This is a genomic window from Aquaspirillum serpens DSM 68, assembly GCF_000420525.1.
Classification (GTDB): Bacteria; Pseudomonadota; Gammaproteobacteria; order Burkholderiales; family Aquaspirillaceae; genus Aquaspirillum; species Aquaspirillum serpens.
Map to the genome: position 1 here is coordinate 1 of NZ_ATVC01000002.1, position 93,055 is coordinate 93,055.

The window sequence follows — 93,055 nt, forward strand, 5'->3', positions numbered from 1 at the left end:
TAGTACCGAGCGGAGGTAGTGATACTTTTTTTGACTCGTTTGCCATTGCCACCAAAGCACAGCGCAAAGGCAGAGCAGCAAGAAAGTGATCAACCATGGAAACAAAGGTGAAGCCATGATGACAGACTCTGAATAAGGTCGAATACTTGCCACCGCACTAGTACTTGCGACAGCACCCGTTAACAACAGACAAATCTGTCTCCAGACACGAGACACGAGACACGAGACACGAGACACGAGACACGAGACACGAGACACGAGACACGAGACACGAGACACGAGACACGAGACACGAGACACGAGATCATGATGTTTATCCCTGTCTAAAGGTTGACAAGAACAATTATATCACGAGCGAATATTTTTTGTTTAAATTTTACAAAAAAATCATTTATATCAATTAATACAAATTCTCGACCACTAATAACCATGGACGACCGCCCGCTTCGAGCTGAATCTTGCCATTTTCATCTAATTGCACACGAATCTTTGTCACCGAATTGCGCACATTGCCACCAATCGCATAGAGATAGGGGGCATCAACTTTCACCACCACATCACAATGCATCGGTGCCCGCGACAGTTGCTCAACCTGTTGCCATTCCACCTCGGTTCGCACAGCACAAATCAAATCACCAACCTGTGGTGCATAGGCTGTTCGTTCATGCACGCGGAAATAAGGAGAAGGGTGATCCAGCAGATGTCGCAGGTATTGCCAATGGGCAGCGCGAGATGGCAACACCGTTTCTGGCACCCCAGCTTGCCGCATCGCCCATGAAATAAAAACGGCTGACCACGGCTGAGTGCAAACATTAGACTGGGTAAAACCGGTTCGACCCACCGCACACCAATACTGCTGAATTCGTTCTACATACTGCGGCGCATCATCTTCCCACGCGCCAAGACGGGGAATGCTGGCAATCCCTTGGTCAATTTGTAAGGTTTGCTCACCAAAAAAACGCCATTCCTCGTTTACCACTTGCACCAAACGCTGTTTGATTTCTGCCGTGGCTACTTCTGCTGTTGCGACAGACTCACAACTGCGGCTGGGTAGCAGCGCCGCAAATCCAAGCGGGGGACACAATAAAGAGGGGGTCAATGGTGGACAAGTCGAGGGAGAAGACGCTGATGGCGCAGTGGCGGGGGAATGTGCACAACCACCCAACCAAAAAAGCAGCGGCAATAATAAAAACAAACAGCCCTGTGCAAAACAGGGCTGTTGTTGTGCTGACGCAGTAAATAACGCCATACCCTAATTACAGGGTCAAACCGCCGGTCACTTCAATTGCTGCACCGTTGATGTAGCTAGCATCATCAGAGGCCAAGAAAGCATACACGCTGGCGATTTCTTTTGGATCGGCCATACGTTTCATTGGCACTTTTTCTTCCATTGCCTGAATCACTTTTTCTGGCATGGATTTCAGAATTGGGGTAGCAACAAAGCCAGGGCACACGGCGTTAGCGCGGATGCCTTTTTTACCCAATTCTTTTGCCCAAGTTTTGACGAAACCGATCACGCCAAATTTGGTAGCAGCATAGTTGGTTTGACCGAAGTTACCGTACACACCAACCACGGAGGAAGCGTTCAGAATCACGCCAGAACCTTGTGCAACCATGGTGTCAACCACTGCACGAGCGCAGTTGTAAACACCGCGCAAGTTGATGTCGATCACTTTGTCGAATTGGTCGTCAGTCATTTTGAGCAACTGAGCATCTTGCACGATGCCCGCATTGTTCACTAATACATCGATACGGCCAAAGCGAGTTTTCAGGTCGCCAACCATGTCTGCGATCTGCGCTTTGTTGGTGACATTCACCACATAGCCAACAGCTTCACCGCCAGCAGCTTTGATTTCGTTGACGACAGCGTCAGCGTCAATCGCTTCTTGATTCAAATCGCAAACGGCAACAATTGCGCCTTCTTGGGCGAATTTCAGGGCTGTTGCATGGCCGATGCCGCTGGCACCGCCGGTGATGATCGAGACTTTACCTTGCAAACGCATGATCTGTTCCTTTGTACACTCGAGAATCGTAAGGCTACTCGAACTCGGGCCAATCAAACCCGAGCCGAGCGCATTATCTCCACCATCCGCCTTCTTGTTTTTATCCGGTTGCTTATTCATAAAATGGGGATAAGCAACTCAGGGAAGCGGTCTCACGACACGGCCAACAAAACGCGGCTGTGTAAACGTGATGATTTCTGCACTGCAAAATTTATCGTGCAGTGCAGAATGCCGAGAGTATAACCACAGGCTTTCACTCGGTAAAGTTATTGCAGAAAAATTTCACAAAACGATCATATTTGATTCGTTACCCAACGCGCGAGAAGCCTCGGGGTTCAACCCGAGGCCAAGAGCGCGGACGCTGAAAACAGACGGCAGGTAAGCGAAACGCTTAGCTTAAACCACGCGAGGCCAAGTAATCCTCATAATTGCCCATGTAATGCTCATAGCCCCCTTTGCCGTCAAGCTCGAGGATTTGCGTGGCCAACGAGCTCACAAATTGGCGGTCATGCGACACAAAAATCAACGTGCCTTTGTACTTTTCCAACGCCATGTTGAGCGATTCAATCGACTCCATATCCATGTGGTTGGTCGGTTCATCCATAATCAGCACATTTGGCTTGGTCAAAATCAGCTTGCCGTACAACATCCGACCTTTTTCACCGCCGGATAACACGCGCACGGGCTTGCTCACATCATCGCCACCAAACAACAAGCGGCCTAACGTGCCACGCACCACTTGCTCGTCATCCCCTTCTTGGGTCCATTGTCGCATCCACTCCGTCAGATTCATGTCAGTGTCAAAATCAGACTCGTGATCTTGGGCGTAATAACCGACTTGCGCCTTATCCGCCCATTTAATGGTGCCGGCGTCTGCAGTGACACCAGCGGCATTTGCTGCCTCGTATGCCCCCGCCAACAGTTTCACCAATGTCGATTTACCGGCACCGTTCGGGCCAATAATCGCCAAGCGTTGGCCTGCTTCAAGGATAAAGTCCATCTTTTGGAACAAGGGTTGATCAAACGATTTTGACAGTCCGGCAATTTCCACCGCTTGACGGTGCAGCTTTTGTTTATCGTCTAACTCAAAGCGGATAAATGGGTTTTGGCGGCTCGATGGTTTGACATCCACCATTTCTGATTTGAGCTTATCAACTTGTTTCAGCCGGCTGGTGGCTTGGCGAGCTTTTGATTTATTGGCTGAGAAACGCGCCACGAATTCTTGCAATTCTTGGATACGTTCTTTTGCCTTCGCATTCGACGACAGTTGGCGTTCACGCGCTTGAGCCGAAGCAATCATGTAGTCGTCGTAATTGCCGGGGTAAATCCGGATGGTGTTGTAATCCAAGTCTGCCATGTGGGTACAGACTTCATTTAAGAAGTGACGATCGTGCGAGATGATAATCATGGTGCAATTACGATCGTTCAACACATGCTCTAACCAACGAATCGTATTGATGTCCAAGTTGTTGGTCGGTTCATCTAACAACAAAACATCAGGATTGGAGAACAGCGCTTGCGCCAACAACACCCGCAGTTTGAAACCCGGCGCCACTTCGCGCATGGGGCCGTTGTGTAATTCGGTCGGAATGCCGACACCTAACAACAATTCGCCTGCTCGTGCTTCGGCGGTGTAGCCATCGTATTCCGCAAATTTGGCTTCCAACTCAGCGGCACGCATGTAGTCGTCTTCGGTTGCTTCGAGGTTGGCATAAATCGCATCGCGTTCGCTCATTGCCGCCCACATTTCAGTGTGTCCCATCAACACAACGTCGAGCACCCGCTGGTCTTCATAGGCAAACTGATCTTGGCGCAACTTACCCAAACGCATACCGGGTTCTAAGGAAACATTACCCGACGTTGGCTCTAAATCGCCGCCGAGTATCTTCATGAAAGTCGATTTACCGGAACCATTGGCACCGATGAGACCATAACGATTGCCCTCGCCGAACTTTACAGAAACATTTTCGAACAAGGGTTTGGCACCGAACTGCATGGTGATATTGGCTGTGGTAATCACGAAGTGGCCTTTGCTAACTGACTGTATCAAAGAAAGAAAGTGGGCGATTGTAGCACAGCACGCGCCAACATTCTGTGTAGGGCGCAAGAGGGATTCACGCCGTTGGGCTGAATTGGGCTACAATCGCCGCTTGTTATCTTAATTCCCGTGACAGGCCTAAAGATATGCTTACAGGTAGCTTGGTCGCTATTGTGACCCCTATGTTGGAAGACGGCAGTGTTGATTATGCGGCACTCGATCGTCTGGTAGATTTTCATATTGATAATGGTACGAGCGGCATTGTCGCTGTGGGTACCACAGGTGAATCAGCCACTTTGGCGGTTGAAGAGCATTTGAGCGTGGTTGAAGCCGTCATCAAACGCAGCGCAGGCCGCGTGCCGGTGATTGCTGGAACGGGTGCCAACTCCACTGCGGAAGCCATTGAATTATCACGTGCAGCAGAAAAAATTGGTGCTAACTACACCTTATCTGTCGTGCCCTACTACAACAAACCAACCCAAGAAGGGTTGTATCAACATTTCCGCGCTATCGCAGAAGCCACTGCTGTCCCGATGATTTTGTATAACGTGCCAGGGCGCACAGTGGCAGACATGAGCAATGACACCGCACTGCGTTTAGCCGAAATCCCCAATATTGTTGGGATTAAAGATGCCACCGGCGATTTAGGTCGTGGGTGTGATTTGTTCTTGCGTGCACCAGAAGACTTTGCCATTTACACGGGTGATGATGCAAGCTCCTTGGCCTTCCTGTTGTCGGGTGGGGATGGGGTGATTTCGGTTACTGCCAACGTCGCACCACGCCAAATGGCTGATTTGTGCCAAGCATGTGCCGAGGGTGATGTTCACCGCGCCCGTGCTATCAACGATCCCTTACAAGGTCTGCACAAACATCTCTTCTGCGAAGCCAACCCCATTCCAGTGAAATGGGCTTTGGAACGTATGGGTTTAATTGGCCCCACATTGCGTTTACCTCTGACCCGTCTTTCCGAAGGCGCACAAGCCCAAGTTGAAGCAGCCTTGACCCAAGCAGGTTTGCTCTAAGCTCTTTATACGCAAGAAGGAAAACCATGAAGGCTCGTTTTGTCACTCTATTGCTGTTAGCAGCAGGTGGTTTAGCTGCTTGCAGCAGCAATACCGAACCCCTTGCCGGCAAAAAGCTAGACTACCAATCAGCGGACCCTAACCGCAAAGGCGCACTGGAAGTCCCTCCCGACCTCACCACGCCCGAGCTGAAAAATACCTATGCCCTACCCAAAGGCACAGTCAGCGCCAATGCCGCACAACAAGCAGCATTAAACCAACAACAAACCGAGGCCAAAGGCAAACAAGGGGTGTTGGTCAGTGTGCCTAATGTGAAGTTAGAGCGTGATGGTTCTCAACGTTGGCTGCGGGTTAGCCAAACCCCCGAGGCGCTGTGGCCAATTTTGGAAGAGTTTTGGCAAGACAACGGTTTTGTGATTAAAACCAACGAGCCTAAATTGGGTTTGATGGAAACCGACTGGGCGGAAAACCGCGCCAAACTGCCACAAGATGGTGTGCGTTTCTTACTGTCTAAAGTCGGTTTGGACGGTCTGTATTCGACTCCCGAACGCGATAAATTCCGTGTCCGAATCGAGCGCGGCGCACAAGGTACCGAGGTTTACTTCACTCATCGCGGTTTAGTCGAGGTCTACTCGGATGAAAGCAAGGGCCAAACCATGTGGCAAGCCCGTGCTGCCGATCCAGAGCTAGAAGCGGAATTACTTGGTCGCTTTATGTTGCGCTTGGGGCTGAATGAAGAAAAAGCCCGTGAAGAAATCAAAAACAGCCAAACTGCCCCCGCAACCACTCGTGCCCGTGTTGAAGGCAACAGTATTGTCGTAAACGATGCGTTTGATCGTGCATGGCGCCGCAGTGGTTTGGCTTTAGATCGCGCCGGTTTGGTAGTGGTTGACCGCAATCGTCAGGCCGGTGTGTACTATGTCCGGCCAGCACAAACTGAGTTGGATAAGAAAGACGACGGTGGATTCTGGTCTAGCCTCGCCTTCTGGCGTAGTAAGGGCAGTGATACCGCGACTAAGCAGCCGGCCTTACAAGTGAAATTAAGCGGTACCGCAGAAAATCAAACCCGCATTCAATTGTTAGACCCACAAGGCAACCCCTTGACCGAGCAACAAAGCAGTTCTATTTTGCGCGCGCTGCAACAACAGTTGAACTAACAATCTCTGTTACCCAACAACAACCAAAGGGCGGTTCGTATGAATCGCCTTTTTTCTTATTTGTCGTCCTTAAGCCTAGAGACAATTCCATGTACTGTCCTACACTGTTTCGCGAACAACGTCTGGAAAAATTACACGAAATTATCAAAAAATATCCGTTAGCGATGTTAATCACTTCAGGGGAAAATGGGCTGACTGCCAATTTAATCCCCTTTACCCTCGATCCTATTGGCGAATATGGCACGCTGCATGCCCACCTCGCACGAGGGAATCGCCAACTCAAAGACTTACAGCAAGACACTGAAGTGTTAGTTGTCTTTCAAGGGCCTGCGGCTTATTTGTCGCCGTCTTGGTATCCATCAAAAGCGGACGAAGGCAAAGTCGTTCCCACTTGGAATTTTGTCATGGTGCAAGCGAGGGGGAAAGCACGACTGATTGAAAATGCGGACTGGCTGCAGGCACAAATTGGGCAACTGACTGACCAACAAGAACAAACACGACCACACCCATGGCGGGTCAACAATGCGCCCGAGGCCTTTGTCGAACAACAGTTAAAAGGGATTGTTGGTGTTGAAATCCCAATCAGTCAGCTTGAAGGCAAATGGAAAATCAGCCAGAACCGCACAGTAGCCGATCAAGAAGGTGTGATAGCAGGGCTGAGTAGCGAAGGCATTTCGCCCGAGATGGTTGAGTGGATGCAAAGGGAAAATTGAAATTTTTTCTCGATTGCCACAAACAATTAAACATAATGTATATTAGTATTTTGTTTAATTTTGGGGCAGATGATGAAGATGCGACAAGTAGTATATGGGGTGGCTCTTGCCATGCTTAGCAGCACCAGTTTTGCTATAGAAATTGCAATCAGTGCAACCGAAGCCTATGACAAAGCAAAAAATCATCAGGCCTTATTGATTGATGTACGTGATCCAGTCGAGATTATGTTCACTGGCTTTACTGATAGCGTCCACATCAACATCCCTTATCTGCTAGTTGATCGCACTCGCTGGGATGAAAAACGCAATGTCTTTCGGCTATATCAAAACCCCAGCTTTGTGAGAGAAATCGAACAAGCATTACAAAAGCACGGTTGGGATAAAAACACAGAAATCATTACGCTGTGTCGTTCTGGAAGCGAGCGAGGAGAGCCCAGCGCGGCATTCTTAAGACAACAGGGGTTTCAAAATGCTCGTTATGTAGTTCACGGTTTTCAGGGTGATGCCTTGAAAGAAGGCGAGAAAAAAGGTTTTCGGATTCAAAACGGCTGGCAAAATAGTGGCCTGCCATGGAGCCCGAAGATGAATGCAGAAAAAATTTATCGCAACAATGAACCTGCGCCTAAACCATAGACAACTGAGCACGAAAAAGCCGACTGATTTCAGTCGGCTTTTTTTACGTCAGAGAAACAGCAATCAGATTACTGTTTTTTCTCTTCGGTTGCAGCTGGAGCAGCAGCGGCGTCAGCTGGAGCAGCGGCAGGCGCAGCAGCATCGGCTGGAGCAGCAGCAGGTGCAGCGGCGTCAGCTGGAGCAGCGGCAGGCGCAGCAGCGTCGGCTGGAGCAGCAGCAGGTGCAGCGGCGTCAGCTGGAGCAGCAGCAGGCGCTTCAGCAGCAGGTGCTGGAGCAGCTTCAGCAGCAGGTGCTGGTTCTTCTTTTTTACCGCAAGCAGTCAAAGCCAAAGCCAACAGAGCAGCAACGAGGAGAGATTGTTGTTTCATTATGGTTACCTTTTCACGAGAAATGGACACGTTTATACAAACACATAACTTCGTCAGATATTGCTCGTATCCCTTGCTTTACCTGACAACAGCGATTTCTTAAAGTGGTGCGGATTCTACCATAGAAACCTGATTTTCCAACGCATCTGTCACAGCAAAAATGTAACGATATGTTTGAAGAATGAAAGCGTTTGTACAACGCTTGGTTGAAAAACCGCCCACTTTTAAATTCATCGCCATCATAGCAAAGTCAATACAATAAGTTGACCTCATAGCCAAAAAATAGTGCAGTGCAACAATTTTCGTTGTAGGAATACAACATACTTAGTTAGTTTTGAAATTGCCAATAACCGCAAAGATAAGCGTCATATAACAAATTCACAGTTTCTATGGACAAATCGGCATAGTTTGCGCGTCTTTTTGCAGCAAAATCGGTCCACCAAACAATATCTTTATTAGGAACTTCTAATTTTTCGCCATTTACGTAAAAACTGTTCTGATAGCTTAACAACTGTGTTTTAAGGTCTAGCACCAAAGCATTTCCTGTCTGCCAACAGGCAAGAAAGGCATCCTCATCTAATGGGTCTTCTGGTGGGTCGTAAAAGACATGCGCCTTAGGCTCAGTCAGATAACGTCCGAGAAAATCACCAATTGTATGGTGATCCCACTCGATTTTAGCCAGCATCTGAGCAATCTGTCCCACCATCGCTGGGCTGATCTCGGCCGGATTGGCCTGCCAACTCAAGTCAGGATCGGCATAATGGCCTTCTAGGCAAAGATGATCTTGTAGATGCACTAAAAATTGATTGGCTAATTCTTGTGCGCTCGGGGCTCTAAAACCAATCGAATAAGTCATCCCTGGTTCTAATGCCACCCCATAATGGGCATATTTTGGCGGTAAATACAGCATATCGCCTTCTTCTAATTCCCATGTCTGATCGGCCACAAAAGATTTCAGGATTTTTAATGGTGCATCATCCACCAAACCTAATTCTGCCTCCGATTGGGCAGAAATTTGCCAACGCTTTTTACCACCGACCTGTAATAAAAACACATCATAAGAATCAAAATGCGGGCCAACAGTGCCGCCTGGTGGCGCATAAGAAATCATCAAATCATCTAATCGGGCATAAGGGATGAAATCAAAACGCCACAATAAATCGGCAATATGCGGCAGATGATGATTGACACTTTGCACCAGTAAAGTCCAATCGGTTTCGGGCAAGCGTTGAAAGCGGCTTGGGCGGAAAGGCCCTTTTTCCAAATGCCAACGATCAGCGCGATATTCCACCAAACGGGACTCAACATCGTCGCGCACGGCCAGTTGTTTTAAAACGGAAAAATCGATGATGGGGTCGAGATGTTGTACGGCTTGACGAATCAACAGCGGTTTTTTCTGCCAATATTCGGCTAAGAAAGCCTCTGCAGTCAGACCTCCTAATAGCGGAATGGCTTGATCTTTCATTTTTTTGAATCCTAGATGCGACAAATCGCAAACATACCATGAGCAGCAGGCCGCTCGGGCGAATTTGTGCGATAATTAGACCGATGTTTGAGTGGGATGGATGCTATTTTGTAATGCACCATGCCCACCCAATCATCCGCCTTTTTCGCTTTTTACGCAGATGGACACTCCTTATGCAAATCATCAAAAATACCGTCGTTTCTCTGCATTACAAAATGTTTGATGCAGATAACCAACTGATCGACCAGACTCAGCCTGAAGAACCTATGACCTACCTGCATGGCGGTTATGACGGTATTTTCCCGCTGGTTGAAGAACAGCTGCAGGGTAAGCAAGTTGGCGATCAGATTGATGTCACCATGCAAGCCGAAGATGCCTTTGGCGACCACGAACCTGAATTGGTGCGCCAAGAGCCTATCGACGTTTTCCCAGAAGACATCGAACTGGAAGTTGGCATGATGTTTGAAGCCGATGATCCCGAAACGGGAGATGTGATTGTGTTCCGAATCACCGACATCACCGATGGTCAAGTCACTGTTGATGGCAACCATCCTTTAGCAGGCCAAACCCTGCGTTTTGAAGCCACTGTTGCCAGCGTGCGCGAAGCAACTGCGGAAGAAATCGACCACGGCCATGTGCACGACGGCCACCATCACCATTAATCAGTGCGTGATATTGTTGTAATGACAGAAAAAATGCCGCATCTCGCGGCATTTTTTTGTGCTCTCAAACATAACGCCCGACAGTGATTCGCTCTACCCCAGCTAAATCACGCTCGGTCTCCACCTCACAAAAACCACGCTGTTGGAGTGCTTTTCGCACTGCCTCGCCTTGGTCAAAACCGTGCTCCAACCCCAGCCATCCCCCCGAGACCAAATACAGTGGTGCCGTTTCAATAATCGTTGTTAATGCCGACAATCCATCTTGACCATCGGTTAAAGCTTGCTGTGGTTCAAAACGTAAATCGCCCTGCTGTAAGTGTTGATCTTGTGCTGCGATGTAGGGTGGATTTGAAACGATCACATCCCACAGTGGTGCAGGACACGCAGCAAGCGCTTGCCACCATGAGCCCTGATAAAACGTTACCTGAGCACCTAATCTATTGGCATTTTCTTCGGCCACAGCTAACGCAGCAGCAGAAACATCAGTAGCCGTAACATGCGAAGCCGGTTGTTCTAATGCCAACGTCACTGAAATAACACCGCTGCCGGTTCCTAAATCGAGATAACGAATTGGACGATGGGCAATTGGACGGGTTAACGCCCACTCAACCAGTAGTTCGGTTTCTGGTCGTGGAATTAAGGTAGCAGGAGAAACGGCAAATTCACGGCCATAAAACTCGCGCCAGCCAAGTAAATAAGCAATTGGCTCGCCCTGTTGCCGCCGCTGGCATAGCGTCAAGAAGCTTTCTGCTTGCGGCGTTGGGATAACACGCTCTGGATAGGTAGTTTGTTGGACGCGCGAATAGCCAGTAACCTGCTCTAACAACAACCGCGCTTCTAAGCGCGGCAGTTGACTGACGTGTAATAACTCAGCAATGGTAGATGACATCCCTATCCTCACAGTAAGAACAGCGTGGCAAGGCCCAAGAAAATAAAGAAACCACCGGAATCGGTACACGCGGTAATCATCACCGAAGACCCCATTGCCGGATCACGCCCAAAACGCACCATCAGTAGTGGCACTACCACACCCATGGTCGCGGCCAACATTAAATTTAAGGTCATCGCAGCGGTCATCACCACACCAAGCGAAGGGCTGCCATACAAAATAAAGGCAATCAGACCAATCAAACCGCCCCACACCACCCCATTCACCATGGCAACGCCAATTTCTTTACGCCACAACCGCGAAATATTATTCGGCTGTAACTGGCCCAAAGCTAAGGCACGCACAATCATGGTGATGGTTTGATTACCAGAATTACCGCCAATGCCCGCCACAATCGGCATCAAGGCCGCCAGTGCCACTAATTTTTCAATGGCATCTTCAAACACGCCAATCACGCGACTAGCAACAAAGGCCGTAATCAGATTAATCGCCAACCATGCCCAACGGTTTTGCACCGAGCGAATCACCGGCGCAAAAAGATCTTCCTCTTCTTTCAAACCGGCCATGTTTAACACTTCGGTTTCCGATTCTTCGCGGATGTAATCCACCATCGCTTCAATCGTGACCCGTGCAATCAGTTTCCCTTCGTGGGTTACCACCGGTGCGGATACGAGGTCATAACGCTCAAACGCTTGTGCGGCCTCGCCCAAATCTTCATCAGGACGAAAGGTCACCACATCACGCGCCATTACGTCTTCGACTAGTTCATCTGGGTCGTTGACCAACAACACATTGATCGGTAACACCCCTTGCAGGATTTCGTCTTCATCGACCACAAAAATTTTGTCAGCGTGGGTCGGTAATTCTTCAAAGCGGCGTAAATAGCGCAATACCACTTCTAGTTTCACATCAGCGCGGATTTTGACCACATCAAAATCCATCACACTACCGACTTGCTCTTCGGAATGCGACAGCGCCGATTGCAACTGCTCGCGCTCTTTGCTGTCTAAACTTCCGATCACTTCATGAACAACATGTTGTGGTAAATCGGGCGCAAGATCGGCTAATTCGTCAGCATCCAAGCTTTCTGCAGCCGCCACCAATTCTTCGCGATCCATCGACTGAATCAACGATTCGCGGACAGCATCGGATACTTCCAGCAAAATCTCGCCATCACGCTCCGATTTCACCAAATCCCACACCAATAAGCGTTCTTCTAATGGCAAGGCTTCGAGGATATAGGCGACGTCAGCCGGATGAAGTTGATCAAGACGTTTTTGTAATTCAGCGATATTTTGTCGATGCACCAAATCTTCGACTAAGTCGTGTTTGGGCATATCTTGGCGATGAATCAGTTCTTCGACAATTTTATGGCGGTGCAGCAACGCCATGACCTGTTGCAGGCTGGCGTGCAGACCTTCTGGGTTGTGACGGTTATCGGACATAGGTGCATCCTCATTGCCTGCTGCGGTGCAGGCAATAAGCAATGCACCGCAGCATCAGGCGGGTAATAGAATCAAATAAGTATCAAGTTGAGATCGACTGGGGAGGTCCATTGTCGTGGTCGGGTATTGCCCGAGCATTGAGAACAGGTTGCAGATTTTAGCGAGGTATGGCGAGAAAAGCATCAAGGAATGTCCGCATAAGTCATGCGCCGCACAATAATGGCGCTTTTCCTTAATAAACGGCGATCATTGCGATGGCTGTCGTAATAGCGCGGATTGGGCAACATTGCCGCCAATTTGGCCGCCTGTGGCTTAGCCAATTTGGCTGCCGATGTTCGATAATAATGGCGTGCCGCCGCCTCGGCCCCAAACACACCGTCCCCCCATTCAACGACATTGAGATAAATCTCAAAAATCCGTTGCTTGTCTAACACCGCCTCAAGCATCACCGTAATCACCGCCTCTTGCGCTTTCCGCCACGGTGTACGTTGAGAAGAGAGAAACAGATTTTTTGCTAATTGTTGACTGATGGTTGAACCACCGGCCACGATACGGCCTTTTTGCAGATTTTTTTCCCACGCATCTTGAATACCTTCCCAATCAAAACCGTCGTGATTGAGAAATTTGGCATCTTCACTCGCCACAATCGCACGTTTCAGATGTGAGGAAATCTGGGGATAATCCACCCACTGATAGCGAAGCTCGGCCTCTGGGTTGTCTTGCTGCAAGCGAGCTTGTTGTTCAGACATAAACGAGGTCATCGCCGGCGGATACCAGCGCCAATACACAATATGACCAAAAATCCACAGCTGATATAAAAAACAAATGGCCAGCAAAATGCCGACCACTTGTGCAATGCGCTTACGCAAGCTCAAGAAAGCACCTCACGCAACAACCCCATCACGGTACGGGTTTCTGGCATCACGCCACGCCAAATCAAAAAGGCTTCAGCAGCTTGTTCCACCAACATCCCCAAACCATCAGCCAACATCGCCGCATTTTCTTGCTGACCACGACGCAAGAAAGGCGTTAAACCTGACGAGTACATCATATCGTAGGCCAAGCTGCCCTCGGCAAAGATGCCATTCGGTATGGGAGGAAGCTCATCATTCAAGCTAGAAGAGGTGCCGTTGATAATGATGTCAAACTGCTGACCATTGAGAGCCTCATAACCGCAGGCTTCAATCTTGCCTTGGGCAGCAAACGCTGTTGCTAGGTCTTGTGCCTTGCTGACTGTACGGTTGACCACGGTCAGACTAGCAGGATTTTGTTCTAACAAAGGCAACAACACGCCACGTACCGCGCCACCAGCCCCCAACACCAACACCCGCTTACCGGCAATGGCAAAATCTAGGTTTTGCACAATATCACGCACCAACCCGATACCATCGGTGTTGTCGCCAAAAATTTCACCATCTTTGAACGTTAAAGTATTCACCGCATCTGCCAAGCGCGCACGTTCGGTCAATTGCGTCGCCATCTGCCGTGCTTCAAGCTTAAACGGAATCGTAATATTGACCCCTTTACCGCCTTCGCTGACAAATTGCTGTACGGTGGTTGCAAAGCCGTCTAGAGGCGCAAGTAAACGCTCGTAAGTCAGTTTTTGACTGGTTTGACGGGCAAACTCAGCATGAATCAGGGGCGATTGACTGTGGGAAATCGGATTACCCACAACAGCATAACGATCGGTCATAGGAGAGGTTTTCCTAAAAAAGCGATGAGAAAATAATTAGCCCTGCTGCCACGGCAGACCGCGAACTTTCCAGCCATTCACCGTTCCGCGATGCGCTTGTGCATCACAATCGCCTTCAAAGCCTTCTAGGATATTAAACGCGGTGTAACCCTCTGCCGCAGCAAGACAAGCGGTGTCGTGCGAACGTGCACCAGAACGGCACAAAAATAACACTTTTTTCTGTGGTGGTACCTGCGCTTTTAAGCTGCTGATGAAATTCGGATTGAGCACCATGCCCGGAAACGACTTGTATTCAATATGAACAGCATGTGGGACTTGGCCGACAAATTGCCATTCCGCTGCCGAGCGCACATCCACTAACACCGCCTGTGCGTCAGGTTCAGCTAATAAAGCCGCTGCCTCGGTCGGTAATAATAAGCCAGCGTAAGGTAAGCCCTGTTGTTGGGCACGTTGGGCGGCAGTTTGCAACAGCGTATCAAGCTCTGTCATGTCATTCCTCTTTCAATAGTCTTATTGTCGCAAGCGTAGCAAGCGAGGCAACATCGCTTTGCAACACAGCAGGCTTACAATTTTGGCTGCGGCAGATTATGGCAAAGAAGCGAAATCACCGCCAATGCTTTCACTGCCCGCCCCATTTTGTGACCTAAAATCGGCAAAAGCACACTATTGGTGCAATTTATTTTGCATTGCACCAAAAATAAGCAAAAACAGCCACCCCAGAAACAGTAACGGCATGGCACAATAGCGTTTCGCGGGCAAAATAGGCTTTTGCTAAGCGATTTTAAGCGGTTTGTTTAGATGGCACGCTTCCTGCTTTAAGAAAACGCGCTAGTGGCAGTAACAAGACCCACCCACAGAAATAAACCGAATCTGCATCTGAATTTTCAGGAGAACACCATGGCGGTTGCTGATGTTTTGAAGATGATCGAAGAAAACGACGTGAAATTCGTTGACCTGCGTTTTACTGATACGCGTGGCAAAGAACAGCACGTTACCATCCCTGCTCACGTCCTCACTGAAGACGCTGAAGAATGGTTCGAACACGGTCACGCGTTTGACGGTTCTTCGATTGCAGGCTGGAAAGGGATCCAAGCTTCCGACATGCTGCTGATGGCCGACCCAGCAACGGCCAATATCGACCCGTTCTTTGACGAACCCACATTGATCATGACATGTGATGTGGTCGATCCTGCTGATGGCAAAGGCTACGACCGTTGCCCACGTTCGATTGCCAAACGCGCTGAAGCCTATCTGAAAGCCTCTGGCTTGGGCGATACCGCTTTCTTTGGCCCAGAACCTGAATTCTTTATTTTCGACAGCGTGACATGGGGCGTGGATATGTCCGGCTGTCACCTCAAGATCGAAGCACAAGAAGCCGCATGGTCTTCTAGCGAGAAATACGAAGGCGGCAACACCGGCCACCGTCCTCGCGTGAAAGGCGGCTACTTCCCAGTGCCTCCAGTCGATTCTTCGCAAGACTTGCGTTCTGCGATGGTGTTGACTTTGGAAGAAATGGGCGTGCCAGTTGAAGTGCACCATCACGAAGTGGCCACCGCAGGTCAGAACGAAATTGGTACCAAATTCAGCACCTTAACTCAACGTGCTGACTGGACCCAAATTCTGAAATATGTGGTGCACAACGTAGCACACAGCTATGGCAAAACAGCAACCTTTATGCCTAAGCCTATCGTTGGCGACAACGGCTCGGGTATGCACGTTCACCAATCGATTTGGAAAGACGGCAAAAACCTGTTTGCTGGCGACCAATACGCAGGCCTGTCTGAAACTGCGCTGTACTACATCGGCGGTATCATCAAGCACGCTAAAGCATTGAACGCCATCACCAACCCAGGCACCAACTCCTACAAGCGTTTAGTGCCACACTACGAAGCACCGGTGAAACTGGCCTACTCGGCGAAAAACCGTTCGGCTTCCATCCGTATCCCTCACGTGGCCAGCGAAAAAGCCCGCCGTATCGAGGCACGTTTCCCTGATCCACTGGCCAACCCATACATGTGCTTCGCTGCGCTGTTGATGGCTGGTTTGGATGGTATCCAGAACAAGATTCACCCAGGCGATCCAGCAGACAAAAACCTGTACGATCTGCCACCAGAAGAAGACAAACTGATCCCAACCGTATGTGCTTCGTTGGAAGAAGCACTGGATGCGTTGGACAAAGACCGCGAGTTCTTGACTCGTGGTGGTGTGTTCTCGAACGAATTCATTGACGCTTACATCGAATTGAAGATGCAAGAAGTCAACCTGAACCGTATGACTACCACACCTGTTGAATTTGATCTGTACTACTCGCTGTAATCCTTAGTTCGATCAAATTAAGCTAAAAAAGGCGGTGGCAACACCGCCTTTTTGCATGGGTTTGCATAAAAAACCGTTATGATAGTGGCTAAATCCATTGATTTGAGGGGATATCTGTGTTGCGTCTTTTGTTACTGGGCGGCAGCAGCATGAGGCTAGGTACGCCAGCATGGTTACACAACGTTTATCAGCCCACCCACACCACAATATCTCACCCCTACGCTTTCGATTATCGCGTTCCCTCCGCTTTCGATTATCGCGTTCCCTCCGCTTCACCCCGTATCAACACGGCTCATCCCCCACCCTCCCAGATCAGCGCCTTCAATCACGCTTGTCTGCCTGTTCAAACAGCATGACACCATCAACAACAGGCCCAACAATACGCGCCGATTGTCCTTAAAGAACAGCCATGCCAAGCAAGCATTGCGCCGGTAAACCACGATTCGCGGCCATCCACCGCATCAACAGGCGATTGCACGCGACATGACTGGATTTACTTGAATTTAACGCACCAAAACAGTGCAAAAGCTTGCTTCTTTTTTGGACGATACGCGCCGTATCGGGACATCCTCTGGTAAAAAAATGGCCTGCTTATTGCTTTATCGTGTTCGATAAAGGAGCGCACTGCGATGAACGCCCGTCAAGACAACCCGCTAAACCGTCAATTTTGTGGTTTTGAACTGCTCGATACTGCCCTGATTGCTGTCGATCAGGCCGGAGCCCTACGTTATGTCAACCCTGCTGCAGAAAACCTGCTTGCGCTTGGCTGTCGTGAATTACTACGACACCAACTCCACACCCTCTTTGTCGATAGCCGGCGTCTGTTGAATGGCTTAAAAACGGCCATCGGTAACAACGTCAGTTTTACCGAACACGACCTCGAGCTCGACACCTGCCAACAACAACATCTTCATGTGTTGTGCACCATTACCCCTATTGAACATCCGCAGTGTGCTGCGCTGATTGAGCTGCGGCCCGTGGAACAACATTTACGAATTGCCAACGAGGAACGCCTGTTAATCCAACAACAAGCCAACCGTGAGCTAATCCGTAATTTGGCACATGAAATTAAAAACCCTTTGGGTGGGATACGCGGTGCAGCACAATTATTGGCCTTGGAATTGGCAGAACGACCCGAACTGCGTGAATACCTTGATGTGATTACCCAAGAGGCGTTGCGGCTACAGTCGCTCGTTGATCGTTTACTCACCCCTAGCCGCAAACATCAACAAGTCGAGGTCAATATTCATGAAGTGTTAGAACGGGTGCGTAGTGTGGTCTTGGCAGAATATCCGCATGGACTGAGTTTAGAGCGCGACTACGATACCAGTTTGCCACCCCTGCTTGCAGATAAGGAACAATTGATCCAAGTGGTATTAAACATTGTCCGCAATGGCGTACAAGCGATGCACGGGGTGGGTGATATTGTGTTGCGTACCCGTGTCGTACGACAAGTCACCCTTGCCCGCAAACGTTATCAATTGGCGTTGCAATTACAGATTATCGATAACGGCCCCGGCATTCCCGCCGAGCTAAAAGACCATATTTTTTATCCGTTGGTCACTGGCCGAGCCGAGGGCACAGGCCTTGGCCTGACATTGGCACAAACCTATGTCCACCAACATCAAGGGGCCATCGACTTTGAGTCACGCCCCGGTTACACCTGTTTTACTGTGTTACTACCTTTTGCCAGCAAACCGAATAACGGGGGAGAAAAAACACCATGACCCATCCTGTTTGGATTATTGATGATGATAAGTCTATACGCTGGGTGCTCGAAAAAGCACTCAGTCGGGCAGGGATTCAATTTGAAAGTTTCAGCAGTGCTGATGACGCCCTCAATGCCATGTACGACCGTGTGCCACGGGTGATCGTCAGCGACATCCGCATGCCCGGCACCGATGGCTTAAAGTTTCTTGCCAAAGTGAAAGGTGAGTATCCAGAGTTGCCGGTGATTGTGATGACCGCTCATTCGGATCTGGACTCAGCCGTCGCCGCCTTTCAGGGCGGGGCTTTTGAGTATTTACCCAAACCCTTTGACATTGATCATGCAGTGCAACTGGTCGAACGCGCTTTAACCGAAGCTAACCGCGCCGGACAAGAGCAAGATGATAGCAGTCCCGCTCAAGTGATTCTGGGTCAGGCACCGGCGATGCAAGATGTGTTCCGCGCCATTGGCCGTTTAGCGCAATCGTCAGTCACGGTGTTGATTACTGGCGAGTCGGGCTCGGGCAAAGAATTGGTTGCACATGCTTTGCATCAACATTCCACCCGCGCTAACCGACCTTTTATCGCCATCAACACCGCCGCCATTCCTCGCGATTTATTAGAAAGCGAGTTGTTCGGCCATGAACGTGGTTCCTTCACCGGCGCCAGCACCCAACGCCGTGGCCGTTTTGAAGAAGCTGAAGGAGGCACACTGTTTTTAGATGAAATCGGTGATATGCCGACCGAGCTACAAACTCGCCTGTTACGGGTGTTGTCTGATGGCCAGTTTTATCGTGTTGGGGGTCATACTCCGATTAAGGCCAATGTACGGGTCATTGCTGCTACCCATCAAAATCTTGAAGAACGGGTCAAAGCAGGTTTATTTCGGGAAGATTTATTTCACCGATTGAATGTGATCCGCCTACGCCTGCCGCCGCTGCGAGAGCGTACGGAAGATATTCCCCTGCTGGCACGCCACTTTTTACAAAAGAGCGCGCAGAGTTTGGGTGTGGAAGCGAAACGCTTATCCGATGCCGCATTAGAAGTGATGAAAAGCGCACCGTTCCACGGCAATGTGCGCCAGCTAGAAAATCTGTGTCATTGGTTAACGGTGATGGCACCCGGGCAAACCGTAGAAGTCGGCGACTTACCACCCGAGTTTCGCGATGAACCGCCCTCTGGCGTGGTTCAACATCATGGAGATTGGCTCAGTGCCTTGGCCGCTTTAGCAGAAGCCCGTCTCAAACGCGGTGAGGCCAATATTATTGATGACCTCAGCCGCAGTTTTGAAGCAGCGTTGATCCGTGTGGCCTTGCAACACACCGGCGGCCGACGTGTTGAAGCCGCCCATTTACTTGGCTTTGGTCGCAACACATTAACGCGAAAAATCCACGAATTACACCTCGACGACGGCCACGACGACTAGGGCACAGCGCAGGCCCCCCTGCGCTGTCTGCCTGTTCTTTGTTATGCTGGAGGTTTGTTTGCTCTGGTGGAATTCTCTCCATGCCAATGTGTTCAGGGGCCAGTCTGCTACTGGCAGATCGTGCACTTGTCCTTACTTTTCCAATTCTTGAAGGCTCACAGCTGATTCATTTGTCACGTCAGCGTGATATCCAAGCGCAAGATTGGTATTCCACTGATCATCTTGCCCATCATATTTCCGCTTTACTCGACCAAGCCTATCAAGTGGGCGCTCAACCACCGTCTTTAGTCTATCCCTTGCTGCCTGCCGATTGGGTGGCCAGTCATACCAATCAAAGCCGTATCCAACTCAACCACCCGACAGCCCTCGATGGGGAAACATTCAAACAGGCTTATGATGGTGCCGCGCCTCATCCTTTGACACCCCATAGCTTAATGTTGCTTGAGCTGCCGGCGGATTACGAAGTGGATGGGCAATGGCAAACGCAACTCCACGCCTTACACAGCGGCCAAACCCTCACCGTCACACGCCATGCCATTTTTGCCCCGCGACAACGACTACAAACCCTGTCTAAAGCGGTTCATTTACTGGGTCTATTAGTTGCCGTACCGCAAGTCGCCACCGTCACTACCGCGCACACCCTCGCACAAACTAAACAACAAGCCGTTGGTTTATTAGACCTCACCCCCGAACATGCAGTGTTAGCATTGATTCACCATGAGACCTTACGACGCTTTCATGTGCTACAGGCGCCCACCGGCCTGCCTCCGCTGCGTTTGGTCAAGGAAGTGGCACAGCTATTAGATAACCTCCCACTGCCATTGCGCCAAGACACACAATTTTACGTCCTCGACCGCCACCGCCGTATCCCCCCCATCCTCAGCAGCCTTGCCAGTCAAGCCGGCTTAACTTTATTAGCAGGTAGCGATGCGGCTTTGGCCGAACAATTGGCACAACAGGCAGTGTATTCACTCCACCAACGGCAGTAAGGCAATACCAGCCAATGCGCTGGCACAGACCTCGCGCATGGTATGTAAAAAATCGGCCATATACGGTAAATGGGCATCTTCTTGCCGCACCACCGCATACAACTCACCAAATAACCCTCCCTCGCCAATCGGCCGTGCCGAAATATAGTGGCGATCCACATACGATTTCACCGCCCAAAACGGCAATGCCGCCACCCCTCGGCGACTGGCCACCAACTGTAAGATAGCGACAGTAAGCTCTGAGGTACGCCGTGCAGGATTGATACCGGCTGGCAATAACACCTGCCGCACTAGATCAAGCATGTCATCCGGCACTGGATAGGTAATTAAGGTTTGATCACGGAAATCCTCCGCCGACAGCCGTGGTTTTTCTGCCAATGGATGATCATTTGCCAGCAAAGCCATAATTTCATAACGAAATAATGGGGTATAAAACACCGCTGGATCGGGTTCGTATTCTGATACCACCGCCAAATCAGCACGATGAGTCAACAGCAAACTGGTTGGGTCGGCATGAAAGCCCGACACAATATCCAGCTCAACCTCTCGCCAATGGGCCCGAAAATCGTCCATCGTTGGCATCAACCAGTCGAAACAGGTGTGGCATTCCACCGCAATCCGCAAACAACCTGCCTCACCATCCACCATGCGGCTTAACTCACGCTCGGCTTCTTCGACGGCAGGTAAGACCAGTTGTGCCAAGGTCAACAACCGTTGGCCGGTTTGTGTAGCGCACAGTGGTTGTCGTCGTCGATCAAATAGCTGGGTGTTGTAATGCGTTTCTAAGGCTTTGAGCTGATGCGACAACGCCGATTGCGTCAGATGCAGCCGTTGGGCCGCAGCAGAAACGCTGCCAGTGTCTTGTAAAGTCAACATCGTGCGTAGATGACGCAGTTCCAAAACAGAGCGCGACATAAATTTTTTTCATCCTTACAATAAAAAACATGATTTTGCCTCATGTTGTAACTGAGTGCATCATGGCAGGGTGATTTTCTATGGAGCACTCGCTATGACCACCTTACACACCCTTGGTTTTCCCCGCATTGGCGCCCAACGTGAATTAAAACAAGCTCAAGAAGCGTTTTGGCGTGGAGAAAGCAATGTTGAGGCACTGCACACCACCGCACGCCAATTGCGCCAGCGGCATTGGTTATTACAAAAAGGGGCTGGCATCGAACGCATTGCCGTCGGTGATTTCACCTTGTACGACCATGTTCTCGACCATCAAGTATTATTTGGTGCACTGCCGGCGCGTTTTGGCTTGGATGTTGCCAACTTGAGCACGGAAGATTATTTCGCCTTAGCGCGGGGCAATGCCCAACAACCTGCCTTGGAAATGACAAAGTGGTTTGACACCAACTATCACTATTTGGTGCCAGAGTTCGACCGCCACACCACATTTCAATTACAACCAGCCACCTTGTTTAACCAACTGAGCGAGGCACAAGCATTAGGGATTCCAGCGAAACCGGTGTTATTGGGGCCGGTGAGTTTTCTTTATCTCGGCAAAGAAAAAGAAGCCAATTTTGATCGACTCAGTCTATTAACAGACCTCTTGCCGTTGTATATCGATTTACTGACCCAACTAGCGGCACGCGGCATCGATTGGGTGCAAATAGATGAACCGATCTTAGGCCTAGAATTAGATGCAGCATGGCAACAAGCCTTTTTCACTGCCTATCAAGCCCTCGCCGCACAGCCGTGCAAACTGTTACTGACCACTTATTTTGCCTCGGTAGCAGAACAGCTGCCTTTGCTAAAAGATTTACCGATTGCAGGTTTACATATCGATGTGGTGCGAGCACCCGCGCAATTAGCTGTTTTTACACAACAATGGCCGGCGGAGCGGGTGTTATCGGTAGGGATCATTGATGGACGCAATGTATGGCGGGCAGATTTATCGCAAAAACTCGCCCAACTCAAACCCGCCGCCGGCAAATTTGGTCAGCAGTTATGGCTATCCAGCAGTTGTTCTCTGTTGCATACCCCGGTTGATTTAGCCTTTGAAACAGAATTAGACAGCGAGTTGAAAATCTGGCTCGCATTTGCAACACAAAAACTCAATGAGATTAAAGTGTTAGGTCGTGGTCTCGATCACGGTGAAGCCAGCATTGCCAATGAATTGGCCGCCAGCGACCATGCACGGGACAGTCGTGCCAAGAGCCCACGTGTGGTGAATGCGGCGGTGCGGGCCGCCCGTCAGGCACTCACTACCGCCGATGGTCAACGCCATAGCGCGTATCCGCAGCGCGCCGCCGCACAGAAAGCCGCACTGAAGCTACCGTTATTGCCCACCACCACCATTGGTTCTTTCCCACAAACCCCCGACATCCGCCGTGCCCGCGCCGCTTTCAAACGTGGCGAACTTGATCAGCACAGCTATCAACAAGCGATGGAGCAGGAAATTCGCTTTGCGGTCGAAAAACAGTTGGCACTTGGTTTGGATGTATTGGTTCATGGTGAAGCCGAACGCAACGACATGGTGGAATACTTCGGCGAACAGTTAGAAGGGTTTGCCTTCACCCGCAATGGCTGGGTGCAAAGTTATGGTAGCCGTTGTGTGAAACCACCGATTTTGTTTGGTGATGTTAGCCGCCCAACGGCGATGACGGTAGCGTGGAGCCAATTTGCCCAAAGCCTGACCGATAAGCCGATGAAAGGGATGTTGACTGGGCCAGTCACCATTTTGCAATGGTCGTTTGTCCGCGATGATCAGCCACGGCGTGATACCTGCTTGGATATTGCCTTAGCTATCCGTGCCGAAGTGAAAGACCTCGAACAAGCGGGTATTACTGTCATTCAAATCGATGAACCGGCTTTCCGCGAAGGTTTACCGTTACAACGCAGCCAATGGCAGGATTATTTAGATTGGGCAGGGTTCGCTTTCCGTGTTTCGGCTTCGGCTGTCAACGACAGCACACAGATTCACACCCACATGTGCTATTCCGAATTTAACGACATTCTGCCCGCTATTGCTGCTTTAGATGCCGATGTGATTACCATTGAAACCAGCCGGTCTGATATGGAGTTGTTGGATGCGTTTGGTGAATTTGCCTATCCAAATGAAATTGGCCCTGGGGTGTATGACATTCATAGTCCACGCGTTCCGACTGAGGCGGATATTGTGCGGCTGTTGGAAAAAGCTTTGGCCGTCATCCCAGCATCGCGGCTGTGGGTGAATCCCGATTGCGGCCTTAAAACCCGTGGTTGGCCAGAAACTGAAGCCGCTTTAGCTGCCATGCTGCGCGCCACACAACAACTGCGCCAGCGATTAGCAAACGCCTAAATCGGTAATGAAAGATTATTTATCATAGAAATAAAAAAGCCCGTAATCGGGCTTTTTTTATTGTGCAAATTTTTATTTCGGTGGAGTGGGTACGGGGTTTGTGCCCACTAAATTCGTAGCTATTAAGCGGTGGGCAAAAAAACATGCCCACACTACCGAACTCGTTTGAGTACCAGAGTTACGCACAATCAAGTGAAGATCGGCGCAATTTTGGCGAGTACCTCGTCAAGCACGGACTGTGGCACGCTTTCAAGTTTGCGGCCGTGGCGTGAATCAATATCGAGTGCGCGGGGCTGATCACAGCGCACGATACCCGTCGTTTGTGTACCTGATCCCATAAGAGAAACAGCAAAGCCCGCTGTGCGAGCAAAATTACCGCCACTGGTAATCGGCAGTACGATGGGCGTTCGTGTCAGCCGGTTAAACGCTGTCGGTGATACCACCAGCACGGGGCGAGTACCCTGTTGCTCGTGACCTGATGTCGGGTCAAGTGAAACGAGATAAATATCACCTCGCTCCATCACAACAGCTCGCCACCAACCGCAGGTGCCTCCAGCCATTCACGATCTTCCGCCGAGATCTCAGCATTGGGATCGCACTGAGCAAGCAACTCTTCGAGCGTGTAACGTGGCCGTAGATTCGGATTAACCACCAGACAGCCATGGTCGATCGCAAGCCCTACCGTCACACCTGCGTGTAGATGCAGTTGGTCAAGAAAAGCAGGGGGCACGGCCAACATGACCGAACCGCCAACCTTGCGCAAACTTGTTGTGTACATGAGCATCTCCCATTTATCAGGTTATACTTTAGTATAACTAAATCTTACCTTTGTATCCAACCACCGGCTGTTTCGCTTAGGGGGAGGGGAAAAAAACCGCCCGACCCAATTCAGGGCGAGGCGGTTCGGTGTTACATGCGGCGGTGTTTTGCCGTTTTGCCGATGTGGTGGGCACGGGGTTTGTGTCCACTAAATTCGGGCCATTATGTGGTGGGCAAAAAAACATACCTACCGACTTGCCTCCAACTGGGTGCGCCCTACCGGTCGCACAAAAAAATGCCACCCCTCGCAGGGTGGCACAAGTCTCGTGAAGGGTTGCCAGTGTTTATTCGCCCAAATAGGCTTTTTTCACTGCATCACTGTGTAACAATTCTTGCGCAGGGCCGGACATCGTAATTTTACCGGACTCCATCACATAACCTCGGTCGGAGACTTCTAACGCCAACTTCGCGTTTTGCTCAACCAATAAAATGGTTACGCCCTGCTGAGAAATCATTTTCACAATTTCAAAGATTTTTTGCACGATAATCGGTGCTAAACCCATCGAAGGTTCGTCTAATAACAACAGTTTAGGCTTTGCCAAAATCGCACGGCCCATTGCCAACATCTGTTGTTCACCGCCCGACAACGTCCCAGCCAACTGTTTATAGCGTTCTTTCAAACGAGGAAAGAGCTCGTAAACATGTTCGATTTCTGCATTGATGGCGTTTGGATCGTTGCGATAAAACGCCCCCATCCGCAGGTTTTCTTCGACGGTTAGGCGTGAGAACACCCCACGACCCTCGGGCACCAAAGACAGGCCTTTCGAGACAAAATGATGCACCGGAATTTTCGTGCAGTCGTTGCCATCGTAGCTAATCGAACCTGACTTTGGTTTGACCAAACCCACCAAGGTTTTCAACGTGGTGGTTTTGCCGGCACCGTTGGCACCAATCAGCGTCACCAATTCGCCTTGCTCGATATGCAAGTCGATCCCTTTTACCGCTTGAATGCCGCCGTAGGCAACTTCAAGCTTTTTCACTTCAAGCAGGCTCATGCGTGGGCAGCTCCCAAATAGGCCTCGATCACGCGAGGGTTGTTTTTCACCTCGGCAGGCAGACCTTCGGCAATTTTCTTACCGTAGTCCAACACCGCAATCCGGTCACACAAAGTCATCATTAACTTCACATCATGTTCAATCAACAACAACGTGACGCCGGTGGCGCGGATTTTTTCCATCAACACCTGCAAGTCTTCTGTCTCGCGAGGGTTCATACCGGCAGCAGGTTCATCCAAGGCCAATAAAGTCGGCTCGGTGGCCAGCGCACGGGCAATTTCTAAACGCCGTTGGTGACCATAGCTGAGGTTTTTTGCCCGTTCATTGGCGACTTCTGAAATGCCGACATAAGCCAACAACTCACGCGCCCGTTGCCGAATGGCTTTTTCTTCATTGCGAGTTTTTTTGTCTCGCAACATCGCACCCAACGCGCCAGCAAACGTGCGGACATGACGACCCACCATCACGTTTTCCAACGCCGTCATTTCACCAAACAGACGAATGTTTTGGAATGTGCGCGCAATCCCTGCGTCAACAATCACATGCGGTTTTTTGCAGAATAGGTCTTTACCGTTAAAGGTAAACACCCCTTCATCAGGCTGATACAGACCGGTTAGCACGTTAAACAAAGTGGTTTTACCCGCCCCATTCGGGCCAATCAAACCGTAAATCTCACCTTTGTTGATCGTCAGCCCAACATCGTTGAGCGCATGCAGACCACCGAAGCGTTTGTGAATACCTTCAATTTTAAGTAGTGCTTCTGCCATGATTTACCCCTTGATTCCTTCTTGACGTGCCTGAGAATCAACAGCAGGCAAATCTTCGTCGAGGGCATCGTGGAACTCAGCTGCCCGACGCTTATTCGGCCACAGGCCTTCTGGACGCAACAACATCACCAAAATCAGCGCTAAACCGAACAACAACATCCGTGCATTTTCTGGATCGATCAACATTTTGCCAAAAACAGCCATTTGCACTGGGCCAATCACATCACGCAGCAATTCTGGTGTGATGGTCAGCAAGATCGCACCCAGAATCACCCCTGGGATATGCCCCATGCCGCCCAACACCACCATCGCCAACACCATGATCGACTCTAACAAACCGAACGATTCTGGCGATACAAAGCCTTGGAAGCTGGCAAACAAACCACCGGCAATCCCACCAAACACCGCGCCGAGGGCAAAAGCCAACAGTTTGATGTTGCGGATGTTAATCCCCATCGCCGAGGCGGCAATGTCATCTTCACGCAACGCCACCCACGCCCGACCAATACGGGAATGTTGCAAGCGCGAACACACAATCACGGTTAAGACACAGAGAATCAGGAACAGGTAGTAATACAGGTACACCGAGTTAATTTTGGTGCCAAACAATTCAATCGATTTACCTAAACTAACACCGGCAATTTCGACTGGGGCAATCATATTCACCCCTTGTGGCCCGTTGGTGATGTTGATTGGCGCATTGAGGTTATTCATAAAAATCCGAATAATTTCCCCAAAACCCAAGGTCACAATCGCCAGATAGTCACCGCGTAGTTTTAAGACCGGCGTCCCCAACATAATGCCAGCACACGCGGCAAGGAAAGCCCCCACCGGCAAAATCGTCCACCACGGTAAGAAGATGCCGAAGTGTGGCGAGTTAAGCAGGGCGTAGGTATAGGCCCCCACAGCATAGAAAGCAATAAAGCCCAAATCGAGTAGGCCAGCAAAACCGACCACGATATTCAGACCCAATGCCAGCATGATATACAGCAGGGCAAAATCGAGGGTACGCACCCAAGAATTACCCAGCGTACCGCCGACAATAAAAGGTAGGCAGGCTAAACCAATCGCCGCCAAGCCGAAAACGGCCAGTTGTTTTACCTTGTTGACTTGTGTCATCTGTCTGTCTCCCAGTCAATCAAGCACGTTCGGCCACGCGTTCGCCCAACAAACCAGACGGACGGAACACCAACACTAAAATCAATACCATAAAGGCAAAGATGTCTTGATAGTGGCTGCCAAGGAAACCACCGGTTAAATCACCGATATAACCTGCGCCCAACGACTCGATCACCCCCAACAGAATGCCACCGACCACCGCACCACCGAGGTTACCAATCCCACCCAATACCGCAGCAGTAAAGGCTTTCAGACCAATCAAGAACCCCATGTGCGAGTGTGCTTGGTCATAGTTTGCCGCCACCATCACGCCAGCAATCGCGCCTAAGCCGGCACCAATCACAAACGTCATCGAAATCACGGTGTTGACATTCACCCCCATCAAACCTGCAACAGCAGGGTTTTGGCTGGTAGCACGCATGGCACGGCCAAGCTTGGTTTTTTCGACCATCAGCAACAGGCCCACCATGATGGCAATCGCCAAGAAGATAATGACCACTTGCAACACGGTAATCGAGGCGCCAAAGATATTGACACTATCGTGTGGCAATAAAGGCGGGAAGGGGATGTAGTTACGGCCCCAGATTAAGATGGCTAGGTTTTGTAACACAATCGACAGACCAATCGCTGTAATCAGCGGAGCCAGTCGCGGTGCATTACGCAATGGCCGATAGGCCACCCGTTCGATGGTAAAGCCCAGCAACATACACACCGGAATCGCCACCATCAGAGCCAATAACACCATCACGGCCCCCGGCAAATCGACACCAGCATTGGCTAATACACCCAACACGGTAATCGTTACCATCGCACCGATCATTGTCACTTCACCATGGGCAAAGTTGATCAAACCCATAATGCCGTACACCATGGTGTACCCAAGCGCAATCAGCGCATAAATACTGCCGAGCACCAGCCCATTCAGTATCTGTTGTAGAAAATCCACAGCAGGAACTCTCCTTTGCCTTTGCATGGGGTTAAACTTCGCCAAGAAACGAAGTCAAGCAAGGACAGGTCAGAAATTACACCTCGTGATCCCGTCTTTTTTATTTGAAAAACCGCTTGAGCGGTATGGGGCGGATTATGGTTTTGACTGCCCACCCTGTCAACGCAATAAAAAAATTATTTACTGCAGTAAAGGCTACCGAGTGGGTTTTTACACTACCTTAGCGCAGTTTTCTGGAAAATTCCCCTATGTTTTCACTATTTTGTAATGTCGCAACGCACAATAATCTGGCATAAAACATGCCCCAAAACAGGGAAACCCAGCACTGTTTTGCAACTTAAGCTGCGAAATGTGAATATTTTTTTAAACGCAGAGAAAAGCCACATCACCTTCTTGTTTTACTCGAAAAGGCCAACAATAGCTGTAGAGAAAATGGCATTTTTTCTGTCATAGCAGGAAAAATATCCCATAAATTGCATAAAAATGGCAGAGCATGGCCGAGAAATCAGAAAATTATTTCGTCATGCCAAATTTGAGAAAGGTCAGCGTAGAGTCTGCAAAATCATCGTTGAGAATCTTAAACAGTTTGGGTGGGAGGTTGCCGTGGGACGATAGTAGGATGCACTGCACCGAAATAGCGCAGTGCTGTTTATCTCTCAACCTCACCGCGCAGGCAACGGACATACCCGCACGATATCGCCCTCTTGTCGCAATAACGCTGCAGCCACACTAGGCATCAATTCAATTTCTTCACGCTCGTGATGACAGACAGCAGAAGCAAGCACCGCCCGAAACTGTTGATCAACCGTATTGCTCAAGAGATAGGGGGTAGCGGTTGCAGGAAGTGATTCAACCACCCGCAGTCGATAACAGCGGCTGGCAGCAACAGTACGAATCTGCTCCGTCTCCGCCACCAGCGTTGGCCCGCCATCAAAAATATCGACATAGCCTTGTTGCACAAAGCCCTCGTGACGCAACAAGGCTTCTGCCAATACCGTATCGGGATGGGTTTGTGCCAGCACCGCTTGGGCCTCAGCCGGCAGAAAATCGAGATACACCGGATATTTCGGCATCATTTCCGCCACAAAGGCTTTGTGCCCCAGTCCAGTTAAACGATCGGCTTCGGCAAAATCAATTTGGAAAAAATGACGGCCCAAGCCTTCCCAAAAGGGAGAGCGCCCCTGACCATCACACACCCCACGCAATTCTGAGATCACGCGAGCCGGAAAACGGCTGATAAATTGTGCAATGAACAAAAAGCGTGCCCGCGATAATAACGCGCCCCAGCCTTGCCCACGCACGCTAGGGTCGAGATAAAGTGAGCACAACTCAGCACAACCGGTGTAATCATTCGACAAAAATAGGCTTTGATGTTGACTCCAAATCCCTAGCGCAGGAGAGGCATGCACCATAGTGCCAATCCGATAGTGATAACACGGCGCATCCAAGCCCACCGCGCCACGAATGGCGCTGATGCCGACCACCTGTTGTCGGGTTTGGTCTTCCAATACAAACAAATAATCCGCCTCGGCCAACGGGCTCAGCCCCGCAAATGCCTGCTGTGAGGCGGTAATCCGCTGGGCTAGACGGGCTTCATCCACTGGCAACGAAGTGACCCCGACCCCAGCTGCCGCCGCAAAACGCAGCAGCACCGCAAGATCGGTTTCAGCGATGGGGCGCAGCACTAACATAAGGATTCATCCACAGGCAAGGCAGTCACCGTTTCGCCCTCACGCAGCCCAAGTGCGGCGCAGGTTTCCAGCGGTAGATACAATTTATTCACATCCACCGTACCGGTGGTGAGGGTGGCACGAAACTCGGCCGTCGCGGTATTGGCTAATAAATAGGGCTGGGTGTGCGATGCGGCAGGCGCAGCATGTCGCACAAAATAGGATTTTGCTGCAGCGATTGAACGGACATGATCGGTACGAGCGACTAAAGTCGGCGCACCGTCAAAAATCGCTAAATAATCTTCGTCTTCAAATCCCTCGGCCATCAAAATCGACCACGGCAATTCAGCATCGGGATGAATTTGTCCAATCACATGCTGGGCGGCATCGGGCAATAAGCTGACGTAGATGGGATAGCTGGGCATTAACTCGGCGACAAACGTTTTACTGCGAGTGGCAACTAAATGTTGTGCTTGGGCGTAATCGATGTGGAAAAACTTGCGCCCAATCGCTTCCCAAAATGGCGATATTCCATTTTCATCAGTCCACCCCACCATTTCGGCAATCAAACGCCGCGCAAAACGCTCGCGGTGTTGAGCAATAAACAATAACCGCGCCCGCGATAACAGCTGTGCCGCATAAGGATGGCGATGATAAGCCGGCTCTAAAAAGAAGGCACATAGCTGGCTTTCACCAGATAAATCATGACATAAAGTTAAAGCATGAATTTTATTGTGGACATTCAAGCTAGCGGAGGCGTGGATAAGAGTTTCATTACGATAACTGTAAAATGGTTCAGAAAACCCTGCCGCCGCCGCAATCGCCGCCGTCCCACACAACCGGCCTTCATCCTCCCTCCAACACAAATTGATAAAACTCGGTGCCATAGGTTGCCACATCGGTTTCAAACGAACGCACCGATAAACAAATGCGTTCGAATAAGGTATCTCTTTGATCGGGAAGATTGGTGACGCCCACCCCACTATCGTGAGCCATGCGTTCGATAGCAGGCAGGTCGGACACCCGTACCGGGCGAATGATCATCGCATTACCCTTGTTGAGCCACAAAACGAGCCAATGCACGATCCAAGCGTGCTAAGCCTTCATCAATGTCGGCATCGTCAATCACCAGCGAAGGGGCAAAACGCAACACATTCATCCCCGCCACCAACACAATCAACAATTCTTCTTCTGCTGCTTGCATCAGGGCTTTGGCTTGATTTTGATAACGCTCATTCATCACCGCACCCAACAACAGCCCCAAACCGCGCACTTCGGCAAAGACTTGATAACGGGCATTTAACGCTTCCAGCCCCGCTACTAAACGCTGATGTTTGGCTTTCACACCGGCGAGAGTGGACGGTGTATTGATGACATCCAACACCCGTTCTGCCACAGCACACGCCAAGGGATTGCCGCCATAGGTAGTACCGTGCGAGCCCACGCCAAAACTGGCCGCCACTTTGGCGGTACTTAAAATGGCCCCAATCGGGAAACCACCGCCCAACGACTTAGCCGAGGACAAAATATCGGGAGTCACGCCATATTCCATATAGGCGAACAACGAGCCTGAACGCCCCATCCCTGTTTGCACTTCATCAAAAATCAGCAAAGCCTGATGACGGTCGGCAATTTCACGGGCAGCCGCTAAAAATTCACGCTGGGCTGGCAAAACACCGCCTTCACCCTGCACCGGCTCCACAATAATGGCACAGGTATTGTCGTTGACGGCGGCTTCGAGCGCAGCAATGTCGTTATAGGGAATGTGCTCAATACCAGATGGGGCAGGGGCGAACCCTTCAACATACTTTGGCTGTCCACCGGTCGAGACCGTGAATAAGGTTCGGCCATGAAATGAATTGAGGGTAGAGACAATATGGTGCTTATGTGGCCCAAAATGGTCGTGGGCATATTTACGCGCCAATTTCAAAGCAGCTTCGTTTGCCTCGGCACCGGAATTGCAGAAAAACACTTTTTCAGCAAAGGTCGCCGCCACCAATTTGCTGGCTAAACGCAGTGCAGGTTCGTTAGTCATCACATTCGAGACATGCCATAACTGTTGTGCTTGTTCGGTTAAGGCCTCGACTAAGGCGGGGTGGCAATGGCCAAGAGAGTTCACTGCAATGCCGCCGGCAAAATCCACAAATTCACGCCCTGCTTGATCCCACAGACGCGCGCCACGCCCGCGCACCGGGACGCGCGCCACGCCCGCGCACCGGAATAAAGGCGGCAGGGGCATAGTTGGGAAACATCACTTCATCAAAGGTGGCGCGGGTGATCGCAGCAGACATCACAGTTCCTTTTCAATATTCAGTCGAAAAACACAGGCTAACAAAAACAGATTGCAATTGTTGATTTTGCAACAGAACTGCCAGCTTAGGCGACAACTTTCACCGGCAAGTTTCATTGCCGCACGCAAACCGCGTGAGATTGGCAGGACAAATTATTTTTTTAGCATGACCCAACCCCCAACAAAAAAAGCTATTGGGATTTTTTGCAAAGCAGCAAATCCCTGTCTTTACAAATATTTATCGCCCAACGCTTGACGCAAAACAAAATAAAACATACGTTTGAACCCCTCAATTCACCGTCGAGTGAAATAACGCATTAGGCAACACCCCATACTAATAACGAGAGGAAAACATCGTATGCAGCAACGCCCATCGCCGACAGAATGGTTTATCCCAGAACACATACGGCAACAACCCGAACAAATGATCCGCGCCCGCACCACTGTGGGCGTGGCACTTTTAGCTGGCACGATTGCCCCTCTCTTTGCCTTGTCCTATTTCAAACTGCAGCATCCAGCGATGGGGTGGGGGATTGTATTAGGCGGGGCGTTGATGTTTGTAATGGCGTTTTTCTTACGCCTCAGTGGTGCGGTAACCGTTGTGGGCTATGCCGTCAGTGCCGTGATGTTTGGCATGGTGACATGGATGGTGTATGTCAACGGTGGCATTTTATCGACCAGCATCGTGTGGTATGCCTGTGTACCGGTCGCGGCCACCTTTGTGTCAGGACGGCGAGCCGGCATGATTTGGGCGCTGTTGAGCTTTCTTTGCATTGGTTTGTTTTTATTTTTATACGGCCAAGCCGATGCCTTGCCCCATAGCCCGATTGCGGTGGAGCGGATTCCAGAGCTGCAAGCAAAGTCACTGATTGGGCTGATTTTGGTGGTGTTGGCGCTGAGTTTGGCATTCGATAGTGCAAAAACCCGTGGTTTTGCCAAGTTGGAAATTGCCCGCGAACAAGCAGAAACCGCCAGACAACAGGTCAGCGAGATGCTGACACAATTAACCCGTTCGGTGCGCTCGGCCAGCCGCGAAAGCAAAGAAATCGCCGATTCCACGCATTTCATGGTGCAAACCATGGAGGCGCAAAGTGCGCGTACGCAAGGCATGGTGGTCACCGTACAACAAATGTCCACCCTTGCCGGCCAAACCGCTGGTCAATCTGAAGAAGCAGCACAAACCGCCCGTTCAGCCGGAGAAGAAGCCACGGACGGCGGCAATATTATGAATCAAGCGGTATATCGACTTGATGAAGCACAACAGGCAATTTTATTGTCTTCGCAAGCAATTGAAGAATTAGGGCGGCGTTCGAGCGAGATTCGCGGCATTATCGAAATGATTAACGAGATTGCCGAACAAACGAATTTGCTGGCCTTAAATGCAGCGATTGAGGCGGCCCGCGCCGGTGAAGCTGGGCGCGGTTTTGCAGTGGTATCCGATGAAGTCCGCAAATTGGCCGAGCGTACCCAAGGTGCAACGCAAGACATTACTCAGCGCATTAACCTCATCACCAGCGGCACAGAATCGGCCCTCAACGCCATCCGACAGGGCTCTAGCCGGATGGCTGATGGCACCGAACATACGCGACAGGCACAACAACGCTTGGAACAAATTATTCGTGGTGCGCAACAGATTGCCCGTATGTTAGGCCGTGCAGCGGAAGCCAATAAAACACAATCGGCAGGTTTCGATACCTTTAGCCATGACATCACTGATTTTGGTCAGGCCACGCTCGCCTTATCATCCGAAACCGCCTCGATTGCACGTTCTATCGCTCGTTTAGACAAACTGATGACCGAGTTGGGCGAATTTGTACGGCGTTTGGATGCAGAACGTGAGGACGAAGTTATTCCCACGTCACGGTACTGACAAACAAATAGCCAGCGCCATAGACGGTTTTAATTAAGCGCGGATTGTGGGTGTCATCGCCTAATTTACGGCGCAAACGCGAAATCCGCACATCAATACTGCGGTCAAACGGGGACATATCGTTTTGACCGAGTAATTGTTCACGCGGCAACACACGGTTTGGACGCTCGAGAAAACGCTGTAGCATTTGCCCTTCGCTGGCACTGATGGATTTTTTACTGCCATCCGGCGCAAACAAGGTATAGCTCTCGGGGTCGTAGCGCCAGCCAGAAAAACACGCAATTCGCGTATTGTCTGGCCCTAATTCTGCCGCTTGTTCACAACGCCGCAGAATACTGCGCAAACGCGCCACCAATTCGCGGGGTTCAAACGGTTTCATTACATAGTCATCAGCACCGATTTCTAAGCCCATGACGCGATCTCCGACATGACCTCGTCCGGTCAAAATCATCACGCCACAGCGGGTTTTCGCCCGTAGCTGACGCACGATTTCCATGCCGTCCATATCTGGCAAACCGAGGTCGATAATGCACAAATCGGGGGTCGCCGTCCGTAAGCGGCGGAACAGTTCGCTGCCGGTGCGGAAACACTCGCACTTGAATTGATAGTCGCGCAAGATGGTGGCGATTAAACGCGCCACCGACATATCGTCTTCTACCAGAAAAATCAATTTTTCCTGTCGAGTGGTGGTTTCCATAGCAGTTAAAGGGGTCGTTGACACATTATTACCTCATCCAGGACCTGTGATAACTGTTCCTGGGTAAACGGTTTTTCAAGAATAGGGACAGCCTGCAAGCTGGGATGCGAGACACTCGAACCCGCCGCATGACCACTCATCAACACCACCCGCAAATGCGGACGATGACGACGCGCAAAATCTGCCAAGGTGCGGCCATTCAGTTGGCCGGGCATCACCACATCTGACAGCAGCAGACCAATTTCAGCGATATTTTCCACCATTGCGGCGGCTTCATCACCATTTTCTGCTTCAAGGACAGGATAGCCCAAGCCAGTCAGTTGCAAACGCACAATCCGCCGCACTTCAGGATCATCCTCGGTTAACAGCACCAAGGGTTTGTCACGGCCACCCGCCCGACCGCTGAAATTCAAGCGTCCAGTCGGCACCGACTCCTCATCAGCGCAAGGCAAGAACAGCGATACCACCGTGCCTTTGCCCAATTGGCTATCGAGGCGAATACCGCCGCCAGATTGCTGCACAAAACCATACACCATCGCCAGCCCCAAGCCACTGCCCGAGCCAAAACGCTTGGTCGTAAAAAAGGGCTCGAACACGCGCATTTGGATGGTGGGGTCTATCCCAGTGCCGTTATCACGCACCGAAATGCGGATATATTCCCCTACCTGCATCTGGCAATCTTGCGCTTCTTCTTCGGTCAGTGGATGGCGAGTGGCTTCAATTAACAATTCGCCACCTTCAGGCATCGCATCACGGGCATTGAGCACCAAATTAAGGATGGCGCTTTCCAGTTGATGCGGGTCAACCGTGGCATATAGCGGTGTCTCACCCAGTGCTGTGTTCATGGTGATATTTTCCGGCAACGAATTTTCCGGCAACGAACGCCGCAATAATTTCATCATGCCAAGAATCAAACCGCCGATTTGTACAGTTTTGGGTTCGAGTGGCTGTTGTCGCGAGAAAGACAATAAACGCTTAATCAGCTCGACGCCGCGCTCGGCAGCATGGAGCGCAGGCTCTAAAAATTCGGTCACTTGTGGGTCTTGCCCACAACGATTTTGTAACTCGGCCAAGTTACCAATCACCACCGTCAACATATTGTTAAAGTCGTGCGCCAGCCCACCGGCCAGTTGACCCACGGCTTCCATTTTCTGCGCTTGAACCAAGGCAGCTTGTGTATGTTTTTGCTCAGTAATGTCAAATGACAGCACAAAACACCCTAACACCTTCCCCTCTGGCGAGACCTCGGGCACCAAGGTGCTGCGGGCAAAAATGGTGCTGCCGTCCTCTTTTTCCATCGAATATTCATACGTGACGCGCGCCCCAGTCAGCGCCTGTTCAACATAACTTTTGACGGCGGCATAGAACTTAATCCCGAGCGCCGCTTCGATATGGTGGCCTACGATGTGCTCATTACGGCGACCAAACCAATCAGCGTAGCCGCGATTGGCATAGCGATAGACTTGTTCATGGTCAAAATAGGCAATCAGAGCCGGAATGGTATCGGTCATCAGCCGCAATCGTTCCTCACTGCGCTGCAATGCAGCAGTCATTTGACTGTTGATTTCACTGGCTTCGCGCAAGCGCGCATTGGCCGCTTCAAGCTCAGCCGTTCGCCGCCGCACACTGTCTTCGAGTTGAGCATGATGTTGTTGTACCACCTGCTCTAAAGCGCGCTGTTCTGTGATGTCGGTATATAACGTGATGTAACCAAGTTCGGGCAAAAACTCGCCATGTAGCTTCAAAATGCGCCCATTTGGCCGCACCCATTCGGTTTGATCGGTTAATACCGCCCGTGCTTGCTCCACAATCAGCCGCACCCGTTGTTCAGCATCGCCTTCGCCATATTCTCCATGCAGTGCGTTATGACGAATAAACGCTTCAAACGGTGTTCCCAATTTTGGCAGCGACTCGGGGAAGTCTAAAAGCTGTAAAAAGCGACGATTCCACGCCATTAAGCGTAGATCTGTATCGAACAGCGTCAGACCCTGATCTAGCCAATCTAAGCCCACCAGTAAATGCTCATGGAGATGAGTTTGGGGTTCGTTAGCCGAAGAGGCTGGACGGACGCTTTCAGTCATAGAAAACCTCATACAATAAAGACCGCGCTGCGCAAAAAGCAGGCGCATAGTGAACTAAAAACACCACAAAATGGTGCACTGCAAACATTCGTTACGATTGGTACAAAGTTTTGCAAATTGTTCCATGAATTATGAACGGATAAAAACCAAATGAAGGAGAACTCATGCAAGCGGCTAACCCCTATCAAATCGGTTTGGACAAAACCCCTGCTAATCACGTTTCTTTGTCGCCTCTGACGTTTTTAGAGCGCGCAGCAACAGTTTATCCAAATACCATTTCCGTCATTCACGGCGATCAGCGTTTTACTTGGCAAGAAACTTATGCCCGCTGCCGTCGTCTGGCTTCTGCTTTACAACAACGCGGCATCGGTAAAGGGGATACCGTTGCGGTGATGTTACCTAACATCCCAGCCATGGTTGAATGTCATTTTGGCATCCCTATGACCGGTGCGGTGCTCAACACCCTCAACACCCGCTTAGATGCCGAGGCGATTGCCTTTATGCTCAAGCATGGTGAAGCCAAGGTATTGATTACCGACCGCGAATTCTCTGACACCATCGCCGGTGCATTGAAATTGTTGGAACAGCCTCCGCTGGTGATTGATGTCGATGATGTCGTTTACACCGGCAGCGGTAAATGCTTAGGTGAAATCGAATACGAAGCCTTCATTGCTACAGGCGATGCTAATTTTGCTTGGGGTATGCCAGCCGACGAGTGGGAAGCGATTGCCCTGAACTACACCTCGGGCACCACCGGCAACCCGAAAGGTGTGGTTTACCACCATCGCGGCGCGTATTTGAACGCGGTTTGTAACATCTTGGAATGGGGTATGCCACGCCATGCGGTGTATCTGTGGACGCTGCCGATGTTCCATTGCAATGGCTGGTGCTTCCCGTGGACGATGGCAGCCAATGTTGGCACCAATGTTTGCTTACGCCGTATTGATGCCCGCGCCATCTTTGATCTGATCAAAGAACACAAAGTGACGCACTACTGTGCCGCCCCGATTGTTCACAATTTGCTGATCAATGCCCCTGCTGATTGCAAAGAAGGCATTGAACACGGTGTGAATTGCTTGGTTGCCGGCGCTGCACCACCCTCGTCGGTGATTGAAGGCATGGAAAAACTGGGTTTCAACATCACCCACGTTTACGGCCTGACTGAAACCTATGGCCCTGCTTCGGTGTGCGCTAAACATCCAGAGTGGGACAACCTCACCTTGGCTGATCGCACCGAGAAAAATGGTCGTCAAGGCGTGCGCTATTCGATGCAAGATGGCATGACCGTCATGGATCCTAACACCATGACCGAAGTGCCACATGATGGCGAAACCATGGGCGAAATTATGTTCCGTGGTAATTTGGTGATGAAGGGTTATCTGAAAAACCCCGATGCCACCAATGAATCTTTAGCCGGCGGCTGGTTCCATACCGGTGACTTGGCGGTGATTCAACCTGATGGCTACATCAAAATTAAAGACCGTTCCAAAGACGTGATTATCTCGGGTGGTGAGAACATTTCTTCGATTGAAGTGGAAGATGTGTTGTGCCGCTATCCCGGCGTGATTACAGCGGCGGTGGTTGCCTTGCCAGATCCAAAATGGGGTGAAGTCCCTTGCGCCTTCGTTGAATTAGCCGAAGGCTTAGAGGGCAATGAACAAGCGGTGATCGAGTATTGCCGTGAACACCTCGCTCGCTTCAAAGTGCCAAAACAAATTCACTTTGGCCCAATTCCCAAAACCTCGACCGGTAAGATTCAGAAGTTCCTGCTGCGCCAACAGGTGAAGTCGGCCTCTGCCATCGAGTAATCGTATTACCCCCTGTTTCACCTACCCCATCAACCTGCACAACGGGTTGATTGGGGTAGTTTCACCCAGAAAAACCTAAAAACGTATCGAGAAGGATGAAATATGAGCAAAGACCTATATCAACGCATGCGCGACAACCCGCGCTTTAATGAGTTGGTCACTAAACGTTCACGCCTCGCTTGGGGTCTCGCTATTCTGACCTTGGTGATTTACTACACCTATATGATGCTGGTCGCATTTAACCCTAAAGTGTTACACGCCACATTATCCGAGGGCGGCATGTTGACAGTCGGTGTGCCAGTTGGTGCTTTTATTATCTTTATCACTTGGGCCATGACCGGTTATTACGTCTGGCGCGCTAACACCGAGTTTGACTCCCTGAACGAGGAAATCGTGAAGGAGGCCAAAAAATGAAAAAATTTGTTTCCGGTTTAACAGGCGTTGCCCTGAGCTTGGCAACCACTTTAGCCATCGCTGGCCCTGCAGCGAGTGGCGTAGTAGAAAAACAGCCATTGAACATTCACGCCATCGTGATGTTCTTTATTTTCGTGCTCGGCACCTTAGCCATCACTTGGTGGGCGGCGAGTAAGACACAATCGACCTCCGATTTCTACACCGCAGGCGGTGGTATCACTGGCTTCCAAAACGGTTTAGCGATTGCGGGTGACTACATGTCCGCAGCCACCTTGTTAGGTTTGTCCAGCTTGGTGTTCTCTAAAGGCTATGACGGCTTTATCTACACCGTTGGCTTCTTCGTCGGTTGGCCAATTATCACCTTCCTGATGGCGGAACGTCTGCGTAACTTGGGTCGTTTCACTTTTGCTGATATTGCTTCCTATCGCCTCGACCAGACCAAAATTCGGACTTTTGCTGCATTTGGTTCGTTGACGGTGGTGTGTTTCTATCTGATCGTACAGATGGTGGGTGCGGGTCAGCTGATTCAGTTGCTGTTCGGTCTGGATTACCCTATCGCTGTGGTGGTAGTGGGTGTCTTGATGCTGGTGTATGTGATTTTCGGCGGCATGATTGCAACCACTTGGGTGCAAATCATTAAAGCGGTGTTGTTGTTGGTGGGTGGTACCACACTGGCAGCGTTGGCGATGAGCGAGTTTGGTTTCAGCTACGAAACGCTGGCACAACAAGCTGTTGAAACACATAAAGATGGCTTCAAAATGATGGGCCCAGGCCCAATGTTGGCCGACCCAATCAATGCCGCCTCGATGTCCTTGGGCTTGGTGTTTGGTATTGCTGGTTTGCCACACATCATGATGCGTTTCTTCACCGTGCCAAACGCTAAAGAAGCGCGTAAATCGGTGTTCTACGCAACAGGTTTCATCGGTTTCTTCTTCTTGGTGGTATGTACCATTGGTTTTGCTGCCATCGTGATGATCGGTAAAGATCCACAATACTTCGTGGGCGGTGAGCTGGGCGGCAAGTTGATCGGTGGTGGCAACATGGTTGCAATGCACATGGCGAAAGCGGTGGGCGGCAACTTGTTCTTAGGCTTCTTGTCTGCAGTGGCGTTTGCAACGATTTTGGCTGTGGTGGCAGGTTTGGCCTTGGCTGGTGCATCGGCGGTGTCGCATGACTTGTATGCAACTGTGATCAAGAAAGGCAAAGCCAACGAGAAAGACGAACTGAAAGTATCGCGTATCGCGACTATCGTGTTGGGTCTGATTGCGGTGGTGTTGGGTATTCTGTTCGAGAAAATGAACGTTGCGTTCTTGGTTGGTCTGACCTTCGGTGTGGCCGCTTCGACTAACTTCCCAATCTTGTTGTTGTCGATGTACTGGAAACCATTGACCACTCGCGGCGCTCTGGCCGGTGGTTTTGTGGGTCTGATCTCTGCCGTGTCCTTCGTAGTGTTGTCGAAGTCGGTGTGGGTAACAGTATTGGGCAATGAAGCAGAAATCTTCCCATACGAACATCCAGCTTTGTTCTCGATGCCGCTGGCCTTCTTGGTCACCATGGTGGTGTCGCTGTTGGATAACTCGCATCAAGCAACCGAAGAACGTGCTCGTTTCGACGATCAATTCGTTCGTGCACAAACTGGTGTAGGTGCTGCAGCTGCATCGAATCACTAATCGTTAGTGTCGTAGTCTCAAAAAAGACCAACAGTTCGCTGTTGGTCTTTTTTTGGCTTGTGGTTTGGATAGGTCAGCGGGGTGGTTGCATAGCCGAAAAAAAGCGGACTGGCACTGATGTACCAAGTCCGCCCAGGGGGATCGAAGCGAGGGAGTTGGAGCAGGATTACGCTGTGGTTGCCTCTTGTAGCCCTAATTTCTCTTTCATCTGATCGCGCATAACAAATTTCTGAATCTTGCCAGTAATCGTCATCGGGAAGGCCTGCACAAACTCGATATAGCGCGGGATTTTGTAGTGGGCGATTTGACCACGACAAAACTCACGGATGTCTTCTTCGGTAGCGGTTTGCCCCTCTTTTAACTTAATCCAAGCGCACAACTCCTCGCCATATTTCTGATCCGGCACACCAATCACTTGCACATCTTGGATTTTGGGATGGCGATATAAAAATTCTTCAATCTCGCGTGGATAAAGATTTTCTCCACCACGAATCACCATATCTTTCACCCGACCAACAATATTGCAGTATCCCTCATCGTCTAATACCGCTAAATCCCCAGTGTGCATCCAACCAGCGGCATCAATCGCTTCCGCTGTTTTGGTTTCATCACCCCAATAACCCAACATCACCGAATACCCTCGGGTGAGCAATTCGCCGGTGCTACCGCGAGGCACAATCCGTCCAGCGTTATCGACAATTTTCACCTCAACATGCGGATGCACCTGCCCGACAGTGGTAACCCGTTTTTCTAGGCTGGTGTCGGTTAGGCTTTGGAAGCTGACGGGGCTGGTTTCGGTCATACCATAGGCAATGGTCACTTCTGCCATATTCATTTCCGCCACCACCCGTTTCATCACTTCAATCGGGCATGGGCTACCGGCCATAATCCCCGTGCGAAGGGTAGAAAGTTGGTATTCCTCAAATTCAGGATGGTCGAGCACCGCAATAAACATGGTCGGCACACCGTGCAAGGCGGTGCATTGCTCTGCTTCAACCGTTTCTAAAACCGCTTGGGCATCAAAGGCTTCAGATGGGAATACCATCGCTGCACCGTGGGTAATACACGCTAAATTGCCCAATACCATCCCAAAGCAGTGATACAACGGCACAGGAATACATAAGCGATCTTGTTCGGTTAAACGCATCGCCTCACCGACAAAAAAGCCGTTATTTAAAATATTGTGGTGCGATAACGTGGCGCCTTTAGGCTGGCCAGTGGTGCCGGACGTAAACTGGATATTGATTGGGTCATCAAATTGCAGCAGTGCTGCTTGTTCGCGCAGTGCCGCCCGTTCTTCGGCAGTGGGCTCAGCCAAGAGGCTGGCAAAATTCAATAAACCACGGCTTTGGCCTTCGCCGAGGCGAATCACGATTTCCAAATTGGGCAGACGCTGTGCTTTGAGCTGACCCGGGATAGCGTTTTTCCATTCCGGTGCTAAGTCGTACAACATCTCTAAATAATCGCTGCTCTTAAACTGTGGCGACACAATCAAAGCCCGACAACCCACCTTATTCAGCGCGTATTCCACTTCGGAACGGCGATACGCTGGGTTGATATTCACCATCACCAGCCCCGCATAGGCGGTGGCAAACTGTGTTAACACCCACTCAACATTGTTTTGTGACCAAATCCCTATCCGATCACCGGCTTGCAAGCCCAATCGTCGTAAACCACATGCCATACGTTCAACTTGCTCGAATAAATCGGCATACGTCCAACGAATGTTCTGATGCCGCACAATCAAGGCCGGACGATCAGCAAATTGTTGGCAGATTTTTGGGAAATAGGTTGCTAACGATTCACCAATTAAAGATTGATCGCTTGCACCGTGGACATAGCTAGGTAAAGGCATGGTGTCTCCTGTATTGTGATGCCTCAGCAAAAAAAGCCATTGAATGCTAGCGCATTTCGCTTACCATTACGTTAACGTAAACTTGCCCCATTAAACAAGAGCCCGCCCACCGATCATGGAAAAAACCTACACCATCACCGAACTGGCCGATGAATTCGGCATTACCCTGCGTACCCTCCGTTTTTACGAGGAGCAAGGCCTTATCACCCCGATTCGTGAGGGCCGCCAACGTATTTTTTCGCGGCGTGATCGGGTGCGCCTAAAGCTGATTTTACGCGGTAAGCGACTTGGCTTATCCATCAACGAAATTCGTGAAATTATTGATTTATATGGATCAAAACCGGATGAAGCCAGTCAATCGCTGAAATTATTGGCCTCATTATCTATCCGCCGCCGCCAGCTCGAACAGCAAAAGCATGATATTGAAATCATCCTCGATGAAATCGAAAAACTCGAAGCCCATTGCCGCCAAGTATTGACCACCGCCACCACGCCAAACGAGGGGCAAAGCGACACAGCGTAAAGGTGATGGATGTCATTTTGTTGAAGCCTGCATATTGACGCTTACGTCAACGTAACTTAAAGTCTCGCTTACACAACCATTCTTCGCTTACACAACCATTCTTACATCGGATTCTCGGAGGAGACCCATCATGATTAGCCTGCCATTTGATTTGGGTGAAGACTTAGATATGTTGCGCGACAGTGTGCGCCAGTTTGCACAAAACGAAGTGGCACCCCGTGCCGCTGCCATCGATCACGACAATGTGTTCCCAGAAGATTTGTGGAAAAAATTTGGTGATATGGGATTGTTGGGGATTACCGTCGATGAAGAATACGGCGGTGCCAACATGGGGTATCTGGCGCACATGATTGCGATGGAAGAACTGTCCCGTGCTTCGGCCTCTGTCGCATTGTCGTACGGCGCGCACTCGAATTTGTGTGTCAACCAAATCAAACGTAACGGCAATGCCGCACAAAAAGCCAAATATCTGCCCAAACTGATTTCAGGTGAACATATCGGTGCTTTAGCGATGTCCGAACCTAATGCAGGCTCAGATGTGGTGTCGATGAAATTGCGTGCGGATAAAAAAGGCGATCGCTATGTGCTCAACGGCGCCAAGATGTGGATTACCAACGGTGGCGATGCCGATACCTTAGTGGTCTACGCCAAAACGGATGTTAATGCTGGTCCACGCGGTATCACCGCTTTCATCATCGAAAAAGGCATGAAAGGCTTTAGCGCCGGCAGCAAGCTCGACAAATTAGGGATGCGCGGTTCGAATACCTATCCGCTGTTCTTTGATGATGTGGAAGTACCAGAAGAAAACGTATTGGGCGAAGTCGGCAAGGGTGTCAATGTATTGATGTCTGGTCTTGACTTTGAACGTGCCGTCTTGGCGGCTGGCCCATTGGGCATTATGCAATCGTGCATGGACATTGTGTTGCCTTACCTCAATGAGCGTACCCAGTTTGGTCAATCCATCGGTGATTTCCAACTGATGCAAGGCAAATTAGCCGATATGTACGTCACCCTTTCCGCCAGCCGTGCTTATGTCTATGCCGTTGGTCAAGCATTGGATGCCGGCCATCAAGGTCGTCAAGTACGTAAAGACGCTGCCGGTGCCATCTTGTATGCCGCAGAAAAAGCCACGCAAATGGCGTTGGATGCCATCCAATGTCTGGGGGGCAATGGCTACATCAATGAATACGCCACTGGCCGCCTGTTGCGCGATGCCAAATTGTATGAAATCGGGGCAGGAACTTCAGAAATCCGCCGCTGGTTGATTGGCCGCGAATTGATGGCCGAATTGCGTTGATTGTTTGAAGGACACTCCCCCATGCCTATCCTCGAATCAAAACTCAATCCACGCTCGGCTGACTTTCAGCTCAATGCGGAAAAAATGCGCAGCATCGTGGCCGATTTGCGTGAAAAAGTCGCAAAAAATGCTCTCGGCGGCGGTGAAGGCCCACGCGCCAAACACCTTGCACGCGGCAAATTATTGCCACGGGAACGGATCGATCTGTTGTTAGATGCTGGTGCGCCCTTTTTAGAACTGTCGCAACTGGCTGCCTTCGGGATGTATGACGACCAAGCGCCCGGCGCAGGGGTCATCACCGGCATAGGGCGAGTGTCTGGCGTCGATTGCATGATCGTCGCCAACGACCCTACCGTCAAAGGGGGAACTTACTACCCGATGACGGTGAAAAAACACTTGCGAGCACAAGACATTGCTCGTGAAAACCGGCTTCCATGCGTTTACTTGGTCGATTCTGGCGGCGCCTTCCTCCCGCTGCAAGATGAGGTCTTTCCAGACCGCGACCATTTCGGACGCATTTTTTATAACCAAGCCAATATGAGTGCGATGGGCATTCCACAAATTGCGGTGGTGATGGGGTCGTGTACGGCCGGTGGGGCGTATGTCCCAGCGATGAGTGACGAAACCATTATCGTCCGTAATCAAGGCACCATTTTCTTGGGTGGCCCACCGCTGGTACGCGCTGCCACGGGTGAAGTGGTCACTGCAGAAGAATTGGGTGGTGCCGATGTCCATACCCGTATTTCGGGCGTAGCCGATCATCTGGCAGAAAATGACGCCCATGCTTTGGCGATTGCACGACAAGTGGTGGCCAATCTTAACCACCGCCGCGCCGACGACCTCACCCGCAGCGCCAGCTTGCCCCCACGCTACGCCAGCGAAGAAATTTACGGCGTGATTCCAGCCGATGCCAAAAAACCGTTTGATGTGCGTGAAATTATTGCCCGCCTTGTCGATGATTCGGCCTTTGATGAATTCAAACAAAACTACGGCACCACTTTAGTCACCGGTTTTGCACGAATTGATGGCTGGCCAGTCGGCATTATCGCCAACAACGGCATTTTGTTCTCCGAATCAGCGTTAAAAGGCGCCCACTTTGTCGAACTGTGCTGCCAACGCGGTATTCCCTTAGTGTTTTTACAAAATATCACCGGCTTTATGGTCGGGAAAAAATACGAAAACGGCGGCATTGCCAAAGATGGCGCGAAACTGGTTACAGCAGTGGCCTGTGCCAAAGTCCCCAAATTCACCGTGTTGATTGGCGGTTCGTTTGGCGCAGGCAACTACGGTATGTGTGGCCGTGCTTACAGCCCACGCTTCTTGTGGATGTGGCCAAATTCGCGCATCTCGGTGATGGGCGGTGAACAAGCCGCTGGGGTGTTAGCACAGGTCAAGCGTGAGCAATTGGGCGATGCGTTTACAGCAGAAGATGAAGAAAAACTCAAAGCCCCAGTGCGCGAACAATATGAACGGCAAGGCCATCCTTACTATGCCAGTGCGCGTTTGTGGGATGACGGCGTGATCGACCCAGCACAAACACGAGAAGTGTTAGCGTTGGCACTACAAGCGGCGTTAAACGCACCGGTTGAACCGACACCCTTCGGTGTCTTCCGTATGTAAGCGAGGGCGATCATGTCATTTGAAACACTCGAAATCACCCAAGACGATGCCATCGCGACGGTTTGGATGAACCGGCCAGCCTTTCACAATGCTTTTAACGAAACGCTGATTAGCGAACTGACACAAGCGTTTAGCCAACTGGGACAGGATGACAGTGTACGTGTCATCGTGTTGGCAGGCCGTGGCAAAAGTTTTTCTGCTGGGGCGGATTTGGACTGGATGAAACGCGCCGCTGGCTACACCATCGAGCAAAATCGAGCCGATGCCGACAAATTAGCCGCCATGTTGAAAACCATCTACCGTTGTCCAAAACCGACTGTAGCGCGGGTGCATGGCGCAGCCTTTGGTGGCGGCACAGGTTTAACTGCCGTGTGCGATATCGCGATTGCCTCTGATGCAGCGGTTTTTTCCCTGTCTGAAGTTCGTCTTGGTTTGATTCCCGCCACGATTGGCCCGTATGTCGCAGATGCGATTGGCTGGCGACAAGCCAGACGCTATTTCTTGTCTGCCGAAAGAATGGATGCTGCCACTGCCATGCGTATTGGTTTAGTCCATGAAACCGTGGTGGCCGAGGCACTCGACAGCCGTTTACAAACCGTGTGTGCAGAACTGCTCAAAGGCGGCCCAGCGGCACAACATGCGGCCAAAGATTTGTTAGAAGGTTTGCGCCAAGGCCATCCCTTCGATGACAACTTGTTAGAAGATACCGCGCAACGTATTGCGGCGATTCGCGCCACCGCAGAAGCCCGTGAAGGCTTAAGCGCATTTTTTGAAAAGCGCCCTGCCGCTTGGTTAGCGTAAGGAACTGTCAGTTATGTTCACAAAAATTTTAATTGCGAACCGTGGTGAGATTGCTTGCCGTGTCATTAAAACAGCACGCCGCATGGGGATCCGCACCGTTGCCGTGTATTCTGATGCCGACCGCGATGCGCTTTTCGTGCGGCTTGCGGATGAAGCCGTGCATATTGGCGGTGCGCCAGCGGCTGAAAGCTATTTACAAGCCGAGCGTATTGTCGAAGTCGCCAAACGCACCGGCGCACAAGCCGTCCATCCCGGTTATGGTTTCCTCTCGGAAAATGAAGGTTTTGCCGAAGCATGTGCCCGTGAAGGCATTGTCTTTATTGGCCCACCCGTGTCAGCAATTGCGGCAATGGGTTCAAAATCAGAAGCCAAAAAACTGATGGAAGCCGCCGGTGTGCCACTGGTCCCCGGTTATCACGGCGATGAACAAGCCCCCGATTTTCTGCGGCAACAAGCCGACCAAATGGGCTATCCGGTGCTGATTAAGGCCAGTGCCGGCGGTGGTGGTAAGGGAATGCGGATTGTTGAAAAGTCAGAAGACTTTATCGCCGCCCTCGAATCGTGCCAACGTGAGGCACGTGCCAGCTTTGGTAGTGACCATGTGTTGGTGGAAAAATACCTACAAAAACCGCGCCACATCGAAATTCAAGTGTTTGCCGACACTCACGGCAACACCGTTTATCTGTTTGAACGCGATTGCTCGGTGCAACGTCGTCATCAAAAAGTATTAGAAGAAGCCCCTGCCCCGAATATGGGCGAGACACGCCGCCGCGATATGGGTGAAGCCGCCTGTGCGGCCGCACGCGCCGTGAACTATGTCGGTGCCGGCACGGTGGAATTTATTGTCGATACCACCGATGACCGTTTCTATTTCATGGAAATGAATACTCGGCTGCAAGTCGAACATCCGGTGACAGAAATGATCACTGGGCTCGATTTAGTGGAATGGCAATTGCGGGTCGCAGCAGGGGAAACCTTACCAAAACAGCAAGCAGAGCTGGTGATTCACGGCCATGCTATCGAAGCGCGGGTCTATGCTGAAGACCCTTATAAAGGCTTTTTACCTGCCACCGGTACCTTACACACCCTGCGCCCACCGGCAGAATCGGCGTATGTACGGGTCGATACCGGCGTGGTCGAAGGCGACACCATCACCCCGTTTTACGATCCGATGATTGCCAAGTTGATTGTATGGGATGAAAACCGCGAGACCGCTTTGGCGCGGATGGAACGGGCGCTGAGTGAATACCAAGTGGTGGGTTTAACCACTAACTTGCCGTTCTTACATCGTTTGGTAACCCACCATGCGTTTGCTACTGCCGATTTAGACACCGGCCTGATTGCACGTTATCAAGATACCTTACTGACCCCACCACCAGCGATCAGTGCCGAAGAATTGGCCTTGTTAGCTGTCGCAGAAGTGTTAGCTGACAACCCCGACAGCCGCCGTGCCAGCTGGCGCCTCAATAGCGTGGCACAACGCAGCCTGCGTTTTGATGATCTTGAAGATGCTGATCGCCATTGGACAGTACAAATCAGCCAACAAAACGGGCAATTTTGTGTCATTGTTGACCAACAGCGTTTTGAATTAAGCGCCGAACGTCAAGGGGCGCGCCTGATTGCCACGTTGAACGGTCATCGCCGCCAAGTCGATGTATTTGCACAGGGGGCACAGCGGGTTTTGTTCAGCGCCACCCGTCGCGTCGCGGTCAATCGCCACAATCCCTTTGCAGTCAATGCCGCAGGGGTTCATGGTGATACCCACTTAAAAGCGCCAATGCCCGGGCGCGTGGTGGCCTTGCTAGCCGAAGTAGGTAGCCGCGTTGAAAAAGGCAGCCCGTTGATGATTTTGGAAGCCATGAAGATGGAACACACGATTTCTGCGCCAGCAGATGGTGTGGTACAAGAGTTCTATTTTGCCGCCGGCGATCAAGTCGGTGATGGCGACGACCTCGTCGATTTTATGGCGGATTAACCCTCCCTTCAGGAGCCACTCACTATGCGAGTCAGAATTGTCGAAGTCGGGCCACGCGATGGCTTACAAAATGAAAAACAGCGCATCAGTACCGAGGTCAAAATCGAGCTGATTCGCCGCCTCGCCGCCGCCGGTGTCGATACCATCGAAGCAGGCAGTTTTGTCTCGCCCAAGTGGGTACCGCAAATGGCTGATACCAACGAGGTGTTAGCCGCACTCGATTTACATGGCAATATCAACTACCCAGTCTTAACCCCCAATCAATATGGCTTTGAACAAGCACTTGCTGCCGAGGTGAAGGAAGTCGCGGTATTTGCCGCTGCCAGCGAATCGTTCAGCCAAAAAAATATCAACTGCTCAATCAGTGAGAGCCTTGATCGCTTCTCACCCATCATGCACAGCGCCCAACAAGCCGGCATTCGGGTACGCGGCTATGTTTCTTGTGTGGTCGGCTGTCCGTATGAAGGAGAGATTGCCCCCAGCCAAGTGGCACAAGTGGCCCAGCGGCTATTGGACATGGGCTGTTATGAAATTTCGCTCGGCGACACAATCGGCAGCGGCAATCCAGCTAATGTGGCGCGGATGTTAGATGCGGTGTTAGATCATGTCCCTGCGGATAAACTGGCGGGGCATTTCCACGACACCTACGGCATGGCGATTGCCAATATTTACACCGCCTATCAAATGGGTGTACGCGTGTTTGACAGTTCGATTGCGGGTTTGGGCGGCTGTCCCTATGCCAAGGGCGCCTCGGGCAATGTCGCAACCGAAGATGTGGTGTGGTTGTTCCAAGGGCTCGGTGTTGAAACAGGGATTGATTTGACACGCTTATTAGATGCCACCGCCTTTATCAGCCAAGCCCTCGAACGCGCCCCAGCCAGCAAAGTTAGCCAAGCGCTATTAGCAAAACGCAATACACAATAAAAGAGACGAATCCCGATTGCAGGATTCATTGGAGGAGAAACCTACTATGTCCGCCCCGTTATGGCAGCCAAGCGCAGAACATATTCAATCCACTCGTTTGTCAGCATTTATCCGCCACACTCGGCGTGAGTTTGCTGACTACCAAGCCCTACACCGCTGGAGTGTCGAAGACAGCGAAGCCTTTTGGCAAGAGGTCTGGCAATTCACTGGCGTAATAGGGGACATGGGCAGCGAGCGCTTACGGCAACCCACGGCCATGCCCGGCGCGGAATGGTTTCCCCAAGCCAAATTGAATTTTGCCGAGAACCTCTTGCGGCGGCGTGATGAACGGCAGGCCTTGGTTTTCTGGGGTGAAGATCAGTGCAAAACCCAGCTGAGTTATGCCGAACTGTATGCAGCCGTTTCGCGATTGGCCCAAGCCTTACGGGCGCAAGGGGTGGGTGTCGGCGACCGCGTTGCGGGGATGATGCCGAACATGCCAGCCACCTTGGTTGCCATGTTGGCCAGCAGTGCTATCGGAGCGATTTGGTCGTCTTGTTCGCCTGATTTTGGGGTGGATGGTGCCCTTGATCGTTTTGGTCAGGTCGAGCCCAAAGTGTGGTTTGTGCCAGATGGATATTGGTATAACGGCAAGAAAATTGATATTGCCAGCAAAGTCAGTGCGATTGCCGCCGGTTTACCAACCGTCAGCCGCATTATCACCGTGCCATATATCCATGACGGCACGCTGGCAGGTTTCAGCGATGAACGGGCGCAAAATTGGGATGACTTCCTTGCCCCGTATCCGGCAGGTGAGATTGAGTTTGTCCGCTTGCCGTTTAATCACCCCCTCTACATTCTGTTTTCTAGCGGCACCACCGGCAAGCCAAAATGTATTGTCCACGGTGCCGGCGGCACGCTATTACAGCATGTCAAAGAACATCAACTCCATGCCGATGTGCGGGAAGGCGACCGCCTGTTTTACTTCACAACCTGCGGTTGGATGATGTGGAACTGGTTGGTGTCGGGTTTGGCTTCGGATGCCACGCTGTTGTTATACGATGGTTCGCCGTTTGCCGCCGGTGGTAATGTGCTGTGGGATTACGCACAAGCCGAACATTGCACCCACTTCGGCACCTCGGCGAAATACCTTGATGCGGCGGCCAAAATGGGCTTAAAACCCGCACAAACCCACGATTTAAGTGCATTACGCGCCATTTTCTCCACCGGTTCGCCACTGGTGGCTGAAGGTTTTGATTATGTCTATCGCGACATTAAAGCCGATCTCAATTTGGCCTCTATCTCTGGTGGCACCGATATTGTGTCGTGCTTTGCCCTCGGTTGTGCCAATTTGCCGGTTTATCGCGGCGAATTGCAATGCCGTGGTTTGGGGATGGCGGTCGATATTTTTAATGAACAAGGACAACCGATTCGGCAAGAAAAAGGCGAGTTGGTGTGCACCAAGCCGTTCCCATCTATGCCCGTGGCGTTTTGGAATGACCCCACCGGCGAAAAATATCGCAGTGCCTATTTTGGCCGTTTCGCCAATATCTGGTGTCATGGCGACTTTGCTGAATTAACCGAACACGATGGCATGATTATTTATGGCCGTTCGGATGCGGTGCTCAATCCAGGTGGGGTGCGTATCGGAACGGCGGAGATTTATCGCCAAGTCGAACAAGTGCACGAGGTGTTAGAGTCTTTGGCCTGCGGCCAACGCTGGGAGGGTGATGAACGGGTGGTGTTGTTTGTTAAATTGCGAGAGGGCATTGCACTGGACGACAGCATCAGCCAACGGATTAAACAGCAAATTCGTGAGGGTGCCAGCCCACGCCATGTGCCAGCCAAGATTCTGCAGGTGGTTGATATTCCAAAAACCATCAGCGGCAAAATCGTTGAATTGGCAGTAAAAAATGTCATTCACAACGAACCGGTACACAACTTGGGGGCACTGGCCAATCCTGAGGCACTGGCACATTTCCGCGACAGAGCAGAATTACAAAATTAACAAAATCTCGGCTTTTCGCCGGTGAACTCAACAGCAATGAAAATGAGCCGAGGGGATCCACACATTCCCCTCGGTTTTTCTGCTTTTTGACAAAACAGTGCGGCAATACGCTGTGCTACACTGCGGCCCATGTTTGCTTCTTCTCGTCGCGCTTGGCGCATTCGTCCTCTATTTCTTCTGTTGTTGGTATGTGGCTTAGCGCCGTTGTTGTGGCGACAAGAAACCCAGACCAACCAGTTGGCCTTACCTGCTCACTTTCCGTTTAGCCCAGAGCAGCGCATGGCAACCTATCGCGAAACCAGTTTGCCCACCGTCAGCGGTTCACCTTCGGTTCACGCCGCCAGTGCAGTAGCGCTAGAAGGAGGCCAGCTATTGGCTGTTTGGTTTGCTGGCAGCCGCGAAGGCGCCGCCGACGTTGCGATTTGGTCAAGCCGCTTTGATGGTGTCAGTTGGTCAACCCCACAAAAGTTAGCAGACCGTCATAGCACAATGCAGCAAACACAACGCTATGTGCGTAAAGTCGGCAACCCAGTGTTATACAGCAGCTCGGATGGGGCTTTGCATCTGGTCTATGTCTCGGTCAGTGTAGGCGGTTGGGCCGGCAGTGCGCTCAACCACCGCATTTCCTACGATCAGGGCAAAACTTGGCAACCGGCACAGCGCCTGATCAGCAGTCCCTTTTTCAATATCAGCACCCTCGCCCGCGCTCAACCACTGGCTTTGAATGATGGTCGGGTGTTGCTGCCGGCGTATCACGAGTTTGTGAACAAATATCCGCAATTTTTATTGTTGGACAAAGGGACAGTGCAAGGTTCGAGTGCGGTTTTGCGAGCAGTCGATACCCTGCAACCGGCTCCGCTTGCGCTCAACGGACAGCAAGCGATGGCATGGCTACGCAGTAGCGGTGAAACCCGTAAAGTGCAATTTGTCAGCAGCAGCGATGGTGGCAAAAAATGGACCGCGCCGCAGGCAACCAATGTAGAAAACCCCAATGCAGCCGTGGCCAGTGTGCGGTTGGATGATGGCAAAATTTTATTGCTGGCGAATCCCTCCACCGGTGGCCGCTATCATCTCGCGGCCTTTCTGTCGGATAACGGCGAACAGTTTGAATTTGTCCGCAGTCTAGCCGGTAGCAGCACCCCGAGTGGGGACGAGTTTTCCTACCCCTATTTATTGCAACATAACGGGGTGATTGATTTGCTCTACACATGGCAACGCAAAGAAATTCGCCATGTGCGCTTTAACCGCGCTTGGTTACAAGCAGGCAAGGAGACTCTGCCTTGAATCCGCTTTCTTTAACTGATGCCGTCGGGCTGGCTGGGCAAGCATGGTTATTGGCCGCTTTAAGCAGTTATGGCCTGCGGCAACATAGCCCAGTGGTCGTGCGCTTTGGCATTGGCCTTGTGGTGTTTCTCTTGGCACTATCGCTACCGATTGCGGGTTTGTCTATCGCTGCTTGGTTGCGTGGTCTGTGGGGCGATCTGAGTATCAGCAGCATGTTGGTATTACTATTCCTACAGCGTCAGCCACCCCGCGATCACTATCAAGGTGAAATTGCTGGCCTAACACGCCCAGAATGGTTAATTGGTTTGTTATTGCCAGCGCTGGTGTTGTATAGCAGTGCGTTGGGGTTTGTGCCGTGGGATGGTTATAGCCTCGGTTATCAAACCCCATTTGCCATTGCAGTGGCAGTGGTGGCGTTATTGTGGCACAGCTTGGGCTATCGCCTCGGTTGGTATTTGGTGTGTGGCTTAATCGCGTGGCAATTAGGGTTATTAGAATCCCAAAACTTGTGGGATTACTTATTTGATGCGGGACTGATCTTAGTTGGGGCAGGACATAGTTTGTACCGCTGGTGGCGGCCACTGTCACAGCGGCACGCCTATGGTCGCGGTTGGCTTTAGTAATCGACCCCCAAATAGAGATAACCAGTGGCATCGCCGCCCTTGGCATGTCCAACACCCAAGAACAACGGCCCAAGCAAGGTATCGGTTACCACAAAGGCCGATGCCGCTGGCACCCACTCATCACGAACTTGAATCAGCCCTTGGCCTTCCCACACACGTCCTGCTTCGAGCGAAAAGCCAGCATATAAACCGGTGCCAAAAGGTTGTGACATGGCGGCAATTTGGCGGTAACTCATTAGACGAGCAAACGCCAACCGTGAGCCAAGCAGTTGTTTGGGCTTCAAGCCGGACAAGCTCAAGAACCCACCTAGAGCAAAAGCATTCACCTCGGCAGCGCGGCCAAATTGTTGCGCATAACGGCCACTCACGCGCCACGTCTGTTTGCCCCAAGTGTGCGCCCAATCGCCGCGTGCCCGTAATACGGTGCTGTCTTCGCCAAGTAAATGCGCCAACTCAGCACTGACAAAATAGCCTTGACGCGGTAAGCGCGGGTTATCAAATTGGTCGATCAACAAGCGGCTAGAGAATTGGGTCAACCAACCGCGTTCATTGGCAAATAAACTCGGGTCGCCCACTTTGCGCTCGGCACTGATGCGGTTGCGCTCAATCCCCGTCCGCCATTCACCATAATTGCCTAAATTGACCCCGACTTCGGCACGCAGATAGTTGCGATATAAGTTATAGCGCGAGTATTCATTGCCATCGATGTCATAGACACTAAACGGCTCGGCATTCCGCCCTGCACCCAAAGCAAAGAAATAGGGGCTGGTATAGCTGAAAGGCTGGAACCATTCGGTCGAAAAACCTCCGCCGCGCCCCAGTTCTAATTCGTTGCGCCATTCACCACCGGCATCATTCAGCCAAATACGGCGATGGCTAAATAACAAATTAAAGTCGCTGCTGTCGTCGGTGTCGGCGCGCAGCGATAAGCCAAAGCGCAGGTAATTGGGGGCTTGCGCTCGTTCGAGGGCTTCGATAGTGAGAATGTTGTGCTGTTCACGTTGATCGAGGCGATAGTTCAAGCGATCAAAATCACCACCGGCAAATAAATGTTCAATTTGCTGGTGCAACTGCGGTTGGTCTAACGGTTGTCCGGTGGTAACCGGTAACGCCTGTTTAATCCATTCCCGATTGGCAATTTCTAATGGTTTGACTTCCACTTGATCGACACGCGGCGCGTGAGGTTGCCATTGTTCGCGGCGTTGTTTCCACGCTTGATACGCTTCTGGCGACACCGCAAAGCGTTGCAAGGCCGCCGCCAGTGGTTGAATTGCTTGTTCGCCTTTTACTGCAAATTCGGCGCTTTTGCGGAAGTCGGCTGCACTCAACGCCCCCAATTCTGGACGCAACACCATATCCGCCGGTGTCAACAAGGCCAGTTGCTGCCGCACGTTTTGCATAATGCCGACATTGGTGGTTTGCGCCAGCACATCAAATACCGTTTTAATTTGCTGTGGGGCGAGATTGTCCGAGCCAACATCCACCACTAACAGCACATCGGCACAGCGTTTTTGCTTCAGATTCTCAATTGGCAGTTGACGAGCCAACCCACCATCCACCAACAAGGTTTCACCCTGCGCCACCGGATCAAATAAGCCCGGCACCGCCATGCTGGCGCGCAACGCCGTTGCCAGCTTGCCTTGACGAAACACCACTGCCTCGCCGGTGGTTAAATCGGTCGCCACCGCTTCGAAGGGGATCGGCAGCCGGTCAAATGCCGCTACTTCAGCATCACGGGTTAACTCACGGATAAATAAATCAATTTTTTGTGAATTGATGGCACCGCGTGGAAATTGAAATTGCCAATTGCGTACCCCAAGCACCACATCAAAATAATTTTTGTAGTCATCGCGTTTGCGTTGATACGGCACTTGTTCACGCGGCACCCGCCCCGACAAAATACCGTCCCAATCCGCCGTGGCAAAAGCGCGTTCCATCGCCGGCAATGGCATTCCGCTGGCGTAAAAACCACCAATCAGCGAACCAGCACTGGTGCCGGCAATACACGCCACCGGCACCCGCCACGCTTCTAGCTGTTTTAATACGCCCAAGTGGGCAAAACCACGCGCCCCGCCGCCGCCCAGCACAAGCCCCAAACGCGGCGGTGTCGTTTGTGCTATCGCCACGCTAGAAAATAAGGCCAACACCACCGCCGTTTTCAGCCAACGCATCACAACTCCCCAGCTTGTGCAGCAGCAAAGACTGCTAAAAACGGCTCGGTTAAGGCGGCAGGATGGGCGCTAATGCGCAATAGATGGGCGCTGGCAGGGTGAGGGGGGCGATGAATAGCGATACCGTCTTGCCATAAACGGTGCTGAATCGCCTGTGCTTGTTCGACCTGTGGCAACACCACACAGACAAAATTAGTGGCGGAAGGCAACACATGATAATCGAGTTGGGCCAGTGCCTGCGCCAGCCGATCGCGCAGGGCGATGCTATGTGCCACTAAGCCACGCGACCACGCCGGATCAGCCAACGCAGCCAAGGCTGCTAACTGTGCCGGATGGGACACAGCAAATTGGATGCGAATTTGATCCGCTTTTGCAATCACCTCCGGTTCTGCCAACACATACGCCACCCGCATTCCTGCCAACGCATAGGCTTTGGAAAAAGTACGAACACGAGCCGTATTCGGCAAGATCGTGCCTTGTTCGCTGTCTTGATAAAAATCGATATACGCTTCATCAAGCAGCAAGAAGGTATCGGACGGTAAACGGGCGCGGAAGGCGGCAATCTCGGCAAAGGAATACACCGAGCCGGTGGGGTTGTCTGGATTGGCTAAATAGACCAGTTTGGCCTGATGTTGTTCGGCAGCGGCAGCCAAAGCGGTCAGGTCGTGCTGCAGGGTATCGGTGTAGGGGCATTCAAATAAGTTCACACCACAGCCACGCGCAAAATAAGGGAAAGTGGGATAGCTACCTGCGGTTAACACCACCGCATCACCTACTTGGCAAAACAGCCGCAAAAACAGCAATAACAGCGCATCTGCACCGGCATCCACCGCAATGCACTCGGCGGTCGTGCCCCAGCGTTCGGCCAGTTGTTGACGTAAATCGCGAGCATAGGGATCGGGGTAGTAGGGCGCGCAGTCGGCTAGATTCAGCTGTGCCACCGGATGGGCTGGATAAGGTGGGCTTTCATTTGAACCAATACGAGTTGGAACAGCATGCCCCAATTGTTGTTCTAATGTTCGAATCCCGGGGAAGGGATTGATAATAGGCTGTTGTAGATGTGGGACAAAATTTGCCATGTTGGTTTTCCTATGTTGAACGGCGGCAAAGAGACGACAGACAAGCGCAAAAGTATGAGGGGCTTGAGTTGGCCTTGCGTTGTGCTAGATTGCCCATCATCTTGCCTCTATCACTTTGCGCGCGGTGCCCGATGCTAAAACCTCTCCGAATTGCCTCATACAATATCCACAAAGGCATGTCGCCGCTCAATCGCCGCCTTCAATTGCCGAATATGGCCGAGAGTTTGCAACAACTCAACGCAGATGTGTTGTTTTTACAAGAAGTGCAAGGCCGTCATGGTCAACGGGCCTTGCGCTTTGCCGATTGGCCACACGAGCCACAGCATCACTACCTCGCCCGCCGTTTACAACACCGCGTTGCCTATGGTTTAAACGCTCACTATGCCCACGGTCATCATGGCAACGCGATTTTGTCGCGCTTCCCGATTCAGCAATGGTGCGGTGCAACCTTGATATTTCTGTCAACCGTTTTGAAAGCCGTGGCTTATTACATTGTGAGTTACAGCTACCACGCTGGCCGGTAACAGTTTCGGCGCTGTGTGTTCACCTCAATTTATTGGCACGCGACCGCCGCAAGCAATTTTCTGCATTAAAAGACTATATTCAACGCGCTGTGCCGGCTGATCATGCTTTGATTTTGGCAGGGGATTTTAATGATTGGCGCGGCGAGGCTTGCGACCATTTGAGTGAAGATCTTGGATTACAAGAAATTTTTCACCATCTCCACGGTCACTATGCCCGTAGCTTTCCGGCACGTTTCCCCTTGTTGTCATTAGATCGCATTTATGTGCGTGGTCTGGTACCACACCATGCCGAAGTGCTGCGCGGCGCACCGTGGGGCGCGCTCTCCGATCACCTGCCGCTTGCGGCAGAGTTGCTACCTAGCATTTATTTACACTGACTTTGTGATGGTTCATTCTTGGTATTCTGGCAATCAGGTTGATTTACTCGAAACTGGCAGCGAGTTTTTTCCTGCTTTATTACACGCTATTGAGCACGCCACACAGGAAATTCATCTCGAAACCTATATTTTTCGGGTTGACAGTGCCAGCCAGCCGATCGCGATGGCCTTAGCAGCAGCGGCACAGCGTGGTGTACGTTGTTATGTGTTGGTGGATGGATTTGGTTCGCGTGATTTTCCTGAGCTGTGGCAACAACGCTTTCACGCTGCCGGTGTCGAATTTTTATTTTTCCGCCCCGAACGACTACGCTGGTTGCCACGGCGTAACCGCCTGCGCCGCCTGCATCGTAAATTGGCGATGATTGATGGCACGATTGCCTTTGTCGGCGGCATCAATTTACATCACGACTTAGACGATGCCGAACCTCATTTTTTGCCGCGTTATGACTACGCAGTGCGGCTACGCGGGCCGATTGTGTTGCCGATTTATCAAACCATCAAAAAAATGTGGCGGCGTGAAAGGTGGTTGCGCGGTTCAATTGCCCCCGTTCCAAGATTGATCCCCAACCAACAGCCAGCGGGCGAATTAAATGTCCGGTTTCTAACCCGTGATAACGTCCGCCATCGGCAAAGCATCGAAATTGAATACCTCAAAGAAATTCACAGTGCGCGCCGTGAAATTATCATCGCCAATGCTTATTTTTTACCAGGGTTCCGCTTTCGCCACGCCATCAAACATGCGGCACAGCGTGGAGTGAAGGTGAAAATTTTGCTGCAAGGTCGAGTTGACCATACGATTTTTTACTATGCCACCCGCGTGTTATTTCGTGATTTTCTGCGCGAAGGGGTCGAGATTTACGAATATCGCGCAGGGTTTTTACATGCCAAAGTCGCGATTGTTGATGGATTATGGGCGACAGTCGGTTCATCCAATATCGACCCCTTTAGCTTGATGTTGGCGCAAGAGGCCAATGTAGTGGTAAAAAACCACCTGTTTGCCGACCATCTCCGTCATCGGGTGCTAACACGAATTGAACAATATAGCCGCCCTGTGCACCTACTACGGTTGCGCCACGCCCATTGGTTAGAGCGTAGTTTGATGTGGTGTTGTTATGCGTTTGTACGGGCGGCGGTAGGGATTGCCGGATTGGGACAGCGTTATTTTCGCGGTTAATGGCTTGTCATGTCGGTGCCATCGCGTTTATTGTATCAATCACGACAACGGCAAAAAGGGAATTATCGCTATGTGGCATCGAGTCCTTTGCATCAGTGGCTTGGCGATGATGTTATCAATCCCCACCACCTTCGCCAGCTCCACGCCCCCCACCCCTCATATCGTCGCCATGCCACAGCAAAAATCATTGCGCTTACCCAATGTGGGGAAAAGCAATCAGCTAAGCGGCAGCGTGAGTCAGGGACGGGTGCAGGATTACACGTTTCAAGGCAATGAAGGGCAAGCATTACGCATTTCACTACAAGGCTCAGATAGCCGTGTGTATTTTCTGTTGTGGCAGATTGAGAAAAGCGCATTGGTAGTGCCCGATACCCGCGATTGGTGGGGCACACTGCCAGAAGAGGGAAAATATCTGTTGCGAGTCTATACCTTTGAAGATGAACTCAACCCCCTCCCTCATCAGGGCAGCTATCCATTTCGCCTGCGCATTCAACAGGTGAAACCTAAGGTCAATCGTTAAAGAGATATTTTATTATCTCAAAACAGGGCTTATACTGCCTTTATGAGATCATAAAGTATTTCAATGCAACTTCTTTTAGAAAAATTTGTTGCTGGCACTTGGCAAGCGGCTGCAAATCTCACCATCGAAACACCACAACACGGTATTTCATCTGCTTGTATTGTGGAGTATCTACCAGAATACGCTCTCGCTTATCTGGATGCGAAAGGTGAGCCTGCGTTATCTGCCAACCTACCAGTTTCATTTCACCATCAACGCCTTCCCCACTGGCCACCATTTTTACTCGATATCTTACCGAGTGGTTTTGGTCGCGAGCTACTGGTTGTGCAGCAAAAACTACCTCAACCAGATGGTCCACATAACGACTCCACTCTTTTAGCACTTGGTGCCAGCAATCCTGTCGGCAATCTACGAGTTGCACAAGCGCATAATTGGCTGCTCATGCAACTACCAGAAACCAATCAGGGATGGCAGTTAGAAGACATGTCACGCCATGATGCTGATTTTATTGAGTATGCACAAACACATGGCACACTTGTGGCGGGAACAAGCACACAAGGACAAGCCGCCAAGCTGTGGATCACTCAAAAAGGTGATGCGCTATATTATGCAGATATTCTTGTGCCAGACGATGAAGCAATAGCACACTATCTCATTAAAATACCGCGCAATGAACGTGATGCCAATTTACTGAAACATGAACTTTACTGGCTGCAATTGGCTAAAAAAGCAGGCCTCAATGTTCATGGCGAGCCCTTTATGGCTGGGGGGTTACTATTTATTCCACGTTTCGACCGCGTCTTAAAAAATCATGGTGTGCATCGTCGTGCGGTTGAAAGTGTTTTTAGTTTATTGGGTATTGCTGCTCATGCGCAGTCACTGAGATACGAAGATATTATTGAGACATGGATAAAACATGCAGACATCTCATGGCTTGGGATAGATCTGCTCGAATATCTACAAAGAGATATTTTAGGCTATTGCCTACGTGTAGAAGACAACCATGGCCGTAACACCGCATTTTTTCTTGGTCAGCAGGGTATTCAGCTCACACCCTTATTTGATTTTTCTCCGATGTTCCTTGCCGATGATCCTCCAGCACGCGCTACATTATGGCGACAATTTCCTCTAGGAAATCACATCCAGTGGCCATGCTTATTTCATCGCTGGTTACCGGATATTATTGGTATAGAAAACACAGAGGCATTACGTAGCCAGTTGGGACAATGGCAGCCCCGATTAGCAGAAACCTATGCCGAATTTATGCAATTAGATTTAGATCCACGCACATCTATTTGCCATCAACGTTTCCAAACTGTTTTAAAGGTCTTTGATGCGTTACGCTAAAAAATCGCCAGAAGCACTACAGATACTTCGACAAACGTTAGTGGCTCGTCTTGCACAATCACAACCGACGGTTGCTGAAGCAGCACGCTGGATTAGAGAATCGTTAGGTCTCAATCAGCGCGAGTTTGCTAAGTTAGTCGGGTTGAGCACCCCGCAAATTGCCCGACTTGAACGAGGAGAAGCGAATCCGACACTGGAAACCCTGATGGCGATCGGGAAACCTTATGGGCTGTATGTCGGTTTTATCCATCCAACGATGTGTGTCCAATCTACTGACCACACAGCATCACCGATACAAGCGACTCCCCAGCGTCGAATCCTGCCCCGACTTAATTTCAATAAAACAACTCATGATTAAGTCCACCCATACCGCCGCCGCCACAGTCCTTCGGCGCTAGACACCAGCAACGCAGCCCAAATCAAAACAAAGCCAGTTAGCCGACCTGCATCAAGCACTTCACCAAACACCAAGACACCGAGGGTGAATTGAATACTTGGCGAAAGGTATTGCAACAAGCCCAATGTGGCTAAATCGAGCTGTCGGGCGGCGGCGGCAAACAGCAATAACGGCACCGCCGTTACCACACCCGCCCCCACCAACAAGCTATTGACCTGCCACGACACCGCCGCACCGAACATCGCCGTGCCTTGCCATTCTTGCCACAATAAATAGCCCAAGGCCGGCAACACAATCAGCCATGTTTCTAATGCCAATCCTTCTAACGAGCCAAGTCGAGCGACTTTGCGCAACAAACCATACGCGCCAAAACTAGCAGCAATCGCCAATGCAATCCACGGCGGCACCCCCGCTTGCCAGCCCATCCACGCCACACCAATCATCGCCAATAACACCGCCATCTGTTGCGGGCGGCGCAGGCGTTCTTTCAACACCACCGCGCCCAATGCCACATTAAGCAACGGTGTAATGAAATAGCCCAGACTGGCCTCCACGACATGGCCGGCGTTCACCGCCCAAATATAAATCAGCCAATTGGTCGCTAATAAAACAGAGGAAAAAGTAAAGGCACGCAGGGTTTTACGGTCGAGCTGGGTCAACCACGCCCATTGCTTACGCCAACCTAAAATAAGGAATAGGAATAAAGCCGACCAAATAATGCGGTGAGCAAGGATTTCCAGTGCAGGCACCGAGGCAAGCGGTTTCCAATAGAGTGGAAACAATCCCCAAATAACGTAGGCCAACAATGCCAACGTCACTCCATTTTCTTTCACGTTTTGCGTCAGATTAGGCATAACGTTCTACTGGTTAAACAAAGAAAGCCATCTTACGCCTAAACTGTGGTTTAGGATATGCAGCACAACAAAAAAAGACAAATGACTAAAAAATGCAAAAATATTTAACAAAATCAAAAACATAAATATAAGAAAATTTCTAACATCTATCAAAATTCAATAAAAAGAATGTTCATGGTATGATTTTGTTTATGTCATATCAGATAATCGCTTTGAAAAGTTAAGACGGAAAAATGAAAAGATACATTCCCCTCAACGCCAGCGAAAGTGCTGTGTTGCCTGATGCAGATACCCTGTTGCCACGCGATGAAGTGTACGAGCCGCTAGCGCGGATGATCGAAGAAGCTGTAAAAAAGGCAGAGGCTGCCAAAGGCCAATCGCTGAACCAGCTACGTGAGCACAATGCCATCTCGATTGATGGCGCACGAGGGACGGGCAAAACCGCCGTATTGGTCAATCTGAAAAGTTATCTGAAAGAGCGAGATGTACTAAAAGATGTGCATTTGTTCGATCCTATCGACCCCACCTTGTTGGAAGAGGGTGAATCATTGTTTTTGCACATCATCGTCGCCGCTGTGCTGCACGACAAAGATGTTAAAGAAGCGCAAAGAAAAGAGCCGAACAAGGCCCGCAACTTGAATCAGACGCTGGAGAAACTCGCCCAGTCGTTGGAATCGATAGAGACACAAAAAAACTATCATGGCATGGATAAAATACGAGCCATGTATAGCAACAAGCATCTGGCGGATTGCGTACAGGATTTTTTTCGCGAAGTGCTGAGTCTGCTAGGTAAAAAGCTGTTGATTTTACCGATTGATGATGTCGATACCTCGCTGAACCGTGCCTTTGAAAATTTGGAAATCGTGCGCCGTTATTTGGCCACACCTTATGTTCTTCCCATCGTCAGTGGCGACCGTGAACTGTATAACGAAGTCACTTGGCGCGACTTTCATGGCCGCCTGACCAAAGACTCCAAGCATCTTTCTGAAGCCGCTTATGAAACAGCCGTAGAGTTGGCCGCAGAGTATCAGCGCAAAATCCTGCCATTCCCGCGACGTTTGACCATGCCGGAAGTCAGTCAGTATTGGCAGGAAAAAGATATTTATCTGGGTGATGGAGAGAAAAAAGAAGTCATGCCACTGCGTAACTTTATCGCTTGGCTAGAGATTTTTTTGAGTGGGCCGGTCAATGGACTTGAAGATAGTCAGTTACCGTTGCCGATTCCTTCAGTGCGAGCACTAACCCAGCTCTTAAATCGGTGTCAAGATTTAATCCCTGCGCTGCCAAAACGGGTTAAAGAGGCAAGTTCGGCTTTACAGGTAAAACGGGCATGGCAAATGCCCGATGTACCAGAAGAAGTAATGGAAGCATTTGAAAAAGCATATCAAGAGCAACACAAGGAAGTAAAACGTGATTACAACCCCGCCTATGCCACGTTTGCGACTGAATTGGCTAAACAGCCAATGGATGTACCAAATGATTGGATTCAGCTTGACCGCCAACAGTGGACTGCCAGTCTAAAAAATCACTTTCAGTTTGAGACAGAAGCAGGGCCAGTCTTTCTGGTTTTACAAGCACAGGAATATTGGCAGCAATGGCGTAATACACCTGCCGGAGAACATAGAGGCAGCATATTTGATACTGCCCTATTCCAGCCCCTCTGGCATAGTTCCCCAAACTATCAGCGTTTTGAAAAAAGGCATGACTTATCAAGTTGGAAAGATCCGCTAACAACGCTTCCAGAATTATTATTTCCCGATCTTTCAAGCTCAAAAACCATTCTGCCATACCCTGTATTAGAGGTTGGTTGTAGCACCAATCAAGATTTGCAAACAAAACTTACTGCGACCCATGAAGATTTCGATGAAAACTTCGCACCTAATGCTGCGCTATTGTTGAATTTGCTACCAGAGTATTACATCTATCAGCTCCCACAGTGTAGTGTTGTTCTGAACATCGGTCGTATCTTCGAGCTGATTATTGGGAGTTTGGTTGGTGAAGTAGAATTAAGCGACTTACAAAGAATTCTCAACTCAGCACCATTTTTCTCTGCAAAATCTCAAGCTCAGGAGATCACAATCTCAAAACAAGATTATATTAGGGATTTAGTGGATTATAAAGAATATAAAAAAGAAAAAGACATACTAAAATCACTAAACGATCTACAATTAAATATTAAAAACTGGAGAGAAAGTTATTGTATTGATAAGCTAGACATCTCACCTTGGTTAATTTACAAAGTATTCAAGAAGGTTTATTTAATGGTTTCTGACAACGGAAACTACTCAGATAGATTAGGTTCGTATGGATTAAACTTAGAGGCAGCTTTTAATAAGATAGGGTTGGTTTTTTATGCAACTTGGTCTGCATTTGGTAGCTTCGAGAAAGGCCGTTTGTTTGGTTTACCTGAATTAATTACAGATGTTGATTTACGTAAAGCTAAAGATTTTGAATCCAATATTCACTTCAACATGAACATTGGACACCTTGCTCCACATAGAAAGCATATCGAACTGTTAGAAAGTGCAGATGAACTGGTGGGAAATAAAGATGAATTAAAGATAGCCAAAGCACGTCATAAATTTGGTATCAAAACCAGAACCATCACTGACGCATTAGCATATCATCCCTTGAAAGATCTCATTGATAAAATAACAGCCGAATTATAAACAATGATTTTTTGTTAAAAATCCGGAATAAAGACAGATCAACTCAACAGACATACATTCGTGCAAAAAGCTTGCAATCTTAAGAAACCAGAAAACATAAAATAATGAAAAAAACACGATGTATATTTCCAGATACTGAATGGACTACATGGTTTAAACAAACTTGTGCAGAGTTTGATCAACAGCAACCGCCAGATCAGAGTCCAGAATAATGCTCCAACGTACTTTAACCGAGCACGCCGCTGAGTGTTTTTTTAGCGATGACAAATTAGCCACGTGGCTGTGGGATAGGCTGCAACTAACGAATGACCTCGAAAGTGATCGTTGGCATCGGCTACAAGCAGAGTTCTATCATTTACTGGTTGAAGGTGTCGAAGCCCGATATCCGCGTGAACATCGCCTAACCGATGTGCGCCAGCTGATGGGCCGCATGCTCGATGGTGATTTACTGCTGACACCCACCCTGCCGTGGCTAGATGAGTTGCAACAACGGCTAATGCAACGCAATGGCGACTTGCTGTGCTACCGCGAAGGCGAGGTACAAGCCTATGTACGCTTAGCAGCAGGCCTAGACCCAACCTTGCTCGCGGGCTGGCATTTGGCGCGGTGGCTGGATGATATGCCTCAGCCACAGGCACACGACATTCGCCGCGTGGTGTCCGCCCAAACCGCCTTTTTTGCCCCACAAGGTAACCCTTCATTGCCATTTGCCGAAGGGCATGTACATTTCTGGGGCGTTACTGCAGATAGCGCGATTCTCGATGACTACCTGCTGGCGGGTGGTGAGCTAAAACCCGACAAAAAGCCGAACCTGTGGCAGCGCGAACAACACGACAGACTGCAACCCTTGTTGCAACGTGCTCGGCAATTACTGGTGTTGTTGCTAGAACCGACAACACAGGCGGCACAGGACGAAACAGCAATAAACCAACAAGTTTGGTTACAAATCTCAGAACATCTAACGGATTTAATGCAACATAACTTATGCATGCCAGATTGGGGATTATTGGCAGATAGCTTGTGTGCAACCGACATATGTAGTGCCAACTGGCTACTGGGTGAATTTGCACAGGCGATGGAGCGTGGCGAGGCCAATCGCTGGCTGTGGTTATACCTCTACCTTTGCCGGCGCTATAACGAGCAAAGTACACATCCGTTGCAGCGCATCGCCATCTTGTGTTTCTGGCAAACGGTCAACCAGCTGCGCCGCAGCCTAATCATGGATGGGCAAGGCCTGACGCGCTTTGCCGAGCGGTACTTCAGCTCGACGATGCAGCGTAAGCCCAAAAATCATGACAATTTTCGCCGGCTGTGGCCTGCCGCTGCTGATGTCGCAGAAATCAAATCTGGGCCGGATGCCTTCTCTGGCGCATTCACGCGCCAGTTTTCTAAGCCAATGACAAAGAATGCGGGGCTCAAACAACCCAAACCGCCATACATCTTTGGCGAACATGAAATCAGTCCGGATGGTAAAGCGCAGTGCTATTTGCAGAACCTAGAGCGTTGGCAATTCTGTGCCCACTTTTCACGCTCGCAAGCTCACAAGCAAAACCAGCGCCCCAAGCCGGATGGCAAGAAGCAATGGGAAGCAGCTGAGAAGCTGATGCGTAACCTGCAAGCAACATCCGGCTGGAATGCACCTGAGTTTTTGGGCGGCAAGCTGAACCCGAATTTCCACTTTCAGCCAACCAGATGGTTTCGTGGGCTGGATGTGGCGGGGGATGAAAACGCGCTGAAAATCGAATGGTTTGCGCCCGTACTGCGCTGGCTGCGCAACGGTTTCAAACCACGGCCGGATGGCGAGCGCGCCAGCATTGGGTTTCATCTCAGCATCCATGCCGGCGAGGACTACGCCCACCCAGCGTCGGGCATGCGCCACATCGACGAGACAGTACGCTTTTGCGAGATGCGCGAGGGCGACCGGTTGGGACATGCACTGGCACTGGGTATTCCACCGCAACAATGGGCGGCACGGCAGGGTGAAATGATACTGCCGCTGGACGAACATCTGGATAATCTGGTGTGGCTGTGGCATCACGCCAGCATGCTCAGCGGGGTACTGCCACTGGCACAGCAAGTATTGCCCTTATTCGAACGGCGCATTGCCCGCTTCTGGCGCTTATCACAATGGTGGCAAGTACCAAACCTCATGACAAATTCGCCCACAGGTGAAACACCATCGGCTGACGCTTTTAATATCTCGCCCTTACACCACGCGACACCAAATGACCTATATCAGGCATGGTGGCTGCGACGCAATTGTGTCTATCAGCTGAGCAAAGTTGGTGATAGCTGGCAAGTTACTTCGCAAGAGCTGTGCGCCTTACCCGATCATCAAGAATTGAGCGAGCACCACACCCTAGCAAGCCAGCTTTATCTAGCACGGCATGAATGGTTGAGTACCCTGCAAGAAGCGCCACTGGTGATTGTACGGATGGGTAACGAAGCAGCAGCACATGGCCGGTTTCATCACAAGGTTGACCGCAAACGCGATGAAAACATTTTGGAAGATGTGGATACCCCAGCCGAACTGGATTTCATACACGCACTACAAGATTGGTTGTTAACCGAGTACGACAAACTCGGGCTTATTATCGAAGCAAACCCAACATCTAATGTCTATATCGCACGGCTAAAGTCACATGCCGAGCACCCAATTTTTCGCTGGCACCCGCCAGACGAATCCGTCCTAGAGGAAGGCGCAGCAGCCAACCTCTATGGCCTACGGCGTGGCCCCGTCCGCGTGCTGGTGAATACCGACGATCCCGGCATCATGCCAACCACACTGCGCACAGAGTTTTTGCTACTGCGTGAAGCGGCATTAGAGCAACACGTTGGCCGGACGGTGGCCGAGCGTTGGCTAGAAACACTGCGCCAGTATGGTATTGAGCAATTTCACCGAAATCATTTGCCAGTATTCGAGCCAGTTTGAGGAGCATTGCATGGCAGGAAAAGATTTCCCAAAACAAATTACCAACTTTGATGAGTTAGTTAAGGCATATGAGCATTGTTGCAATCATCTCAAGAGTAAAGATGCTGAAAGCTATTGGTTACGCTATTTATTTCGTCGTATCCCAATTTTTGCCAGTACGGGCCTGATTTTTTTTGGTATCTGTTTTGCCATTACCCTGACAGAAAACTTTGGCACCAAGAAAATTGATGAGTTTTTACTTAGCTTAAGGCTGTTTGATGTTGGCTATCGGGATCATATTCTGATTGGCAGCTTTTTCTTGTTGCTGTTACGCAGTCTTTTACCTTGGAAGTGGTTTGCTAATAAAGAAACCACACAGGCTACAGGAGAGAAAAAAACTAAAAACTGGAGAAAAATCTGGTCTGAAAACTTAGAAAAGCCAATTGCCCTACTGCTTATTTCAAGCATTTTACTATCTGGTTTTTCTTGGATTATTGCTCAAAACCATATTTTGTTACTAGGTTTAACTATTTTCAGCGTTGTAACATTGGGTGCTTTGTTAGTTGATCGTACACTGGGATTTACCCGACGTAACGAACGCTATAGGCTATTTTCAAGCCGTGCAGAAGGTTTGAGGCTCGAGAGCAATTCGAGGAAACAGATAAAGGACAAATCGGGTAAACCTATTGAATTTAATGAAGAACATCTTCTCGAGTGTTCAGCATTTTTTGAAGAATTACGACTAGACAAGCATAACGCAACGATGACTGACTCATTCTATTTATTACGACTAAAACAAAGACTTCTTCGATATATGCCCTAGCATTCATAAAAACTAAGCAGGATTACCGATACAGCAAATTGTCTAAAAAAACGGCGGATTGGTATTACAAGCCACATCCGCCTTTTTATCGCGTGTTACTGTTTTCCCTTTATTTCAGGTTTTTGCCACCAAGTATGAATCATCCATTCTTGAGCCTGATAATACAAAGGCAGTTGCTGCGGATAAGCAAATTTATCCCACCACGCCACCCGATGCGTTGCTAAGTGCCAATTTGGTACTAACAAATACTCGGCTCGTAACACCCGATCTAACGCCCGTGCTGCTGTCACCAACTCATTGCGGTCACGGAATGACACAAAATGATCTAACAAATGCTCTAAAGCCGGATGTTTCACCCCTGCCAAATTCAACGAACCGAGCTGATCGGCGCTGGCGGTGGAAAAATAATCGCGCAACTCATTCCCTGGCGACAACGACATCCCATACACCGCCACCGTCATATCAAAATCAAACTGATTGAGCTTTTGTTGATAAATACTCGAATCCACCGTGCGGATAGCCAGCTCAATCCCCAAACGGGCAAGGTTGCGTTGATATGGCGCGACAATCCGCTCATAGGTTTTAGAAAAGGTTAAAAACTCAAAACGGAATGGCCGTCCTTGTGCATCAACCAATTTGCCTTCAGGGGACAACAACCAGCCGGCCTCAAACAATAACTGCCGCGCCTGCAGCAGATTATTTCGCAAGGCAAACGCATCTGGTGAAGCCGGTAAGGTGACGGCAGGGCCAAACACTGCAGCAGACAGATGTTCACGCAAGGGATTGAGCAAAGCCAATTCAGCCGCCGAGGGTGTGCCCTGTGCCGCTAATTCGCTATTGGAAAAATAACTTTGGCTGCGGCGATATTGGCCATAAAACAGCTGTCGATTGGCCCAATCGAAATCAAACGCCAAAGCCAAAGCCTGCCGCACGCGCCGATCGGCAAATACCGCACGGCGTTGGTTCATCACAAACCCCTGCATCCCCGTCGGGTTTTGGTTGGGGAAGGTGTGTTTCAAAATCCGCTTTTCATCAAAAGCCGCGCCACGATACGAACGCGCCCATGTTTTAGCGATATTTTCTGCGACCACATCAAACTCACCTGCCTTAAATGCCTCCAGACGCACAGTGTCATCTAATAGATAGCGAAAGCGGATGCGGTCAAAGTTAAACATGCCGCGCCGCACTGGGTGATTTTTCGCCCAATAGTGGGGATTCTTTTTAAATTCGCTGTTTTTCCCAAGTTGATATTTCGTCAACAGATAGGGCCCTGAAGCCAAAGGCGGGGTTAGAGGCTGTTTACCGAGTTGCCCTTGCCCCCCCCAACGCCGAGAAAACACCGGCAATTCGGCAATAATCATGTGCAATTCGGCATTGCGACGTTTGAAATCGAAACGGATGTGGCGTTTATCTAACACCACCGCTTGTTTGATATCGCTCCAATAGGCGCGAAAGCGCGGATGGGCGGCAGGGTCTTGGGTTAGGGTGTCGAAACTGTGTTTGACATCCGCCGCTTCAACTGCCGAACCATCGCTAAACCGTGCAGCGGCATTCAAGCGAAACGTGACCGACAAGCCATCTTCTGCCAAAGCAATGTCTTCCGCCAACAAACCATAAACAGTAAAAGGCTCATCCCATGATTTTTCTGCCAGCGAATCAAATAACAGCATGGCAATACCGGCTTCTTTGTCGCCTTTCAAGGTAAAAGGATTGAGGGTGTCAAAACCGCCAAGGGCAGGTAAAGTCAGCGTGCCACCTTGTGGTGCCGTGGGATTCACATAGTCAAAATGGGAAAAATGCGGTGGATATTTCGGTGTGTAGCCCAAAGCAACCGCTGGCGCACTCCATGCCGCAGGGCTCACTATCAGGCCAATCACCAGCATCCACCACGCTATGACGTGGCCGATTGGCTGCTTCAGCCACAGCTTTACAGATAGCGACATAAATAAATCCGTTGAAAATCGGTGGTCGGATTATAAGACCGGCCATCGGGGTGCGCTATAATCAGAAAATTTACCACCTCAAAAGGTACAAACATGGGTTTCCTCGCAGGCAAGAAGATTCTAATTACTGGTCTTTTATCCAATCGCTCAATTGCTTATGGCATCGCCGCTGCCTGTCGGCGTGAAGGGGCGGAATTGGCATTCACCTATGTCAACGACAAACTGAAAGAGCGAGTCGAAAAGATGGCGCGCGAAGATTTCGGCAGCGATATTTTGCTGAAATGTGATGTGCAAAACGACGCTGAAATTGAACAAGTGTTTACCGATTTGGCCACCCATTGGGATGGTTTAGATGGGTTGGTGCACGCTATCGCCTTTGCGCCAAGCGAATCGCTGAAAGGTGATTTCCTCGATAGTCTGTCGCGTGAAGCCTTCCAAGTGGCCCATGAAGTTTCCTCGTATAGCTTCCCCGCCCTTGCCAAAGCCGCACGTCCGATGATGCAAGGCCGCCAAGCGTCGTTATTGACCCTGAGCTATCTCGGTGCAGTACGGGCAATTCCACACTACAACGTGATGGGTTTGGCAAAAGCCAGTTTAGAAGCCAGCGTACGCTTTACCGCCGCCTCTTTAGGCCGTGATGGTATTCGCGTTAATGGCATTTCCGCCGGCCCCATCAAAACATTGGCCGCCGCCGGTATCTCGGGCTTTGGTAAATTGCTGAAAATGGCAGCGGATAATTCCCCGCTGCATCGCAATGTGACCATTGAAGAAGTCGGCAATGCTGCGGCTTTCTTGCTGTCTGACTTGTCGTCTGGCATCACCGGCGAAATCACCTATGTCGATGGTGGTTACAGCATCAATGCCTTAAATGTGCCAGAAGAAGCCTAACCCACGCTGCGGCTAGGGCCAATAATTGGCTTGGCCGTAGATGGTTTTTAGGTGATCGACAAAACGCCGCACCCGTTCCGGTAAAAACTTACGCTGTGGCAACACAGCATAAATCGGATATTCGGGTGAGGCGTAAGCATCCAACACGGTCACCAACCGTCCTTCGGCCAAATCTGCCCGCACCTCCCACAACGACCGCCACGCCAAACCAAACCCTGCCACCGCCCAATCGTGTAACACCGCACCATCATTACATTCCAATAGGCCAGAAATTTTGAGTGTTTCTAAACGGCCATCAATACGAAAAATCCACCCTCGGCTTTGACTGCCGCCGCCTAAAGATAAACAACGGTGATGGGCCAAATCTGCAGGCGTTTTGGGAATACCATGCTGGGCCAAATAAGCAGGGCTAGCCACCACCACCCGCCGATTGTCAGCCAAGCGCACCGCAACTTGGGTTGAATCGGCCAATTCACTGATGCGAATCGCACAATCAATCCCCTCGGCCACTAAATCCACAATTCGATCCGTTAGGCTCAACGTCACTTTGACATCTGGGTGTTGCTGTTGAAAGCTGGCGATATGGGGCGCGACATGGCGGCGGCCAAAACCGGCAGGGGCAGAAATACGCAAGTGGCCACGCATTCGACTATGCCCCGACGCCAACGCTGCTTCAGCCTCGTTGAGCTCGTTCAAAATACGCTGGCACTCTTCAAAAAAAGCACTGCCTTCTTGCGTCAAGGTGACACGGCGCGTGGTACGCACCAAGAGCTTGACCCCTAAACGCTCTTCTAGGGCATCAAGGCGGCGGCCAATCATCGCCGCCACTACCCCTTCATGTCGCGCTGCAGCAGAGAGACTGCCCTGATTCACCACATTGACAAAGCTAGTTAACTGCTTGAGCTGGTCCATTACCACACAAAAAGTAAAATATAAAATGCCATTTTAGTGCTTTCTTTCCAAGAGTCCAGTCACTACAATGCTGCAACACAATATAAATTTCCCATTCAGGGAATCTCACTGGCGCAAACAATGCGGCTCTTTGGCTGCTGTGTTGCAGAATCTAAAAAGGAAAAATAGATGGCTGTTACTCTTCCCGAAGGCGTAGAAATCCTCGCCGCTGTTCCTGCTGCTTATGAAGAGATTTTGACCACCGATGCACTGGCATTTGTGGCGAAATTACACCGCAAGTTTGAAGCCCGCCGCCGCGAATTGCTGGCCGCCCGCGTTACTCGCCAAGCTGCCTTAGACGCTGGCAAATTGCCCGACTTTTTGCCAGAAACTGCCGAAATCCGCGCCGGTGATTGGAAAATTGCGCCGTTGCCAGCCGATTTGCTCGACCGCCGCGTAGAAATCACCGGCCCCGTCGAACGCAAAATGATGATTAACGCGCTCAACTCTGGCGCGAAAAGCTTCATGGCCGACTTTGAAGATTCCAACTGCCCAAGCTGGGAAAACCAAATCAACGGTCAGCTCAATGTGCGTGATGCTTATCGCAAAACCATCAGTTTTGTCAGCCCAGAAGGCAAACAATACAAACTGAATGACAGCATCGCCACCCTGATTCTGCGTCCACGCGGTTGGCACTTGATGGAAAAACACATCACTGTCGATGGCGAAATCGTGTCTGGTTCGCTGGTTGACTTTGGTTTGTCGTTCTTCCACAACATCCATTATCTGGTGGACAACGGCCGCGCAACCTATTACTACCTGCCGAAGATGGAAAGCCATCTCGAAGCCCGTCTGTGGAACGATGTGTTCGTGTTCGCGCAAAACGAACTGAACATCCCACAAGGCACTATCAAAGCCACCGTGTTGATTGAAACCATCTTGGCCGCCTTCGAGATGGACGAAATTCTGTATGAATTGCGTGAACACAGCTCTGGTTTGAATGCAGGTCGTTGGGACTACATCTTTAGCTGCATCAAGAAATTCAAGTCGAACAAAGACTTCTGCTTGGCCAACCGTGGTGCGATCACCATGACAGTGCCGTTTATGCGTGCTTATGCCCTGTTGTTGCTGAAAACTTGCCACAAGCGCAATGCCCCAGCTATCGGCGGTATGGCAGCGTTGATCCCGATTAAAAACGATCCCGTGGCCAACGAAAAAGCCTTGGGTGGGGTGAAAGCGGACAAAGACCGCGATGCAGGTGATGGTTATGACGGTGGTTGGGTGGCGCACCCAGGCTTAGTGCCGGTGGCAATGGAAGCCTTCACCGCTGTGTTGGGTGATCGTCCGAACCAAATCGACAAACAACGCGATGATGTCGCTGTGACAGCCGCTGATTTGCTCAACTTCCAACCTGAAACCCCCATTACCGAAGCCGGTATGAAACTGAATATCGACGTGGGTATTCAATACCTCGGCTCTTGGATTTCTGGTAATGGTTGTGTGCCAATTCATAACTTGATGGAAGATGCGGCAACGGCGGAAATTTCCCGCGCACAAATTTGGCAATGGATCCGCAGCCCGAAAGGGGTGTTGGAAGATGGCCGTAAAGTGACACAAGAATTGTTCTTACAATTCCACGCTGAAGTAGTTGCTGATCTGAAAGCGAAACTCGGCGCGGCTTGGACTAAGCAATATGAAGACGCCGCTGCGATGTTTGCGCAGTTGACCACCAGCGATGATTTTGTCGAATTCTTGACCTTGCCAGGTTACGACTACCTCGACTAATTGGTATTGCATCAGAATTGACCCTGTTTTGGCCCACCTCGCGTGGGCCGTTTTTTTGCGCGCTTTTCGGTTAGAATCGCAAGCATGTCAGATTCCTGCTTCCACTGCGGCTTGCCTGTTCCGGCAGAAGCCGAATATCCGGTTCGCTACCGCGAGCATACCCACCGAGCCTGCTGTGCAGGTTGTCAAGCGGTGGCCAACTCTATTATTGAAAGCGGTTTAGGCGATTATTATCAACACCGACAGCAACAGGCGGGTAAGGTACAAGCCTTGCCAGAAGAATGGCTGGAACGGCTTAAGCTGTACGACCAAAACGAAGTGCAGGCCAGTTTTGTCCGCCAAGAAAACAGCGAAGATGGTAACGCGGATATTCGCGAAGCGGCGCTGATTTTAGAAGGCATCACCTGTGCCGCCTGTATCTGGCTGAATGAACAACATCTCAAACGGCTGGATGGGGTGTTATCGGTTGAAATTAACTACAGCAGCCATCGTGCCCGCGTCCGTTGGGACAATCGGCGGTTGGTGTTGTCGGATATTTTACAAGCCATCAGCGCCATCGGTTACCGTGCTCATCCCTACGACAGCGAACGTCAAGAACAGCTGGCACAAAAAAATCGTAAAAGTGCCATCAATCGGCTGTGGGTTGCTGGACTGTCAATGATGCAAGTGATGATGTATGCCGTGCCGGTGTATATCGCACAAGATGGTGAAATCGCCTTTGAATACCTGTGGTTATTGCATTGGGCCAGTTTTGCTTTAACCCTGCCGGTGGTGGTCTATTCAGCGTGGCCGTTTTATCAAGGCACATGGCGCGATTTAAAGGCTAAACGGGTTGGGATGGATACCCCAGTCAGCATTGCGGTCTTAGTGACGTTTATTGCCTCAAGCTACGCCCTCTTTAGCCGTACCGAACACGGTATTTATTTCGACTCGGTGTCGATGTTTATCTTTTTATTATTGGGTGGTCGCTATTTAGAAGGCATGGCACGCCGCCGCGCTGGTGCGGCAACCGAAAGTCTGGTCAAACTCGTCCCCGCTTTTGCCCATCGCCTACCCGAGTGGCCACAACCGCACAGCCAAGAAACCACAGTCGCCAGCCTGCGCATTGATGATGTGGTGTTGGTGAAAGCCGGTGAGACCGTTCCTGTCGATGGCATTATTGTGCAAGGCCACAGCCGCTTAAACGAGGCCTTATTAACGGGTGAGAGCCAAGCGATTGCCCGTCAGGAAGGTGAAGCGGTGATTGCTGGTACCTTAAACCTAGACAGCCCGTTATGTATTCGCACCACACACACCGGCCAAAACACCCGCCTTGCCGCCATTGTCCGCTTGCTCGATCATGCCCTAGCTGAAAAACCGCGCCTTGCCGTCTTAGCCGACCGTTTTGCCGCATGGTTTATCAGTATTTTGTTGGTGGTGGCGGTGTTGACCTTTGCTTGGTGGTGGCAGCGTGATGCTGAACAGGCGTTATGGATCACTGTGGCGGTGTTGGTGGTGTCTTGTCCCTGTGCGCTGTCGCTTGCAACACCGGCGGCGCTTGCTGCGGCCACTGGCACCTTAGCACAACGAGGGATTTTGATTGCCCGAGGCCATACGCTAGAAACCCTGCCGCAGATCACCGATGTGGTGTTTGATAAAACCGGTACCCTCACCTATGGCACGCCGCAGGTGCTCAGCCAATATCTATTCGCCCCAACTGACGAGCGCATCCATCGCCTTGTGGCAGGCCTCGAAGCACAATCAGAACATCCACTGGCAAAAGCGTTATTACAGCATGTTGGCACAGTGGAAGCGGCAACCTTGTTAGAAGTCAATAATCAAATCGGCAGTGGTTTGGAAGGATATAGCCCAGATGGTGATTGCCTGCGGTTGGGCACACTGTCTTATATCAGTGAATTGTGTGGCCCGATGCCCAACACCACATGGGATGCGCCGGCTCACGCCACAGTCGTTGCTTTGGGCAGCCAATTACAAGGATGGTTGGCGGTCTATGCCCTCGGTGATGAGGTGCGCCATGATGCTGCCCCGATGTTGCAACAGTTACAACAGCAAGGTTTACAGTTGCATCTGTTGTCAGGTGATCGCCACAGTGCGGTGGCGACCTTAGCCCAACAGCTCGGCATCACCACATGGCAAGCCGAGGCCACGCCAGAACGCAAACTCGATTATGTCGCCCAATTACAACAACAGCAGAAACGGGTGTTAATGGTCGGTGATGGGGTGAACGATGCGCCGGTATTAGCTAAGGCCGATGTGTCATTGGCGATGGGCAATGGCACCGATGTCGCCCGCGCCAGCGCCGATATGATTTTGCCGGGAGAACAACTGGCCGCCTTACCGACTGCCTTGCACTTAGCGCGACAAACCCGACAGATTGTGCGACAAAACCTGTGGTGGGCAGTGGGCTATAACCTGTTGGCGTTGCCGCTAGCGGTATCGGGTTATTTAACCCCGTGGCTCGCCAGTTTGGGCATGGCCTGTAGTTCGTTATTGGTGGTGGGCAATGCCCTGCGGCTGTTACAGCGAAAAAACCGCTAAACAAGAAAGAGGAATCATGGAAAGCCTGTATCTGTTAATCCCACTGAGTATTGTCTTGGTGTTTGTGATTGGCGTGATTTTTTGGTGGGCGACACGGTCGGGCCAATTTGATGATTTGGAAGGCCCCGGCCATCGCATTTTGCTGGATGATGACGATCAACCCTCAACGCGAAAATAGGCGAAAACCATGCACCACACCTCTTTTGCGTTTTTTGCCTCACGTCGTTTTTTGCCGTTGTTTTTAACGCAATTTCTTGGCGCATTAAACGACAACTTAATGAAAACCGCGTTGTTGGTGATGGTCAGTTACGCCGGCCTGCACTTTGCTGGTTTGCCGCCGGAACAAATTGTCAACCTTGCTTCAGCGGCCTTTATCCTGCCATTTTTCTTGTTTTCTGCTACCGCCGGCCGCTTGGCAGAAAAATACGATAAAGCCTACGTTGCCAAACTGACCAAAGTGGCAGAATTGGTGATTATGGCGCTGGCGGCATGGGGGTTTTTACAGCAGCATGTTGGCTTGTTGCTGTTCACTTTGTTTTTGATGGGTGCGCAATCCACGTTTTTTGGCCCCGTCAAGTATGCCGTGTTGCCGCAATACCTCAAAGGCAACGAGCTATTAGGCGGCAATGGTTTAATTGAGATGGGGACATTTATTGCCATCTTGATTGGGCAAATGGGCGGCGCACTGTTGATGCAATATGGCGATAGCAGCAGCGTTTTAGCCTTATTGGCGGTGGCATTGTTGGGTTGGATTGCCAGCTTATTTCTCCCCCCTGCGCCAGCCGCCGCACCACATCTCACCGTGTCTTACAACATCATCGGTGATACCCGACAATTATTGCGGGCAACAAAACAATACCGCGAGGTGTCCGCCTCGATTATGGGTATTTCGTGGTTTTGGCTGCTTGGTGCCACCTACACCACACAAATGCCAACCTTTACCCGTTTGCATTTACACGGTGATGCCTCGGTCTATACCTTAATCCTCACCCTATTTTCACTGGGTATCGCCATCGGTTCGATTTTGTGCGCCAAGCTATCGCGGGGGCGTTTGGAGTTGGGCTTGGTGCTGATGGGTGGGGCCGGCATGACAGTGTTCGGGGTAGATTTGTATTTTTCCGTGCAATCGCTTACCCCGACCGGTCATTTACTCACCCTAAGCGATTTTCTTGCTCAAGCGTCGCATTGGCGCAGTTTGGTCGATTTTATCGGGATTGGCATTGCCGGCGGCTTTTTCACTGTTCCGCTTTACACTTGGCTGCAAACCGCCAGCCCAGAAGATTTCCGCGCCCAAGCCATCGCCGCCAACAACATTATCAATGGGCTGTATATGGTGGTGTCGGCAGCGCTCAGTATGGCGTTGTTGGCGCTGACCAATAGTATTGCCCTGCTATTGCTGTTTATTTCTCTTGCCAATCTTTTCGCCATGTGGCGTTTGTGCTACCTCGCTCCCGAGGTGTGGCATAACCGTGGCACATGGCTGCAACGAGGTGCCTCTTGAATACCACCGCATCCTGTGATTTAGCCTTAGGCAGTTGGCCCACACCAGCAGCACTGACCACCTATTTGCACCACCATATTCCACTGACCGCTGCCATGCAGCTTAGCGTACAACAGGCCTCGGAACAGGGGCTCACCCTACAGCTACCTCTCGCGCCAAACCATAATCACCAAGGCACTGCTTTTGGTGGCAGTTTATCGACAGCGGCGACAGTAGCAGCATGGAGTTATCTCAGTGGTCGTTTAGCTGCTAACAGGGTGCGCGCTGTTGTCGTAGTGGCACGAGCGGAACAGCGGTTTTTGGCACCGGTGGCAGAGGATTTTGTGGTGCATGCCATCGCGCCAACTGAAAGCGATTGGGCCGAATTTTGGCAACGCTTGCAGCACAAAGGCCGCGCCAGCTTAACCCTCACAGCCGAAATCAAACCTAACGGGGAACTTGCCTTGGTATTTGAAGGTCGTTTTCACGTTTCTGTCATCGAGTAAGTTATGCAAAATCGTCTTCCGTGGTGGTTATGGCTGGTACTACTGGTGATCGTATTAGCTGCCGGATTAGGCTGGCGAGTATGGCAAGGGCCCAAAGTGGCGGTCAGTCAGGTGGTAGCACAAGACATCACGCAAACCCTGTTGGCCAGTGGTCGGGTTACAGCACAAATTGAATCCACCCTCGGCAGCACCCTCACCGCCCGCGTGGCAGCGACACCGATTGCCGAGGGCAGTGAAGTCAGTGCCGGCACCGCGTTATTGCAATTAGACGACAGCGAAGCTCAAGCCGAAGTGGCGCGCAATCAAGCCAATCTCGCCGAAGCCGCCGCCACCCTTGCCGAAGCAAACAGTCAACACCACCGCCAGCAACAATTGGCGCGTGCTGGCTTTATCAGCGCGGCCGCCCTCGATCAGTCACAGAAAAGCTTACAACTGGCACAAACCCGCCTTGCGGCAGCTGAAGCGCAAGTGGCACTGGCTGAACGTAAATTAGCGCAATATGTGATTCGAGCGCCCCAAGCTGGGCGCGTGGTAAAGCGACTGGTGGAACAAGGCGACTTATTGACCGCTGGCAAAGCGGCGTTGACCTTTGCTGCCGCTGGGCCATTGGAGTTGCGGGTGGATGCCGATGAGCGTTACCTAGCACGGCTGCGAGTTGGACAAGCGGCGCGGGTAGTGGCGGATGCCTTCCCCGATCAACCTTTTGATGCCACAGTGCGCGAACTTGCGACGCAAGTTGACCGTGAACGCGGCATTTTAGAAGTGAAACTGGCCTTGCCACAGCCGCCGGTTTTCTTAAAGCACGACATGACGGTTTCAACCGAGATTATTCTTGGTCAACGACAACAGGCATTGTTATTACCGCAGGAAACCATCCGCGACAGTGCAACAGCACCGTGGGTATGGAGGGTTGAGCAAAACCAGCTACAAAAAACCTCAGTCAAAATTGGCCTGAGCAGCCGTGGTTGGGTGGAGATTATTTCCGGTTTGAAAGCCGGCGATTGGGTCGTCAATAGCCCATTGATTTTTGAAGCAGGACAACGTATCCGTGCCGAACCCCTCTCCGCAACAAAGGCAAACTGATGCAATTTATCTGGACGGTGGCATGGCGTTTGTTGCGAGAAGGCCGCTTTCAAAGTGTGCTGATTCTCAGTGGCGTAACGTTAGGCGTGGCGGTGGTGGTGTATATCACCGCGATTGTGAACGGTTTACAAGCCAACCTCATTAACAAAACCCTCTCGACACAAGCCCATATTGTGTTGCGGCCCGCAGATGAAGATAACCGTGCGGTGGTCAATCAGGCATGGGTGTTAAGCGATGTGCAAAAACGCACCCAACGCGAACGCACATTGCGCGATTGGACTGCCAGTCGTGATCTGGCCCTTGCCACCCCCGAGGTCAAACACAGCGCCGCCTTAGCCAGTGGCCCAGCGTTTGCAGTCAAAGGCGGGGTGCGTAAATCGGTCTCGTTGATGGGGGTGGAGCTCGACGATTATCAGCGCATTGTGCCGTTACAGGAAAAACTGCGGGCAGGGCGATTAGCATTGCCGAATGGCTCGGTGATGATTGGGGTCGAACTGGCAGAGGATTTGGGGTTGAAAGTCGGTGATCGGCTGCGTTTTGATGCCGGTGGAGATCGCGAGGAAAGTTTCACCATCAGTGGCATTTTGGACTTCGGTTTGAAAGACCTCAACCGGCGTTGGGTATTGTTACCCTTGCGCGCCGCGCAGTCGTTATTAGGTCATCCGCTGGAAATTACCGAGCTGTATTTAACCGTCGATGACCTATTTCATGCTGACCAAACCGCCTTGCGTGTCGCCGCCCGCACCGGTTTGAAAGCCGAAAGTTGGATTGAAAGCAATGCCCAACTGATGACAGCACTACGCAGCCAACGCGCCTCTAGCACCATGATTCGGGTATTTGTGATGATCGCTGTGGCATTCGGCATCGCCAGTGTGCTGGTGGTGTCGGTGGTGCAACGACAACGCGAGATTGGCATTTTACGGGCAATGGGCACCCCCTCTTCGCGCATTATGTGGATTTTCTTGTTGCAAGGCGGGATGGTCGGTTTAGTCGGTTCTGCCGCTGGTTCTCTACTTGGTGCGGCGATTGCCAGTGGTTTTTCTCGCTTAGCAGCCCAACCAGATGGCACACCCTTATTCCCAGTTGATTTATCACCAGAGCTGTTTATCAGTACCGCGTTGACCGCCACCTTGGTCGGGGTGTTGTCAGCCTTGGCGCCAGCCAGACGAGCAGCGCGTTTAGATCCTGTTGAGGCGATTCGCTATGGCTAACGTGCTAGAACTACAGGCGATTCGTAAACAATACGGCGGAGGCAATGCCCCCATTGTTGAGGTATTACACGGCATTGATTTCAGCCTGCAAGAGGGTGAATTTGTTGCTTTAACAGGGCCGTCAGGGTCGGGTAAATCGACTTTGCTCAATTTAATGGGCCTATTAGAACGGCCCAGCCAAGGCGAATTGCTGATTGCCGAACAAGCCACTTCGCCACTTGACGATAACCAACGCACCGCATTACGCAATCGCTATCTTGGTTTTGTGTTTCAGTTTCATCATCTGCTGCCGGCGTTTAGCGCGATGGAAAATGTGCTGATGCCAATGTTTGCTGGACAGGGAAAACGCACTCGGGCGATGGAAGAACGGGCCCTGTTTTTGCTTGAGCGTGTGGGTCTTGCTGCCCACGCCCATAAAAAACCGGTTCAGCTCTCGGGTGGTCAACAACAACGAGTGGCGATTGTGCGAGCCCTTGCCAATCAACCGCGTCTGGTGTTGGCCGATGAGCCAACCGGCAATTTAGACAGTCAAACAGCCGATGAAGTATTCCAACTGATGCGCAGCATCAATCAACAAGATGGGGTGACATTTTTGATTGTGACACATGATCCCCGTTTGGCTGCGCGGACAGATCGTGAAATCAATCTGGTCGATGGCCAAATTGCACGGGATATCCACCAGCCGATTTGACATGATTTCTTCATCATTGCGTGGGTGCAGACATGCTATGTTTGCTGAGCATTGCCCGTTTTTCTGCATAAAGGACGCATGATGGAACAGGTTTTACGTTATCACAGCCAAGATGGTGTTGTGACGCTCACCCTGACTCGGCCCGATCTTCACAATCCTTTCGGTGCGGCATTGATGCAAGCATTGAATACGGCTTTAGATCGGATTGAGCAAGAAACCGCGCTGCGGGTCGTGGTGTTGGCGGCACAGGGAATGAGCTTTTCCACTGGGTTTGAAAATGAGTGGCTGTTACACCTGTCACAACATGCCAATGCCGACATTTTTAGCACCGAAGCCGCCACCCTATCACACTTACTGGCACGACTTGACCAACTTCCAGTACCGGTGATTGCTCGCGTGCAAGGGTCGGCTTTTGGGGTGGGATTGGCGTTAATTGCCTGCGCAGATGTGGCGATTGCGGTGCCGGAGGCTTTATTTGGTTTCTCGGATGTCAAACTCGGCTGGGCACCGGCGGTGATTGCACCGTATGTGCAACGCGCCATCGGCACCCGCGCCACCCGCCGCTATTTCGTCACCGCCGAACGCTTTAATGCCCGCAAAGCCAAACGACTGGAGTTGATTCATCAGATTGTCGCCGCCAATGAACTCGATCACACGGTTAACATGCTGATTCAACATATCAAACACAACAGTCCACAGGCGATTGCAGCAGCCAAGCGGCTGTTACATGAATTAGAAACCCCGCGTTTAGATGAAGCGGTACAACAACGGCTGATTGCGCTAACTGCCGAAAATAGCCAACAGGCCCAAGCACAAGAAGGGTTACAGGCGTTTGTCGAACGCCGCAAACCGAGTTGGTCAATCTAAGTCCCCCCTTGCCTGTTGGTGAATTTCGCGCCATGCTGTAAGCGTTGGCGATGGCCATCAACAGGCAAAGGACAATCCAAATGATTACCATAGAACATACTCCATACGGCCTTGACGTCAGCTTATTTAGCGAATTTACGCTGCATGATTTCAAGGAAATGGAACAAGCAGTGTTGGAATGCGTGCAAAAAGGCGAAAAGCCCAGCGTGCTGGTCGATTTGACCCAAGTGATGGATTTCACTATTGATATGGCGCTGGAAGAATTGAAATTTATGCGCGCCCATGAACATGACTTCCACCGCATCGCCGTCGCGGTCAGCGACACATGGATGAAGCTTGCCGCCCATCTCGCAGGCCTATTCACCCATACTGAAGTGCAATACTTTGACGACAGCGCCAGTGCGCGCAGTTGGCTAGAAACCGCAGACTAAATCAACCCAAGCGAGGTGTGACACTCGCCACACCTCGGTTAGCTCACAAACAACGCCTCTACCCGATTTCGCCCATTGGCTTTGGCTTGATATAGGGCGTCATCTGCCCGTAATAGCGCCTGATCGGCACTGACATCACAAGGATGAATCAGGGTAATGCCGATACTTGAAGAATACGCAATTGGTGGTTGTGACGGGGTGGGGGTGGAGGCAATGGTATTGCGCAACCGCTCGGCGTAGGCCTTTGCCCCATCAGGGGTAATACCGGTTAACAACACCGCAAATTCTTCTCCGCCTAACCGCCCAGCCATATCACTCAAACGCAACTCGTGGCGCAGCAAAGAGGCAAAGTGCTTTAACACCTCATCACCACCGGCATGACCATAGGTATCGTTAATCCGCTTAAAACGATCGAGGTCTAACATCAACACTGCCACAGAGTTATCAGGAAAACAGCGACAACGCTGCCATTCTATTTCTAGCCGCGACATAAAGGCCCGCCGGTTGGGTAGGCCAGTCAGGGTGTCGGTGCTTGCCAAGGTACGCAGTTCATTTTCTAAAGCTTTGCGTTGTGTAATGTCTTGTTTGATACCGATGAAATGGGTAATTTTGCCGTGATTGTCTGACACTGGCGTAATGGTCATTTCTTCGTGGTAGAGATCACCACTCTTGCGCCGGTTGAGCAGTTCACCGCGCCATGATTGGCCGTTGAGAATTGCGTCCCACATGGCACGATAAAAACCCTCGTCTTGATGGCCCGACTTCACCAATTCTTTTGGCTTACGCCCCATCGCCTCGCCAACCGAATAACCGGTGAGCTTTTCAAAAGCAGGGTTGACCCACTCAATCACCGCGTCGGTATCAGTAATCACAATCGCATTGTCAGCGGCTTCTAATGCGGTATGCAGCAGATGCAAACGCATTTCTGCCAATTTACGTTGTGTGATATCGAGGTGAATACCGGCAGCACGCAGCGGCTGACCATGTTTATCGCGCTGCAAAATACGACCACTGCTGAATATCCACACCCAATGTCCAGCGACATGACACATGCGGTATTCTTGTTCATAGATCGGGCTACGCCCCTCGAGATGATCCATCAGTGCCGCTTCGACTCGAGGACGGTCTTCGGGATGAATCAGCGCCCGCCAAGCCGCAGTGGTTTCAATATTGGCAATCGTTGAGTCATCTTGATACCCCAACATGGTGCGCCAGCGTGAATTGATTAACAGCTGATCGGAGGCAATGGTCCAATCCCATGTTCCCAAGCCAGCACCATCCAACGCCAGTTGCATCCGTTCTCGCGAGACAGCTAAGGCTTGTTCTAATTCGTGGCGGCTAAGGGCATAGCGAATCGCCCGTTCTAGTTGATCGGCAGCAATATTTTCTTTTAAGAGATAATCTTGCACCCCAGCTTCGAGGGTTTGTAAGGCAAATTCCGTGTCGTGATGGCCGGTTAAGACCACCACCGGCACGGCCTCTAGCACCGTTTGTACCGTCTGGATGGTCTGTAAACCAAATGAATCGGGCAAGTTCAAATCCAACAACACAATGTCGAACATCTCTTCGCCATGGCTGGTGTTCTGTTCCCATTCATGTAGTTCACGCAAACAGCTCATCCATGTCACTTGAAATGACACATGTTGTGCCTGACGCAACGCAAAGCGAATTAAACCGGCATCACCGGCTTCGTCTTCAATCAATAACACATGGATACTTTTTTGCTGTTGCCCGCCCATTTCTTCCCTTACGTATCTTGCCGTATTGCACAGCAAAGCGGCGCAGTTTAGTTCACTTTTGGCAATTTCACCAAGGTAAACCAATAGTTTTCTATTTGCTTCACTGCTTGGATAAATTGTTCCATATCAACGGGCTTAGTGATGTAGCCGCTGGCACCCAATTGGTAAGAGGCGGTGATATCTCGTTCGACATCAGAAGTCGTTAACACCACCACTGGAATGGTATTTAAGGAGGGATCGGCCTTGAGATGACGAAGAAATTCTTTACCGTCCATGCGTGGCATATTCAAATCTAACAGAATCAGATCGGGCGTTGGGGTTCCCTGATACTTACCTTCGCGGCGTAAAAAAGCCAACCCCTCCACCCCATCTAACACATGATGCAAATTTGATAAAACATGCCCTTCACGCAAAGCAATCTTGACTAAATGGGCATCGGCTAATTCATCTTCGATCAATAAAATTTCAACCGGTGGTGGGCTCATTAACATCATTTATCCTAAAGTATTCTTCAATTCAACAATCACCACCGTGCCATGTGGCATGTTTTCTTCAATCCACACGCGACCGCCGGCACTTTCGACAATGCGCTGCACAATCGCCAGCCCCACGCCGGTGTGTGAGTTGTCATCCTGCACCGTAACTCTTTCAAAAGCTCGAAACACCCGTAGGCGATATTCTGGCTCAATCCCAATCCCATTATCCGCAATGCGATATTGGCTACGATTCGCGGTCATTTTGCCAGAGAGCGTAATGCAGGGTTGACGTGAGGGTTCGGTGTATTTCAGTGCATTTTCAATCAAAATACTCAGCACATCACGCAAACGTGGTCGATCTAATACGCAGTTTGGCAAAACATCTATTTCGATTTTCGCATTTTTTTGCAAAATTTGGTTGCCTAATCGTTGCACCACTTCATGAGCGACTTCGGTAACATCCTGCTGTCGCATCTCGCCACGCGGCTCACTAGCAGCTAAATAGAGCTGAATATCTCGCACTAAATGGCGTAAACGATGGGCCCCTTCTCGAATAAAACGCAATGCCAACAGACTGTCTTCGTCTTTCAGTTCTTTACTGAGCGCGTTATTCAAAAACTGGGCATAGCTATCTAAACGGCGAATCGGCTCCATCAAATGATGAGCCGACACTTCTGCAAAACGGCGCAGAGTTTGATTGGCGTGATCTAAGGCCTCGGCATGTTGCTTGAGCGTTACATTCAACAGGCGGCGGCGATAGATGTTATACAACAAAGAAATAATTAAGCCTGCTTGTAACAATAAAAAGAAATATAACAGATTATAAAACTGTTGTTCTTGCTCGCGAATTTCTTTCACTTTTTCATTCACCATCTGTTCAAGACGGTTTTGATAATTCCACAGAGCCGGTTCGCTTTGACGACGCGTTGAGACATCGTGTACCACCGATAGCAATAAATCTTCGCCATCAAAAGTATAAGGACGAGAGAACACTTCAACCGTTCGAAAATCGCCATTTTGTAGACGATGACGAAAGATAAAATGATTTCGCCCTTCTTTCAGGGCTAACAGACGTTCTTCGGCAATTTGCTGTGGGCTTAAGGTGTTGATTTCATCAATCTTCATCTTCAGCATTTGCTCACGGTTATAGCCATAAAAGGCTAAAGCACTGCTGTTGACGTTGCGAATTTCCCCCGACTTCGGCTCAATCAACAACATCACCAATGGATGTTTATCGAAAAAATCACTAAACGCGGGTTGTGCGTAAACCGGCAGGGTAAATACAGCCATGAGGCCTAACATCAAACACCACACACAGCGCAACAGCTGCCTAGGCAACAGGATTAGCACACATCCTCGGCTTTCTCTGCTTCAGTCTGCAGCAAGGGGAGAGAGAACCAAAACGTGGAGCCAAGACCTTCGCCTTCAGAATGCACCCCGATTTCACCGTCATGATGTTGCACAATCCGCCGACACAACGCCAACCCGACGCCACATCCTTCAAAACGTGAACGGGCTTGCAGACGCGAGAACACCTTAAATAAGCGTTCAATATGGGCAGGATTGATACCAATACCCTGATCACGTATCTTCACTTGCCATTGATTTTTTTGCTGTCGGCTCTCGACTGCAATTTGCGGCACGTCTGTCACCTCGTGATATTTCAGGGCATTCCCAATCAAATTCTGAAATAACCGCACCATTTCATCACGACTGACATAAGCCGAGGGCCATTCACCACTGATGCGAATCACCGCACCAGACTGGGTAATATCGGGCTGTAAAAAAGCCAGCGCCTCATCCAGTGTTTCACGGGTGGACAACAACCGTTTAGGCGAGGTTTTACGGCCAACCCGCGAATACTCCAGCAATGAAACAATCATGCTGTCCATCCGCCGCGCACCGTCGAGAGCAAAGGAGAGAAACTCTTGCTCATCTTCTTGTAAACGGTCACTGAGACTGCGTTCTAACAACTGAAGATAGCTACTTACCATCCGCAAGGGTTGTCGCATATCGTGCGACACCGCGTAGGCAAACTGTTCTAAATCAGCATTTGAGGCTTGGAATTGGCGAGCTTGTTCGGCCAGCACCGCTTCGTGATGTTTGCGGCGGCTGATGTCGGCGATAAAACCATGCCACAACACTGCACCATCCTCTAGGCGGCGTGGCGTGGCCCGACCTTCTAACCAAATCCAGCCTTTGGTTGGATGGTGGGCGTGATATTCAAGATGCCAAATTGATAAATTTTTGGCTGAATCGTAAATTGATTGGCGAATTCGCTCTAAATCATCAGGATCTAATACGGCAAAAACTGGGGTGGCGTCATCTACCACTTGTCGTGGAGTCACCCCATAGACATCAAAAATCCCTTCGCTGGCATACGGAAAACAAGAGCTGCCATCAGGGCGCAATAAATACAGATAAATCACACCGGGGACATGGTGTGCCAGTTCACGCAATGAGGCTTCTGCTTGCCAGTTGGCGTGGGGTTTGACGAGGTGACAAACCGCATGGTGTGCCAGCGCTAGCGATGCCAGAAAACGATAGCGATAGGTAGTGGGCATAAAACATTCCCAGAAAATTAGCCAATTTCCGCATCCTTGTCGGGAAACAAGGATAGTTTTTGCGATTTTAAGCTATTTTTAACTTTATAGGCGGGAGCAACGGCAGCAATTCACTTAAAATTGCCTAATATCAAATTGGCAATTTTTCTGGCAAATCGATAGAGCACCCACTACCAACTTAGCTTAATCGTTTGGCTTGGTTAATGCGTCTAACAATTGCTGGTGAATGCCGTTGAAACTGCCATTACTCATCACCAAAATATGATCGCCGGCTTGGGCACAACGCACCACATCAGCCACTAAGTCAGAACATGAATCAAAACAGCGCACTTTCTCTCCCAAAGGTGCCAATGCCGCTGCCGCATCCCAACCCAATTGATATTGATAACACCACACTTGATCGGCTTCATGCAAACTCGCGGCCAACGCATCTTTTAGCGTACCCAATTTCATGGTGTTAGAACGAGGTTCGAGTAGGGCTAAAATTCGCCCTTGTTTACCGACTTTCGCCCGTAAACCGGCAACGGTTGTCGCAATGGCGGTCGGGTGATGGGCAAAATCGTCATAGACTGTGATCCCAGCGGCTACGCCACGCACTTCCATGCGGCGTTTCACATTGCGGAAAGATGCCAAAGCCGCAATCGCTTGCGCCGGTGGTACACCAACATGACGTGCGGCAGCAATCGCGGCGAGCGCGTTGTGGCGATTATGTTCACCAAACAAGTCCCATTCCACACGGCCTTGTTTGATGCCGGCATACCACACATTAAAATGTCCCTGAGCATCAGCCTCGCCCGCCATCCAACCGCCTTGCTCAGCAAAATACTCCACCGGCGACCACAACCCACGCCCTAACACTCGATCTAGACTCGGTGCCTGACCGTTAACAATCAATTTCCCTTGTCCGGGGACGGTACGCACTAAATGATGAAATTGTGTTTCAATTGCTGCTAAATCGGCGAAGATGTCTGCATGATCGAACTCAAGATTGTTCAAAATCGCAGTACGCGGATGATAATGGACAAACTTTGAGCGTTTATCAAAAAACGCGGTGTCGTATTCGTCGGCTTCAATCACAAAAAACGGACTGCGGCTGTTGAGGTCTTGCCGTGGGGTTTGTGGCAACCGCGCCGACACGCCAAAGTTTTCTGGAACGCCACCCACTAAAAAACCAGGGGCTAAACCGGCTTCTTCTAAAATCCACGTCAGCATCGCGGTGGTGGTGGTTTTGCCATGTGTCCCTGCCACAGCCAACACCCACAAGCCCTGTAACACATGTTCGGCCAACCACTGTGGCCCCGAGGTATAGGGTAAACCCCGATTGAGAATTTCCTCAATCACTGGCATACCTCGCTTGGCGACGTTACCTATCACATAACAATCGGCATCGAGGCCATCTAGCTGTTCGGCGGCAAAGCCTTGGGTAATGTCAATCTCCAGTGCGGCCAGTTGGGTGGACATTGGGGGATAGACCTGAGCATCACAGCCGGTAACAGTATGACCGGCGGCGCGTGCCAATGCAGCAATGCCGCCCATGAATGTGCCGCAGATGCCAATGATATGAATATGCATAATTAACGTGTCTTAAGCAGAATTAAAGTCAGTAAGGTTAAAACAAAAATAGCCTTTCTGCGATGTTTGCTCTTAAGCAGCTGCCATCGCTTTGTCACTGCCATGCCTTATGCTGGATAGCAACTTAGCAGTGGCGGCGGTTATACTTCGCCCCTTGTTGTGCAGTGCTCTTGCACTGCGTGGTTATTGTTTACACGCCAGGACAGTCTAATCATGAGTCTTGCCCTGATTGTCATGCTGCCCTTTATAGGTGCTTTGTTTCCTGCTTTGTTACTACGAGCAGGGCGAAATGCCTGCGCCACAGCGACTTTCACTTTTAGCCTAGCGGCTTTTATTTTACTGATCTTTCAAGCACCCGCCGTGTTACAAGGTGAAACCTTGCACGCCAGTTGGCAATGGTTGCCTAAACTGGGGCTTGCGGTTTCTTTTATGCTTGATGGATTAGGTCTGTTATTTGCAGGATTGATCCTTGGTATTGGCTTATTGGTGATTTTTTACGCCCGTTTCTACCTGTCAAAACAGGATAATATGGGCAGTTTCTACACCTATTTGCTGTTATTCCAAGGGGCGATGCTGGGCATTGTGCTGTCGGATAATATCCTGTTAATTCTGGTGTTTTGGGAATTAACCAGCCTGTCTTCTTTCTTGCTGATCGGCTATTGGAAACATCTCCCCGCCGGGCGGCAAGGGGCACGCATGGCGCTGACCGTTACCGGTGCCGGTGGGTTAAGTTTGATTGCTGGGTTGATGTTACTCGGCCATATTGTCGGTTCTTACGACCTCAGCGTGATGTTGCAACACCGTGAGTTAATTCAATCTTCCCCACTCTATCTGCCAGCACTGTTACTGATTTTGGGTGGCTGTTTTACCAAGTCGGCGCAGTTCCCTTTCCATTTTTGGTTACCGCATGCGATGGCCGCCCCAACACCGGTCTCGGCCTATTTGCACTCAGCGACGATGGTGAAAGCGGGGATTTTCTTGTTAGCGCGCTTATGGCCGGTACTATCGGGAACGCCAGAGTGGTTTTATCTTGTCGCGACCACCGGTCTGATCACCATGTTGGTTGCGGCGTGGATTGCGCTGTTCAAAGATGACCTAAAAGGCTTATTGGCTTTCTCTACCGTCAGCCATCTCGGGTTGATTACCCTGTTGTTGGGCTTAGGTAGCCCGATGGCGGCTGTTGCTGCGGTGTTCCATATCATCAACCATGCCACCTTTAAAGCTGCTTTGTTTATGAATGCTGGCATTGTCGATCATGAAACCGGCACCCGCGACATTAAACAGCTCGGTGGGTTGTGGCATCTCATGCCCATCACGGCAACATTAGCCATGGTTGCCGCTGCATCGATGGCGGGGGTACCGCTACTCAATGGCTTCTTGTCAAAAGAGATGATGTTAGAGCAAGTCGCGCATACCGCGTGGCTCGATCAACCGTGGCTGATGGCGATAATTGCCACCCTCGCCGCGTTGTGCTCGGTGGCCTATTCGTTCCGCTATATCGTGCATGTGTTCTTCGGCCCACAACGCCATGACTATCCCGATCATCCGCATGACCCACCGCTCGGCATGTGGTTGCCACCGGCTATTTTGGTGTGCTTGGTGATTTTGATTGGTCTGTTTCCACAAACCTTCGCCGGTGCGCTGGTAGCCAGCAGTGCCAAGGCGGTGATTGGCGGAGCCTTACCAGAGTATCACTTAGCAATTTGGCATGGCGTCACCCCTGCGTTATGGATGAGTGTGATCGCCCTGATCGGTGGTTTGAGTCTGTTAGCCGGCTATCGCAAAGTCCGCTCGGCATGGGAGGCAGGGCCACATCCTGATGCAAAAGCGATGTTCCAAGTCTGGATCAAGGGTTTGGTGCAGCTTGCACAGGTGGCAAGTCACGGTTTACACAATGGTTCATTGCAACGCTATTTGGCGTGGATGGTGGGTGCAGCCGTGGTTGTCGGCTATGGCGCATTTATGAATAGCAGTTTAAGCGCCGGTAGCCGCGAGTTACTGCCTGCCCATCCCACCGCCATCGCCGCTTGGCTGTTATTGATCCTCGGTTGTCTGTTAACCGTGTGGTTACATCATCAACGACTGTTGGCCCTGATTATGGTCGGGGTGATTGGCATGGTGGTGTGTGTCGGCTTTGTCTATCTCTCAGCGCCCGATCTGGCCTTGACCCAAATCTCGGTTGAGGTCGTGACTGTGATTCTGATGTTATTAGCATTAAATGTCTTGCCCAAAACCACACCTAAAGAAAGTGGCTTTGGCCGCAAAGGGCGCGATATTTTGTTAGCCACGTCCGCAGGGGTTGGTATTGCCACATTGGTATGGGCATTCCTGACCCGTGATTTCACCACCCTATCTGACTACTACCTTGCTGAATCGTTGCCGGGTGGGGGGGGGACCAATGTGGTCAACGTCATCTTGGTTGATTTCCGTGGTTTTGATACCTATGGCGAAATTACTGTGTTGGGCATTGCTGCCCTGCTGATTTTTGCCCTGTTAGATGGCGCCTTACATGGCGGCAGTGCAGCCAAACGATTGGCACAATGGCTACCCGATCAAGCCCGTGCGGCGGATCGGCACCCACTAATGCTTGTCGTCGCGGCGCGCGTGATGTTGCCTTTGGCGTTGTTAGTTGGCGTGTTTATCTTCTTGCGCGGTCACAATGTCCCCGGGGGCGGCTTTATCGCTGGCTTAGTGGTATCCGTCGCGTTAATCATGCAATACATGGCCAGTGGCTTTGGTTGGGCGGCACAGAAAATCCGCCTTGATTACCATGCGATGATTGGCTCGGGCGTGTTATTAGCCGGCTTAACCGGTATTGGCTCGTGGTTATTTGGTTATCCGTTCTTAACCAGCAGTGTGCTGCATCTTGATCTACCGGCATTGGGCGAGATTCATATTGCGTCTGCGATGTTCTTCGATGCAGGCGTGTTCTCGGTAGTGGTGGGTGCCACCATGTTAGCGTTGTCTCAACTGTCACAAATTGGACGTCGCGCCGAAGCCCTCCCCGTCAATCAAGCGGCGATGGATTGTGATCCATCCCACCCCTTGCAGAAGGACCCCTCATGGAAGCCTTAGTTGCCTCAGCTGTCGGCGTCTTAACCGCCGCAGGGATTTACCTCTTATTGCGTGGCCGCACCTTTCCGGTGGTATTAGGGCTGGCCTTGTTGTCGTATGCCACCAATATCTTTTTGTTTGCTATCGGTCGGTTGAAAATCAATCAAGCCCCGATCTTAAGTGACACCGCCCTAGGCTATACCGACCCGTTACCACAAGCGTTGGTGTTGACTGCGATTGTGATTTCTTTTGCGATGACCGCAGTGATTGTGGTGATGTCATTACGCAGCTATTTGGAAAGCGGCTCTGACCACGTGGATGGCGCACAACAAAACAAGGAGGAGGCGTAAATAACCCTCGACTGAAGTCGAAGGCTTTATTGTGAAGCGCAGACATGGTTACCCCTATCGACACTCCCAACATCAGGCGTATTTACAGCCGCCATTGGCGAGACGGCAGTCTCGCCAATGCGGGCAAGGTTCCGACTTGCATTCAAGTCGCTGTGCGCCCGCAGACCACAGTGAGGGCACTCGAAACGATGTTTCGAGCGCTTCCCCAATCCTCCACAACACGAGCAGGTCTGGCTGGTGTAGGCCGGGTTGACGTATTCGACCGCGATGCCTGCTGCCTTGGCCTTGTATTC

The 93,055-nt window shown here is 50.7% G+C and carries 79 protein-coding genes and 1 pseudogene; 46 read left to right on the forward strand and 34 right to left on the reverse strand.

Going from position 1 to position 93,055, the window contains the following annotated elements; genetic code table 11:
• Positions 1-400: 400 nt before the first annotated feature.
• The 3 genes from G465_RS12915 to G465_RS0100505 all read right to left on the reverse strand — a co-directional run bounded on the left by G465_RS12915 (position 401) and on the right by G465_RS0100505 (position 4,023).
• Positions 401-1,249, reverse strand: coding sequence for a DUF2272 domain-containing protein (locus tag G465_RS12915; RefSeq protein WP_022652516.1), 849 nt, complete (start codon positions 1,247-1,249; stop codon positions 401-403).
• A gap of 7 nt (positions 1,250-1,256) precedes the next feature.
• A complete protein-coding gene (fabG, locus tag G465_RS0100500) occupies positions 1,257-2,003 on the reverse strand; it encodes a 3-oxoacyl-ACP reductase FabG (protein ID WP_022652517.1) in 747 nt (248 codons plus the stop codon).
• A gap of 391 nt (positions 2,004-2,394) precedes the next feature.
• On the reverse strand, positions 2,395-4,023 hold the full coding sequence (locus tag G465_RS0100505) for an ABC-F family ATPase (RefSeq protein WP_022652518.1): 1,629 nt from the start codon (positions 4,021-4,023) through the stop codon (positions 2,395-2,397).
• Positions 4,024-4,187: 164 nt separating this feature from the next.
• Between G465_RS0100505 and dapA the strand changes: the two genes are divergently transcribed.
• The 5 genes from dapA to G465_RS16010 all read left to right on the forward strand — a co-directional run bounded on the left by dapA (position 4,188) and on the right by G465_RS16010 (position 8,020).
• Positions 4,188-5,063 carry a 4-hydroxy-tetrahydrodipicolinate synthase gene (gene dapA / locus G465_RS0100510; protein WP_022652519.1) on the forward strand — a complete coding sequence of 292 codons (876 nt, stop codon included), beginning with the start codon at positions 4,188-4,190 and terminating at the stop codon, positions 5,061-5,063.
• 26 nt (positions 5,064-5,089) lie between these two features.
• Positions 5,090-6,220 carry an NlpB/DapX family lipoprotein gene (bamC, locus tag G465_RS0100515; RefSeq protein ID WP_022652520.1) on the forward strand — a complete coding sequence of 377 codons (1,131 nt, stop codon included), beginning with the start codon at positions 5,090-5,092 and terminating at the stop codon, positions 6,218-6,220.
• A gap of 89 nt (positions 6,221-6,309) precedes the next feature.
• Entirely contained in the window at positions 6,310-6,933 is a 624-nt protein-coding gene (locus G465_RS0100520) for an FMN-binding negative transcriptional regulator (protein WP_022652521.1), read from the forward strand.
• A gap of 78 nt (positions 6,934-7,011) precedes the next feature.
• On the forward strand, positions 7,012-7,566 hold the full coding sequence (locus G465_RS0100525) for a rhodanese-like domain-containing protein (protein ID WP_022652522.1): 555 nt from the start codon (positions 7,012-7,014) through the stop codon (positions 7,564-7,566).
• Positions 7,520-8,020, forward strand: a complete 501-nt coding sequence (locus G465_RS16010; RefSeq protein WP_211213648.1) for a hypothetical protein — start codon at positions 7,520-7,522, stop codon at positions 8,018-8,020. The genes G465_RS0100525 and G465_RS16010 overlap by 47 nt, the downstream gene beginning before the upstream one ends.
• A 242-nt stretch (positions 8,021-8,262) precedes the next feature.
• On the opposite strand, the gene G465_RS0100535 is transcribed toward G465_RS16010, so the two are convergent.
• Entirely contained in the window at positions 8,263-9,399 is a 1,137-nt protein-coding gene (locus tag G465_RS0100535) for a cupin domain-containing protein (protein WP_027405045.1), read from the reverse strand.
• 173 nt (positions 9,400-9,572) lie between these two features.
• Between G465_RS0100535 and G465_RS0100540 the strand changes: the two genes are divergently transcribed.
• A complete protein-coding gene (locus G465_RS0100540) occupies positions 9,573-10,061 on the forward strand; it encodes an FKBP-type peptidyl-prolyl cis-trans isomerase (RefSeq protein WP_022652524.1) in 489 nt (162 codons plus the stop codon).
• Between the two features lie 64 nt (positions 10,062-10,125).
• Here the strand turns inward: G465_RS0100540 and prmC are convergent, their stop codons facing one another.
• From prmC to G465_RS0100565, 5 genes are all read right to left on the reverse strand, one after another.
• The gene (gene prmC / locus G465_RS0100545; RefSeq protein ID WP_022652525.1) at positions 10,126-10,950 is read right to left on the reverse strand and encodes a peptide chain release factor N(5)-glutamine methyltransferase; all 825 of its coding nucleotides are present in this window, start codon (positions 10,948-10,950) and stop codon (positions 10,126-10,128) included.
• Between the two features lie 8 nt (positions 10,951-10,958).
• The gene (gene mgtE, locus G465_RS0100550) at positions 10,959-12,395 is read right to left on the reverse strand and encodes a magnesium transporter (protein ID WP_022652526.1); all 1,437 of its coding nucleotides are present in this window, start codon (positions 12,393-12,395) and stop codon (positions 10,959-10,961) included.
• A gap of 182 nt (positions 12,396-12,577) precedes the next feature.
• Complete coding sequence (gene mtgA / locus G465_RS0100555) at positions 12,578-13,270, reverse strand: monofunctional biosynthetic peptidoglycan transglycosylase (RefSeq protein ID WP_022652527.1); 693 nt, start codon at positions 13,268-13,270, stop codon at positions 12,578-12,580.
• Positions 13,267-14,088, reverse strand: a complete 822-nt coding sequence (gene aroE, locus G465_RS0100560) for a shikimate dehydrogenase (protein ID WP_022652528.1) — start codon at positions 14,086-14,088, stop codon at positions 13,267-13,269. The genes mtgA and aroE overlap by 4 nt, the downstream gene beginning before the upstream one ends.
• A 36-nt stretch (positions 14,089-14,124) precedes the next feature.
• On the reverse strand, positions 14,125-14,577 hold the full coding sequence (locus tag G465_RS0100565) for a rhodanese-like domain-containing protein (protein ID WP_022652529.1): 453 nt from the start codon (positions 14,575-14,577) through the stop codon (positions 14,125-14,127).
• A 408-nt stretch (positions 14,578-14,985) separates the two neighbouring features.
• Between G465_RS0100565 and glnA the strand changes: the two genes are divergently transcribed.
• The 4 genes from glnA to G465_RS0100590 all read left to right on the forward strand — a co-directional run bounded on the left by glnA (position 14,986) and on the right by G465_RS0100590 (position 20,526).
• Positions 14,986-16,404, forward strand: a complete 1,419-nt coding sequence (gene glnA / locus G465_RS0100575) for a glutamate--ammonia ligase (RefSeq protein WP_022652531.1) — start codon at positions 14,986-14,988, stop codon at positions 16,402-16,404.
• Between the two features lie 629 nt (positions 16,405-17,033).
• Positions 17,034-18,131: a nitrogen regulation protein NR(II) gene (gene glnL, locus G465_RS12920; protein ID WP_022652532.1), complete on the forward strand. Its 1,098-nt coding sequence runs from the start codon at positions 17,034-17,036 to the stop codon at positions 18,129-18,131.
• Positions 18,128-19,537 carry a nitrogen regulation protein NR(I) gene (gene ntrC / locus G465_RS0100585; protein ID WP_022652533.1) on the forward strand — a complete coding sequence of 470 codons (1,410 nt, stop codon included), beginning with the start codon at positions 18,128-18,130 and terminating at the stop codon, positions 19,535-19,537. Before glnL ends, ntrC begins: the two co-directional genes overlap by 4 nt.
• An 80-nt stretch (positions 19,538-19,617) precedes the next feature.
• Entirely contained in the window at positions 19,618-20,526 is a 909-nt protein-coding gene (locus G465_RS0100590; RefSeq protein WP_022652534.1) for a hypothetical protein, read from the forward strand.
• Here G465_RS0100590 and G465_RS0100595 read toward each other — a convergent pair.
• Positions 20,506-21,441 (reverse strand): LysR family transcriptional regulator, encoded by a 936-nt coding sequence (locus G465_RS0100595; RefSeq protein WP_022652535.1) that lies wholly within the window; start codon positions 21,439-21,441, stop codon positions 20,506-20,508. The genes G465_RS0100590 and G465_RS0100595 overlap by 21 nt on opposite strands.
• A 94-nt stretch (positions 21,442-21,535) precedes the next feature.
• On the opposite strand from G465_RS0100595, the gene metE reads away from it, so the two are divergent.
• Complete coding sequence (metE, locus tag G465_RS0100600) at positions 21,536-23,812, forward strand: 5-methyltetrahydropteroyltriglutamate--homocysteine S-methyltransferase (RefSeq protein WP_022652536.1); 2,277 nt, start codon at positions 21,536-21,538, stop codon at positions 23,810-23,812.
• Between the two features lie 188 nt (positions 23,813-24,000).
• Here the strand turns inward: metE and G465_RS0100605 are convergent, their stop codons facing one another.
• The 10 genes and pseudogenes from G465_RS0100605 to G465_RS12930 form a co-directional block, all read right to left on the reverse strand.
• Positions 24,001-24,333, reverse strand: a complete 333-nt coding sequence (locus G465_RS0100605) for a type II toxin-antitoxin system PemK/MazF family toxin (protein WP_022652537.1) — start codon at positions 24,331-24,333, stop codon at positions 24,001-24,003.
• Positions 24,333-24,590 carry an AbrB/MazE/SpoVT family DNA-binding domain-containing protein gene (locus G465_RS0100610; protein ID WP_022652538.1) on the reverse strand — a complete coding sequence of 86 codons (258 nt, stop codon included), beginning with the start codon at positions 24,588-24,590 and terminating at the stop codon, positions 24,333-24,335. Before G465_RS0100610 ends, G465_RS0100605 begins: the two co-directional genes overlap by 1 nt.
• Before the next feature lie 325 nt (positions 24,591-24,915).
• Entirely contained in the window at positions 24,916-25,626 is a 711-nt protein-coding gene (locus tag G465_RS0100620; RefSeq protein ID WP_022652540.1) for an ABC transporter ATP-binding protein, read from the reverse strand.
• Positions 25,623-26,393 (reverse strand): ABC transporter ATP-binding protein, encoded by a 771-nt coding sequence (locus G465_RS0100625; protein WP_022652541.1) that lies wholly within the window; start codon positions 26,391-26,393, stop codon positions 25,623-25,625. The genes G465_RS0100620 and G465_RS0100625 overlap by 4 nt, the downstream gene beginning before the upstream one ends.
• A gap of 3 nt (positions 26,394-26,396) precedes the next feature.
• Complete coding sequence (locus G465_RS0100630; RefSeq protein ID WP_022652542.1) at positions 26,397-27,512, reverse strand: ABC transporter permease subunit; 1,116 nt, start codon at positions 27,510-27,512, stop codon at positions 26,397-26,399.
• 19 nt (positions 27,513-27,531) lie between these two features.
• Entirely contained in the window at positions 27,532-28,458 is a 927-nt protein-coding gene (locus G465_RS0100635) for a branched-chain amino acid ABC transporter permease (protein WP_022652543.1), read from the reverse strand.
• Positions 28,459-29,120: 662 nt separating this feature from the next.
• Positions 29,121-30,149 (reverse strand): arginine N-succinyltransferase, encoded by a 1,029-nt coding sequence (gene astA, locus G465_RS0100645; protein WP_022652545.1) that lies wholly within the window; start codon positions 30,147-30,149, stop codon positions 29,121-29,123.
• A complete protein-coding gene (astA, locus tag G465_RS12925) occupies positions 30,143-31,015 on the reverse strand; it encodes an arginine N-succinyltransferase (protein ID WP_211213649.1) in 873 nt (290 codons plus the stop codon). The genes astA (G465_RS0100645) and astA (G465_RS12925) overlap by 7 nt, the downstream gene beginning before the upstream one ends.
• Positions 30,975-31,172, reverse strand: coding sequence for an arginine N-succinyltransferase (locus tag G465_RS16300; protein ID WP_052165350.1), 198 nt, complete (start codon positions 31,170-31,172; stop codon positions 30,975-30,977). The genes astA (G465_RS12925) and G465_RS16300 overlap by 41 nt, the downstream gene beginning before the upstream one ends.
• Positions 31,173-31,176: 4 nt before the next feature.
• Positions 31,177-32,419: pseudogene (locus tag G465_RS12930) on the reverse strand (aspartate aminotransferase family protein).
• A gap of 357 nt (positions 32,420-32,776) precedes the next feature.
• Between G465_RS12930 and G465_RS12935 the strand changes: the two are divergent.
• On the forward strand, positions 32,777-34,288 hold the full coding sequence (locus G465_RS12935; RefSeq protein ID WP_022652546.1) for a methyl-accepting chemotaxis protein: 1,512 nt from the start codon (positions 32,777-32,779) through the stop codon (positions 34,286-34,288).
• On the opposite strand, the gene G465_RS0100665 is transcribed toward G465_RS12935, so the two are convergent.
• Entirely contained in the window at positions 34,266-35,009 is a 744-nt protein-coding gene (locus tag G465_RS0100665; RefSeq protein ID WP_245556733.1) for a response regulator transcription factor, read from the reverse strand. The genes G465_RS12935 and G465_RS0100665 overlap by 23 nt on opposite strands.
• Positions 34,991-37,066 carry a PAS-domain containing protein gene (locus G465_RS12940; RefSeq protein WP_022652548.1) on the reverse strand — a complete coding sequence of 692 codons (2,076 nt, stop codon included), beginning with the start codon at positions 37,064-37,066 and terminating at the stop codon, positions 34,991-34,993. The genes G465_RS0100665 and G465_RS12940 overlap by 19 nt, the downstream gene beginning before the upstream one ends.
• A gap of 164 nt (positions 37,067-37,230) precedes the next feature.
• Here G465_RS12940 and G465_RS0100680 point away from each other — a divergent pair, with 164 nt between their 5' ends.
• From G465_RS0100680 to G465_RS0100690, 3 genes are all read left to right on the forward strand, one after another.
• Complete coding sequence (locus G465_RS0100680; RefSeq protein ID WP_022652550.1) at positions 37,231-38,874, forward strand: acyl-CoA synthetase; 1,644 nt, start codon at positions 37,231-37,233, stop codon at positions 38,872-38,874.
• 102 nt (positions 38,875-38,976) lie between these two features.
• Complete coding sequence (locus G465_RS0100685; RefSeq protein WP_022652551.1) at positions 38,977-39,288, forward strand: DUF485 domain-containing protein; 312 nt, start codon at positions 38,977-38,979, stop codon at positions 39,286-39,288.
• Positions 39,285-40,958: a cation acetate symporter gene (locus tag G465_RS0100690; protein WP_022652552.1), complete on the forward strand. Its 1,674-nt coding sequence runs from the start codon at positions 39,285-39,287 to the stop codon at positions 40,956-40,958. Before G465_RS0100685 ends, G465_RS0100690 begins: the two co-directional genes overlap by 4 nt.
• A gap of 166 nt (positions 40,959-41,124) precedes the next feature.
• Here G465_RS0100690 and G465_RS0100695 read toward each other — a convergent pair whose 3' ends face one another.
• Positions 41,125-42,813 carry an AMP-binding protein gene (locus G465_RS0100695; protein ID WP_022652553.1) on the reverse strand — a complete coding sequence of 563 codons (1,689 nt, stop codon included), beginning with the start codon at positions 42,811-42,813 and terminating at the stop codon, positions 41,125-41,127.
• Between the two features lie 115 nt (positions 42,814-42,928).
• Between G465_RS0100695 and G465_RS0100700 the strand changes: the two genes are divergently transcribed.
• The 9 genes from G465_RS0100700 (at position 42,929) to G465_RS14880 (ending at position 53,844) form a co-directional block, all read left to right on the forward strand.
• Positions 42,929-43,336 carry a MerR family transcriptional regulator gene (locus G465_RS0100700; RefSeq protein ID WP_022652554.1) on the forward strand — a complete coding sequence of 136 codons (408 nt, stop codon included), beginning with the start codon at positions 42,929-42,931 and terminating at the stop codon, positions 43,334-43,336.
• Between the two features lie 127 nt (positions 43,337-43,463).
• Positions 43,464-44,633, forward strand: coding sequence for an isovaleryl-CoA dehydrogenase (locus G465_RS0100705; protein ID WP_444541695.1), 1,170 nt, complete (start codon positions 43,464-43,466; stop codon positions 44,631-44,633).
• Positions 44,634-44,654: 21 nt separating this feature from the next.
• Complete coding sequence (locus G465_RS0100710) at positions 44,655-46,253, forward strand: carboxyl transferase domain-containing protein (protein WP_022652556.1); 1,599 nt, start codon at positions 44,655-44,657, stop codon at positions 46,251-46,253.
• A gap of 12 nt (positions 46,254-46,265) precedes the next feature.
• Positions 46,266-47,054 carry an enoyl-CoA hydratase/isomerase family protein gene (locus G465_RS0100715; RefSeq protein ID WP_022652557.1) on the forward strand — a complete coding sequence of 263 codons (789 nt, stop codon included), beginning with the start codon at positions 46,266-46,268 and terminating at the stop codon, positions 47,052-47,054.
• 13 nt (positions 47,055-47,067) lie between these two features.
• Positions 47,068-49,029, forward strand: a complete 1,962-nt coding sequence (locus tag G465_RS0100720; RefSeq protein ID WP_022652558.1) for an acetyl-CoA carboxylase biotin carboxylase subunit — start codon at positions 47,068-47,070, stop codon at positions 49,027-49,029.
• A gap of 24 nt (positions 49,030-49,053) precedes the next feature.
• Positions 49,054-49,953: a hydroxymethylglutaryl-CoA lyase gene (locus G465_RS0100725; protein ID WP_022652559.1), complete on the forward strand. Its 900-nt coding sequence runs from the start codon at positions 49,054-49,056 to the stop codon at positions 49,951-49,953.
• Between the two features lie 46 nt (positions 49,954-49,999).
• The gene (locus G465_RS0100730; protein WP_022652560.1) at positions 50,000-51,940 is read left to right on the forward strand and encodes an acetoacetate--CoA ligase; all 1,941 of its coding nucleotides are present in this window, start codon (positions 50,000-50,002) and stop codon (positions 51,938-51,940) included.
• A 129-nt stretch (positions 51,941-52,069) separates the two neighbouring features.
• A complete protein-coding gene (locus tag G465_RS12945) occupies positions 52,070-53,224 on the forward strand; it encodes a sialidase family protein (RefSeq protein WP_022652561.1) in 1,155 nt (384 codons plus the stop codon).
• Positions 53,221-53,844 (forward strand): hypothetical protein, encoded by a 624-nt coding sequence (locus G465_RS14880; RefSeq protein ID WP_022652562.1) that lies wholly within the window; start codon positions 53,221-53,223, stop codon positions 53,842-53,844. The genes G465_RS12945 and G465_RS14880 overlap by 4 nt, the downstream gene beginning before the upstream one ends.
• On the opposite strand, the gene G465_RS0100745 is transcribed toward G465_RS14880, so the two are convergent.
• A complete protein-coding gene (locus tag G465_RS0100745; RefSeq protein WP_022652563.1) occupies positions 53,841-56,018 on the reverse strand; it encodes a patatin-like phospholipase family protein in 2,178 nt (725 codons plus the stop codon). The two genes, G465_RS14880 and G465_RS0100745, sit on opposite strands and share 4 nt — an antisense overlap.
• Complete coding sequence (locus G465_RS0100750; RefSeq protein ID WP_022652564.1) at positions 56,018-57,097, reverse strand: pyridoxal phosphate-dependent aminotransferase; 1,080 nt, start codon at positions 57,095-57,097, stop codon at positions 56,018-56,020. Before G465_RS0100750 ends, G465_RS0100745 begins: the two co-directional genes overlap by 1 nt.
• 131 nt (positions 57,098-57,228) lie before the next feature.
• Between G465_RS0100750 and G465_RS16425 the strand changes: the two genes are divergently transcribed.
• The 6 genes from G465_RS16425 (at position 57,229) to G465_RS12960 (ending at position 61,397) form a co-directional block, all read left to right on the forward strand.
• Positions 57,229-57,621, forward strand: a complete 393-nt coding sequence (locus G465_RS16425) for an endonuclease/exonuclease/phosphatase family protein (protein ID WP_308417096.1) — start codon at positions 57,229-57,231, stop codon at positions 57,619-57,621.
• Positions 57,531-57,998, forward strand: a complete 468-nt coding sequence (locus G465_RS16430; RefSeq protein ID WP_308417097.1) for an endonuclease/exonuclease/phosphatase family protein — start codon at positions 57,531-57,533, stop codon at positions 57,996-57,998. The genes G465_RS16425 and G465_RS16430 overlap by 91 nt, the downstream gene beginning before the upstream one ends.
• Positions 57,999-58,005: 7 nt before the next feature.
• The gene (gene clsB / locus G465_RS0100760; RefSeq protein ID WP_022652565.1) at positions 58,006-59,172 is read left to right on the forward strand and encodes a cardiolipin synthase ClsB; all 1,167 of its coding nucleotides are present in this window, start codon (positions 58,006-58,008) and stop codon (positions 59,170-59,172) included.
• 70 nt (positions 59,173-59,242) lie between these two features.
• On the forward strand, positions 59,243-59,692 hold the full coding sequence (locus tag G465_RS0100765) for a hypothetical protein (RefSeq protein WP_022652566.1): 450 nt from the start codon (positions 59,243-59,245) through the stop codon (positions 59,690-59,692).
• Positions 59,693-59,755: 63 nt separating this feature from the next.
• Positions 59,756-61,039 (forward strand): type II toxin-antitoxin system HipA family toxin, encoded by a 1,284-nt coding sequence (locus G465_RS0100770; RefSeq protein ID WP_022652567.1) that lies wholly within the window; start codon positions 59,756-59,758, stop codon positions 61,037-61,039.
• Positions 61,026-61,397 (forward strand): helix-turn-helix domain-containing protein, encoded by a 372-nt coding sequence (locus G465_RS12960; protein ID WP_022652568.1) that lies wholly within the window; start codon positions 61,026-61,028, stop codon positions 61,395-61,397. The genes G465_RS0100770 and G465_RS12960 overlap by 14 nt, the downstream gene beginning before the upstream one ends.
• On the opposite strand, the gene rarD is transcribed toward G465_RS12960, so the two are convergent.
• Positions 61,394-62,290 (reverse strand): EamA family transporter RarD, encoded by an 897-nt coding sequence (rarD, locus tag G465_RS0100775; protein ID WP_022652569.1) that lies wholly within the window; start codon positions 62,288-62,290, stop codon positions 61,394-61,396. The two genes, G465_RS12960 and rarD, sit on opposite strands and share 4 nt — an antisense overlap.
• Before the next feature lie 233 nt (positions 62,291-62,523).
• Between rarD and rdrA the strand changes: the two genes are divergently transcribed.
• The 3 genes from rdrA to rdrD all read left to right on the forward strand — a co-directional run bounded on the left by rdrA (position 62,524) and on the right by rdrD (position 68,693).
• Complete coding sequence (gene rdrA / locus G465_RS0100780; protein WP_022652570.1) at positions 62,524-64,959, forward strand: antiviral RADAR system adenosine triphosphatase RdrA; 2,436 nt, start codon at positions 62,524-62,526, stop codon at positions 64,957-64,959.
• A gap of 211 nt (positions 64,960-65,170) precedes the next feature.
• A complete protein-coding gene (gene rdrB / locus G465_RS0100785) occupies positions 65,171-67,891 on the forward strand; it encodes an antiviral RADAR system adenosine deaminase RdrB (RefSeq protein WP_022652571.1) in 2,721 nt (906 codons plus the stop codon).
• A gap of 10 nt (positions 67,892-67,901) precedes the next feature.
• The gene (gene rdrD, locus G465_RS0100790; protein WP_022652572.1) at positions 67,902-68,693 is read left to right on the forward strand and encodes an antiviral RADAR system accessory protein RdrD; all 792 of its coding nucleotides are present in this window, start codon (positions 67,902-67,904) and stop codon (positions 68,691-68,693) included.
• Between the two features lie 95 nt (positions 68,694-68,788).
• On the opposite strand, the gene G465_RS0100795 is transcribed toward rdrD, so the two are convergent.
• The gene (locus tag G465_RS0100795) at positions 68,789-70,636 is read right to left on the reverse strand and encodes an extracellular solute-binding protein (RefSeq protein WP_245556734.1); all 1,848 of its coding nucleotides are present in this window, start codon (positions 70,634-70,636) and stop codon (positions 68,789-68,791) included.
• A gap of 93 nt (positions 70,637-70,729) precedes the next feature.
• Here G465_RS0100795 and fabI point away from each other — a divergent pair, with 93 nt between their 5' ends.
• Positions 70,730-71,524 (forward strand): enoyl-ACP reductase FabI, encoded by a 795-nt coding sequence (gene fabI, locus G465_RS0100805; protein ID WP_022652575.1) that lies wholly within the window; start codon positions 70,730-70,732, stop codon positions 71,522-71,524.
• A gap of 12 nt (positions 71,525-71,536) precedes the next feature.
• Here fabI and G465_RS0100810 read toward each other — a convergent pair whose 3' ends face one another.
• The gene (locus G465_RS0100810; RefSeq protein WP_022652576.1) at positions 71,537-72,436 is read right to left on the reverse strand and encodes a LysR family transcriptional regulator; all 900 of its coding nucleotides are present in this window, start codon (positions 72,434-72,436) and stop codon (positions 71,537-71,539) included.
• Positions 72,437-72,604: 168 nt separating this feature from the next.
• Here G465_RS0100810 and aceB point away from each other — a divergent pair, with 168 nt between their 5' ends.
• The 10 genes from aceB (at position 72,605) to G465_RS12970 (ending at position 83,007) form a co-directional block, all read left to right on the forward strand.
• Positions 72,605-74,200, forward strand: coding sequence for a malate synthase A (aceB, locus tag G465_RS0100815; protein WP_022652577.1), 1,596 nt, complete (start codon positions 72,605-72,607; stop codon positions 74,198-74,200).
• Between the two features lie 84 nt (positions 74,201-74,284).
• Positions 74,285-76,738: a heavy metal translocating P-type ATPase gene (locus tag G465_RS0100820; protein WP_022652578.1), complete on the forward strand. Its 2,454-nt coding sequence runs from the start codon at positions 74,285-74,287 to the stop codon at positions 76,736-76,738.
• Positions 76,739-76,754: 16 nt separating this feature from the next.
• Positions 76,755-76,916 (forward strand): cbb3-type cytochrome oxidase assembly protein CcoS, encoded by a 162-nt coding sequence (gene ccoS, locus G465_RS0100825; RefSeq protein WP_022652579.1) that lies wholly within the window; start codon positions 76,755-76,757, stop codon positions 76,914-76,916.
• A 9-nt stretch (positions 76,917-76,925) separates the two neighbouring features.
• Entirely contained in the window at positions 76,926-78,239 is a 1,314-nt protein-coding gene (locus tag G465_RS0100830; RefSeq protein WP_022652580.1) for an MFS transporter, read from the forward strand.
• Entirely contained in the window at positions 78,236-78,724 is a 489-nt protein-coding gene (locus G465_RS12965) for a YiiD C-terminal domain-containing protein (protein ID WP_022652581.1), read from the forward strand. The genes G465_RS0100830 and G465_RS12965 overlap by 4 nt, the downstream gene beginning before the upstream one ends.
• Positions 78,725-78,727: 3 nt before the next feature.
• Positions 78,728-79,807, forward strand: a complete 1,080-nt coding sequence (locus G465_RS0100840; protein ID WP_022652582.1) for an efflux RND transporter periplasmic adaptor subunit — start codon at positions 78,728-78,730, stop codon at positions 79,805-79,807.
• A complete protein-coding gene (locus tag G465_RS0100845; RefSeq protein WP_022652583.1) occupies positions 79,807-81,018 on the forward strand; it encodes an ABC transporter permease in 1,212 nt (403 codons plus the stop codon). Before G465_RS0100840 ends, G465_RS0100845 begins: the two co-directional genes overlap by 1 nt.
• The gene (locus G465_RS0100850; RefSeq protein ID WP_022652584.1) at positions 81,011-81,709 is read left to right on the forward strand and encodes an ABC transporter ATP-binding protein; all 699 of its coding nucleotides are present in this window, start codon (positions 81,011-81,013) and stop codon (positions 81,707-81,709) included. The genes G465_RS0100845 and G465_RS0100850 overlap by 8 nt, the downstream gene beginning before the upstream one ends.
• A gap of 81 nt (positions 81,710-81,790) precedes the next feature.
• Positions 81,791-82,576, forward strand: coding sequence for an enoyl-CoA hydratase-related protein (locus G465_RS0100855; RefSeq protein ID WP_022652585.1), 786 nt, complete (start codon positions 81,791-81,793; stop codon positions 82,574-82,576).
• A gap of 80 nt (positions 82,577-82,656) precedes the next feature.
• On the forward strand, positions 82,657-83,007 hold the full coding sequence (locus tag G465_RS12970; RefSeq protein WP_022652586.1) for a SpoIIAA family protein: 351 nt from the start codon (positions 82,657-82,659) through the stop codon (positions 83,005-83,007).
• Positions 83,008-83,045: 38 nt separating this feature from the next.
• Here G465_RS12970 and G465_RS0100865 read toward each other — a convergent pair whose 3' ends face one another.
• From G465_RS0100865 to mpl, 5 genes are all read right to left on the reverse strand, one after another.
• Positions 83,046-84,746 carry a diguanylate cyclase gene (locus G465_RS0100865; RefSeq protein WP_022652587.1) on the reverse strand — a complete coding sequence of 567 codons (1,701 nt, stop codon included), beginning with the start codon at positions 84,744-84,746 and terminating at the stop codon, positions 83,046-83,048.
• A 47-nt stretch (positions 84,747-84,793) separates the two neighbouring features.
• A complete protein-coding gene (locus G465_RS0100870) occupies positions 84,794-85,240 on the reverse strand; it encodes a response regulator (RefSeq protein ID WP_022652588.1) in 447 nt (148 codons plus the stop codon).
• Positions 85,241-86,512 (reverse strand): sensor histidine kinase, encoded by a 1,272-nt coding sequence (locus tag G465_RS14885; RefSeq protein WP_162138800.1) that lies wholly within the window; start codon positions 86,510-86,512, stop codon positions 85,241-85,243.
• 53 nt (positions 86,513-86,565) lie between these two features.
• Positions 86,566-87,786: a sensor histidine kinase gene (locus tag G465_RS14890; protein ID WP_022652590.1), complete on the reverse strand. Its 1,221-nt coding sequence runs from the start codon at positions 87,784-87,786 to the stop codon at positions 86,566-86,568.
• Between the two features lie 183 nt (positions 87,787-87,969).
• A complete protein-coding gene (mpl, locus tag G465_RS0100885; protein ID WP_211213652.1) occupies positions 87,970-89,361 on the reverse strand; it encodes a UDP-N-acetylmuramate:L-alanyl-gamma-D-glutamyl-meso-diaminopimelate ligase in 1,392 nt (463 codons plus the stop codon).
• A 210-nt stretch (positions 89,362-89,571) separates the two neighbouring features.
• Here mpl and G465_RS0100890 point away from each other — a divergent pair, with 210 nt between their 5' ends.
• Positions 89,572-92,433 carry a monovalent cation/H+ antiporter subunit A gene (locus G465_RS0100890; RefSeq protein WP_022652592.1) on the forward strand — a complete coding sequence of 954 codons (2,862 nt, stop codon included), beginning with the start codon at positions 89,572-89,574 and terminating at the stop codon, positions 92,431-92,433.
• Positions 92,421-92,762, forward strand: a complete 342-nt coding sequence (locus G465_RS0100895; RefSeq protein WP_022652593.1) for a Na+/H+ antiporter subunit C — start codon at positions 92,421-92,423, stop codon at positions 92,760-92,762. The genes G465_RS0100890 and G465_RS0100895 overlap by 13 nt, the downstream gene beginning before the upstream one ends.
• A gap of 26 nt (positions 92,763-92,788) precedes the next feature.
• Here G465_RS0100895 and G465_RS15255 read toward each other — a convergent pair.
• The coding region (locus G465_RS15255) for a zinc ribbon domain-containing protein (protein WP_155846471.1) at positions 92,789-93,055 on the reverse strand (267 nt) is incomplete at its 5' end.

Coding starts and splice junctions, on each gene's coding strand:
- G465_RS16430 (WP_308417097.1), top strand. CDS start 57,531: ATGGTGCGGTGCAACCTTGATATTTCTGTCAACCGTTTTGAAAGCCGT.
- G465_RS12945 (WP_022652561.1), top strand. CDS start 52,070: ATGTTTGCTTCTTCTCGTCGCGCTTGGCGCATTCGTCCTCTATTTCTT.
- G465_RS0100845 (WP_022652583.1), top strand. CDS start 79,807: ATGCAATTTATCTGGACGGTGGCATGGCGTTTGTTGCGAGAAGGCCGC.
- G465_RS0100745 (WP_022652563.1), bottom strand. CDS start 56,018: ATGCGTTGGCTGAAAACGGCGGTGGTGTTGGCCTTATTTTCTAGCGTG.
- G465_RS0100770 (WP_022652567.1), top strand. CDS start 59,756: ATGCAACTTCTTTTAGAAAAATTTGTTGCTGGCACTTGGCAAGCGGCT.
- ntrC (WP_022652533.1), top strand. CDS start 18,128: ATGACCCATCCTGTTTGGATTATTGATGATGATAAGTCTATACGCTGG.
- G465_RS0100730 (WP_022652560.1), top strand. CDS start 50,000: ATGTCCGCCCCGTTATGGCAGCCAAGCGCAGAACATATTCAATCCACT.
- glnL (WP_022652532.1), top strand. CDS start 17,034: ATGAACGCCCGTCAAGACAACCCGCTAAACCGTCAATTTTGTGGTTTT.
- G465_RS0100610 (WP_022652538.1), bottom strand. CDS start 24,590: ATGTACACAACAAGTTTGCGCAAGGTTGGCGGTTCGGTCATGTTGGCC.
- G465_RS0100715 (WP_022652557.1), top strand. CDS start 46,266: ATGTCATTTGAAACACTCGAAATCACCCAAGACGATGCCATCGCGACG.
- G465_RS0100830 (WP_022652580.1), top strand. CDS start 76,926: ATGCACCACACCTCTTTTGCGTTTTTTGCCTCACGTCGTTTTTTGCCG.
- G465_RS0100535 (WP_027405045.1), bottom strand. CDS start 9,399: ATGAAAGATCAAGCCATTCCGCTATTAGGAGGTCTGACTGCAGAGGCT.
- G465_RS0100685 (WP_022652551.1), top strand. CDS start 38,977: ATGAGCAAAGACCTATATCAACGCATGCGCGACAACCCGCGCTTTAAT.
- rdrB (WP_022652571.1), top strand. CDS start 65,171: ATGCTCCAACGTACTTTAACCGAGCACGCCGCTGAGTGTTTTTTTAGC.
- G465_RS0100695 (WP_022652553.1), bottom strand. CDS start 42,813: ATGCCTTTACCTAGCTATGTCCACGGTGCAAGCGATCAATCTTTAATT.
- G465_RS0100840 (WP_022652582.1), top strand. CDS start 78,728: ATGCAAAATCGTCTTCCGTGGTGGTTATGGCTGGTACTACTGGTGATC.
- G465_RS0100865 (WP_022652587.1), bottom strand. CDS start 84,746: ATGGGCGGGCAACAGCAAAAAAGTATCCATGTGTTATTGATTGAAGAC.
- metE (WP_022652536.1), top strand. CDS start 21,536: ATGACCACCTTACACACCCTTGGTTTTCCCCGCATTGGCGCCCAACGT.
- G465_RS0100855 (WP_022652585.1), top strand. CDS start 81,791: ATGGAACAGGTTTTACGTTATCACAGCCAAGATGGTGTTGTGACGCTC.
- G465_RS0100750 (WP_022652564.1), bottom strand. CDS start 57,097: ATGGCAAATTTTGTCCCACATCTACAACAGCCTATTATCAATCCCTTC.
- G465_RS16300 (WP_052165350.1), bottom strand. CDS start 31,172: ATGATCATTCGCCCGGTACGGGTGTCCGACCTGCCTGCTATCGAACGC.
- G465_RS12940 (WP_022652548.1), bottom strand. CDS start 37,066: ATGACTGAAAGCGTCCGTCCAGCCTCTTCGGCTAACGAACCCCAAACT.
- G465_RS0100540 (WP_022652524.1), top strand. CDS start 9,573: ATGCAAATCATCAAAAATACCGTCGTTTCTCTGCATTACAAAATGTTT.
- G465_RS0100700 (WP_022652554.1), top strand. CDS start 42,929: ATGGAAAAAACCTACACCATCACCGAACTGGCCGATGAATTCGGCATT.
- fabG (WP_022652517.1), bottom strand. CDS start 2,003: ATGCGTTTGCAAGGTAAAGTCTCGATCATCACCGGCGGTGCCAGCGGC.
- aroE (WP_022652528.1), bottom strand. CDS start 14,088: ATGACCGATCGTTATGCTGTTGTGGGTAATCCGATTTCCCACAGTCAA.
- G465_RS12935 (WP_022652546.1), top strand. CDS start 32,777: ATGCAGCAACGCCCATCGCCGACAGAATGGTTTATCCCAGAACACATA.
- G465_RS12970 (WP_022652586.1), top strand. CDS start 82,657: ATGATTACCATAGAACATACTCCATACGGCCTTGACGTCAGCTTATTT.
- dapA (WP_022652519.1), top strand. CDS start 4,188: ATGCTTACAGGTAGCTTGGTCGCTATTGTGACCCCTATGTTGGAAGAC.
- G465_RS0100630 (WP_022652542.1), bottom strand. CDS start 27,512: ATGACACAAGTCAACAAGGTAAAACAACTGGCCGTTTTCGGCTTGGCG.
- G465_RS0100810 (WP_022652576.1), bottom strand. CDS start 72,436: ATGGACCAGCTCAAGCAGTTAACTAGCTTTGTCAATGTGGTGAATCAG.
- rarD (WP_022652569.1), bottom strand. CDS start 62,290: ATGCCTAATCTGACGCAAAACGTGAAAGAAAATGGAGTGACGTTGGCA.
- G465_RS12915 (WP_022652516.1), bottom strand. CDS start 1,249: ATGGCGTTATTTACTGCGTCAGCACAACAACAGCCCTGTTTTGCACAG.
- G465_RS0100820 (WP_022652578.1), top strand. CDS start 74,285: ATGTCAGATTCCTGCTTCCACTGCGGCTTGCCTGTTCCGGCAGAAGCC.
- astA (WP_022652545.1), bottom strand. CDS start 30,149: ATGTTAGTGCTGCGCCCCATCGCTGAAACCGATCTTGCGGTGCTGCTG.
- G465_RS0100870 (WP_022652588.1), bottom strand. CDS start 85,240: ATGATGTTAATGAGCCCACCACCGGTTGAAATTTTATTGATCGAAGAT.
- G465_RS0100590 (WP_022652534.1), top strand. CDS start 19,618: ATGCCAATGTGTTCAGGGGCCAGTCTGCTACTGGCAGATCGTGCACTT.
- bamC (WP_022652520.1), top strand. CDS start 5,090: ATGAAGGCTCGTTTTGTCACTCTATTGCTGTTAGCAGCAGGTGGTTTA.
- astA (WP_211213649.1), bottom strand. CDS start 31,015: ATGGCACCGAGTTTTATCAATTTGTGTTGGAGGGAGGATGAAGGCCGG.
- G465_RS0100725 (WP_022652559.1), top strand. CDS start 49,054: ATGCGAGTCAGAATTGTCGAAGTCGGGCCACGCGATGGCTTACAAAAT.
- G465_RS0100525 (WP_022652522.1), top strand. CDS start 7,012: ATGCGACAAGTAGTATATGGGGTGGCTCTTGCCATGCTTAGCAGCACC.
- rdrA (WP_022652570.1), top strand. CDS start 62,524: ATGAAAAGATACATTCCCCTCAACGCCAGCGAAAGTGCTGTGTTGCCT.
- G465_RS16010 (WP_211213648.1), top strand. CDS start 7,520: ATGCAGAAAAAATTTATCGCAACAATGAACCTGCGCCTAAACCATAGA.
- G465_RS0100680 (WP_022652550.1), top strand. CDS start 37,231: ATGCAAGCGGCTAACCCCTATCAAATCGGTTTGGACAAAACCCCTGCT.
- G465_RS0100595 (WP_022652535.1), bottom strand. CDS start 21,441: ATGTCGCGCTCTGTTTTGGAACTGCGTCATCTACGCACGATGTTGACT.
- G465_RS0100895 (WP_022652593.1), top strand. CDS start 92,421: ATGGAAGCCTTAGTTGCCTCAGCTGTCGGCGTCTTAACCGCCGCAGGG.
- G465_RS0100565 (WP_022652529.1), bottom strand. CDS start 14,577: ATGACAGAGCTTGATACGCTGTTGCAAACTGCCGCCCAACGTGCCCAA.
- G465_RS16425 (WP_308417096.1), top strand. CDS start 57,229: ATGCTAAAACCTCTCCGAATTGCCTCATACAATATCCACAAAGGCATG.
- glnA (WP_022652531.1), top strand. CDS start 14,986: ATGGCGGTTGCTGATGTTTTGAAGATGATCGAAGAAAACGACGTGAAA.
- G465_RS0100710 (WP_022652556.1), top strand. CDS start 44,655: ATGCCTATCCTCGAATCAAAACTCAATCCACGCTCGGCTGACTTTCAG.
- mgtE (WP_022652526.1), bottom strand. CDS start 12,395: ATGTCCGATAACCGTCACAACCCAGAAGGTCTGCACGCCAGCCTGCAA.
- G465_RS0100720 (WP_022652558.1), top strand. CDS start 47,068: ATGTTCACAAAAATTTTAATTGCGAACCGTGGTGAGATTGCTTGCCGT.
- clsB (WP_022652565.1), top strand. CDS start 58,006: ATGGTTCATTCTTGGTATTCTGGCAATCAGGTTGATTTACTCGAAACT.
- G465_RS0100765 (WP_022652566.1), top strand. CDS start 59,243: ATGTGGCATCGAGTCCTTTGCATCAGTGGCTTGGCGATGATGTTATCA.
- G465_RS0100605 (WP_022652537.1), bottom strand. CDS start 24,333: ATGGAGCGAGGTGATATTTATCTCGTTTCACTTGACCCGACATCAGGT.
- G465_RS0100520 (WP_022652521.1), top strand. CDS start 6,310: ATGTACTGTCCTACACTGTTTCGCGAACAACGTCTGGAAAAATTACAC.
- G465_RS0100690 (WP_022652552.1), top strand. CDS start 39,285: ATGAAAAAATTTGTTTCCGGTTTAACAGGCGTTGCCCTGAGCTTGGCA.
- G465_RS14885 (WP_162138800.1), bottom strand. CDS start 86,512: ATGGCTGTATTTACCCTGCCGGTTTACGCACAACCCGCGTTTAGTGAT.
- G465_RS0100625 (WP_022652541.1), bottom strand. CDS start 26,393: ATGGCAGAAGCACTACTTAAAATTGAAGGTATTCACAAACGCTTCGGT.
- aceB (WP_022652577.1), top strand. CDS start 72,605: ATGGCTGTTACTCTTCCCGAAGGCGTAGAAATCCTCGCCGCTGTTCCT.
- G465_RS0100890 (WP_022652592.1), top strand. CDS start 89,572: ATGAGTCTTGCCCTGATTGTCATGCTGCCCTTTATAGGTGCTTTGTTT.
- G465_RS0100620 (WP_022652540.1), bottom strand. CDS start 25,626: ATGAGCCTGCTTGAAGTGAAAAAGCTTGAAGTTGCCTACGGCGGCATT.
- G465_RS14890 (WP_022652590.1), bottom strand. CDS start 87,786: ATGCCCACTACCTATCGCTATCGTTTTCTGGCATCGCTAGCGCTGGCA.
- ccoS (WP_022652579.1), top strand. CDS start 76,755: ATGGAAAGCCTGTATCTGTTAATCCCACTGAGTATTGTCTTGGTGTTT.
- fabI (WP_022652575.1), top strand. CDS start 70,730: ATGGGTTTCCTCGCAGGCAAGAAGATTCTAATTACTGGTCTTTTATCC.
- G465_RS0100850 (WP_022652584.1), top strand. CDS start 81,011: ATGGCTAACGTGCTAGAACTACAGGCGATTCGTAAACAATACGGCGGA.
- prmC (WP_022652525.1), bottom strand. CDS start 10,950: ATGTCATCTACCATTGCTGAGTTATTACACGTCAGTCAACTGCCGCGC.
- G465_RS12960 (WP_022652568.1), top strand. CDS start 61,026: ATGCGTTACGCTAAAAAATCGCCAGAAGCACTACAGATACTTCGACAA.
- rdrD (WP_022652572.1), top strand. CDS start 67,902: ATGGCAGGAAAAGATTTCCCAAAACAAATTACCAACTTTGATGAGTTA.
- G465_RS0100795 (WP_245556734.1), bottom strand. CDS start 70,636: ATGTCGCTATCTGTAAAGCTGTGGCTGAAGCAGCCAATCGGCCACGTC.